The organism is Demequina iriomotensis (genome assembly GCF_000971395.1).
GTDB lineage: Bacteria > Actinomycetota > Actinomycetes > Actinomycetales > Demequinaceae > Demequina > Demequina iriomotensis.
Genome location: NZ_BBME01000010.1, coordinates 226,025 through 338,058, shown reverse-complemented (window position 1 = coordinate 338,058; position 112,034 = coordinate 226,025). Strand labels below are relative to the sequence as shown.

The window sequence follows — 112,034 nt, the reverse complement described above, 5'->3', positions numbered from 1 at the left end:
GCGATCCGCGAACACCGCGTCGTCTGCGGCGTCGAGGATCCGGTCGAGGGCGGGGGAGAATGTCCGGTTCGTCATGCACCTCATCCCATCAACGGTGTCTGGGAGCGCGCTGAGAGGTGGCAGGGGGTAGGCCGGGAGCGCGAGGCTCAGAGCACGTAGTGGCCGATGAGCTTCGCGAGGTAGGCGACGTCGGTGCTGCCGGCGAACTCGAACTTCACCTTGCCGAGCGCGGAGAAGTAGACCTCGAGCTCGGCATCACGGTCGAAGGTGCCGGCGGTCTCGACCGAGAAGGCCTGGATCCGGTTGTAGGGCAGCGAGGTGAAGTCCTTCTTCTTGCCGGTCATGCCCTGCACGTTGAGGGCGATGATGCGCTTGGTGGTGAAGACCACCATGTCGCGCATGCCGCGGAACGCCATCATGATCTGCTCGCCGTCGAGCAGGAGGGAGGCGAACTGGCCGTCCGCGTTTGCGGGGTCGACGCGCGAGAGCTTGATGAACGAGGGGTTCTGAAAGTCGATCATGCCTGTCCAGGGGTGGGGGATGAGGGCTGGACGAGCATAACGGCACGCTGTGCCGCCCGGTGCGGGCCAAGGTCCCCCGAAAGGCGAAGGCCCCGCCGCGGTCCGGTGGGACGGCGGCGGGGCCTTGCGGTCGGCGCGCCGGGGTTGAGAACCCGCGCGTCCGTGCGCGGGTCAGCGCGAGAAGATGCCCGAGAACATCGAGCCGAACGAGCTTCCGGAGCCGCCGCCCTGGTCGCACGTGCAGCGCTGGTCGTTCGGGACGCCGGCCAGGGCCTGGTCGACGTGCTGGCCGCAGCCGGTCCAGGTCGCTTTGCCGCACTGGCTGCAGGTGATGCGAGAGCACATGGGATTCTCCTCGGGGTTGTAGGTTCGCGGCCGGGAGAGGGGGGCTTCCGGCCGCGTCCCCCTCAGTATGCATACCCCTGGGGGTATATGTCAAGGGCTCGGGTGATACGGTCCCCCTATGCCGGAAAGAGCGCCGTCGTCCACGGTCGAGCGCATCGTCATGGTCGCCCCCGTCGATGCGATCCTGCAAGCCGCGCAGCCGTGGCCGCACGTGCGGGCCATGGTGCCGGAGGATATCCCGTGGGTCGCGGCCGCAGCGTGGGAGTGCTATCCCCGGCGCACGCCGTTCGACACCTGGGACGGCGTGGTCGAGCTCACGCAGTCGATGTTCCGCAACGAGGCCGGCGAGTTCATGCCGGTGGCGTCGCCGGTCGCGCTCACGGAGGACGACTACATCGCGGGATTCGTCACGGCCGTCTACCGCTGCACCCTCCGGGACGACCTCCCGGACTGCCCGTACATCCTCGACTGCATCACGCTGCCGGACCATCGGCGTCGAGGCGTGGCCGCGGGGCTGCTCGCCGCCTCGGCGCGCGCCCTCAAGGCCGTGGGTGAGCGCGAGGTGGCGCTCACCGTGTACGACGACAACGAGGCGGGCAAGGCGCTGTACTCGCGGCTCGGCTTCGTCGAGGTCATGCGCCGTCCCGCATCGTCCTGAGCGGTCGGGGTCCCGGGTCAGGCGCGGCTAGCGTGGAGCCATGGGTTTCCTCACCAAGGTCTTCGGCGGGCGCAAGCGCGTGGGCCCCTTCGAGCTGTGGAGCGACGATGCGGAGCAGCTCGACGCGATGATCGCCCGTGGCGCCGAGGCCGAGGCCCCGCGCGAGTCGGAGTTCTTCCTCAGCTTCACGTCCGAGCCGCGCGTCCGCGCCGCGGCCGATGAGCTCCGGGCGATGCGCGTGAGCCACGAGCTGGTCGAGCCGAGCCATGACATCCCCGAGTGGATGCTGTTCGTGCGCGCGTACCGGACGCCGCTGGTGCCCGACTTCCTGCGCGAGACCGTCGACCTGTGCGAGCGCATCGCCGAGAAGCACGGCGGCGACTACGAGGGCTGGGCCGGGCTGCTCACCGACGCGGAGAAGGGGCTCTGATGGGCTACCGGATCCGCCGCTGGACCGACGCGGACCTGCCGGTGCTGGTCGACGCGAACGTGCCCGAGATGATGGAGCACCTCGCCGGTCCCGAGACGCCCGCGCGCGTGCGGCGCCGCCACGAGCAGTACATCCGCGGCTGGGACTCCGGCCGCCCGCACATGTTCACGGTGCGCAGGGACGATGCGCCGGTCGCCGTGGGCTCGGTCGGCTGGTGGGAGTCGGAGTGGGACGGCGCGCCGTGCCTCGAGGCCGGGTGGATGATCCTCCCGCGCTTCCAGCGCCAGGGCGCCGCGACGGCCGGGGTGCGGCTGGTCGTCGACGAGGCGCGTAGGAGCGCGCTCGCCGGCGGGCTCCCGACCGTGCTGATGGCGTGCCCGAACGTCGACAACGTCGCCTCGAACGCGCTGTGCCGGACGCTGGGCTTCATCGATCGCGGGACCATGGAGGACGAGTACCGCGGGGTGCCGATGACCCTGAAGGTGTGGACGCTGGACTTCGCGTGACCGTCGCGTCCGTCACCCCTCGACGATGAGCCCGTCCTCGTAGGCGCGCTCCAGCAGCTCGATACGGGTGGCGGCTGTCCGTCCCGCGCGCCGGTACTTGGCCCGGATGCGGCGCAGGTGCTCGAGGACGGAGTTGGGCGAGATGCCCAGGACGGTCGCGACCTCGCGCGCGGTGGCGCCGCCGGCGTAGAGCGCGAGCACGTGCTGTTCGCGCTCGGTGAGCCTCGCATGCGCGGGGCCGTCGTTTTCGGGGGCGGGGGGCGCAGGCGGCCTCGCGGCGGCCGTGCGGACCGCGCGCGCGAGCGCGTCGGGCTCGTCCTCCTTGGCGACGGTCGCGGCGGCACCTGCGCGACGGGCGGCGCGGGCGAGGGCTTCGTCCCCCCGCATCGTGAGCGCGACCACGGGGACGCCGTGGCGGACGAGGCTGGCGACGCTCACCGCTGCGACGCTCGCATCCTCGAGGCGCAGGTCGAGCACCACCACGTCCGCGTCCGGGCGCAGCAGGTCGACGGCTGCGAGCGACCGCTCCCATCGCACCACGCGGAGGTCCGCCTCGGATGCGGCGACGGCACGAATCCCCGCGGCGAGCAGTGGGTGGTCGACGACGGCGAGCACGCGCACGGGTGCTGAAGTCCGTCGGGTCTGCATGAGGCGCAACCTAGCCGATCTAGACAGTTGTAAGCCAGGGGCATCACAACGTATTGCGAGGAAAACGGCGGAATGTCGACTCGTCGTCGCTTCTGGGGTCGCAGGAATTGGGGGCTTGATGGGGTGTGCTCCCCCTCGAATACTTGCGCTCAGCCACCCCGGCATGGGGAGCGCTGCCCATCGCCTCCGCCGTGGGCCGCGCCTAGCGTCACGGGTGGCTGCTGAGGGAACGACTGAGGGGGATGCATGCGAGCGTGGGGGACCACTCCTGGGCGCGGTCGCGCGACCGGCGTCATCGCCGCGGTCCTCGCCCTCGGCCTCGTGGTCGGCGTCGCGGTGGTCTACGACGGCGTGCCCGCGCAGGAGCTCGAGCTCAACGACGCGGGCATCTGGGTGACCAACGACCATGACTCGCTGCTGGGACGCGTCAACGAGGAGTCACGCGTCATCGATGCGGCCCTCGCGCAGAGTTCGGGAGGGCTGGACGTCCTCCAGGAGGGCGCGATGGTCCTCGCGCACAGCATCGGCTCCCACACGCTGTCCCTGGTCGACCCCGCCACCGTGACCGCCACGGGCACCGCGGCGCTGCCGCTCGCCTCCGACGTGTCGCTCGGCGGCGGCCGGCTGTCGGTCCTCGATGCCGAGTCGGGTTCGCTGTGGGTGATGGCCGCCGATGCGGTCGCGACCTTCGACGCCGAGTCCTCCACGCCCGCGGTGACGCTCGGGGACGGCGCCGTCGCTGTGGCGTCGCAGTCCGGAGTGGTCTACGGCGCCTCGGCCGAGCTCGGCGTGGTGCGGATCGACCAGGGCGATGCGGAGTCGCCCGAGCCCTCCGTGACACCGCAGCCACGCGCGTCCTCCCCCGACGGTGCGGCGGCGCTAGGTGCCAGGCTCGCCGCCACCACGGTCGGCGACACGCTGGTGATCCTCGACGTGGAGGCGGGCACGCTCACGCTCCCGGAGGGCGCGGTCGAGGTCGACGATCCCGAGACGACCGTGCTCCAGCAGCCCGGACCGGACGCCGACGCGGTGGTCTACGCCGACTCCTCGGGCCTGGTGAGCCAGCCGCTCGACGGCTCGCCCGCGACACGCGTGTCTCTCGGCGACGCGTCCGGCGTCGCAGCCGCGCCGGCCGTGCTGGGCGACTGCGCCTACGGCGCATGGGGCGCGGCGAACCTCTTCGTCCGCGACTGCGGGGACGATGCGGCCGACACCGGCGCGGTCGAGATCCCGGGCGCGCCGGCCGACTCGGCCTATGCGTTCCGGGTCAACCGCGACCTGATCCGCCTCAACGACCTGCCCTCGGGCACCACGTGGACGGCGGCGTCCGACCTCGAGATCGTCGACAACTGGGACGACTTCGCCGGCACGGAGGACCAGAAGGAGAAGGACCCCGACACCGAGGAGATCACGCCGCTCATCGAGGACCGGGACCCGAAGAACACGCCTCCCGTTGCGAACGACGACGAGTTCGGCGCGCGCGTGGGCCGCACCACCATCCTGCCGATCCTGGACAACGACTACGACCGCGACGCCGACGTCCTCACGGCGTCGATCGTCGACACCGCGGGTGCGAAGGGCCTGGTGATCCAGCCCATCCGCGACGGGGCCGCGGTCCAGGTCACGGTGCCGGAGGGCGCGTCGGGGCATGCCACCTTCAGCTACCGCGTCGAGGACGGGCGTGGCGGCACCGACGAGGCCGTGGTCGATGTGCGCCTCGCGACCGCCGACGAGAACAGCGCGCCCGTGCAGCGCGCGCAGAAGACGCCGTCCTTCACCGTCGAGGTCGACGGCACGTTCACCTACAACGTGCTGCCCGCGTGGATCGACCCCGAGGGTGACACCATCTACCTCGAGAGCGCGACGGTCGAGAACGGCGACACGGTCGAGTTCGCGGGCGACGGCACCGTCACCTATCGCGCGACCTCGGGCCGCACGGGCCGCACGTCCGTCGCGATCGAGGTGAGCGACGGCGTCGAGAGCGCGCCGGGTCGCATCGACGTCACCGTCGTGGAGTCCGGCACGGGCGACATCGTCACCAACGCCGACCAGGTCACCACCCATGCGGGGGAGGCCGTGGTGGTGCGCCCGCTCGAGAACGACTACTCGCCATCAGGGGAGCCGCTGAGGCTCGCGAGCCTCGACACCACGGAGGCCGCCGGCGCGAGCGTCGAGCCGCATTACGACTCCGGCTACTTCACATTCGAGGCCGACCGCGCCGGGACGTACTACGTGCTCTACGGCGCGGTGCTCGGCCAGCGCGAGCCCGCCCAGGGCATCGTCCGCATCGACGTGCTCGCCGACGAGAAGGTGACCGAGCCGCCCATCGCCGTGCAGGACACTGCGCTGGTCCCCGCGGGCGGATCGGTGCTCGCCGACGTGCTCGCGAACGACTCCGACCCGGGCGGCGGGGTGCTGGTCCTGCAGTCCGTCACCGTGCCCGACGGTGCCGGCATCTCGGTCGCCGTGCTCGAGCATCGCATCCTGCGCGTCACCAACGTCACCGGCATCACCACGCCCGTGACCGTGCGCTACCGGGTGTCCAACGGCGCCTACCAGTCCGAGGGTGAGCTGGTGGTGATCCCGGTGCCTGCCGACGCGCGCAGCCGTGCGCCCCTGGCCAGGGATGACGATGCGGTGGTGCGCGCGGGCGACGTGGTCACCGTCGACGTGCTCGACAACGACACGCATCCCGACGGGTTCGCGTTCGGGCTCGACGCCGAGGCGCCGCTACCCAACCTCAAGGCGGAGAACGACCCGAGGAAGGGCGAGGCCTTCGTCTCGGGCGATGCCGTCCGCTTCGTCGCCGCGGCCGGCGCCAGCGGCACGCAGACGGTGACCTACCAGGTGACGGACACCAATGGGCAGAAGGCGACCGCGCGGGTCACCCTCAAGATCGTGGCGAAGGACGCGGAGAACACCGCACCGCGCCCGGCCGCCGTGGTGGCCCGCACCATCGCGGGCACCACCGTGCGGATCCCGATCGAGCTCGACGGTGCCGACCCCGACGGCGACACCGTCACGCTGTCCGGGATCGACGAGGCGCCCGCCAAGGGACGCATCGTCGAGGTGGGCCAGAGCTGGCTTACGTACGAGGCGTACCCCACCTCGGTGGGCGGCGACTCCTTCACGTACGTGGTGCGCGACACGCGCGGGCTCGAGGGCACCGCGACCGTGCGCGTGGGCATCGCTCCTCAGGAGGAGGCGAACCAGCCGCCCGTCGCGGTGGCCGACGACGTGCGGATCCGCCCCGGCGGCACCGTTGCCGTGAGCGCGCTCGCCAACGACTCGGACCCCGACGGTCACGCGCTGTCGCTGGTCGACGGCTCGCTCATCGCGAGCGAGGGCCTGGAGGCCGAGGTCGACGGCTCCCGCATCGTCATCACCGCGGGAGACCCCGGCACGGGCACAGTGCAGTACGCGATCCGCGACGAGCTCGGCTCGAGCGCGTTCGGCGTGGTGCGCGTCACGGTCGACCCCGCCGCGCCGCTCGCGCGGCCGATCGCGCGGGACGACCGCGTCACCTTCGAGGAAATCACCGGCGTCGAGACGGTCGACGTCGCGGTGCTCGCCAACGACGACGACCCGGACGGCGTGCTCGCGGGGCTCGCCATCGACGTCGATCCGCTCGCCGGCACGGTCAACGACGACGGCACCGTCACGGTGACGCCGGGAGAGCAGGGCCAGGTGATCCGGTACACCGTCACCGACCCCGACGGGCTCTCCGACTCGGCCTTCATCCTGGTGCCCGGCGCGGGCGACGGGCGTCCCACGCTCAAGCAGGGCGCCGGCATCGAGATCCTGAGCGGCGACTCCATCACGGTGCGGCTGGGCGACCTGGTCGCGACCTCGAACGGGCGCCCGGCGATCCTCACGGCAGCCGAACGCGTGCGGGCGAGCTTCGGCGACGGCAGCCCGCTGGTGGTCGACGAGCGCACGCTCACCTACACGTCGAAGGACGGCTACTACGGCCCCGACGCGCTGACCTTCGAGGTGACCGACGGCGCGACGGTGGACGACCCGTCCGGACGGGTCTCGCGGCTCACCGTCCCCATCACCGTGCTGCCGCGGGACAACGTGCCGCCCACGCTGGTCGGGGCGACCCTTCAGCTGGGCCAGGGCGAGGACGCGGCGTCGCTGCCGCTCGCGCCGCTCGCACGCGACGCCAACCCCGAGGATGCCGATGTGCTGAGCTTCGCGCTGGGCGAGGGCGTGCCGCGTGGCGTCGAGGCGGCGGTGACCGACGGCGTGCTGACGGTGACCGCGCCGGGCGCGGTCAAGGGCGATGTGTTCGAGATCCCGGTCACCGTGACGGACGGGCGCTCCGCGCCGGTCGGCGCCGTGGTGACCGCGAGCGTGGTCGCCTCCGCGCGTCCGCTCGCTGCCACCGTCGACGACGCGGTGGCCGATGCGGTGGCGGGCAAGCCCGTGACCGTGCACCCGCTCGACGGCGACTTCAACCCGTTCGCGGACAAGGGTCCCCTCACGCTCATCTCCGCCGCGGTCGAGTCCGGTGACGCCGCGTACCCCGTGATCGACGGCGACACCGTCACCATCACGCCGACGGCCGACACCTACGGCACCGTGGTGGTGAAGTACGCGGTCCAGGACTACACGGAGGACCCCACGCGCATCGTCGAGGGCCGCATCCGCGTGACGGTCGCGGCGCGTCCCGACGCGCCGTCGCGGCCGCGCATCGTCGCGGTCGGCGACTCGGAGGTGACGCTCGAGTGGGACGCCCCCGACAGCCGAGGCTCGGCGATCACGGGGTACACCGTGTACGCCTCGGACGGCAGCAGCAAGACTGCGGATGCCGGCCTGCTGACGTACACCGGCCTGGACAACGCGACGTCCTACACGTTCCAGGTCTCGGCGGCCAACGCGAAGGGCGAGTCGGACCGTTCCGCGGCGTCCGAGTCGGCGACCCCGGACATCGTCCCCGAGCAGCCCGGCGCGCCGACGCTCGCCTTCGGCGACGGCGAGGTCGCGGTGACGTGGGCCGCGCCCGGCAACCGCGGCAGCGCGCTCGAGGGCTACACGCTCGAGGTGTCGCCTGCGACCGTCGCGCCCGTGCAGGCGAAGGCGGGCGCGACCAGCGCCGTGATCGACGCGCTCGAGAACGGCGTCGCCTACCAGGTGCGGCTGCTCGCGACCAACGAGGCCGGCGACTCCGCGTGGAGCGAGTACTCGGCGTCGGAAGTGCCTGCGGGCGCGCCCTTCGCCGCCGCGGCCCCGAGCGCGGCGCTGCTCGAGCAGGTGGGGGAGCGGCGGCAGGTCGAGGTGACGTGGAGCGAGGCGGACGGCAACGGCGATCCGGTGTCGAGCTACGACCTCAACGTCTACCAGGGCGCCACGCTGGTGAAGTCCACCGTGGTCGAGGGCGGAGCGACCTCCGCGATCATCGAGGTCGAGACCTCGGAGTCCCTGTACTCCTTCGCGGTGGTGGGCCACAACAAGGCTCCCGAGGCGGGCGCCGAGTCCGCGCAGTCGGCGGCCCTGCAGGTGGTCAACCCGCCGGGGGCTCCCCTGTCCGTGACGGCGACCACGCCGGCCTCCGACGGGAAGATCACCGTGGCGTACACGCCGGGACCGCGCAACGGCGCCACCGTCGACCAGGTCTCCTACCAGTACGAGCTCAACGGCAACGGTGCGTGGACCGCGATGCCTGCGGGCGGCGTCATCGGGCCGCTCACGGCCGGCACCAGCTACACCGTCGCCGTGCGCGCGGTCTCCGTGGTCGCCGGCGTGACGTACACCGGGCCGGCCTCGACGCCGTCCTTGGCGGCGGTGCCCTACACGCCGATCGGCACCGCGACCATCACGGCGACGCCGGGCACCAACACGGTGACGTTCCGCGTGACGGCGCCGAGCCCGACCAACGGCCGTGCGATCACCTCGATCGCGGTCTGCACCACCAAGTCGACCTCGACCTCGTGCACGCCGGCGACCGTGTCGGGCTTCACCAGCGGCTCCAAGGACATCGCCGTCACCGGCCTGAGCGACGGCCAGAGCGCCGCGATCAAGGTGGTGGTGACCGCCACGGAGTCCTCAAACACGAGCACGGCGACCAAGACGTCCGCCGCGGTGGACCCGCCGGACCCGACGGCGACGCTGAAGAAGTCCTCGAACCGGACCTCGACCTCGACGTGCAGCTACTACGGCGGAGGGGGCTGCTACTTCATGAGCGTCACCACGCAGGACTTCCCCGCGGGCACGTACACGTACGCGTGCTTCGAGAACGGGGTCCAGTTCACGGACGCGTCGAACAACCCGCTCACGTTCTCGATGAGCTTCCCCGCCAACGGCACCGTGCAGACGGTCTGCTACGCGGGGCTCGCGCGGACCTACTCGGTGAAGATCTACGGAGTCGACGGCAGCACCGTCACCACGCCAGGAGTGGCCTGGTGACGCGGACAGAGAGGCAGCACCCATGACCATGACCCCCGAGCAGGCGACCTGGTTCGCCGAGACCTTCGGCAAGTTCGTCGACAACGTCGGCCACGCCGTGCTGGGCAAGCAGGACGTGATCCGGCTGGTGCTCACGGCGATGTTCGCGGAGGGCCACGTCCTCCTCGAGGACGCGCCCGGCACGGGCAAGACCAGCCTCGCCCGCGCGCTCGCCGCGACCATCGACGGCAGCTCCAACCGCATCCAGTTCACCCCGGACCTGCTGCCGTCCGACGTCACGGGCGTCACCATCTGGGACGAGCACGCGCGGCGCTTCGAGTTCCATCGAGGGCCGATCTTCGCGTCGATCGTACTGGCCGACGAGATCAACCGCGCGTCGCCCAAGACGCAGTCCGCGCTGCTCGAGGTGATGGAGGAGTCGAAGGTCACCATCGACGGCACCACCCACGAGGCGGGCCGCCCGTTCCTCGTGATCGCGACCCAGAACCCGATCGAGCAGGCCGGCACCTACCGCCTTCCCGAGGCCCAGCTGGACCGCTTCCTCATCAAGACGTCGATCGGCTACCCCGACCTCGCGGCGGCCACCGAGATCCTCGGCGGCTCGGCGGTGCGCAACTCCGCGACGCGCGTGAGCGCGATCGCGACCTCGCACGCGGTCGCGGACATGGCGGACCTCGCGGCGACGGTCTACACGGACCCCGCGGTGCTGCGCTACACCGCCCAGCTGTCCGAGGAGACGCGCAACGCGTCCGAGACGCGCCTGGGAGTGTCGGTGCGCGGCGCGCTCGCGATGATCCGCGCCGCGAAGGTATGGGCGGCCGCGCAGGGCCGCAACTTCGTGTCGCCGGACGACATCAAGCAGCTCGCCGAGCCCGTGTGGGCGCACCGCCTGGTGCTCGACCCCGAGGCGGAGTTCGGCGGCGCCACCGCCGTGGGCGTGCTCGGCAAGGTCCTCGCGGATGTCGCCGCGCCGCAGACGCGGGCCGCGGTGGCATGAGCGTGACGGAGCAGGCGCGCGCCGCGGACCGGGCGGGAGGCGCCCCCGCGCATCGTGCCCGGCTCGCGATCTTGCGCGCGCTCGCTCCGCTGATGCGCTGGTGGGATGAGGGCCTGGGCGAGCTGCTGGCCGAGCCGTGGGCACAGGCGCGCGCGCTCGCGCGCATCCCCAGCTGGGTCGCGTGGAGCCTGGTGGGCGGGGGAGCGGCGCTCGTCGCCGTCGCGATCCGCTGGGACTGGAGCGAGGTCGCCGCGATGGGCCTCGCCGCGATCCTGCTGGTCGCCGTCGCCACGCCGTTCCTCGCGGGCGGCATGGGGCACGCCGCGCGGCTCGACCTCTCGCGCGATCGCGTGGTGGTGGGCGAGCGCGCGGTCGGCGCGATCGAGGTGGTGAACCCGGCCTCGCGCGCCGTGGGCGCCCTGCGCGTCGAGCTCCAGGTGGGCAAGGGCGTCGCCGAGTTCGCCGTGCCCCGTCTGGGCGCCGGCGAGACCCACGAGGACCTCTTCACCATCCCCACGCATCGTCGCGCGGTGCTGTCCGTCGGACCACTGCGCGCGTTGCGCGGCGACCCGCTCGGCCTGCTCGCGCGCCAGGTCGAGTGGGTGCCGCGGCAGGACCTCTACGTCCACCCGCGCACCGTCACCCTCGACGCTTCCGCGAAGGGCCTGCTCCAGGACCTCGAGGGGCTGCCCACGCGCGACCTGTCGAGCGCGGACATCTCCTTCCATGCGCTGCGCGAGTACGTCCCGGGCGACGATCGCCGCTACGTCCACTGGCGCTCGTCCGCCCGCACCGGTCGCCTCATGGTCCGCCAGTTCGAGGAGACCCGCCGGACCCAGCTCGCCGTGGCGCTCAGCTCGAACGAGGAGGAGTACCGCGCGGAGGAGGACTTCGAACTCGCCATCTCCTGTGCCGCCTCGATCGCGGTGCAGGCGCTGCGCGAGGAGCGACAGGTCGCCGTGATGCTGCAGGACCGGTCCGTGCCGTCGCGCTCGGGACGCTCCGTTCTCGACGGGCTCACCGAGGTGGGCCCCACCCCGCTGCGGCGCGGCACGCTCGTCGACCTCGCGCTGCGGACCGGCAACGCCGTGCCCGGCGCCTCGGTCGCGGTGCTGATCTCGGGACCGCACGCGACCCCGGCGGACATCGCCCGCGCCGCCGCGCACATGCCCGTCGCCGCCCAGACCATCGCGCTCGTGTGCGAGGCGGGTGCGACGCTCACGCGCCACACGATCGGCGACGTGGCGGTGCTCACCATCGGAGACCTGTCGGACCTTGCTCCGGCGCTGAGGAGGCTGTGATGACCCTGGTTCCGACGACGGCGGGGAAGCGCCTGGGCGCCTACCTGCTCGACGCTCTCGTGGTGTGGGCGATGGCGCTCGTGCCGTTCGCGATCGTGTTCGCCGTGCTCGCGAACGCCTCCGACGTGGGCGCCGCGACGGCGGCGACGGTGTTCCTGTGGATCCTGTCGCTCGCGATCCCGCTCGCGTACATGTCCTCGAAGGGCACCGCGAAGGGCTCGGTCGGCCACCGCAAGATGGGGCTCACGGTGGTCGACACGGCCACGGGGCTGCCCCTCGGTCGCGGTCGCGCCGTGGGGCGGTGGATCCTGCTCGGGCTGATCCCCTTCGCACCGCTGTCCGTGCTGTCCTCGAGCGGCCGTGGCTGGCACGATCAGATCGTCGGATCGACCGTGGTCGACGTCGCCGCCTCGGTCCTCCCTGGGGACGATGCGCCGGAGCCGGCATCGCTCGCGGCGCCGGTCCCCGCGCCCATCACCGCGGTCCAGATCGATGCGGCAGCCGTCGAGACGGCGCCCGCGGCGGAGCCGGAGGCGGCACCCGCGCCGTCGCCCGCCCCCGCGCCGGTCCCGGTGGCCGTGCCCATCGCCGCGGCGCCCGTGGCAGCCGCGTCCGTCATCACCTCGGTGCCCGGCTTCGCCTCGCACGCGGCGGAGCCCGCGCCGGTCGTCGCGCACACGGGCGTGGCGGATGAGGACGACGACCTCGACGCCACCCGCATGTCCGCGCCCGCCGCGACTATGGTCAACGCGGCGGTCGTGGTCTGGGACGACGGCACGCGAGTCCCGCTGGAGGGCCCCGTGCGCTTCGGCCGCAACCCCGATCCGGAGCCGGGCGTGAGCGCCGTCGCGGTCGCTGACGGCACGCGCTCGCTGTCGAAGACGCACCTCGAGCTCGTCCTGGAGTCGGGCACCGTGACGGTGCGCGACCTGCACTCGACGAACGGCACGCTGGTGCGCCACGCCTCGGGAGCGGAGGAGCGCGTGGCGCCGGGGATCGCGGTACGTCTGGCGCCGGGCGACGAGGTGGTGATGGGCGACCGTCGCCTGCGCATCGAGGGCGGACGATGACCGAGGGCCCCTCCACTGTGAGCGCCGCGACTCGTGCGCGCCTCCTCGGAGCGCTCGTCGTGCTGTTAGTCGTGGCCGTGTGGGCGTTCGCACCCACGTTCGCGGGCTGGGGATATGCGATCGCGGGAGGCGGTGGCCTCACGATCGGCCTGGCACTCGCGGTTGCGGGCGCGCGCTGGTCGTGGCCCTGGTATCTCGTGTCGCTTGTCGCGGTCGCGTCCGTCGTGATGCTCGCCGCACCGTTCGCGCTGCGAGGCGAGGCGGCGTGGGGTCTTGCCCCGAACTTCCGGACCGTGTCCGCGGCCGCGATCGGCCTGGGCACGTCCTGGAAGGACCTCGTCACCGCGGACGCCCCGGTATACGGCCAGGACAGCACGCTCCTGGTGCCCTTCGTGGCGACCGCCGTCGCCGCCCTCGCCGCGGGTTCGATCGTGCTGCGCTCGCGCCGCCCGGGCTGGGGCATCGTCCCGGTGCTCGGGCTGCTGATGCTTGCGGTCGCGTTCGGCACCTACCTGGTGAGCATGCCCGTCGCGGCGGCCGTGGTCGTCGCGATCGGGGGCTCCCTGTGGCTCGCGTGGGTCCGCCGCGCGGTGCGTCGTGCGGACGAGGCGTCCGAGGGCGACGTCGCAGCGCCGTGGACCGCGATCGTGGGCGGCGTCGCGATGGTGGCGGTCGCGGGCGCCGGCGCCATCCTTCTGCCCGGGACCGTCGCGAGCGGCGCGTCCCGCGACGTGGTGCGCAACCATGTCGAGCCGCCGTTCGACGTGCATGACTACCCCTCCCCGCTGCAGCGCTGGCGCGGTCTCATGGCGGACCCGGACTCCCCGGTGCTGCTCACGGTCGAGGGTGCCGAGGCCGGGACACGTGTCCGGCTCGCGTCGCTCGACTCGTACGACGGCACCGTGTTCGGAGTCGGCGCGACAGGAGAGGCGGGCTCAGGATCCTTCCAGTCCGCCGCGACCGCTCCGCCGGTACGGGGCACGACAACCACCGTCACCGTGACGGTCGGTGCGCTCGGTGGGATCTGGGTGCCGAGCATCGGCGCGCTGTCCCATATCGCGTTCGCCGACGACCAGGACGGCCCACGCGCGGTGTACGCGAACCGCGCGACCGGGACCCTCGCGTCGCCCGCGGGTCTCGCGGAAGGCGACGCGTACACGCTCGAGTACGTGCCGGTCGCAGGCGTGACCCTCGAGGACCTGGGCGAGGACGCGATCGAGGACGTCGCGGTTCCCGTGCCCACAAGCGTGCCGGCGTCGCTGGTCCAGACGGGCGCGAGCGTCGCTGGCGACGCGACTGGCGCGGAGCGGGTGGCGGCGCTGGCGGACTGGCTTCAGGAGACCGGCTACTTCTCGCACGGTCTCGAGGGAGAGGCAGCGTCCCTGGCCGGGCATGGCGCGCAACGGCTCGACGCCCTCATGACTGGGGAGCCGATGATGGGCGACGACGAGCAGTACGCGGCCGCTCTCGCTCTCCTGCTCCGGGCCGAGGGGATCCCCTCGCGCGTCGTCATGGGATTCGTGATGGATGATTCCGGCACGGTGGCGCTCACCGCCGACCAGCTGCACGCGTGGGTCGAGGTGCCCGTCGTGGGCTCTGGATGGGTCGCGGTCGACGCGGCGCCGGACCCGGACAAGACCGTGCCCGACGTGACGGAGCCTCCGGACCGCGATCCCGTCCCGCAGGTGCTGCAGCCTCCGCCGCCGCCCGTGCCGCCGGCCGATGTCGACGCGGACGAGGCGCGCGACCTCGACGCCGTCCAGGACAAGCCGAGCGAACTGCTCGAAACCGTCCGGTCCATCGCGGTCTTGGTGGTGGCGGGAGCAGGTAGCCTCGCGTTGCTGTTCGCACCGTTCTTGGTCATCCTTCTCGCGAAGGCGAGGCGCCGACGTCGGCGGCGGCGTGCCGACCGCCCGGCGGACGCTGTCGCGGGCGCGTGGGATGAGCTCACCGATGCGGCTGTCGACACGGGCGTCGACCTCGAGCCGGGGGCCACACGCATCGAGCATGCGCGTGCGCTCGACCCGGAAGGCGGCGTCGCGGCGGTCGCGCTGGCGCGGCGTGCCGATGCCGGGGTATTCGGCCCCGCCGACTGGTCTGCGGAGGACACCCGTGCGTACTGGGACGACGTCGACGCGTACATCAAGGCGGCGTACCGGGCGCGCGGGCCCTTCGGGCGCGTCCGGGCCCGGCTGTCGCTGCGCTCGCACGCGGCACGCCGTCGCCAGGAGCGCATGAGCGAAGGGGGCGGACGATGAGCGCGCCGGTCATCGTAGCGAGTGGGTCCGCGAGCCACACCGGCCTGCGGCGCAAGCTCAATGAAGACGCGATGCTCGCTGCAGCCCCGGTGTTCGTGGTCGCCGACGGGATGGGCGGTCATGAGGCGGGTGAGCTCGCGTCCGCCGCCGTCATCGCGTGCTTCGGGGAGCTCGCCGGACGCACCTCGATCGCCGTGGACGATGCCCGCGCGGCGCTCGCCCGCGCTCGTGCCGCCGTCGACGTGATCGCCGAGGGTGGCGGTCCCGTCGCGGGGACCACGCTCGCCCTCGCCGCGATCGCGGAGCACGCCGGCGCCGGCTACTGGCTGGTGGTCAACGTCGGGGACTCACGCACCTACCGCCTCGCGGGAGGCCGCCTCGAGCAGATCAGCGTCGACCACTCGGTGGTCCAGGAGATGGTGGACGACGGTGAGATCACCCCGGCGGAGGCGCGCACGCATCGTGACAGGAACGTGGTGACGCGGGCGATCGGGGCCGGCTCCCACTCGGAAGCGGACTTCTGGCTGCTGCCCGCGGCGACGGGCGACCGCGTGCTCGTGTGCTCGGACGGGCTTACCGGCGAGGTCGACGACGAACTCATCTCCGACGTCCTCACGAGCGAACCCGACCCTCGCGCGGCCGCCGACCGTCTCATCGGCGAGGCGCTCGCGGCCGGAGGCCGGGACAACGTGACGGTGATCGTGATCGACGCGCTCGCCGTCGAGGCCGGGTGCGTGACGACGCACGACGACGATGACGACACCGTCCCGCGCACCCCTGTCGAGGAGGCTCACGATGCATCTGTATAGCCCTGGCGCCTGGTTCGGTGTGGTCGTCGAGGACGCTGCGGTCCTCCTGCCCCCGGCGGTCGGTACCGAGACAGCGGTAGCCGTCCACGCCCGTCTCGCCGGGGGTGGAGGCTTCCCTGCGGTGATCGAGGTGCTCGCAGGTGCCGCGGGAGGGTTCTCGGCGCTGCCGGACTTCGGTTTCGCGCGCCGCGAGCCCGGCGGCATCCGCGTGGTGCTTCGGGGCGACGTCGAGGCACGCGCCGCTGACGACGCGGCCGTCGGGACCGGCGTGTCCACGTGGGCGGAGCGCGTGCTGGCCGACGCCGAGGCCGTCGAGCTGCGCGGAGGCGGGTCGAACGCAGGCGATGCACTGCCCGTCGAGTCGGCCGTGGTGATGTCCGGGTCGGTCACGTTGGGAGGCACGGCGATCGGCGCAGCACCGGTCGAGGCACGGGCCGTGGCTCCTGCTGACGCTCCGGTGGTGGTCCCCGCGGATCCCGAGCCGATCACCGTTCCTGCGCTGGCGGCTGCCCTCGAGCCGGCCACCGCCGACGAGCACGCGACGCTCGCCCCCGAGGCGACGCTGTGGCACGGCGACGACGAGGACGATGACCTCGGCGCGACGCGTGCCGTCGCGTCCATGGTGCCGCCGCCCGCCGTGGTCCAGGAGCCCGCCGCCGACGAGGAGGCCACGTACGACGACCTCTTCGGCAGGACGGTGTTCCGCAGCGTGGAGGGCGCCGCGGTGCGGGAGGAGGACGAGGCCGCTGAGTCCCCCGCGCCCGACGCCTCGCCCGCGGAGCCGGCGTGCGAGCTGGAGCCCGCCCCTGCATCGTCCCTCCCGGCCCCGTCGCCCGCGGCCGCCTCGAGCGGGGGCCTCATCTCGGGGGTGCCTCTCCACCTCACGGGCGACGGCCCGCCCGCGCCGGAGCCCGCGCCGTCCGCCGCTGCCGAGGCGCCACTGGGCGATCACGACGGGCTCACGGTCTCGGTCGCGCAGCTGCGCGCCATGCAGGCGGTCTCGCGGCAGGGGGCCGCCGCGCCCGAGCGCCGCGTGCCGACCGCCCGGCTGTCGACCGGGGACGTGGTGACGCTCGACCGCTCCGCGGTGATCGGCAGACGGCCGCGCGCGGTCCGCTCGACCGGTGACGTGCCGCACCTGGTGACCGTCGACAGCCCCACGCAGGACATCTCGCGATCGCAGGTGGAGCTGCGGGTCGAGGGGCGCGCCGTGCTCGCGGTCGACCTCGCGAGCACCAATGGCACGGTACTCACGCGCGCTGGGAAGGACCCGATGCGGCTGCACCCGCAGGAGGCGACCATTCTGCTCGACGGCGATGTCCTCGAGCTCGGCGACGGCGTCACCGTGACCCTCGAGGGCCTCTCATGAGCCCGCGCCGCGCCGCATCGGCGCCGCCCGAGCTGCCGGGCTTCGAGTATCGGGCGCTGCTCGGCTCGGGAGGCTTCGCCGACGTGTTCCTCTATCAGCAGCACATGCCGCGCCGCGAGGTCGCGGTGAAGGTGCTCCTCGCCGACCGGCTCGACACCGCGGCGGCCGAGAGCTTCACGGCCGAGGCGCACGTGATGGCACAGCTGTCGAGCCACCCGGCGATCGTATCGATCTACGAGGCGGGCGTGGCGGGCGACGGTAGGCCGTACCTGGTGATGGAGAACTGCCCGCGCGCGAACATGCAGGCGCGCTACAAGCGCGAGCCGCTCGGGATCGCGGAGGCGCTGCGCGTCGGCGTCCAGGTCGCGGGAGCCGTCGAGACCGCGCATCGAGCCGGGATCCTGCACCGCGACATCAAGCCCGCCAACATCCTGGTGACCGCGTACAACCGGCCCGCGCTCACCGACTTCGGCATCGCCGGCGCGGTCGACGCGGGCGGCGACTCCCTGGGCATGTCGATCCCGTGGAGCCCGCCCGAGAGCTTCGAGGACCCGCCGGTGAGCTCGCGACGCACCGACGTCTACGCCCTGGGCGCGACCGTGTACACGCTGCTCGCGGGCCACTCGCCGTTCGAGATCCCGGGTGAGCAGTCGACGCAGATGATCGTCATGGAGCGCATCGTCTCGACGCCCGTGCCGCCGCTGCGCCGCGCCGACATCCCGGCGGCGCTCACCGCGGTGCTCGCGACCGCGATGGCGAAGCGGCCCGAGGCGCGCTACGCGACCGCGCTCGAGTTCGCCCACGCCCTCCAGCAGGTCGAGGCGCAGCTGTCCATGTCCGTGACCCAGGTCGACGTGCTCGACGACTCGATCGACCTTGGCGAGGAAGACGATGAGGAGGACGGCCGCACCCGCGTGCGCGCGGTCACCAGCATCGACCCGACGGGCCCGCCCGCGCCGCGCGACATCGTCGACACGGGCACGACGATGCCGCCGCGGCGCGCCTCGAGCTGGGGCACGATGGCGCCGCCGCCCGCTGCAGGGATTGAAGACGAGCGAGCGACCGTGATGCGGGCTTCCGCCGATGGCGGCTTCACCCGGGAGGTCCCGGGCGCGCCCGAGGTCGACGACACGATCCTCAAGACGGGCCCGGCCGCGGTCGCCGCCGAGGCCCTGGCTCCGGCGGAGGCGCCGCGCCGGTCGCGAACGATGCTCATCGCGAGCGGTGCCGGCGCCGTGGTGATCGCGGGCGGCATCGCCCTCGCGGTCGCTCTCGGCGGCGGTGAGGACCCCGGTGCGGAGGTCGATGCTGTCGAGACCATGGGCCCCGGACCGATCGACGTCATCGAGGTGTCGCAGGTGGCCGCGCCCACCGGGCTGGCCGGCACCGTCGACGGCGCGACCGCGACCTTCACGTGGACCGCCGAGGGGCTCGCGGACGGTGACCGCTTCGAGTGGCGGACGGTCGGCACCGACGCGAGCTTCGCGCCCGTCGCCGAGCCCGAGGTGTCCTTCGACGTGGACGAGTCCGGCAGCAGCTGCATCGAGGTGCGCGTGGTCGCCGGCGACGGCCGCGTCTCCGATCCCGTCGAGGGGTGCGCCTCGTGACCGACGCAGTCGAGATCGCGCTCGCGCCGGTGACGGTCGAGTTCGCGGGCGAGCGGTACGTGGTGCAGCCCGGCGAAGCCTTCGTCATCGGCCGCGAGGGAGACCTCGCGATCGACGACAACCGGTTCCTCCACCGGCACCTGCTGCGGCTCCGGGTCGTCGGGTCGCTGTGGTGGCTGGAGAACATCGGGTCGCGCCTGTCCGCGACGGTGACGGACGCATTCGGGCGTGTGCAGGCGTGGCTCGCCCCTGGCGCGCGGATCCCCCTGGTGTTCCGGGCGATGTCCGTGATCTTCACGGCCGGCTCGACCACGTACGAGCTCACCCTGCTGTCCGACGCGCCCACGTTCGACGACGCGCCGAGCCTGGTGGGCGAGGACGCCATGTCCACGCTCGGGGACGTCCTCCTGACCCCGGCGCAGCGCGTGCTCATCGTCGCGCTCGCGGAGCCGATGCTGCGGCGGGACGGGGTGTCGATGAGCGACATCCCCGCGACCGCGGCCGCCGCGGCACGGCTGGGATGGAGCCTCACCCGTTTCAACCGCAAGCTCGACAACGTGTGCGACAAGTTCACGCGCGCCGGCGTGCCGGGGCTGCATGGCGGTGTGCGCGGGCATGCGACCAACCGCCGCGCGCGCCTGGTCGAGCACGCGATCGCCGCGCGCCTCGTGACCCGCGCGGACCTGCCCCTGCTCGACGAGGAGCACGCGCGCAACGCCGCCGACCCCCTGAAGGAGTGCTGACCCATGCGTCTCAAGCTCACGTACGAGCGTGCCGGGGGCCAGCCGGTCAACGTCGCGGTGACGGCGGACGCCACCGCGTCGGTCGCGGACGTCGCCGCGGCGCTGCTCCACGCCGACCCCACGGGCGCGCGGACCGCGCAGGGCGAGGCGACGCTGCTCATCGCCGGCGCGCACGGAGGTGCTCTCGCCCCGGCGACACCGGTGCTCGAGTCGGGGCTCACGTCGGGCGCGCGCGTCCAGGTGGTCGCCCCGGGTGCCGCGGTCCCGGCGGAGGCGGCCACCGCCGCGGCGATGCTGCGCGTCCTCGCCGGCCCCGATGCCGGCCGGGAGTTCCCGCTGCGCTCCGGGACGTCGGTGGTGGGGCGCGCGCGCGAGGCCGACGTGGTGCTGTCCGACCCGCTCGTGTCGAAGCGGCACCTGCGGGTCAACGTGGGCGAGGCCGTTGAGGTGCACGACCTGGGCTCGGCGAACGGCGTGACGGTCGCGGGCGCGGGCGTGACCCGTGCGGTGGTGCAGCCGGGCGAGGAGGTCGCGCTCGGCGACACCGTCGTCGCGGTGCTGCCGCGCGCCGCCACGGCGAGCCCGGAGTCCTCGGCCGCACCCGTGGTCGATGTCATCCGGTCGCCGCGCGTGGTCGCGCGCTTCGACGGCGCAGAGGTGCCCGCGCCGCAGCCGCCCAAGATCCTCGAGGCGCAACGCTTCCCGTACCTCGCGATCGTCGCGCCCCTGGTGATGGGCCTCGTGATGTTCGCGCTGACCAAGCAGCTCATCGGCGTCATCATGATCGCGCTCAGCCCGATCCTGGTGGTCGGCGCTTGGCTCGACGCCAAGTGGACGCGGAGCCGCGGGATGCGCGCGCAGGCCGAGCAGTTCGCCGCGTCCATCTCGGCGTTCCGGGAGACGATGGCCGCGCGGCGCGAGCGCGAGCGCGAGGTGCGCCAGGCGGAGGCCCCGCCCGTGCGCGAGACCGTCGACGCGATACTCGCGCGGGGCAGCCTGCTGTGGACCCGCCGGCCCGAGCACCCGGCCTTCCTCGCGCCGCGGCTGGGCCTCGCGACCCTGCCGTCGCGCGACCACGTGGTGCTCCCCACCACCAACGACACCGCACCCGAGCATTGGCGCACCCTCACCGACCTGCGCGACGACTGCGCGCTCGTGGACAACGTGCCGCTGCTCGCCGACCTGCGCATCGACGGCTCGCTGGGGCTCGCTGGCGAACAGGAGCCGCGCGCCGCGGTCGCGCGCGGCGTGATGCTCCAGCTGCTCGGCCTGCACTCGCCGGCGGAGCTGGTGTGCGCCGCGATCGTGCCGCCCTCGCTGCGCGGCGACTGGGACTGGCTCGAATGGATGCCGCACACGGCCTCCTCGCACTCGCCGCTCCAGGGCGATCACCTCGCCGCCTCGCATCCGCGCGCCTCGGCGCTGCTCGCGCAGCTCGAGGGCCTGGTCGACTCGCGGCTCGAGGGCAAGGCCGCCCAGCCGCGCGGCCCGCTCGATCTCGGTCGTGAGCCCGAGGTCGCGCCCCCGGCGATCCCGGCCGTGGTGCTGCTCGTCGAGGCGGGCGCGCCCGTCGACCGCGCGCGGGCGACCCGCATCGCGGAGCGCGGCGCGGATGTCAACGTGCACGTGATCTGGTGCGCGCGCGCGGTCGCGGCGCTGCCAGCCGCATGCCGCATCCATCTCGACGTCTCGTCCCGCGACGGCATCGTCGCCGGCCGGGTCCGCACCGGAGGCGTGACGGGCGACGTCGCGGTCGAGGGGGTCGACGCCGCGACGGCCGATGCGGTGGCACGCGCGCTCGCCGCGGCCGTCGACGCGGGCGTGCCCGAGTCCGACGAGTCGGACCTCCCGCGTACCGTGTCCCTCATCGACATCGGCGGCGCCGAGGCGCTGCTCGAGGTCGAGGCGGTGCAAGAGCGCTGGCGGCTCGCGGACCCCACCGCCACGCTGCCCGACGGCTCCCGCCGCAAGGCCGCCGGCAACCTGCGCGCCGTGGTCGGACACGGCGGCGGCGGCCCGCTGGTGCTCGACCTCAAGGAGGAGGGACCCCACGCGCTCGTCGGCGGCACCACTGGCTCCGGCAAGTCCGAGTTCCTCCAGTCGTGGGTGCTCGGCATCGCCGCCGCTCACTCGCCCGAGCGGGTGACGTTCCTGTTCGTCGACTACAAGGGCGGCGCTGCCTTCGCGGACTGCGTCAAGCTGCCGCACTCGGTCGGGCTGGTCACCGACCTGTCGCCCCATCTGGTGCGACGCGCCCTCACGTCGCTGCGCGCCGAGCTGCGCTACCGGGAGCACCTCTTGCAGGCGCGCCGCGCGAAGGACCTCGACGAGCTCCTCAAGCGCGGCGACACCGATGCGCCGCCCCGCCTCGTCATCGTGGTCGATGAGTTCGCGGCGCTGGTCAACGAGGTGCCCGAGTTCGTCGACGGCGTGGTCGACGTCGCGCAGCGCGGTCGCTCGCTGGGTCTCCACCTCATCCTCGCGACGCAGCGCCCCGCGGGCGTGATCAAGGACAACCTGCGCGCGAACACCAACCTGCGCGTCGCGCTGAGGATGGCCGACACCGAGGACTCCAACGATGTGCTGGGCGACCCGGTCGCGGCGCACTTCGACCCGGGCATTCCCGGTCGGGGAGTGGTGAAGAAGGGCCCGGGGCGCCTCACCGCCTTCCAGTCGGCGTACGCCGGCGGTCACACCGGCGACGAGGTCCCTCCGCCGCGGATCGAGGTCGAGGAGCTCGCATTCGGCTCAGGTGCGGCGTGGGACGTCCCCGAGCCGCCCGCGGTCACGGTGCCCGACAACACGCCGACCGATCTCGCGCGCGTGGTGCACACCCTGCAGGAGTCCGCGCACCACGCGGGGATCCCGGAGCCGCGCAAGCCGTGGATGCCCGAGCTCGCCCAGGTGTACGACCTTGCGAAGCTGCCGAGCCCGCGCACCGACCAGAGGCTGGTGCTCGGCGTGATTGACGACCCGCAGGCGCAGGCGCAGCCCACGGTGTTCTACGAGCCCGACGAGGTGGGCAACCTCGCGCTCCTCGGCGCCGGCGGATCGGGCAAGTCGACGGCGCTGCGCACCCTTGCGGTGTCCGGCGGGCTCACCGCGCGAGGCGGTCCGGTGCAGGTGTACGGCCTCGATTTCGGCGGCGGTGCGCTGCGCATGCTCGAAGTCCTCCCGCATGTCGGCGCGATCATCAGCGGCGACGACGGCGAGCGCGTGGTGCGCCTCCTGCGCATGCTGCGCGGCGTCGTCGACGAGCGCGCGGCGCGCTACTCTGCGCTGGCCGCCGCGACGGTGAGCGAGTACCGGGCGGCCGCGAACCGGCCCGACGAGCCGCGCATCGTCCTCCTGGTCGACGGCATGAACGCGTTCCGCGACGCGTACGAGTTCTCCGGCGACGCCGCATGGTTCGGGGTCTTCTCGCAGCTCGCGGTCGACGGCCGCCAGGTGGGAGTCCACGTGGTGGTGACCGGCGACCGGCCCGGCTCGATCCCCACGGCGCTCGGGTCGACGTTCCAGCAGCGCGTGGTGCTGCGCTGCGCGACCCCGGACGACTACGTGATGCTCGGCGTGCCCAAGGACGTCCTCGACGGCGACTCGGCCCCCGGGCGCGCGATCCTCGGCGATGGCGAGATGCAGGTCGCGGTGTTCGGCGGGCAGGCCTCGATGGCGGCGCAGGCGCACGAGCTCACGCGCCTCGCGGGGGCGATGCGCCGCCAGGGGGTGGCCGAGGCGCCGCCCATCGCGCGCATGCCCGAGGAGGTCCCGCTCGAAACCCTTCCCGCCGAGCTGGACGGCCTCCCGGCCATCGGCCTGCTCGACGAGACCCTCGCGCCGGCCGCGATGCGCGCGAGCGGGCTCTTCATGGTGACGGGGGCGCCGGCCTCGGGCCGCACGTCGGCGCTCGTCGCCATCGGGCGCGCGGTCAAGCGCGCGCGGGAGGGGACGTACGTCGCGGTCCTCGCGCCACGACGCTCGGCGCTCACCGCGGCCGGAGGGTGGGACGATGCGGCGGATACACCTGCGGCGGCAGCCGAGCTGATGGGCAGGCTGCAGTCCCATGTCGGGTCCGGGCGCCTCGCGCCTGGGCAGTTGACGATCCTCATCGAGAACGCGGGCGACTTCGCCGGCACGGAGGCGGAGGCGCCGCTCGCCGAGCTGGCCAAAGCCGCCGCGCGCGCCGACCAGCTGGTGGTGGGCGAGGCGGAGAGCTCCGCGTGGAAGCAGTCCTACGCGCTTGCGCAGCTGTTCCAGTCGGCGAGGAGGGGGCTCGTGCTCGCGCCCGGCGACATGGATGGCGACATGCACTTCTCGACCCCGCTCGGTCGCGTGCGCCGCGCCGACTTCCCCCCGGGCCGCGGCTTCCTCGTCGAGGCCGGCCGTGCGCGCAAGGTCCAGATCGCGTGGGCCCTGTGATGGGGATCGCTGCCCATGTACCAGCACGGACGCCGTCCCTAGGGTCGGTCTCGACGCATCGGCGTCACCCGCATCGTCCGGCGGCCACCAGGCCCGTCGGGAACACAGGAAGACAGGAGAAGCACCATGGCCGTCTGGGGTCTTGACGTTCAGCAGGTTCGACAGCTCAGCTCGCAGCTTCAGCAGAAGTCGGGCGACATCGAGTCGATCCTGAGCCAGCTCACCACCGCGCTCAACAACACGCAGTGGACCGGTCCTGACGCGGAGTCCTTCCGCAGCGAGTGGTCCGGCACTCACACCGCGTCGCTCAAGCGCGTGGTCCAGGCGCTGTCCGAGGCGAGCCAGAAGGCCGCCGCGAACGCCACCGCGCAGGAGAGCGTGTCCAACAACGCCTGATCGGGTCCGCCGGGCGGGCGCCAGGGGTGCCCGCCCGGGATCCGGGATGAGGGAGGTGCGAGGTGTCAACGTTCTACGGTGCTGACGTCGCGGAGCTCAGGGCTCTCGCGGCGCGGTTCGGCGCGGCGGCTGACAGGCTTGCGTCGGTGAGCTCCGAGGTCTCCACGTCGGTGGGTGTCGCGGAGCGATGGGTCGGGCCCGACGGCGAGCACTTCCGTTCGGGCTGGAGCAGCCACGGACGCGTGTCGGTCGACGGTGCCGAGGCCGCGCTGAGGGAGGCCTCGCGCCGGCTGCTCGCGAACGCCGCGGACCAGGAGGGTGCAAGCGCGGCCGACGGCGGTGCCGGGCCGGGCTTCGGCGGGCTTCCCGGCGGGTTCCCCGGTGGTGGCGGCGGTGGCGGGGGCTGGGGTGACCTGCCCAACCTGTCGGAGCCGTTCTGGATGCAGGATCTCTGGGGTCCCGCCGTCATGGACCCGGGCGAGTGGTCCCAGCTGCTCGACCCCGTCCGCATCCACGACTCGATCCACGCCATCACCGGATTCCTCGGCTCCGACACCGGGGTCTTCGGCATGAGCGTCCAGGACTTCGTCTCGCACCTGCCGCTCGGCGGCGACATCGGCCAGGTGTTCGGCATCGCGGACATCGCCTTCGACCCGTCGAGGTCGGTGTGGGACAAGGGCTTCGAGCTCGGCTCCATGGTCACGCACGCCGCGGGCGGCGCGATGATGGAAGGGGTCCCGGGCACCCCGATGTGGTGGGGCGGCCTCGCGGTCAACACGTGGACCGACGTGATCGACGCGGCCCGCCAGGCCGACTTCTCGCCTGGGCAGCTCCAGGACAACTTCGCGTACATCGCGGAGGACCCGGCGCGCCTGGTCGCACCGGTCGCCGAGGCCGTCGTCGAGGTCTACGGCAATGTCACCGACTACGTGGGTGTCGGCTGGATGGGCGACATGGTCGCCGAGGCGGCGCAGTCGGCGGACCTGTCGCCCGACGCGCTGCGCAGCACCGCGGAGTTCGCGTTCTCGCACCCGGACGCCGTGGTGCAGTCGGTGGGCGAGGCCGTCGGCGAGGTCGGCGACATGATCGCCGACAAGGTCGTCAACGAGGGCGGCAAGATGCTCGTCGACGGCGCCATCGATCTGATCAAGTTCTGGTGAGGGGAGACAACGAGATGAGCGTCATGCTGACGGACGACGAGGTGGCCGCGATCAGCGTCCACCGGGGTGAGATCTGGCCCGGGGTGCTGCCGACGGTGCCGGTGCGCTCGCGCAGCGCGCTGGCCGCGGCGGTGAACCGGGGGGTGCGATCCCTTGCGGTGCGCGGCCTCGGGGACGAGCTCGGCGACGGTGCCGTGGGCGTCGGTGCGGCAGTCGCGGAGGTGCTGCGCTCGACGCGGCGCGTGTCCGCGCAGGTGGTCCACGTGGCAAGGCCCGACGTGGCGGCCGGTGGCGGCGTGGTCGCGAGCATCGCGCTCGGCGCGCGCGCGTGGACGCTCGACACGTATTCGCCCAACGGCGTGCACGCCTTCGACCAGGCGGACGACGCGGGGCTGCTCGACCGCATCATGGCGATCGCCTCCAGCGCGTTCGCCTCGGGCGTGGCCGATGCGGCGGGGACCGAGGCACTCGCGTTCGCGATCGCCGGTGCCGACGCGCCGACGCGGTTCCTCGTCGTCACCGAGGGTACCGTCGCGACGGTCGAGGTGACGGCCGACGGCCTTGTGACGCTCGCCGAGGTCGGCGTGCTCGACGCTGCCGCCGTGGCCGAGCACGCTGGTCTGCGCCCGTAGTCGACGTTGGGGCTCGCGCCATGATCTACGTCATCCTTGTCCTGGGCGTTATCGCGATCGTCGGCTGGACGATGCTGCAGCGCTTCCTCGTGACGCGCGCGACGCGCGCCGTCAACCGCGGCCTGCGTCGTGGCACCGTGGCGAAGGAGAAGCTGCTCACCGCCGAGATGGTCATCGGATACGCGGACGCAGCCACCGTCGAGGACGTCGTGCGGCTCATCGGCGAGCGGTTCCCCGTGTCGCGCGAGGCGGCCCCGTGGACCAGCCCGGTCCTCCGCCTTGATGCGGCGACGGCGCGCGAGGCGCGGCTGGTGTATGGCACCAGGGTGGGTGCCAGTTTCTCCGCGCTGCTGGTCATCGCGCCACGTGCGGAGGGAGTCGAGGTGCGGTACACGATCGCGGAGTGGCTCCAGCACGACGGTGTCTCGGAGGCGACCAAGGCGATGGCTCGCCTCCGCGACGCGGTCGTCGGCGCCCTCCAGGCGCTTCCCGGAGCGACCGCCGTCATTGCGGAGCGCGAAGGCGCGCGTGACGTCGTGTGGGGGACCATCGGTGCCGGCGGTCCGGAGACGGCGTCGCCCGCCGTCGCCTACACGCCGTTGGAGACGTCTGCGGTGCGGGTGAACGATGCCGCAACCCAGCCCGACGTGCGGGCTCGCCAGCGGCTCGCGGCGTCCTTCGCGATCGATGCCGCGTTGTTGTGGTTGCTGACCGCGCTGGTCGAGCATGTCTCCACTAGCGCGTTCATATGGGCGAGCGGAGGCGTCGGCGCCCGGTGGTTCCTCTTGTACGCGGCGCTCGCGGGCGCGCTTGTCGGTTACTCGGCGCTCGCGCGGGCGGGGGCGACGCCGGGCATGCGGGCGCTCACCGTGTCCGTGCACCCCGGTAGCCCGACCGCTCTGTGGCCATGGGTGCGCCGTTCCGCCGTGGGTTTCGGTGGCATCGTGCTAGTCGTCCTGGGCAACGCAGGTGGCGCTCTCCTGCTACTGCTGGGCGCGGGCGGGGCGTCGGGCGGGTTCTACAGCGTGATCGGCGCGACCGCCTGGCACTGGGGCTGGATCGTCAGCGTCGGCTGCGCGGCGTCCATCCTGCACGACAGGAACCTGAGCGGTCAGGGCTTCCACGACGAGGCAGGGGAGGTGGTGCTGCTCGTGGGACGTGCGAGTGCCGCGGACTTCGCGCCCGAGGGGAACCCGCCGGAGCCCGATCGGGCGGCCGCGCCATCGCGGGAGGTCGTACCGTCGCGTGAGCCTGCGGCAGGGGCCGCGCCCGAACCCGTCGAGGCACCTGTCGTGATCGAGACGGTGCCGGCCCCGGTCCGTGCACCACGGACGATATTGGTCTGGGACGACGGGACCGAGGTCGACGTGTCGGCAGGCGCGGTGCTCGGACGTGATCCGGCAGCAAGCGGCGATGGCCGCCCGAGCATCGCGTTCGATGACGACACGCGCTCGCTGTCCAAGACCCACTTCGCACTCGATGTGATTCCGGGAGTCATCACGGTGACGGACCTGCACTCGACCAACGGTGTCCTGGTGGTCCGTGGCGGCGCAGAGCAGGTGCTCGCACCCGGGCGCCCGGTGGTCGTGGCTCAAGGTGACCGCATCGTCATCGGCGCGCGCTCCTGCGAGCTGAGGTCGGAGGACTGAGGCGCGTCGCGTTACCCTCATCGCGGAAGCGGAGCGAACTGGGGGAACGCATGGCCGACGACGTCCACGGTCCCGGCGGCACCCCGGTGCCCGCCTACGCCCGCACGCGGCTCGAGAACAGGCGGTGGCGGCTCGCGCGGTCATGGTGGGTGCTGGTGCCGCTGGTCACGCTCGGAGTGCTGTGCTGGGCAGGCTACGTCTGGGCGGGTGTGAAGACGCGCGAGCGGAGGTACTTCTACTCGGCCGGAGCGTGGTTCCTGGTCTCGCTCCTCGTGCCGTTCATGCCGGACAGCCTGTCGCGCCTCGTGCCGCTCGTCGCGATCTCGTGCATGTTCCTGCCGACCATGCAGGCGATCGTCATGAACCGTCGGTACCTGCTCGAACGGGCCGTCGCGGACCTGTAGCCCTCGCGTCACTCGGTCACAGCGCCGCCTCGCACGCCCGCATCGTTCCGGATCCCGACCCAGGAGATCGCCCCTGCGACGAGCATGAACGCGCCGGTCACGATGGTCGCGCGATGGAACCCGTCCAGGTCGAGCGTGCCTCCGACGATAGTGCCGACGAGCGCCACCGCCACGAGGCCTGCGATGCGGGCGACCGCGTTGTTGACGGCGCTCGCGATGCCCGAGCGCTCGGTGTCGATCGCGCCCAGGATCGCGGAGGTCAGCGGCGCGACCATGAGCGTGAGCCCGATGCCGAACACCACGATGCCCGGCAACGCCTGCGTCCAGTAGTCGAAGTCCGTCGAGATGGCGACGAGCATGAACGAGCCGATGCCCATCACCACCGGCCCCACCGTCATGAAGATGCGGGGCCCGAACCGCCCGCCGAGCACCCCGACGCGCGAGCTGAACACGATCATCAGCACCGTGATCGGCAGCTCGGACAGGCCGGCGGCGGTCGCCGACAGCCCCGCGCCCTGCTGGAGGTAGACGCTCACGATGAAGCCGTTGAGCGCGAGCGCGCCGTACGCGAACCACGTGGTGAGGTTGCCCCACGCGAAGTTGCGCGCGCGGAACAGCGCGAGCGGCAGCATCGGGTCCTTCGCCCGCGCCTGACGCCAGAAGAAGGCGACGAGGGCGGCGATTCCGAGCGCGCCGGACGCGACGATGCGCGGGTCCGCCCAGCCGAGACGCGGCTGCTCGACCAGGGCGAAGACCGCTGCGCCGAGCCCGAGCGCGCACAGCACGGCCCCTGCGTAGTCGACGGTCGCGTTCTCGCGGCGCACGTCGCGCTGGCCCAGGCGCGCGAGCAGGACGAGGGTCACCGCGATCGGCAGCAGGTTGATGGCGAAGGCCCAGCGCCACGACGCGTAGTCGGTGAGCAGGCCTCCGAGGACGGGCCCGGCGACGAACGCGCCGGTGGTGGCGCCCGTCCAGGTGCCGATCGCCTTGGCCTGGGCGGGCCCGCGGAACGTGCTCATGATGAGCGCGAGGCTGCTGGGGACCAGCAGGGCGCCGGCGATGCCTTGCAGCAGCCGGGCGCCGATGAGGAATGCGCCGGTCGGCGCGAGCGCGATCGCGAGCGAGGTCGCCCCGAAGCCGAGCAGGCCGATGCGCAGCACCCGGAGGCGTCCGAACAGGTCGGACACCGAGCCCGCCACAAGGATCAGCGCGCCGAGTGTGATGAGGTAGGCGTCTACCACCCACTGCTGGAGCGCGACGCCGCCGCCGAGGTCGCTCGCGATGGCCGGAAGCGCGACCGTGACGATGCTCCCGTCGAGGAAGGCGACGAAGCTGCCGAGGATGGCGATCCAGAGCACCGTGACCTGCGCGCGCGTCGCCGATGCGGGGTGCGGCGCGTGCGGTGCCGGTGGCTCGGCCATGCGGCCAGGCTACGTCCGTGCACGATGCGCGCATCAGGTGGTCACGCGTGTCCCATCACGGTGCTCCGCGATTTCATGCATCTTGCGACGCGGAGCGGAGCGGGGCGGGAGGGGGCGGGAGGGGGCGCCGACGGTGCTGGAGTGCGCCTCGTGGGGCCAGCGCAGCCGTACGGCGGCGACTGGCCCCGAATGACAGGTGTCGCCTCCCGAGCCGGCCGTCGCATCGTGCATGAAAATGCGGAGGGCCGCGGACAGGGGTATGCAGGGAAGCGCGGCGGGAGAGTGGGCGCGCGGCGCGCGGACGGTTCGCGCCGGCTCGGGCGGCGACGGGCGGCGCGTCTCAGGTGAGCGGCGAGCCGACTCCGACCACTCCCGTGCTGCACCACTCGCCTGCATGCGCGGGGCACATGAGGCCGACGTTCTCGGTGTCGCCGGAGCGGTCATGGAGCAGGTACAGCGCGTTCGCGGGGACGGCCTCGGCGTCGGGCGGGCAGTAGGAGCATTGCGCGGTCGCGCGCACCACGCCCGCGAGCGCCAGCAGGTCCGCGTAGTTGTCGAGCGTGAGGCCCGTGCGGTTCGCGGTGTCGTCGATCATCCTCGGTTCCCAGTCCTGTACGTCGTTGTCAGCAGGGCAGCGGCCACCTTAGCGCGCGCTGCGAGTCGCGGGCGGGGCCTTGGTCCCGGCGCAGGGTCAGTCGGTCGTCGCGCTGCCGCGCCGGCCCCGCGATACCGCGCCCGTCGCGCGCCATTGCGTCGCGTGGAATGCGCACAGCAGCTCCTCGACCGGGGCGGCGCCCCCGGCGCGCGGGGTGCGCAGGCGCCACAGGGCCTCGGTGCGAACCTCGTGCTCGTCGGTCGGGCAGTAGTCGCAGGCCGCGCGATCGCGCCACCGGCCCGTGCGGACGAGCACGTCGGCGTAGTTGTCGAGGGTCGCGGCGTCCAGCATCGCCGTGAGGTCGTGCATGTCGCCCCCCTGACGTCTGTGCTGGTCCCGTGCGCGTTCTCGGGTACTACGTTATGTCCGTAAGGGGTGGGTTCGACAGGGGCGAAGGTCCCTCGGGAGAGGGTCATCGGGCGGCGGTCAGCGCGCCTCGTCGCGTGCGCGCGGAGCCTCCCGCAGGGCGAACCACCTGCTCGCCTGGGTGTGGGCGGCCTCGGTGAGGACGTTCCACGGCGCGGGCTCGTCGCCGTGCTCGCGGATCGCGCGGTCGAGGTAGTCGCGCAGCAGCCACACGTCGACGGGATCGGACGCGGGGCCGACGGCGAGCGTCTCGGCGAGCCTGCGCTCGCTGAACCCCAGGTCGATCGCGGCCGTCGCGCGCGACAGCCCGGACCTCTCGAGGTTGGCGGTGAGCTCGAGCCCGGTGCGGGCGATCTCGGTGCGGGTGAGCGACATGCGCGCCCCCTCCTTCCTGCCGGCGACGCTGCCGACCGTTCACGATGCGAGGCACGAGGATGCCATGCCTGCGAGGGTGCTCATGACCATCGGGGCGAACGCCCTGGTGGGCGGCGTGCCGGGCCCGCGGCGGCCGTGGCGGACGCGTCGCGCCGCTATCGTGTGCCGGTAGTCGGTCGCGCGCAGGGGAGGGATGACGATGGCGAAGCTGTACTTCCGGTACGGGGCGATGAACTCGTCCAAGACCGCCCTGCTGCTCACGGCCGCGTACAACTACGAGGAGCGCGACCAGCACCCGGTGCTGGTCAAGCCCGGCATCGACACCAAGGCCGGGGTGTCGGTCTCGTCGCGGATCGGCGTCGACCGCAAGGTCGACGTGGTGCTCGACGCCGAGGCGTCGTTGATCGAGACCCTGCAGGCGCATCGTCCGCTCGATCAGGTCGACGCGGTGTTCGTCGACGAGGCCCAGTTCCTCACGCCCGCGCAGGTCGACGAGGCGTTCGAGGTCGCCGTCCGCTATGGCGTGCCGGTGCTCTGCTACGGGTTACGGGGCGACTTCATGACGCGGTCGTTCCCGGGCTCGCTGCGCCTGCTCGAGATCGCGCACTCCATTGAGGAGCTCAAGACCATCTGCCGGTGCGGGTCGAAGGCGATCTTCAACGCGCGCATCGTCGAGGGCGTGTTCGTGCGCCACGGCGACCAGGTCGCGATCGACGGCCAGCAGGCCGAGTACGAGTCGCTGTGCGGGCGCTGCTACCTCGAGAAGGTCGGCCCGGTGCAGGCGGCCGGCGCGCCCGACCGTGCGGCGCCGCACCTGTTCTGAGCGCCCGCTCAGTCGCAGGTGTTGCAGCCGCCCGTGAGCGGCATCTGCATGAAGCACGTCGGGCAGATCTTCTGCTCGGGAGGTTCCGCGGCCCGGCGGCCTGGACGGCGGCTCGCGCTCGCATCGTCCCGCCATTGGGCGAGGTGGACCTCGCAGTAGAGGCGGCTCGCGCCCTTGTCGCTGCCGGCCTGGCGGTACTTGATGAGCGTGAGGCGCATGGGCGGCAGCGGCTCGGATTCGAGCCCGCACAGCGTGCAGTGGGCGCTGTCGCGCGCCGTCGAGGTGCGCTCGAGCAGGTCCGCGTAGTTGTGCGGGGTGTCGAAGTCGATGAGGTCGCGGACGTCGGTCATGGACGCTCCACAGGTCGTGCCGCCGAGCCGAGGGATGCTCGAGGCCAGCGTAGGTCGCGCGGCCCGTGGCACGCGAGGGCACGGCTCGCATCGCGTCGCGGTGATCCACGGCATGGCGTTTTGCCTCGGATAACGCCGTGCCGGTAGGTTCGGCGCGACGCCTGCCGATGCCGGCCGGCCCGATCACACGATGCGAGGGGACCCCGATGTCAGAGAACCAGCCGTACGGCGCCCAGCAGCCGACCCCGCCCGCCATGCCCGCGGTGCCGCCTCCGCCGGCGCCGCCCGCGTACGGCGAGATGCCGCTGCCGCCGGCGCCTCCCGCCTACGGTCAGGCGCCCATGCCGTCGCCGTACGCCGCGGGCGAGGGCTCGAAGAGCTTCGTCGCGACGTGGCTGCTGTCGTACTTCCTCGGCTTCCTGGGGGTCGACCGCTTCTACCTGGGCAAGGTCGGCACCGGCATCGCCAAGCTCCTCACCCTCGGCGGCCTGGGCATCTGGGCGCTCGTCGACATCATCCTCATCCTGTCCGGCGCGATGCGTGACCGCGACGGTCGCAGCCTCGCGGGCTACGACCAGCACAAGGTGGTCGCGTGGATCGTCACTGGCGTGCTCGTGGTGGTGAGCGTGATCATCAACTCCAGCCAGCTGTAGGGGCGGTCCGCCCCGCCCACGCATCGACCTGGGTGTCGGCGGCCCCGCCTAGACTCGTCGCCATGGCTGAGGCGGGTGGCGACGGGGTGCTGGCGCACCTTAACGACGCACAGCGCGAGGCGGTGCTCACCGGCGCGAGCCACAATCTCGTCCTCGCGGGCGCGGGGACGGGCAAGACGACGACGATCGTCGCGCGCATCCGGCACCTGCTGCGTCAGGGCGTGCCGCCCGAGCGGATCCTCGCGATCACGTTCACGCGCCGCGCCGCCGCCGAGATCCGCTCGCGCGTCCAGGGAGACCTGGCCGGCGCATCGTCCCAGGTGGCCGCCATGACGTTCCACGGCTGGGCCATGCGCGAGGTGCGCGGCGCCCCGGACGTGTTCGGCTACGAGGGCTGGAGCGTGCTCGACGCCGAGGATCAGCTGCAGGTGATGCGCGGCGTGCTCGGGCGGGGCAAGAAGGTCGAGGGGCTGCGGGCCGCGCAGATCGTCGACGTGCTGTCCTTCGCGCACAACACGCGGCGCACGCTCGCCGCGGCCATCCAGGCCAAGCTGCCCGACCTGGACGTCGACGCGAAGGCGATCGGCGCGGCGGTGCGCGCCTATGAGCAGCGCAAGGCCGAGCGCCGCTACCTCACGTACGACGACATCCTGCGGGTGTTCGCGGCGCGGCTCGCGGACGATGCGGTGGCCGCGTGGGTGGGGTCGCACTACGACGAGGTCCTCGTCGACGAGATGCAGGACACCAACCCGCTGCAGTGGACCATCCTCGATCCGCTGGTGCCGCACACCAAGCTCTACTGCGTGGGCGACGACGCTCAGTCGATCTACGGCTTCCGCGGCGCGGACTTCGAGTCGATCCACTCGTTCTCCTCGCGCGTCCCCGGCGCGCGGGTGCTCAAGCTCGAGGACAACTACCGCTCGACCCAGGAGATCCTCGACCTGTCGAACTGGCTGCTCGAGGAGTCGCCGCTCGGGTACGACAAGAAGCTGCGCGCCGTCCGCGGTCGCGGGGCGAAGCCCGAGCTGCACAGCTTCGAGACCCCGCAGGACGAAGCGGGGTTCATCGCGGCGTCGCTGCTCAAGGCCCGCGCCGACGAGCTCCCGTGGGCCACGCACCTGGTCCTGGTCCGCTCGAACTACAGCGGCCGCGCGATCGAGGCCCGGTTGGTCGAGAACGACATCCCGTACGTGTTCTTCGGGGGAGTGAAGCTGCTCGAGAGCGCCCATGTGCGCGACGTGCTCGCGGCGCTGCGGGTGGTCGCCAACCCCGACGACGAGGTCGCCTGGATGCGCCTGCTCACCCTGGTGCCGCGGGTCGGCGACGTGACGGCCGCGCGGGCGTTCGACTCGTTCCTGTCGGCGCGGTCGGGCGGGGCCTCCGCACGCGAGGCGCGCGCCACGGCGCTCGCGGGGATGCCTCCGTGGCTGGCGGCCGGGCTGGACGCGATCGAGGACGCCGCGAGGCGCGTGGACGATGCGGTGGGCAGGGCCGCGGCGATGCTCCAGCCGGTGCTCGCGCACAAGTACCGCAACGAGAACTGGGAGGCGCGCGCCCGCGACCTGGTCCATGTCGAGCGGCTCGCGGCGTCGCGTGCGTCGATCCTCGAGTTCATCGAGGAGTACATCCTGTCGCCGGTGTTCACCTCGGAGATGGAGCCGGAGTCGCAGCAGGATCACGTCATCGTGTCGACGGTGCACTCGGCGAAGGGCCTCGAGCGGGACTGGGCGTTCTGCGCGGGAGTGTCGGCTGGCTCGTATCCGTCGTCGCGGTCGCTGGGCGACGTCGCGGAGGTCGAGGAGGAGCGGCGCGTGCTCTATGTCGCGCTCACCCGGGCGCGCGACCGGCTGGTGGTGACGCGTACCGTCGCGCACACGCCGGTGCGGGCGTGGATGGGTCCGGCGGGTCTCGATGCTCTCGACGACGCGTACTTCCTCAACCGCCTGCCCGAGCGGCTGGTCGAGGAGGTGCCGCACGTGGTCGCGCGGCCGATGCGTCCGGTGCCGCCGCCGGGGCTGAGCGCGCCGGCCGCGGTGGACCTGTCGATCGACCTGGGGGACCTCGATTAGGGCCTCCGGTCGGCGGTCCCGGTTCGCACGTGGGACCCTAAAGGGTGAACGATGCCCCTTTGACCGCCCTCGAGACTGCCATGGAGCAGTTCAAGCTCGCCGATGAGGCGAGGCCGCTGGTGAGGCAGATCGCCCGCCGAGCAGGAGTGATCGACTGCGAGGTGAAGTCGAGCTACATCAAGGCGATCCGCGAGGACGGGCTCCATCCGCTGCACATCGGCAAGCGCTCGACCGAGTGGTTCGGCTCACGCGTCGAGGCGGTGTCCGCCTCCGACCTCCCCGACCGCGTGCGGGACAAGACGCACGGCAAGGGGATGGTCAACTGGGCGGTCGATCATCCGGTGACCACCAGGAGCGGGAGCCCGGGCAGCAAGAAGCGCATCATCCCCGCCGTCGCCGCGGACGCGCCCAAGAGCTACGGCGTGTGCGACGTGTGCTGGCAGGAGCGGACACCGTCCGGCTCGTGCGGCTGCGACTGACGCCGTCCGACCGGTGAGCGTGCCGCTCAGCCGGACCGCGGGACCGCGCGAGACCGTCCGCTGTACGCGACCGCGAGCCTGAAGGCGGCCCACACGACGCCGCCCACCGCCGTCGCGATCATCGCGAGGGCCAGGTCCGGCTGGAACACCCGCAGCGTCGAGATCGGTGCGCCCATGAGGTCGGGCACCAGGATCAGGAGCACCCAGGCGGCGACGCTGGTGGTGAGCAGCGGAAACCACAGGCTGAACAGGCCGCCGATGCCGGACTTGGCGCGGATGGCGGCGCGCTTGCGCCATGCCCACACGATGCTGACCAGGTAGATCAGCGGGGCCAGCGCAAGGCCCAGGAACAACGCCTTCTGGCTCCAGCGCGACCCTTCGCCGTTGTAGTCGAGGCCGAGCGCGCTCGCGGTGACGGCGTTGCGCAGCTGCGTCGTCTCCCCGAAGCCGATGCCGCTGCCCGCGTTGACGAGCACCACCACCGCATCGTCCCTCGCAGGGACCATGGTGGCCTGGGTCTCGTTGCCCGGCGTGGATCCCGTGTGGCCCACGGTGCCATGGGACGGGTCGACGTACCAGCCGAGCCCGTAGTACGGCGACGTCGGGCTCGCGGGGCGCATCATCAGGGCCTTGCCGTCGGCGCTGAGGACGTCGTCCTCGCCGTTCATCATCATCGCGAGGTAGAGGGCGACGTCGCGGGCGCTGGCGACGATGCCGCCCTGGGGCGCGGTCACGCGGTCCGTGGTGCTCTCGGCGAGCGGACGCTTGGTCCAGAACCACGGGGTGTGTCCAGCGGCGATCTCCGGGTGCGCCTGCCCGTCGGCGACGAAGCTGTCCTCCATCCCGACGGGTTCGAGGATGTGCTCGGTGACGTAGGTCTGGAAGTCGGTGCCCGCGACCTCCTCGATCAGCCGGCCGAGGATCTGATAGTTGGTGTTCGAGTACTCCCACCGGGTGCCGGGCTCGTACGCGGGTGCGACGTCCGCGAGGGCCGCGACCGCATCCGCGAGGTCGTCGGGCGCGCCGGTCGGGTCGGTGCGCGAGGTGTTCCCCTGGAGCGTCGAGAACCCGCTCGTGTGGCTGAGCAGCTCGCGGACCGTCGGGTCGCCGGCCGCGGTGCCGGCGAGGACGTCGACGTGGTCGCCGACCGGAGAGTCCAGGTCCACCTGGGCCGCCTCGACCAGCTGCATGACCGCGAGCGCCGTGAAGCTCTTCGAGATCGAGCCGAGCAAGAACGGGGTGTCGGCGGTGACCGCGGTCTCGGAGCCGGCGCGGGTGACGCCGCGTGCGCCGGCCTCAGAGATCACGCCATCGGTGACCGCGGCGTACGCCACTCCGGGCGCGCCCGAGCCGGGCAGCTCGGCCGCGATGACGCTGTCGAGCGACCCGGCGGAGTCGGTGGTGGCGGCGGCGAGCGTGGTGCTCAGCCCGAGCAAGGCGATGGCAAGCAGGTGCCGCACGGGAGCTCCCCCCGGTGGTCGTGCGCGCGGATTTCCATCGACCCTAGCGGGGACCGATGCGGCGGGCAACGTGAGCGCGCGCGGCCGGCGGTTGACATCGTCCCTGGTCCGCGGCTCTTGGTGGACTCTCACCCGGGGGTTACCCGCCCGAAACACCCCTCCCGTACGGTCGAACGGCAACGACCACCCCAGGAGGAGACATGCTCGAGGACTGGTTCGGATTCGGTGTCGCCGTCGCGCTCGGCGTCGGCGGCGCGCTGCTGGTCGCGCTCGCGGTCGAGGTGATCATGCGGCTGGTCGCGCGTCGCTACCCATGGGCGCGCGATCTGCAGACGCGGACCCGCAACCCGTTCTGGGCGCTGGCGCTGGTGCTCGGGCTGTGGGTCGGGGTGCACGCGTCGCTGCGGGGCACCGACTGGATGCCGCTCATCACCCGGTTCTTCACGATCGTCGCGATCGTGCTGCTCGCGTGGCTGCTCATCGCGTTCGTGCGCTTCCTCGCGGACCTCGCGCTCGCGTACAACTCGATCGACATGCCGGACAACCGGCTGGCGCGGCGGCTGCGGACCCAGACGCTCATCGTGAAGAGGCTCGCTATCGCGCTCATCGTCGTCATCTCGATCGGGGCGGCGCTGTTCACGTTCGACTCGGTGCGCGCGATCGGCGCGTCGGTGCTGGCCTCGGCCGGTATCGCGTCGATCGTCGCCGGCCTCGCGGCGCAGTCGGTGCTCGGCAACATGTTCGCCGGCATCCAGCTGGTGTTCTCCGACGCGCTGCGCGTCGACGATGTGATCGTCGCCCAGGGCGAGTGGGGTCGCGTGGGCGAGATCACCCTCAGCTACGTGGTGCTCGACCTGTGGGACGACCGCCGCCTGGTCCTGCCGTGCACGTACTTCACGACGACGCCCTATGAGAACTGGACCCGGCAGGGGTCGGAGCTGCTCGGGTCGGTGGAGTTCGACCTCGACTGGCGGGTGTCCCCGCAGAGGATGCGCGAGCACCTCGAGCAGGTGCTCGCCGAGACGCCGCTTTACGACGGCCGCGCCAACGTGCTCCAGGTGACCGAGGCGACCGCCGGCTACGTGCGCGTGCGCATCCTCGTCACCGCGAAGGATGCGCCGACGCTGTACGACCTCCGCTGCTTCGTGCGCGAGGCCATGGTGCTGTGGATCCAGTCCGCGATGCCGGACGCGGCGCCCGCGCAGCGCGTGCTCGTCTCGGAGGTCGCGGCCGCGCCGAGCGCGCCCATGCGGCGGACCACCATGGTCGAGCAGGCGGGGGAGTCGGGCCTCTTCACCGGGTCCGCCTCGGCCGAGGAGCGCGCGAGCCAGTTCACGCACGCGATCCCGCGCGTGCGCGGCGAGGGGGACGATGCGGCGGCTGAGGACGGCGGCACTAGGCCGGCTGCTCCCACGGATTGATCAGCGCGACGCCGGCGTGCGCGAAGTCCTTGACATTGCGGGTGGCACAGGCGGCGTCGTGGGCACGGCAGATCGAGGCGATCTGCGCATCGGCCATCGAGATGGGGAACCCCGCACGCTCGCGGGAGACGAGGATCTCCGCGTAGCGCCCCGCGGCTGCGTCGTCGAACGGCAGCACCGATGCGGTCCCGCGGTACGGCTCGAGAGCGGCCTCGACGCGCGCGCCGAGCTCGGTCCTTCCTCGCCCCGCGGGGAGTCGCGCGATGCCCGCCAGCAGTTCTGCGATCGTCACGGCGGTGATGGCGACGTCGCCGTCGAGCGCGCTCAGCCATGACAGCACGGCCGGGTCGGGCGTGCGGCGGAACAGCTCCGAGATGACGTTCGTGTCGAGGACGATCACTCGAATTCCACCGCCCGCGCGACGTCGGAGCGCGCCGGAACGGGAAGGTCGGCCGCGAGATCGGCATGGCGCGCCGCTTCCATCAGCGCCAGACCGATGTGGGGCCGGCGCGCCGCGCGGGTGAGGATGTCCCTCACCTCGGCTTCCATCGAGCGCCCATGCGCCTGGGCCTGGGCGGCAAGCTGCGCCTTGACGGACTCGTCGAGCCCTCGAACGATGATCGACGCCATGCGCGCACCTCCCGAGTTGCTATCACTCACGATAGCAACGAGGCGCGGAGCCGGGTGCGGCGGCAACGTGCTCACCCGATGAGGTAGACGAAGCCTCGACCCCTCGACGCGGCATACCCCGTGAATGTCACGGCGTCGTCGAGGTAGCCGCGGACGTAGTCGTCGGTGACCTCACTCTTCTCCTGGCGCTGGAATTCCGCGAGGTCGGCCGCGATCTCACCGACCTCCTCGGGGCCGAGCGCGCGCACCCAGGGGAGCCAGCCGTGGTCGGCCATGGTGATGTGACCTTCGAACATCCGGAAGGCGGGTCGGGGCGCCTCGCCCCACGGGTCTGGTCGAGTCAGCCGCTGCAGGTCGCTCCAGGCCTTGTCGAGGTCCAGCGTGTCCTCGCGCGAGAGGTCCCGCACGGCATTCCCGCAAGTGCAGGGCGCCTCGGGAGCAGTGCTCGACGCGGTGGTGCAGGGGCCCGCGCCGATGAAGGTCCGGGGGTCGGCCAAGGCGGCCTCGGTCAGCTCGGCGGGGAAGGAGTATGCGTAGTACCTGATGCCCATGCGTCGATGCTCCTCCAGGGGCGGCGCGCGACCGTTGGCCGGGCGCGCACGCTGTGGAGAGCCTCGCGGGAGGCGCGGCTGTGGACATCGCGGTGCGACCGCGCGCGGCGCTTTGACTGGGCCCGGCGCCCGGGTCACACTGTGCCGGAACGGAGCGCTAGGGAAGCGGGGGAGGTGGGCGACGATGTCGACACGGCCCGACGATGGACGTGCTCGGGGCATCCGGACTGGACTGCTGTGGGGGATGCCCGCGGCGGTAGTGGTCGGCGGCATCGTCTACCTGCAGACATCCGGCGAGAATGCCGCCCCGGAAGCGTCCGCGACACCGGCCGGGCCCTTGGAGCACGAGGTCGCGAAGGACGCCTACCTCGCGGACGTGAGCGCCGCATCGTCCACCGGGGACGCCCCGAACGTGCTGCTGGTGTACTACGACGACCTGGGCTACGGCGACCTCGGCTTCATGGGCGACACCCCCATCGCGACGCCGCACATGGACGCGCTGGCTGAGGACGGCATCGTCCTCACGAACTTCCACGCGCCGTCCGCCGTGTGCACGCCGTCGCGCGCCGCGCTGCTCACCGGGCGCCTCGCGCCGCGCGCGGGCGTGCCCGACGTGCTGTTCCCGAGCGATAGCGCGTACGCCGCGCTCAACACCTCCGACGGCCTGAGCCAGGAGGAGGTCGCCATGCCCGAGATCCTCCAGGCCGCGGGCTACACGACGGGGATGATCGGCAAGTGGCACCTGGGCGACACCGCGGGCTCGCTGCCCCACGACTTCGGCTTCGACACGTTCCTGGGCTCGCTGTACTCGAACGACATGAGCCCGTTCCAGCTCTACCGCGACGGCGACGTGGTGGAGGCGGAGGTCGACCAGGCCACGTTGAACGCGCGCTACACGGACGAGGCCGTGGCCTTCATCGGCGAGGCTGCCGCGACCGACGAGCCGTTCTTCCTCTACTACGCCCACAACTTCCCGCATGAGCCCCTGAGCGCCACAACCGAGGACTCCGGGCGTTCGGACGCGGGCACCTACGGCGACGTGGTCGAGGGGCTCGACGACGGCATCGGCGAGATCGTGGCCGAGCTCGAGGCGACCGGGCAGCTCGAGGACACGATCCTCATCATCACCAGCGATAACGGCCCCTGGTACCAGGGCTCGACCGGCGGCTCGCGCGGACGCAAGGGCGAGGTGTACGAGGGCGGGATGCTCGTGCCGTTCCTGGTGCACTGGCCCGCGGGGCTCGAAGGCGGGCGGACGCTCGACGCGATGGCGATGGGCACGGACATCCTGCCGACGCTCCTGGAGTGGATCGGTGTCGAAGCGCCCACCGATCGGGTCCTCGACGGGGCTTCGATGGCGCAGCTGCTGGCCGGCTCCTCGGAGCAGGCGGGGGAGTTCTACTACTTCTACGCAGGCGAGCAGCTGCTCGCGGCCAGCGACGGGCGGTTCAAGTACTACGCCGCGCAGCCGTACGTCGACCTGACGTCCGGGTCCTCTGATGTGTCGGTCACCGACCAGGGACCGTGGCTGTTCGACCTCTCGGCCGATCCCGGCGAGTCCTACGACGTGCTCGCGCGCTATCCCGAGGAGGGAGCGGCGCTCGCGGCCGAGCTCGAGCGGCGCAACGCCGAGATGGCGGAGAACCCGCGCGGCTGGAGCTGAGCGGTGCCAGCGAGGGCGACGGCCCGTTAGCCTCGAACCGTGCCCAAGAAGCGTCGCCCCGCCAAGCGTCCCCAGCATCGTCGCCCCGAGCAGCGCCGACACCTCCACGCGGTGCCGGACCGTGCGCACGAGCAGGACCCGCGCGCGATGGAGCTGCTGGTCTCGGTGCGCCATGCGCTGCGCGCGGACTCGCCCGCGGTGCTTCTGCGCACGGTGAGCGTGATGCTCGACCTTTCGGAGCCCGGGGACGGGATGTGGTTCGAGGCGCCGAGGGATCCGCTCCCGCGCGCGGACCTGCTGCGGTCCTTCATCGAGAACTCGTACGCCGAGACCACCGCGCTCCTCACGCTCATCGCGGCGATGCTCCCCGCAGGCGACGCCGCTCTCGTCGAGATCCAGGCCGAGCTGCTGCATCGTCGCCACCCGCTCCCGCGGTGGATCCAGGACGTCGCCGAGGGCCGTGTCGAGATCGACGTGGTGCGCATGACGGACATCGCCGGAGATGGGGAGAACTGCGTCCTCGGGGTGCGCTTCGGCTCGGGCGCCGCGTTCACCGCGCTCGTCCTCACCGACCACAACCTCGGTTCCGCGGTGAAGCACGCCTTCCTGGTGCCGGCGCCGCTCGACGAGACCTTGGGTCGCCTGGGGTCGGAGGCGCTCGAGCAGCTGGGCCCCGAGCACATCGGTGCCTGGGATCCCGCGATCGCCCGGGCGACCGTCGCATCGGCCATCGAGCAGGGCCGCCGCACCATCGACATGCCCGAGAGCGAGGAGTGGCCCGCGCTGCGCCCCGCGATCGAGTGGCTGCTGCGCCTGCTGCCGGACGGCGGCGAGCCTGACATCCCGCCCATGTGGGCGGAGGAGGAGCTCGCGGCGCTCAGGGTCGAGTTCCTCGCCTCCGAGGAGGGGCAGGGAGTCGACGACGTCGAGGACGAGTTCTGCGTCAGCATGATCCTGAGCTTCGGCAACGGCTACAACGTGGGCGGGCCGCTGCGTTGGAGCCCGGCGGTGGCGGAGATCTTCCTGCTCGACTGGATGCCGAGGAAGGTGATGGTCCCGTTCAGCGACGTGGAGCGCATGCCGTCGCTGCTGGGTGACTTCGTGAGGTTCGCGCACCGGCGCCAGGGGTTGGACTCGGAGTTCACCGGCGAGGTGCTGGAGGTGATCGCGTCGATGGTCGAGGAGTACGGCGAGGCGATGCAGGACGAGGGCCTCGCGGACGCGTACGAGGACTTCGAATTCGCGGAGTTCATGTTGGAGCGGCTCGACGAGGCCGTCGGAGGTCGCGAGGCGCTGGTCGCGCTCGATGACGAGCCGCTGCCCGACGAGGACTTCGTCTGGGACGGCATCGCCGAGGACATCCACGAGCGGGTGGGTGAGTACCTCGCGCTGCTCGACTCGGTCGCGGAGGCGCACCTCGACGTCGAGCATCGGACCGCGATGCGCAGGGTCCTCGCGCGTGCGGCGCTCGGGGATCCGGGAATCTTCCGGCGGCGGTCGCTGGTCGCGCGCGGGGCGGCGGCGATCGGCTGGGCGGTGTGCCGGGCCAACGAGACCGCGGGCACCTTCAAGCAGGGCCCGACGGTCGAGGAGGCCGTGGGGTGGTTCGGCGTGAGCGGCAACGTGTCGCAGCGCGCCGGTGTGTTCCTGCAGGCGATCGGCGCACCTGACGTGGGCTGGTGGCAGGCGCTCCCGCTGGGCAGCGCCGACCTCCTGGTGAGCGCGAGGCGTGCGCGGATCCTCGAGGAGCGCGGCCGGTACATGTGACGCGGCTTGCGGGAATGTCTACACCTCGACGGTGTCGAGCGCGTCCCAGAACGCGTCGCGGAGCGCGTGGCGCTCCACCTCGCTGAGGGTGTAGATCCCGAGCGCGTCCGAGAGGTCGCGCAGCAGCGTCGAATCAAGTTCGCGCGGGATCGACGGGCGGTTGGTCCGGAGGCTCGCCAGCTGTTGCTGGGTGGCGTAGGCGAGGAAGGCGCTGAGGGAGGCGCGTGCGACCTGCGCGATGCTCTCGTCGTACGCCGGACCCTCGGCAGACTGGGCCGGCGTGGGTGTGCTGCCGGAGGTTGACGAGTAGACGGGCACGGGCGCCAGCAGTGTGTCGATCGGTCGCGTGCTCGCGCCGGAGTGCTGCCGGGCCAGGTCCGCGGGTGATGGACGATGCGGCGTGGCGTCGGTAGCGGCGGACGATGCCGCGGTGCTGTCGGTGTTCGACGGCGCCGGGGCGTCGTGCACCGCCTTGACCGCCTCTGCAGGGGTCGTGGTCGCGATGCGACGCACGATCGAGGCGTCGAGCGATTCACCAGAGATGAGCTCGAGGCGGTCGGCGGTGGCCTGGAGGTGGCGCGAGACGCCATGCGGGCGACCCAGAGCGTCCGGGACCGCGAGCACGATCACCTCGACGCCGCTCGCCTGGGCCTGGTCAACGGCCTCGGTGAGGTCGTCGTCGCCGGAGACCAGCACAAGTGTGTCGATGGCGCCGTTGCGGGCGTGCGTGACCATGTCGAGGCCGATCTTGAGGTCGACGCCTTTCTGCTGACCCTCGTTTCCGATGCGCCCGAGGCGCAGCTTGACGCGCGGGATCATTTCGATCACCCGCTGGTCCTCGTCCGGGTGCTCGTCGCGCGCCGCGTCGTACCAGTGGGATCGCAGGACGGGGCGCCCGGCGATCTGCTCAGCCTGCGTGAGGATCGCGCCGATCAGCGCCGGGTAGTCGGGTTGGATTCCCCGCCGGAACGAGCTTCCCGTGAGGCGCGTCGCGGCGGCCGCGACCAGGTAGCCGGCATCGATGTACACGGTGGCGTTCGACCTCATGGCTGGTGTCGCTCCTCGGCGTCGTCGGTAGGGGAGTGACCCCACGGTAGCGGTGAGGGCCGACAGCGTCACCGGACCATTGCGTGGTGTCGACGCGACAGCGGCGGCCGGGTGCGAACCCGGCCGCCGCATCGTGCCTCGGCTAGGGCTTGAGCAGGATCTTGCCGACGCGGCCCGGGGTGAAGTGCGCCTTCACGGCGTCCGCGATCTGGTCGAATGCGAAGGTGGCCTCGACGGGGAGCGTGATGGTGCCGTCCGAGAGGCGGGCGAAGAGCTCGCGCATGAGGCGGCCGCGGTCCTCGGCGGGCATCGCCGCGCTGACCTTCGAGCCCCAGAAGCCGCGGATGGTGGCCTGCTTGAAGAGCACGTCGCCCGACCCGATCTCGAGGGTGGGCGACGCCATAGCGCCGAAGATCACGAGCGTGCCGTTCTCGGCGAGCTGCGACATGACGTCGCCCGCCGCCTTGCCGCCGACCGACTCGACGCCGATCTTGAGCGGCGCGCCGCCGGTGATCTCGAGAACGCGCTCCTGCCACCCGTCGGTGTCGGTGGCGACGATGCGGCCGATGCCCTGTGCCTCGAGCTCGGCGATGCCGTCGGCACGGCGGACCAGGCCGACGACGTTGATGCCCCGTGCCGTCGCGAGCTGCGCGACGAGCCGGCCGACGGCGCCGTTGGCGGCGTTCTGGATCATCCAGTCGCCTTCCTTCAGGTCCAGCGAATCCAGGAGGCTGATGGCGGAGAAGGGCATGGCGACCAGCTGGGCCGCGACCTCGTCGGGGATGCCGTCCGGCACGGGGATGAGCGCGGCGGCCTTGGCGACGAACTGCTCGGCCCACACGCCGAACGTGCCGCCCGTGGCGACGCGCGTACCGGGCTGGAGGTGCTCGACGCCTTCGCCGACGGCCTCGACGACGCCGACGGCCTCGGTGCCGGAGCGTGCGGGCATCTCGGGCTTGAAGCCGTAGTTCCCGGTCACGGTCCACAGGTCGTGGTTGTGGATGGGGGAGAGGGTCAGGCGGACGCGGGCCTCGCCGGGGCCGGGCTCCGGTGTGGAGACCTCCTCGACGCGGAGGACCTCGGCCGGGTTGCCGAACGAGCGGTGGATCAGTGCCTTCATGGGGGCCTTCCTTGTGGGAGGTGGGCGCGGGGCTCCCTCGATTGTGCGGGAGGGGCGCGCGGGGTGCCGGGAGACGTCAACGCGGGTACCGGGGTGGGTATTCCGGCAAACGGTGTCGCGGGACGATGCGCGGGTTCCGTCACTTGCAGGCGGCCGCCGGTCCTCGCTGTGGTGGGGTACGCACATCCTTGGCGCGGGGAAGTCGGTGAAGCATCGAGGGCACGGATCGCGGTGCTCGCCGCCCGTCGAGGCGGGGCCGTCGAGAATCATGTGGCGAACGCTAGAGGCGAGATTCGACAGCGCTGAGTCAGAGTGCGGTCCAGGTGGTCGACCGGCGCGCGATTTCGTAGATCGCATCCACTCGCTCGGGTGACAGCACCGGATCGAGGCGCTTGAGGTTGGTGTTGATGTTGTGGTTCGTCACGACGCCGACGCCAGGGATCCTGCCCGCCAGCTTCATCTCGGGCTGCAGCACGCTGCCGTTGTAGACGGCGATCCACGGCACCACGCGCTCGACGTCGGCGCCCGCGGCGTTGAGCAGCTCGTATGCCTTCTTCGCCTGTGCTCTGGCCTGCGGGGCGTGGTCGGTCTTCGATCCGTTGACCAGCACCCCGTACTTGGTGACCGTGACCTTGGCTCCCGGGTGGTGCTTCGTGTTGACGAGAACCACGCCGCCCGGACCGATCGCGAGGTGGTCGATATCCGAGTTCTCGCCGACCGGGATCGAGTGGATGATCCGCCAACCACGCTTCGTCATGCGCTCCAGGACCGCGCCGACCTTCTCCTCGCCCTCCGCTCCCTTGCGCCACGCACGCTCGTCGGTGTGGACATCCAGAGCCCGCGCGAGGTGGGGAATAACCTTGCCGACGCGCTTCTCGCGCTCCCATGCATCGGCGGCCTGCGCGCGAACTATGGCCCCGGGCGGGTTGCCAGCGAGGTCAGTCCAATCGCGCACATCCGGCCCGGCCGCCGGTGGCTCGGCCTCGGGATGCTCCTCGGCCGGGGCGGTTGCCGATGTCTCTCGCTGACCGGAACCCCAAGTGCGCAGCGCATCGCCCACGGACGCGTCGACACTGGGCTCGAGAGTGACCTCGCCGGTTTTGAGGTCGATGAAGCCGAGGCGCGTGCCGTCGGGCCCGGCCGCGTAGACGCGGTCGTGGCCGTAGCGCGTCCAGCGATTGAGGGCAATGTCCGTCATGGTCTACTCCCAGGTCTGGCGTCGGCGGGCGATCGAAAAGATGTGGTTGATCTGCGCCTGCTCGAGTCGCCGGGGCTGGCCGCGCAGGGTCGGGATAGACGATGCGCGCGTAGCGACCTCGACGCCTGCCGGCGGGTTCCAGACGGTCAGGTCGCGCGCGCGGGGGATATCGAGCACGACCATCGCTAGGACGTCGCACGACGCACCCGAGCGCGCGAGGACGTCAGCGGCGTGCCCGGCCTCTCGGCGCGCGCTTCGGACGTAGTCGACGCGAACCCGGCCCACGCGCAAGGTGTCGCCGTCGACCACGATCGGACCGGCCGGGTGCTTCTTGGCGTTGACGGTCCACACCCCGCCCGGCCCGATCAGGAGGCGGTCGATGTCGCCGAGGCCGCCATAGGTGGGGATCGAGTGGAGCAGCCCCCAGCCGTGCGTGTAAAGGGCGTTGAGCTCGTTACCGATCATGGTTTCGCCGGAGCTACCCTTGGCATACTGCGCGTGCTGGTAGACGGCCATGTCGCGCAACGCCGCGAGTTGGGTGAGCTCGCCGTCGATGTCGTCGATCTCGCGCGCCCACGCGGCGGCGAGGGCCCGGACGTTCCTGCCGGGCGCATGCGAGGCCAGGTCGTCCTCGGGGAAGAAGCGTGCCCAGTTCTCGAGAGCAGTCTCGACCCGCGCCTCGGATCCGGGAACTTGAATGGTGATCTCGCCTGAGTCGGTCTCGGCCCAGCCGAGGCAGCGCGGCACGCCGTCGATCACGTGGTCGACATAGAGGCGGTCGATGCCGTTCCTCCGGTATCGACGCACGCGCGGTAGTTCCACGTGGCTGTTATCGGCGCGCAGTGCCGCTTCCTTGACCTCCACGTTGGCCGGATGCAAGCACTCGGAGCAGTTAGAGCCAGATCGCGGAGTCGATGCCGTCGCTGAATCGCTCCGCTTTCTTCAGTGCCGGGAATCGGTCCGCCTCACCGCGCGCGACGCGGCGGGCCGTCCACGCCATCGCGGCGGCATCCAGCACGTCATCCCATGCTGCGCCAGGCAGATCGCGCTCGAGCCCGACGGGCACCGCGATGCCCTCCTCGCGAAGCAGGTCCAGGCGCAGTGATGCGCCCGCGTAAGTCTTCTTCGGGTGGACGATGCCCTTGCCGGCCATCGCACGGAAGCTCACCTCGGGATGGCCTTCGCGAACCGGGATCGACGCGTGCGCGACATACCCGTCGACGTCCAGGACCCGTTCGGCGATCGCATGCGCCTGCTTCGAGAGGCTCTTGCCGGATGCGGCGAGCGAGGCTATGCGGGCTGCCTCGTACGTCGGGGCCACCAGCGCGGTCCGCACGGGGGTGGGAAAGACGCTTGATCCTCGCGGGGCGATAGACCGACGCGCGAGCTGGTCCGCGCGCCGCGGACCTGAGTCTGGGATGCCGATCGGGATGTCGACCACCAGGAGCGTCGCCCCGAATTCGTCGATCCCGCGCGCCTCGGCCTCAGCGATACCCGAGGCGACGAAGAGGTCGACCCAGCCGTCGTCGTCGATCGCCGCGACGACCCAGCCCTTCTTGCAGGCGTCGAGGCCGAGGTAGGTCATGCTTCGTCATCCAAGTCGGGCTCGTCCGCGTCCGCCTCCTCAAAGACGAGGTCAGATCGGTCCGTCATCTCCATGTCCCGAAGAACGGGCTTGCCCATTGCGCCTTCGATCATCGTCACAAGGGCTTCGCGACGGGCTTCAAAGAAGCGGTCGAAGTCTGCAGCGCGCAAGAGCTGCGGATCGATCAGGTGGGAACGAAGGATTCCGTCCATCGATTCCGGGGCGAGTCCGGATCTTGCCTCGAGCATCGGAACGTAGTCCGCAGGTGAGTTCGCCGAGATCATGATGTTCGTCTTGCGGCCGAGCGGAGTCTTGTTCACGATCGACTCCCGACGTGCATCGTCGATGTCGTTCTTCTCGCACCACTTCTTGGGGAAGATGTGGTGGATGTCCACGTTCATCTCGTTGTAGTGCGCGTGGTCGATGTCCTGGTCAAACTGCCAGTCCTTGCAGCCGCCGTGCATGAGCAGCGCGTAGACGCCCTTGTACGCCGCGGACAGCCGCGTGCGAAGTGTCAGGAGACGCGTCTCGGCGAACGATGCGACGGTCACAGTCTCGGGCTGGCGCGCCTGGCGCCCGTCCACCGCAGCGAGCGCCCAGTCGGGTACCTGATCCACGTCGCGTGCGAACTTGGTCTCGGTGGTCGATCCGTACTGCTCGCCGAGCACGCCGCACCAGTACCACTGCTGAAGTCGCTGCTTGACCGCGTACTTGTCAGCATCGTGACCCAGCAGCACCCGGATGACGGTGAGCGGCACGCACTGCGTCGCGTAGGGCACGAACCGGTCCGAGTGGATGTGCTGCTCGGTGAGGAAGTGCGCTACCCACGGCAGTGCGGCGCGCACCTCATCCGCCCACCGGCGGTAGTCCGTGAGCTGCAGCCTGAGGATATCCTCCCGCCGCGCGCTTGTCGGTCTCGGCTTGGACTTGTCGGCCGCTATCTCTGCCTGACGCTTTGCGTGGGTGGCCAGGAGCGTGACGGCCTGGAGGAAGAACACGCGTTGGAAGCCGCCAAGCGTGGGGTGCCGCTCCAGGATCTCCTTGGTGAGCTTCCAATCGTCGACGAGCCGGAAGTCGGAACCGTCCTCGCCTGTCCCCGACGGATCACCCGCGAACGTCGCAGTGAGCAGTTCAAAGGTGTCGAGCGCAAGGCCGCCGGTGTTGACCTTCTCGAACACGGTAGCTACCGCCTCGCGCGATGTGGACTTGAGGAGCTCGATCCCGGGGATCTGGTACGACTTCATGCGCAGGAACACGTCGCTCTGAAGCCGCTGGAATGTCGCTGCGCGCGTCGCGTCGGGCTTGATCCACTCGAGCATCCAGGTGATGGCCGTGTCGTCGTAGATCGCGGTGATGGGAAGCAGCCCGTGCTCGACCTGACCCTCAAGTGTGCTGCAGTCGCGCACGATGTCCCTGCCGAAATTGGTGCGTTCGACGGCGTCCGCGGGCATCACCACGATCGCATCAGACTGGCTGCCGTCGTCGCCTAGAGCCAGCTCGACGTCTAAGAAGTAGCGGACGTGACGCAGCTTGCCCTTGTCGTCCGCGGAATGCACCACACCGTCCCCCGACAACGCCTGGAACAGCGAAGTGAGGCGCTGCTGGCCGTCCAGGAGAAGGTAGTCCGGCGCTGCGACCGTGGCGGGGGCCTTGGAACTGAAACGTTCCTGGCACTCGCGGCAGTCGTCGCCTCCGCGCACCACGCCGGTGAGTGGCTTTGGCTTGAACCTCACGTGGTCGCTTCCGGTCTGGAGGACCATCACCACACCCATGGGGTGGCCCTTGAGCACGGTCACCAGGAGTTCACGGATGCGTTCGACGTCCCACCGGTACTCGCGCTGGAAGTCCGGCAGCTGGATGCGCCCCGTTCGCACGTCTTTGAGGAGATCCGTGATGGTCGGCTGTTGCATCTCGACGCTCATGCGTGCACGCTCCCTCGTGAATGTGACTTGTATGGGCGGCTCTGGGTTCGCATCGAGGACTTGGACGCCAACACAGGACGCGTTCCTACTCGAAGAAGTCGTCGTCGACTTCGACGAGGTCGTAGGTGGTGGTGACCTGGACTCCTACCCGGTACTTGATCATCAGCTGCGCGAGTCGGGTGCCGTCGATGAGGATGACGCGCGTCGGGATCTGTTGCGCGTAGTCGCGTGCATGCTGGGTGAAGTCGCTCGACGTGATGAAGACGCCTCGGCTGGCGCCGAATCCGTGCAAGGCCCCAATAAATGCCTGGATCGCTTCACGTCCGACGTTGTTGCCCTGCGCGTAGCGCTTGGCCTGGACATAGATCTGGTCGAGACCGAGTGCGTCCTGATCGATCACACCGTCCACCCCGCCGTCCGCAGTGCCGCCGATGCGCTTTCCGCGCTGCTCTGTGCCGCCGTACCCCATCGCGAGCAGGACGTCGACCACGGCCTGTTCGAATAGCCTCGGCTCGCGCTCGCGAAGGCGGCGTAGGAGGTCTGCCGCGACCTCGGTGTCGACCGCCTTGATCGCGGACTCGATGCGTTCGCGCGGCGGTGAATCGCCCTCGGCGGGCTCGACGGTCTCGGTTGGTGCGGCCGTGTCGCGCTTGCGCTGCTGAAACTCGCGGAATTCTTCGAATTGGAGGAGGTCGTCGACGTCGATGACATCTGGTCTTGTCCGGAGCAGGTCGCGTCCGCGGTCGGTGATCTCATAGATTCCGCGCCGGGGTTTCGTGAGGGCGCCTGCCTGGTACAGATAGCTGCAGGCCCAGGTGGTGCGGTTGTCGAGCCTGCTCTGACCGCTTGGGATTGCTGCTGTGCGCTGTGCTTCGGTCAGGCGGAGGGCGTCCGCGACTCGTGAAATGACGTCGCGCGTACGCAATGGACTCTCGCGCTCGAGCTCGAGCAGGACGGGGCGGAAGAAGTGGTCAAAGCGCGGAACCTCGATGCCCCGGTCATCGTCAGGAGTAGCGGTCACTCTTTCACCGTAGTGATGCGTGGCGAGGGCCGCCACGCGCGCGGTGCCGCACATCGGCGCTGCTGACTGGGCTTCGGCTGCGACAAGGCATCGTCGCCAGCGCGCTCTGCGGCGCATCGGTGGGCTCGGCGTTCGAGACGCCGTCGAGCGTCGCTAGAAACTTGTCGCGCTCGTCAGACGTCAAGGGATCGCAGACGTCCCTGACGTACTCCGGCCGCGCAATCAAGGTTGACGGCCCGACATGGGAGTCGACGAGGTCGCCGATCCACTCGACGTCGCCTTCGACCGCCAACCACTCCATCGTGGGTGCCCGCAATACATCGATGGCGGTGCTCTTCGCCATGCACGCCACGTTGCGGTCGAGACGATCAAGGCCCGCGATGCAGTCCTCGAGCAGTCGATTGATCGCGTCCTGGGCGGCATCCTCGGCGCGTCACCGGTCCTTGAGAACACCGTTCGCAACGCGCTCAGCTGTGGCGCGGAGAGTGACCAGGGGGTCGCTGTGGGTCATGTGCATGCCGTCGACCCAGGAACTGGTCTCGGCCCTAGCTCAGCGCGCCAGCGAGCCGCGCATGGTCGGACTTCGACGGCGCGACGACGCCGCTTCAGAACTTCTCGTTGGCGCCTCCGAAGATTCTCTGTCACCAATGCAGAGGGCGCCGAGGATCAGCCGGGTCCGGCGCTCCCGGACGAGGGGTAACACGACGACCGACATTTACTCGCCCCGATGGGTGCCCGGGGACCAGGTGCCGACCGAGCTCCACGCCCAGATCCTGCCCCGTCGATCCCAGGGCAGCACTGCGAATTATCGCTGGGAGATCGCGCCATGGGGGGCCTCGCGGGAGTTGCGACCTCGACACCGAGCGCCACAACGCCGTCGCCGCCCTGTTCGCGTTGGCGCCGCCCGCCGCGGTACTCGGTTCGGCAAGGCCGCGCGAGGTGACGCAGCGGCTTGAAGCGGAGCAAGACATCAGGGGCCTGGGCCGATCTCCACCGGTGACACCGGAGCACATCGGCTACCGCGCGATCGCACAGGTGCTCTCGATGGCGGTGAACTCGCGTCACTCGTGGACCGTACGCGGTCAGCGTCCCGAGGATCCGTCAGTAGTGCACGGCCGGGAAGGGCTCTCCGGTGTTGTGGGTTGGCCGTCATTGCACGCGCCGCGCGCGCTGGGGCACGGTGCGGCGCGTGCCCCTATCTATCTGAAGGCTCTCGCGCACGCGTGAGTGCTCATGCGGGACCTCGAGCCGGTAGCGGAGTCCGATCACTTCCGACAGGTGCATACCTCGGTTGGTCCATTCGATCTCTTCGCGGCGTACCGCGAGGTCTGATCGAACCTCGTCGAGGCCGCGGTGGCGTCGCTGGGGTCGGAGACGCGCGCGTGAGCAGATGGCCTCGACGCCGCCACCCCTGTGACACCCATCGCAGATCTTTGACATTGTCAGACCCTTCCGATTAGCTCTCCCCACATCGGACGACACTGAGGGGCAGAACGATGCTGAACAATGCGCACATTCCCACGGGCTACGACCCGAACGAGTACTTCTTCGCGGCCAAGTACCGTCAGGGAGGCAGGACCGTCTTCTCGCTCGACCTGTCGGTCCGCGAGCTGGTCACTTTCCTGCCGAAGCCCGACCCGGAGAAGCCTCTGGACGCCTCGGCGACGCAGCGTCGCATCGTTCCCACCCACGCCAAGCAGTTCGGCACGTACGTGGTCGAGCAGGCCGACTGGGTGTCCCCGCCGCTGCTGCTGCGCGCGCCCCACATCTTCGAGTTCGACTCCCGCCAGGACCTCGACACGGGTACCACGCAGTTCGGCACCCTCGCGGTGCCGAAGGACGCCAAGTCGGAGATCGCGATCGTCGACGGCCAGCACCGCACTCTGGGCTTCCACCTCGCGTGGGAGCAGCTCACCGCGGACATCTCCGAGGCGCGCACGCTCGTCGGCCGAGCCAAGGAGCTCGGCGAGCGCCCCGTGATCGCGAACGCCGAGAAGGAGCTGCAGAAGAAGGTCGACCGACGCGACGCGCTTGCGGGCGAGCGCGTCTCGATCCAGATCGTGCTCGTAGAGAACCCCGAGACCGCGCGACGAATCTTCCTCGACATCAATGACAACGCCAAGGGCATCACCGGTTCGGTCAAGAGCCGCTTCGACGACCGCAAGGTGCTGGTGCGGGCGCTCAACGCGGTGCTCATCTCCAACGAGCTCCTCGAGGGCCGCGTGGACCTCGAGCAGGACCGCGTGTCCGGTGCCTCGAAGTACCTGATCGGCGCCAAGCACGTGTCGGAGATGCTGCACGCGCTCACCAACGGCAAGCGCAAGATCACGCCGCGTCTCGAGGACGAGCTCGACCACAAGAACATCGCGATCGAGTTCACCGCCTTCACCGACGCGATCGCGGCGGCGTTCCCCGAGCTCAGGGACGTGGTGGCCGGATCGCTGACTCCCGCGCAGGTGCGGTCTCGCTCGCTGATCGGCTCCAACGTCGTGCTGCGCGCCATCGCGGGTGCGTGGTTCGAGCTGCGGCAGCTCGGGTGGAAGCCTGCGGCTATCCAGGAGGCATTCGCCGAGATGGCGCCGCACTTCGCGGTGCCGGTGTTCCCCGACGTGCGGGACTCCTGGTTCCAGACCGGCGTCGTGCCCGCGCGAAGCGAGGGCTCGACCAGCACGACGTCGCGCGTCCAGGACATGAAGACGCTGACCGCGTTCATCGTGAGCCAGGCGGTCAAGGGTCCTGACGCGGTCTGGTACCGCGCGACGGTGGCGGACCCGGCGCTCGTCGTCGGCTAGGCGTCCGCCATGACGGCAGAGACGCAGGCGACCGCCAGGGAAGGCGACTCCAGTCCGACGTGGATCGACGTCTTCCCGTGGGTGGACGCGATCCCGCTCCGCGTCTGGCGGGGCCCGGAGGACGATGCGGCGTGGAGCGGGATCACCAAGGAGCCTGCAGCCGCGGGCAGCACCCGAAACCGCGAGCTCGTCGCGGTCATCGGCGACTTCCTGCAGCTCTGGACCCTCGAAGAGCTGTTCCCGTCGCTGACGGGCGAGGACTTCGCGGACGCCCTCCGGGAAGCGGCAGGCATCGCCACGCTCCCGTACCCGTTCGATGAGGACCCGGGTGCGCTCGAGAACGTCGACTCGTCCGAGGTGGCCAACCTCCTCGGTGGTGCCGTCCGGACGGTCGACCGGGCGCTCGAGCTCCTGATCGACAGGGCTGTCTCGTCGGCGCTCTCGGCCGGGCGCGAGGCGGAGGCGCAGGTGGAGGCCAACCCGGCGCCTGACGATGTCGCGGTCCCGGATCCCACGCCGGCAGCGATCGACGATGTGGTCGCGGACATCAGGACCCTCGTCGAGTTCCAGGCGGCGATGGGCCGCAACGACGGCAAGGTTCTCGCGCGCGACACCTTCTTCGACCTGCCGGAAGGTGTCGCGGCGGCATTCGGGCGCCTTCATGCGCTGCGTACCATCGACCTGCTGTCTCTCCTCGACGCGGTGCCGTCGCCCGCAGAGCGACTGGGCGAACTGGTCGCAGCAGAGTCGGACATGGCGAGAGCCGCTCTGATCGAGCGACTCTTCGCGGACTCACCGCGCACCCTCGACTCGCTGGGCGAGGACTTCGGCGTCACGCGTGAGCGCATTCGTCAGGTCTCGGCGAAGGCACGAGCTCGCCTCGAGCGCGAGATCCGCGAGGACGCGCTCCTGAGCGAGGTGAATGAGGGCATCGCGAAGGCGATCGGCTACCTGCTCCCGCTCGCGGACCTTCTCCGGGAGTATCCGGCGCTCGACGACCTGGTCCCGGGTCTCGGGATGCCGGTGTGGCGTGTGCTCGACCGGCTCGACGATCGCTACGAGATCGAGGAAGGGTGGTGCGCGGCGCCGAGCCTTGCCCAGGCCGAGGCCCGCCTGCGTTCGCTGGCGAAGGACCTCGCCGACGCGCATGGCGTGGTGCGGCTCGCGGGCCTTCGTCCCGCGCTGCCCGCGTCGTTCGGCGGAGATCGTGCCGAGGACGAGATCTTCGACTGGTTCGTCCGCTGCGGTGCCGAGGTCATCGCCGGGCATCTGGTGTTCGGTGCACGCAGCATCGTCGACCGGTCCGCGGCCGTGCTCTCCATCGAGGGTGCCCCGCTGACATCGGAGGCGATCCTCGCGAAGACGGGCCAGGATCGATCGCTGAGGTCGCTGAAGAACGGGCTGGGGTCGGATCAACGATTCATGCGCGTCGACCGCGACGAGTGGGCGCTGGTCGAATGGGACCTCGAGGCTTACGACAACATTCGGGGACTCATCGGGCGCGTGCTCGACGAGCATGACGGCGAGCTCGAGCTCGCTGATCTCGTGGCGTCCATCTGCGCGAAGTACTCCGTCGCTCCGAACTCTGTCGTGGCTTACGCGAGCGCGCCGCCGTACGTCAACGAGGGCGGCGTGGTCCGTCGCGCGGGCGCGGTGGGCCCCGACAGCCTGAAGTCGCCCGAACGCACCAAGCGCGTCTACCGCGTGGGCGAAGCCTGGCTGTTCCGGTCCGTGGTGAACGATGACCATGTGCGCGGCAGCGGTACGGCACTGCTCCCGGGCATCGCGTCCGCGCTCGGTCTCGCTTACGGCGAGTCGCGCGATTTCGACGGCGTCGCGGGTTCAGTCGCGGTTCGGTGGACGGGCCTTCAGCCGTCGCTTGGCACCGTACGCCGGGAGCTCGCCACGACCGACCTCCGACTGGGAGACGACTTCTTCGTCGTCTTCCACGACTCAGGAACGGTGGAGCTCCGCGCGGTGGCGGGGCGCGATGCGGAGCCGCTCGCGCGCCTCCGGGGTCTGGTCGGCCTCGAACCCCATGCGGGGAACGACCTCAGCGATGTCGCAGCGGCCGTGGGTTGCGCCGCGAGCGCGGGCATTCGGGAGCTTCTCACCTGGTCGTCGACGCGCGGCGACCACGATGTCACCGAGGTGCTGGAGCTGTTGATCGCAGACTCGGCCCGGGTGGACGAGGAACCGAGCGACGATGCATCGCCGGCGGACGGTCCGACCCCGGTCGGTGACGACGCGCTCGGCGAGCTGTTTGCCCTCCAGCGAGACTTCCGTGCCGCGCAGCGGGTGGGACAGTTCGCGCTCGCCGAGCAGATTCAGTCGGCCTACGGCCCCAAGCTTCGTGCGTTCATGCGAACTAGCGGAATGGACCTCGGGACGTTGCTCGGACTGCTCGAGACTGCGGGGAACGCGCCCGAGACTCCCCAGGTCGACTGACTGGTGCAGGAGGACGGCGCGAGAGCGCCGTCCTCCTGCACGGTCGAGCGAGCAGCTAGCGGCCGCCGAACGCCGCGAACATCTCCGCCTCCGACACCACCCCAGGTGCCATGACCGCGTCACGCACCAGTACCTTGCTAGCGAGCAGACGGTCGAGCAGCACATCGAAGGAGTCGAGGTCCGGATGCGTCGCGGCGGGCAGGTGCACGTGCACGTCCCGCGTCTGGCCGATGCGGTAGACGCGATCCGTGGCCTGCGCCTCCTTGGCGGGGTTCCAGTGGCGCTCCAGGTGGATGACGTGGTTCGCACCCACCACCGTGAGCCCCACACCGGCCGCGATGGGCGACATGATGATGACGTTGAAGCCCTCCCGGGCTTCGAAGTCCGCGATCAGCTCCTTGCGCGACTGTGAGCGCCCGCCCGACGATGCTGCGGTGTCGCCGTTGATGACGTGCGGTCGCACGCCCAGCTCGAACTTGAGCCACAGCGCGAGCAGCAGCTGGAGGTCCTTCGACATCGCGAAGACGATGACCTTCTCGCCACGCGCCTGGATGTCGCGCAGCACGTCCATCGTCACCGCGAGCTTCGCCGAGGCTCTCCACTGACGTTCGGCGTCGCGTGCATCCGTGGGGATGGACGGCCGCGCACCGTGCGCGCCCAGCTCCGGGTGGAGCGAGGCGAGCCGGAGCGCTAGGAGCACAGCCAGTGCGGCGGTGCCGCCCTCGCCGGTAGCCGAGCGCAAGCGATGGAGGTGGGCCTCGTATGCGTCGCGCTGCGCTGGTGGCATCGTGCGGGCGAGCGTCGGGTCGTTGATGACGCGAGCGCCCGCAGGCGCAGCCAGCGCGGTGTGGAGGTACTTGGGAGGCAACCCCTCGAGGTGGTCCTCTTTCTCGCGGCGGAGCATGAAGGGTCCGACCGCTTCCCGAAGCTCGCGGCCCAGGCGCGCGCGGACGGCGTCCGCCTCGACGCCCTCGGCTTCTTGCGCGGGGACGATGTACCGCTCGCGGAAGTCGCTCCAGTCGCCCAGGAGCCCGGGTTGGGCGGTGTCCACGAGGCACCAGAACTCGCCGAGCGAGTTCTCCACCGGGGTGCCGGTCGCCAGCAGCTTGAAGTCCGCCTTCATCGCCTTGGCGGCGCGAGTCCGCATCGAATCGGGGTTCTTCAGCGCCTGCGCCTCATCGAAGACCACCACGCCCCAGTCGATCTGGCTGAGGGAGAACTGGTAGTCCCGCAGGGTCTCGTAGGTGGCGAGCACTAGACGCCCAGGCTTGTCGAGGCGCTCCGCCCGGGCATCGGCGCCCACCTTGAGCGAGATGCGCAGCTCGCCGTCCTTGACCCGGCCGCCCGCGTCGATCGCCGTGACGGCCTGCGCAGTCTCGCGGCCTGATCCCGACCGGCGGAATCGGCGCAGGTCTCGACCTGACTGCAGCGCCACGATCTCGGTGAAGGGCGACGATGCGAAGGTCTTGGAGACCTCGTCCTCCCAGTTCTCGATCAGGCTGAGCGGCGCAACCACGAGCGCGGGCTTGGCCGCCGTTCCGGCGTTCTCGACCGCACGTGCCACCTCCGAGATCGCAACGAGCGTCATGTAGGTCTTGCCCAGGCCCATGTCGTCCGCGAGAAGCGCGCCCTGGAGTCGGTAGAGCTGATCGCGATCCTCGGTGCGAGACGCAGACATCAGCCGGAGCATCCATTCGATGCCCTCACGCTGGTGCGGGAACGGCTGGCGCAGTAGGCCCGAGTAGTCGGGGGAGTGGGGGAGAGAGGCCTCGCGCGCGCGGTCCGGGAGACCCGTCTCGACGCGGTCGGCCTCACGCAGCAGGAAGCCGACCTTCTCGGTCGGCTCGGGGGCGAGCGCGCGTTTGGCGACCGGTGCATCGTCCGGCGCGCCGTTGACGATGCGATCGCGCGCCTTCTCCAATGCGGCCGTCACGGCCGCAGGGTCGCCGATATCGATGAGCTCGGCGTCGAAGCGGACTGCATCGGCACCCTGAACCTTGGCGGCCTCGAGCTGGCGTTCGAACCTCGCCACATCGTCCGGCGTCTTGAGAAGGTCGACGAGGACCTGGGGCAGCTTGGGCAATGAGTCTGATGCGAACCAGTCGAGGTTGCTCGCGGTGCCGTCGCCGAAGTCCATGTGCTCGATGCGACCGATGCCCTCGACGCGGACGGAGAAGCCTAGCTCGAGGTTCACCAACGCGGCGTCGAGGAACGCGCTCGGAGTCCTGAGGAACGCCTCGACCTCCTCCGGCGCGATGGTGCGATTGCGGAGGACTTCGTGCACCGCTGTCATCGACCTCTCCTCGAGGACGATGAGCCCCTTGCCCACGCGCAGCACGCCGCTCGAGCGACCGCTCACCTGGTGCCATCGCGACTCGGCCTCGTCGACGCGCAGGCCTGCAAGCGCGGGGGAGAGCACCAGCCCGCCGTCGGCGGTCTGCGCAGCCGAGATGCCGACCTCGCCGGGCACGGACGTGGTCCAGCCGCCCCGCGTGAAGTGCGCAAGGTCGATGTCCATGCCCTCGGCGGCGGCGCGCTGGAGCGAAGCGACGAGCATCGCATTGGCGGTCTCGGTGCGGTCGGCCTCCGCGAGCTCCGCGTGTGCGTCGATGGCGCGCAGCGCGGCGAGCTCGACGGGCGATGCGAGGAAGTCAGCGCCCGCGATGCGCATCGTGGGGCCGCTGAGGCGGATGCGGCCGCTCACGCCGTCGACCTCGCCGGATGCGGCGACGGCGAACCTGGTGGAGGCTGTGTGACCCGTGATGGTGGTGGTGACGCGCCCGGCATAGCGAGGCGGGAGGTCCAGGAGAGCTGCGGCCTCGCCGTCCAACGCGGCCGCGTGCACCGCATCGATCTGGAAGCCGCGCGGGATCTCATCGGCCAGACCCTGCTCGACCAGCATGCGCATCAGGATCAGCTGTGCCGTCGCGAGGGGGCTACCCTCGCCGCGATCGATCCGCTCGAACTGGTCTGGGCCAGTGACGACGTTGATGCCGTCGCTGTCCGTGGAGACCTGGAAGCCGATGCCGGGCTCGACGGACTCGTCCTGCTGAAGGACGGACCGGATGATGTCACGCAGTCCCACGTGTGTCCTCGCTCTCCAGCGCAACGGGGCGGCCGTCCGGGTTGACCCACGGAAGCCCATGGCGTTGGCGAAGTTGCTGGTAATCGGCTCGGCTCAGAAGCGCCTCGGGGTTGACTGCGATCCCATGATGGGCGAGGAACTCGAGGAACTTCGCTTGCCAGAGGCCTGCATGGCGGATTCCAAGATGCCCGGTCCCCTGCGCCGTCCCCATCGTGGCCTGCCAGCGGCGTACGAATCCTGATGCAAGTTCACTCGTGAGCTCCTCGTAGTAGAAGCGGCGCCTGGTGGGATCGATGATGCGGCTCGAAGGCACGTCGAGGTATGTCCAGAGCTGGGTGTTGTGCGATCCCTCGATGATGTGGAACTCGCCGCAATCGAGGTACAGGAGCGCGCGCTGCGAGTACTGGCTTCCTGTGAGGTTTGCCGAGGCAGCTAGGCTCGCCTGCCGTGCGAAGCGGCGGACGTCGTCGCCCACGTAGAGGCGGCTGCGCCGGACGATGCCCAGATCGATCAGACCCTCGAGCATCCGCTTGCGCGGAGGGAGCATGCGGGACATGCCCTGGATCCCGGCTTCCTCCGAGTACCTTGCCAGCACGTCGAGGAAGATCTGGAGGTCGGCGCGGGCCAACCAGGACGCGACGCGATCCTCGCGCTCGGAGCCCAGCACCGGCCACCATGTCGCATATGACTCGTGGTACGTGAGGCGCGGGTCACCGGCGACGTCGAGTACCGCATCTCGCCAGGCGTCCCCCGGATAGCTGTGGTCCGCACGATCGATGAGGATCTCGAGTGCCGCGTGGCCGAGCATGCGCCCACGAAGGTGCGGCTTGCGGTGCGTGGCCGGATTGCGGATCTCGCCGAGAACGGGCTGTTCGGCGCCGAGTGGCAGCGTGCGCAACTCCTCTAGGAAGAGGTGCTGTCGCACAAGCTCCAGATAGCGTCCACCCTCGTAAGAGGCGAGACCGGCGGCTGCAATTGCCCGTGCGGGATCGGCGCCACCCTGCCGGATTGCCTGCGCGAGAGCGAACGGGCCGTCGCGTTCCGTCCGCGGGGCGCGCGTGCCTGCAAGCGGACTCCGGGAACGGAGCGCCGCTTGGTTGGCCAATAGCGCGCCAAGTGTGTCGAGGATCGCCGCGCCACCTTGGTCGGCAGGTAGGTCGTCGAGTTCGTCGAATCGCATGAAGTAGACCCTGAACAGGTGCTGCATCGCAAGCCGCGAGATCGCACCCGAAGCCCGTTCAAACTCTCCTAGGAGGTCTACCGAAATGCTGTCGGCGCAGTCGCCGTCAACCTCGGTCCAAAGCCAGGCCAGGGCACGGACAGCACCGGCAGAGGTGAGGAGCTGAGAGACTGTGCCTGTGTCGCCTCGGCGGAGCGGGGGACGGAGAACCTCGGCGTAGTTGGCCACTCCCGATGCCGACGCCGATCCCTGGAGATCATGCGCCGAAGAGGCGAGTTGGGCCCACCTGCGTTCTGAACTCTCAGACCAAGCGCGCGGGATCTGAAGTCCGATCGGCGGCAGCCTCAGGGTCATGACGCGGTGCCGGTAGCGAACTCATCGCTGATGATTCGGAGCTCGTCGCTGGTGGGCCGGACAATCGTGATCCGGATGTCGATTCGCCTGTTCGGCGCATGCTCGGACGCGCCGTCAGGCGTTCCCGCGACGGGACGTGTATCGGCATACCCCGATACGGAGAAGAGCGGCGCTCCTTCAGCGTTTCGGAGCGTGTCGAGTTGCTGCTTCTTCGACAGAGTCTCGTCCCAGAGCTGCCAGAGGGAGATCGCTCGGAAAGTAGACAGGCCCCAATTGTCCATGTCGAGGGGTCCCTCGAACGGTACGGAATCTGTATGTCCTTCGACGAACACGGTATCGAGGAAGCGCGTCCGATCAGAGCCTCGAAGTACGTCGCTGAGGATCGTTCCGATGATGGTCGCGCGGTCCTGGTAGGCCGGGGCGATGTCATAGTTTCCGGCACCGAACCCGAGCGCGGAGCTCGGGATGCTCAGCACTGACGAGTCGTCGTTCAGAACCACCTTGATGCCGGCTGCCTCGAGGCGCGCGCGCATCTCGCTGAGAATCTCGGCGCGCACGCGCTCCGCCTCGCTGATCGTGCTGATCTGCTCGTCGAACGCGGCCTGCTGAAGCTCTTGCTCGTTCATCTGCCGATCGACTTCTGCGAGCGCTGTGCCGAGCTCATCCTGCTTGGTCATCAGTTGGACCATGAGTGCCACTGCGGCAAGGATAAACAGGATGAGGAGGCTCGACATAATGTCGGCGAACGACACCCAGTAGGAGTTCTCCTCGTCGACAGCGCCCCGTCGGGCCCTGCGGGCAAGTTTCATGCTCGGCGGTCCTCGGCGGAGGCCTCGGCTTCGCGGACTAGCTCATCGGCCTCGCCGACTACGCGTGCGGTTTGTGACTTCAGCTCGATTTCGCTGATGACTGTCGCGAGGACCTTCGAGACTTCGAGCATCTGGTTGGCGTAGTCCTGGCTGTGGGAGTTCCAGACGGTCATCCGGCGCTCGATCTGCGACTCGATGTCCGCGGAGTAATCCGAGAGCCACTTCGACACCTGTGCTTCGAGATCCGACACGTGTGCGCGAAGTGCCTGGGCGACCGTTTCGGCATCGGTCCGCAGCTCGGATTGGAATACGTGCTGCGCATCACCAATCTCTGCGAGCCGCTGCGCCATTGCGTCGGTGCCCGAGGTGACGGTAGTCGCTGCTGCGGCGAGCTCGCCGCCCAGAGCCGCGGATTGCTCCTGCATCCTCCCTACAAGCCTCGCCTGCAAGTCGAAATTCTCCTGGATCTTGCTCAGCGTCGTTGCTGCCAGCGTGAGGCTTCCCTCGATCGCCGTGCCCGCCGCGACGATCTTCGGGCTTGCCTCGCCGAACTCGGTCGCCGCATCGCCGAGATCGCGGGACGAGCTCCTGAGCGCCTCGGTGAGATTGGTGAGCTCCATGAGCACGCTTGCTTGCTGGTTGCGCATTTCCAGCGATTGGCGACGCGACTCCTCGGTGATGGCGGCGAACGTCTCCGCGATCGAGTCGATCGAGGCTGTGAGTCGTGTCGACGAGTCGTCGAGAGCCTCGGCCTGCTTGCGGCCGATGTCGGTGAAGGAGGCCGCGAACTTGTCCACCAATTGTCCGAAGACCTCGGTGGACTGCTCGGTTGTAGTGGAGACCAGCTTCTCCATCGCTGGGCCCATAGCCGTCGAGATCGCCGACGAAAGTGCGGTCTCGAGGTTGTGCGAGACCTGTTCGACCGTCTGCTGAAGACGGTCGCCGATGCGTTCGTGGAGCTCCTGCAGAGACTGGCGCGATTCGTCAGAGGAGTGCTGAATCGCGAGCAACGGCTGTTCTGGCGTCACACGGGGGTAGACGTGATCGATCGACTGCTGCAGCGACGAGATCTCATCAAGCACGCGTCGCTCAGCGGCCTTCTCGATGAGGTTGACCACGATGCTGAGGAGGACACCCCAGACTGACGTGACGAACGCGACTCCTGCGGCGCCGATCATGGCCTGGATTCCCTCGAGGAGCTCCTGTGTGTCGGCTCCTTCGCCGAGGGTGGTGTGGACGTTCAAGCCACCCAGACCCATTGTGAGTCCGAGGAACGTGCCGAGGACGCCCACGGCGGTCAGGATCGCGGGAACAGCGGTGAGCAGTCGGTTGTGCACCAAGCCTGGGGCAATGGTGCGTTCGTTGAAGAAGTAGTCGGCGTCGACCGTGTTGTATAGCTTGATGCCGTCCGGGGACGCGACGAGCGTCTCGTCGAACTCGCGCCAGAGGCTCGCTACGACCTTGTCGTGCTTGATCGCCTCGGCGACCAGGCCTCGGCGCGTCTCCATCGGATCGCTCGCGCCCGCCTTCGCGACCACTGCGCGGAGCCCCGTGATGCGGCGCGCGAACGTGCGTCGTTGACGCCAGAGCCACAGGACCGTCAGTAGGCTGATCGCGATCATGAGGGTGATGAATGTCGCGGTCAGCGACTGAGTGCCGCCCTCAGAGAACCACGACGAGTCGGGAATGAGCAGCCAGAGCCATTCGAACATGTCTTGCCCCCCCAGCAAGGCAGAGCAGCTGTGGCTCGTACCCCGTAGTACTTCCAGTTTCGACGCCCGCGGCGTGTCCACGACGGTAGCGAACCCCTCTGACATAGTCGATGGTTCCGCGTGGAGTCCCGGCATTTTGCCATGATGGTGAGGGCCCGATGGGGTCCGAAGGGCGAAGGTGGCGAACGTCACAGCGGCACCGCGCCCGGACCAAGGTCCCGAGCGCAGCGCGAGAACACGCCTAGCGTCGCAAGAGGAGGCGTGTCATGGACGACATCCGAATCCTCAAGCCTGAAGGCCTCGATGCCCTCATCGCGGAGCTGCGACGGCGCGGCTACCGCGTCGTGGGGCCGACCGTTCGGGGCGATGCGATCGTCACCGGCGACATCCATGTGGCCTCCGACCTCCCGCAGGGCGTAGGCGACACGCAGGAGGCGGGCACCTACCGGCTGAGACGGCGCGACAACGATGCCTACTTCGGCTTCGCCGACCCCGCCCAATCCACCAAGCCGGTGTTCTTCCCGGCCGAGGAGGTCGTGTGGCGCGGCCGCCGGGACGAGGGCCACTTCACGGTCGAGCGTGACGCGCCCGAACAAGAGTCGATTGCCCTCCTAGGAGTAAGGAGCTGCGACCTCCGCGCCGTCCAGATCCACGATGCAGTCCTCGCCGACAGGCCCTTCCACGACGCCCACTACGTCGCCCGCCGCGATGGCACCTTCACCGTCGCCGTCGCCTGCGGCGAGCCCGCCGCCACCTGCTTCTGCGCCTCCATGGGCACCGGCCCGCGCCCCGCCGCCACCAACCCCCAAACGCGAGAGCCCGCCTACGACCTGCTCCTCACCGAGGTCATGCAGCCGGCCCACCGCTTCATCCTTGAGGTCGGCACCGACCGAGGCAGGGAGGTGGCCGACGCCATCGAGACCACCAAGGCCAGCGCGGAAGCGCAGCAGGAAGCACTAGCGGTCACGGACCAAGCGGCGGCCCGCCAAACACGAAGAATCAACACCGCCACCATCCACGACGTCCTCCAGGCCTCCGCAGAGTCCCCACGCTGGGACGACGTCGCTTCCCGCTGCCTCGCCTGCACCAACTGCACGCTCGTGTGCCCGACGTGCTTCTGCACCACCATCCAAGACACAAGTGATTTGGCCGGCGACAACGCCGAGCGCCACCGCGTCTGGGACTCCTGCTTCTCCGAGAACTTCAGCTACATCCACGGCGGCCCCCTCCGCGGCGACGTCAAGGCCCGCTACCGCCAGTGGATCACCCACAAGCTCTCCAGCTGGCAGGACCAGTTCGGGATGCTCGGCTGCGTCGGCTGCGGTCGCTGCATCGCCTGGTGCCCCGTCGGCATCGACATCACCGAGGAGGCCGCCGCGCTCGGGAGGATGGCGACCGCCGCATCGTCCTGACAACCGCAGGACGATGCGCGGCGCACTCAGCCGCCGCGCGCCCACCTCGGCAGCAGCCGCACCTACACAGCCGCCTCGCCTACACAGCCGCCGCCCCCCGCGGCAGCACCACCCGCCGGATCTCCTCGGCCGCCTGCGACACGATCGTCAGCAGCTCCTCGCGTCCCGCGGGCAGCAGCCGCACCGTCACGGACCCGCCCGCCGCCGAGTCGAGCGCCGTCGACACCGCGCCGACCACGGCATCGGTCTCGGCTGACGACAGCGGCGCCCCCAGGTCGTCCAGCAGCGTCACGGAGACCCCTCGCGCACGTGCCCGGTACGCCGCCGCGACGATCGGCGGGAGCGACAACCCGTGCCCGCGCACCGAGTCGCGCAGCTGGGCATCGACCCGCACGATCTCGTCGCGCTCGGCCTCGCTCAGTGAAGCCCCAGACGCGATCAGCGCGAGCGACGGCCCGACCATGGTGGCGAGCTCGTCGGCACGCTCGTCCTGCACGCGCCGCGCCGCCTCGACGGCCCCGGACGCCGCCGCCGCGTCCAGCGACCGCTGCGCAAGCGCATGGATTCGCCACGCCGACCGTCGCAGCCCCTCGCCGAACAGCGTCGCGATCAGGATGAGCAGGATCTGCGGGCTCGCAAGCGCCAGCCCCCACAGCGCCCCGCGTCCCGACGCGCCCGCCCACGCCATGGTCTCCACCAGCATGACCAGCCCGCCCGTCCACGCGAGCGCCCTCCGCCGGCGCAGGATGAGGAACCACAGGATCCACGTGGTCGCCCCCAGGTACCAGGTCGCCCGCCCGAGCGGTCCCGAGTCCGGCAGCGCGTAGAGCACCAGCGCGGAGGACGTCACCACGATGCACAGCGCCGCCCAGGTGAGCCGCAGCGGGAACGGGTCGGGGTGCGGCCGCGTCACCACCACCGCCCCGGCCGTCACCAGCGCCACCGCCGCGTATGAGGCCCACGCATGGTCGAGCAGGTCCGCCGTGCTCGCCACGAACACCACGTTCGCGACCACGTACACGCCCAGGATCAGCTGCGCGTACCGCGTATGCAGCCCGAGCAGGCGGCTGATGTCGGTCCCGCCCGCGGCCGGCACGGCGCCGGACGATGCGGCGCTCACCGTGCCTCCTCCGCGCGCCACCACAGCTCCACGAGGCAGCCCGCACCGGGCGCCGACGTCACCCGCGAGCCCCCGCCGCGCAGCGCCGCCATCCGCCCCCGGATGCTCACCTGCACGCCGAGCCGGCGCGGCGAGACGGTGCGGGGGACGAAGCCGCGGCCGTCGTCGCGGATCGTGACTCTCACCTCGCCCTCGGTGACGGCGACGTCGACCGTCCGCGCCACCGCATCGTCCGGCCCGCCCGCGTGGAGGACGCTGTTGCGCAGCGCCTCGCCGGTCGCCTCGGCGAGCGAGGCGACTACCGCCGCGGGCACGGGGGTGGACGATGCGACGGTCGCCGCGACGTGGATGTCCTCGCTGATCGCTCCGGCGGTCGCGCGCAGCACGGCGAGCAGCTCGGCTGGGTCGTAGGCCGAGGCTCGCGAGCGGGTGCCCGCGCCGCGGATCCCCTCGACGGACTCCAGCGCCCGCGATGCGCGCTCCGGCACTCCCGCGGGGGAGGGGGTGCGGACGGCGGCGAGGAGGACGGACATGATCTCGTCGTGCACCAGGGCGTTGATGCGGGCCTGCTCGCGCTCGCCGGTGCGCAGCGAGGCCTCGAGCGAAGCCTCCTCGCGGGCGCGCGCGGCCTCCTCGTCTTGCCGCGCAGCCGCGGTCACTACACCCGCCCCGGCTCCGGTGAGGATCAGGCAGGTCACCAGCGCGCCCAGCCCGTCGAGCAGCGACTGTTCGAGCATGGCGCCGCTCGCGTGGTACTCCACGACCGCGACCAGCGGCCCCTGCGCCAGGGGATACGCCCAGACCGCCGGCCGGTTCCAGGCCACCGCGAGCAGCGTCGCGTGCAGCGCGCCGAAGCCTTGGAGCCACGGCGCGGCGCCGTCCTCGAGCACACCGACGGTCATGAACGGCACGAACAGCGCCTGCGCCAGCACGAAGCCCGCCGCCGACGCGGTCACCAGCCAGCGCATCGTCCGCATGCTCAGGACGAAGGCGAGGACGGCGTAGCTCGCGGGCACCGCGACGCCGACCAGCACCGTGAAGGCCCAGAACGGCGGCTCGAGCTGGTCGATCTGCGCGAGGAAGCCGTTCGCGCCGCGGGGGAGCGCGGCGACCAGGACGGTGGCGAGGCCGGTCGCGAAGTACACGGTGCGCTGCATGCGTTCGAGCGCGCTGCGCGTGCGCGCGCCCGCGTCGGCGTCGGTCTGCACCATGGGGCCTCCCCACCACATGTGCTCAACCAGCGAGGGCCGTCATCGATGCCCTCATGCCTATGGTGCCTGTTCCCGGGTGGGTCGGCGCGGGGAGGAGGCAGGCCGGCGGCGCCTTGTCCACCGCCCTGCACCCCGTTTGTCCCGATTGTCGGACCGTGGTGGTGGACTGCTCACATGAACATCTCGCTGTTGCCGGTGGCCGATGCGGTCGCGGCCTTGCGCGCGTTCGACGGCGTGGAGGTGGCCGGGCTCTCCGAGACGGACCTCTTGACGGTGCGCGACGCCGTCGCGCGTCTCCAGCGCGTCGTCGAGGTACCGGCCGCGGTCGTCGCCGGGGAGATCGCGCGGCGCTCCGCGCCCGACGTCGGGACTGGACTGGCGCGTCGCCACGGGCACCGCAACCCCGTGCAGATGGTGGCGCACGGGACGGGCGGGTCCCGGGCCGGTGCGCATGACCTGATCGCGGCGGGCGAGCTTGTCGGGCCGCCGGGCACGGGCCGCCATCCTTGTGTAGCCGAGGCGTTCTCTGCGGGTGACCTGTCGGCGGCGAAGGTCTCCCTGCTGGCGCGCACCCTCGACCAGCTGGCGGGAGATGGCGATGTCGCGGTGCCCCGCGCGGAGATCGAGCGGAGGCTCGTCGCCAAGGCGCGACGCGTCTCGCTCGAGGAGCTGCGCAAAGCGTGCGCCCAGGTGGTCGCTCGCTGGAACCTCGACCGCACGGCCGAGCGCGAGGCTCGGATGAGGTCGGAGCGCTACCTCGCGCTCACCGAGCAGGCGGACGGGATGGTGAGGGTCTCCGGCCTGCTCGATCCGGCATCTGCGGCGCCCGTGATCGCCTGGCTCGACGCGCAGGTACGCGACGGGTTCGCGCGCAAGCGCGACGGCGGCGACACCTCCAAAGATCCGCGCGAGGCGGGCTGGCTGCGCGTCGACGCGCTGGCGGGCCTCGCGCGCCACGGCAGCCGCTGCGACGCGCCCGGGACCGGTGTCTCCACGACGGTGGTGGTGCGCCTGAGCGAGGAGGCGCTGGGCACCGGGCTGGGACTCGGTGAGTGCGACCAGCTCTCGACGCCTCTCACCGCCGGGCAGCTCCGGCGCATGGCGGTCGACGCGGAGGTGATCCCCGCGGTCCTCGGTGGTGAGTCGCTTCCGCTCGACCTGGGCAGGGGTCGGCGGTACTTCACACGGGCGCAACGGATCGCGTTGGTCGAGAGGGACGGCGGGTGCGCGTTCTGCCACGCGCCTGCGGCCTGGTGCGACGCGCACCACGTGGACGAATGGAAGGCGAAACGCGGGCGGACCGACCTCGACCGCGGCGTGCTCCTATGCACGCGATGTCACCACAGGATCCACGACGACGGATGGGAGGTGAAAGTGACGCGGGACCGCGTGTGGTTCGTCCCTCCGCCCGATGTCGACCTGGCCCGAGAACCGAGGCTCGGCGGGCGAGGTGCGCTCGAGCTCGCCGCCTGACGCCTCGCGACGGGCGGTCCCGTTTCGCCGTGCGAGCCGCACCCGGACCAAGGTCCCTCGTGCGCCTCGAATAGCGGCCTAGCGTCGAATGCGGAGGCGTGTCATGGATGACATCCGCATTCCCGAGCCCTTCGGTCTCGACGCGAGAGTCGCGCCAGGCTCGACTGCGGCCTCCGTCACGGCCGCCGCCGCCCCGGCGACCGCATCGTCCACCGCCGTCCTCGACCCCGACCCGATGGTCCCGCGGCGCTACGTCATCACCCACGTCCGGCAGGACACTCGCGACACCTTCACGCTGCTGTTGGATCCGGCGGACGGAAGGCCCCCGATCGACTTCCGCGCCGGGCAGTTCACCATGCTCCACGCGTTCGGCGTCGGCGAGGTCCCCATCAGCATCAGCGGCGACCCCTTCGACCCCGCCCCGCTCGAGCACACCATCAGGAACGTCGGCGCGGTGACGCGGGCCTTGGTCGAGGCAAGCCCCGGCACCGAGGTCGGCGTCCGCGGACCCTTCGGCACCTCATGGGACGTGGACGATGCGGTGGGGCACGACGTCGTCTTCGTCACCGGCGGCATCGGCCTCGCCCCGCTGCGCCCCGCGATCCTCGACGTCCTCCACCATCGCGACGACTACGGCAAGGTCCTCCTGCTCTACGGTTCGCGCACCCCGGACGACATCCTCTACGGCCACGAGATGCACCGCTGGGCCGACCTCAACGACGTCAACGTCCAGCTGACCGTCGACAACGCGCCCTACGGCTACCAGGGCAAGGTCGGGTTCGTGACGGAGCTGGTCGCGCGGGCCGGGTTCGACCCCCGGAACGCCTTCGCCTTCGTGTGCGGACCGGAGGTGATGATGCGGTCCGCCGCCTCCGCGTTGCACACTCGCGGCATCCCGAAGGCGCAGATCCGCCTCAGCATGGAGAGAAGCATGAAGTGCGGCGTGGGCCTGTGCGGCCACTGCCAGCTGCGCGAGCTGTTCGTCTGCGTCGACGGGCCGGTGCTGCCGTGGGACCGCCTCGAGCCGCTCGTGAACGTGAGGGAGCTGTGAGATGGCCCCCGACACCCGCCCCAAGCTCGCCGTCTGGAAGTTCGCGTCCTGCGACGGCTGCCAGCTGAGCCTTCTCAATTGCGAGGACGAGCTGCTCCAGATCGCCGAGAGCATCCACATCGCATACTTCCCCGAGGCCACCCGCGCGGTCGTCGAGGGCCCCTACGAGCTCTCCCTCGTGGAGGGGAGCATCACCACGCCCGAGGACGTGACGCGCATCCACGAGATCCGTGCGCGCTCCGGCACCGTGGTGACCATCGGCGCATGCGCGACCGCCGGCGGCATCCAGGCGCTCCGCAACTGGGCCGACGTCGACGAGTTCCGCAGCATCGTCTACGCCCACCCCGAGTACCTCAAGACGCTCGACACCAGCACACCCATTGCGAGCCACATCGACGTCGACTACGAGCTCCGCGGCTGCCCCGTCGACAAGGTCCAGCTGGTCGAGGTGCTCGCGGCCTTCCTCAACGGCCGCAAGCCCCGCATCCCGACCTACTCCGTGTGCGTCGAGTGCAAGCTCAAGGGCAACGTGTGCGTCCCCGTCGCCACCGGCACGCCGTGCCTCGGCCCCGTCACCCAGGCCGGATGCGGCGCGCTCTGCCCGAGCTTCGGCCGCGGCTGCTACGGCTGCTTCGGCCCCCAGGACAGCGCCAACACCGAGGCCATGACGCGCCAGCTGGCCGAGCTCGGGATGTCGAATGCCGACATCGTCCGCGTCTACCGGACCTTCAACGCCGGCGCGCCCGAGTTCGCGGCCGCCTCCGACAACGTTGCCGCCGGGGGTGCGCCATGACCCATCAGCTCAAGGACGGCGGCCAGGTGATGCAGGTCGGCATGCTCGCGCGCGTCGAGGGCGAGGGCGGCATGCACATCGAGTTCAAGGACGGCCGCGTCACGGACGTGAAGCTCAACATCTTCGAGCCGCCGCGCTTCTACGAGGGCTTCCTGCGGGGACGCAAGTTCACCGAGCCGCCCGACATCACCGCACGTATCTGCGGCATCTGCCCGGTCGCGTACCAGTCCGCATCCACCGAGGCGATGGAGACCATCTGCGGCGCGCAGACCACCCCGGAGATCCAGGAGATGCGGCGCCTGCTCTACTGCGGCGAGTGGATCGAGTCCCACGCGCTCCACATCTTCATGCTGCACGCGCCGGACTTCCTGGGCTACGAGGGCGCGATCGAGATGGCCGCGGACCACCCCGACGTGGTGCAGATGGCGCTGCGCCTCAAGAAGGCGGGCAACGACCTCATGACCGCGGTCGGCGGCCGCGCCATCCACCCCGTCAACGTGAAGGTCGGCGGCTTCTACCGCATGCCCATGGTCGCCGAGCTGCAGAAGTTGCGGCCCGCGCTCGCGCAGGGGAGGGACGATGCGCTGGAGGCCGTGGCGCTCGTCGCGGGCTTCGACTTCCCGGAGTTCGAGCAGGAGTACACCTACGTCGCCCTGCGTCACCCGGATCGGTACCCGCTCGAGCGCGGCACCCGCATCGTCACCACCACGGGGCTCCAGGTCCCGGTCGCCGAGATCCCCGACCACATCACGGAGTTCCACGTCGCGCACTCCAACGCCCTGCACGCGTCCTTCGACGGCCAGCCCTACGTCGTGGGCCCGCTCGCGCGCTACAGCCTCAACTTCGACCAGCTGAGCCCGTCCACGCAGGAGGCGGCTCTCCGCGCGGGGCTCGGCGAGACGTGCCGCAACCCGTTCAAGTCGATCATCGTCCGGACCGTCGAGCTCGCCTACGCCTTCGAGGAGGCGCTGCGCATCATCGACGGTTGGCACGACGGCCACCCGCCCTCCGTGCCCGTGGCGCCTCGTGAGGGGGAGGCCATCGGGGCCTCCGAGGCGCCGCGCGGTCTCATCTGGCATCGGTACCGCATCGACGCGGACGGGATCATCACGGACGCGCAGATCGTGCCGCCCACCTCGCAGAACCAGGCCAGCATCGAGGCGGACCTCCGCCGGGCCGCCGAGCAGTGGACCGATCTCGACGACCACATGCTCACCCACCGCTGCGAGGAGGCGATCCGCAACTACGACCCGTGCATCTCCTGCGCCACGCATTTCCTGGATCTACGGGTGAAGCGATCATGACCGCGGGACGCGTGCTGGTGGTCGGCCTCGGCAGCCCCGACCGGGGGGACGATGCGGTGGGCCCCGCGGTCGCCGAGCGCCTGGCCGCGCTGGGCATGGACGGCGTCGACGTGGTCACCCGGGAGGACCCGACCCAGCTGGTCCAGCTGTGGGCCGGCCACGGCGCGGCGCTGGTCGTCGACGCGGTCGCCTCGGGCCGCAGCCCGGGGACGCTGCACATCCGCGAGGTCGGCGACGCGGGCGAGCCGCTGCCCACCCATGCCTTCACGGCGGCCGGTCGCGGCGGGAGCCACGCCTTCGGGCTGGCCGGAGCGGTCGAGCTCGCGCGCACGCTGGGCACGCTGCCCGCGCACGTCACGGTCGTCGGGGTCGAGGCGAGGACCTTCGACTTCGGTCCGATGTCCCCGGAGATCCAGGAAGCGCTCGACGGCGCGGTCGCCACCGCCTCGGCCGAGCTCATCGCGCTCACAGAGGAGATGCAGTCATGTGCCTAGGAACCATCGCCCAGGTCGTCGAGGTCCACAGGGACGGTCGCGCCGTCGTCGAGGACCACGGCAAGCGCCAGCTGGTGCTCGAGATGACCGTCAGCGATGACGACATCGCGCCCGGCGACTGGGTGGTGATCCAGTCCGGCTTCGCGCTCGAGCGGATCTCGGAGAAGGAGGCCCGCGAGGCCCTCGCGATCCGCGACTCGGGCTCCGCCGCGATCACAGGACAGGAGCAGCCGACATGAGCACTCGCACCCGCGGCATCGCGCTCGCGGCGGTCACCGCCGCGATCTCCGGGGTGGCCGTCTACGTCAACGGATTCGGCGTCGCCGCCTACGGCGACGCGACCGCCTACACGACAGCGAAGAACGGCGCCGCAGCGCTCATCCTCGCACTCGTGTTCGCGGTAGGGCGCCGGTCTGCCGGGGCCGGGTCGGTCGCAGTGTCGCGACCCACCCGCCCCGGCCACCGGTGGGGGCTCGTCTACGTGGCGATCCTGGGCGGAGCGGTCCCGTTCGTGCTGTTCTTCGAGGGGCTCGCCACCACCGGCTCCACGCAGGCGGCGTTCCTCCACAAGACGCTCGTCGTCTGGGTCACGCTCCTCGCCGTCATCGTGCTCAAGGAGCGGCTCACGTGGTGGCACCTCGCGGCGATCGCGGTGCTGATCGCCGCGCAATGGGGGCTTGCCGGGGGCGGCGTCAGCCTGGTCGCCGACCCCGGCACCGCCATGATCGCCGGCGCCACGCTCCTCTGGGCCGTCGAGGTGGTCGTGACCAAGCGGCTGCTCGCGGACCTCACCCCCTGGACCCTGTCGCTCACGCGCATGGGCGGCGGCACCGTCGCGCTGCTCGCGTGGTGCGCCGTCACCGGCCGCCTCGGAAGCGTCATCCCCGCGACCGCGGCCCAGTGGGGCTGGGTCCTGGTCACCGGGGTGCTGCTTGCGGGCTATGTCGCCACCTGGCATCAGGCGCTCGCGCGAGCGCAGGCCGTCGACGTCACCGCGGTGCTCGTGCTCGGTGCGCTGGTGACCGCGATCCTCGCCGGAGCCCTCGATGCTGCGCCCCTCGCGGCGCAGGTGCCCTGGCTCGTCCTGCTCGCCTCGGGCGGGCTGCTCGTCTGGCTCGCCCCCCGACTGCCCGGGAGGGCCGTCACATGACCGACACCCTGCATCGTCCCCCGTCCGCGCACCCCGAGGCCCTGCCGCCGCAGGACGGAGCGCTCCTGTTCGGCCGATACGCCTTCCCGCCGAACGACCTGGGCTACTGCGGCCCGGACCGCGCCGACGAGCTCCTCGACCGGGTGAGCTCCGGCGCGTCCGGGCCCGGTCTCGAGGAGGTCGCACGGGCCTTCGAGGGCGCGTGGCCGTACCTTGAGTTGATCGGCGAGCACCTCGGCCGCGCGCCGCTCGACCCGCGCGTGGTGGAGGCGTACTGGCTGGGCGGGCCCGAGCTGGACCGCTGCGGCGGCGCGGTCTTCGCGCGCAGCCTCGAGGGGCGCTTCCGGCCGCGCCTCACGCGGCTCGAGTTCGAGCGCCTGGTCGCGGCCGTCGCCGCGGGCGGGACCCCGCACCACAACTTCCATGTGTTCGCCGCCTACCCGTGGATCGGGCTGATCCGCAACGGCCATGTCGAGGGCCCGCTCACCGTCCTCGACCGGTGCCGCATTCGCTGGGGTCAGGTGCTCTCGATCGAGGGTGACACCGCTCTGGTCGAGAGCCGCCGCCTGGCCTGGGACGGGCGCACGCTCTCGCTCGCGCCGCCCACCGCGGAGATCGCACGCTTCCGCCGCGACGGCCGCTCGCTCGCACCGACCGTCACGCCCGGCGACTTCGTCGCGCTGCACTGGGACTGGATCTGCGACTGGATCGGGCCGATGCGCCTCACCCGCCTCCGCAACGCGACCGCGCGCGAGCTCGCCGCGGTCAACTCCTGCGCATACTCCGCACCGGCTGCGGTGCTCTCCTGAGAGGAGACGATCATGCATATCCACGACGGGGTTCTCGATCCCGTTGTCGTCATCGGCGCGGGCGCCGCCGCCGTCGGCGCGGTCACGTACGCCGGGTGGACGATGCGCCACGGCCACCTGCGGCTGGGCTGGGCGCTCGCGGGCGCGGGCGGGGTGCTGATCGCGCACCTGCTCGACGTGCCGCTCGACACCGCCGGGGCGCTCACCGGCCATGTCATCGGCGGCACGCTGCTGGCGATCGTGCTCGGGCCGTCGCTCGCGCTGCTCACCATGACGGCCGCGCTCGCGACCGAGGCCCTGCTGTGGGGCGACGGGGGAGTGCTCGCGCTCGGCGTCAACGTTCTGGTGATGGGGGTGGCGGGCATCGCCGTCGGCTGGTCCGTGTGGCGATGGCTGGGTGTGCGCGGCGACCGTTGGCGCGTGCCCGCGGCCGGGCTCGCGGGCTTCGCGAGCGTCCTCGCTTCCTCCGCAGCGCTGTGGGCGGCCTTTGCGCTCGGCGCTCCGGGAGCGGCCTCGGTTGTGCTGTGGCACCACGTCGCGTGGGCGGCTCTCGAGGGCGCGGTCACGGCGATCGCGGTGGCGCTCGTGGTCGCCTGGCAGGCGCATCGTGCCCGGCTGCTCAACCATGCCGACGCGCTCGGCCTCGGGCACCGCCACCAGGCCGTCGTGGACGGCGATCTGGAGGCGCTCGGCTATGTCGACGAACCCCGTCGGACCACGGCGTGACTACCGTCGTGTCGCGCTCCTCCACGAATTCATGCGGATTGCGACAGCGGCCCGTCGCGATCCGCATGAATCTGCGGAGCATGTAGGACAGCGGCCTGTCGCGATTCGCATGAATATGCGGAGGAGGTGGGAGGGACACTGGCGACCCTCACGTGCCGGTGGGATGATGGAGGTAACGAGGGGCACTAGCCCCGAGGAGCGGGCCCGGCAGCCTTCCGGATGGTTGGTCAGCCGGGCTTCGTGCGGTCCGGGCTCAGGCGGCGGCGTCCGCCTCGTCGCGCACCACCTCGTGATGGACGATGAGCGGCGCCAGGGCGGCGCGGTGCTCGCCTCCGCGGCTCCACATCCAGGCGGCGAGATCGGCGATCCAGAGCAGCGGCTCGGAGACGCCCGGCGCGTGGCTGTAGCGCAGCTTCGGGATGGCGCCGAGCCGGATGAGCGCGGCGATGGTCTGCCTGTCGCGGCGCTCGGAGGGTCCGTCGCGCTCGAGCAGCCAGCGCGTCACGCCCGCGGAGCCGGCCCACAACGCCATCCCCGCGACGCAGGCCTCGCGCGCGAGGAACTCCGGGTGCGTCTTCGCGTGCTCGATCACCGCCAGGTCCACCGTGCCGGCCATCCGTAGCAGCGACGCGACGGCCCGCTCGCGCGCCTCCGGGCGCTCGTGCGACGTGTGGAAGCGGTGCGACTCGCCCACGCGCCACGTGAGCACCTCGCGACGCACACGACGGACGTCCTCGGCGGCCACCAGAGCGCCTGCGAACCGGTAGCCGTCGACCTTCGACTCGTCGCTGAAGAGATGCCCGTCCACGCGTCGCCTCCGTCACCTTCGAGTGTGCCAGCGGCTCGGTCCGCCGTCACTCGTTGACGAGGCGAGGCCCGGCCGAGATCATGGCGGTCGCGCGATGAGCATGAGACGAGGCGAGATGAAGACACCTTGGCTGCCGGCCGACTACCTCCACCCCGAGACGGCCGCGGTCTCGGACGGGGTGCATGTTCGCCCCATCCGGGCCGAGGATCTCGGCATCGACATGCCCGCTGTCATGGACAACCAGGCGATCCTCTGGGCCAAGTACGGCGAGGCGTGGGGCTGGCCGCCCGTCGGCATGTCGGCGGAGGCCGACCTCGAGGACCTCGCACGTCACGCCGCCGAGATGGAACGGCACGAGTCCTTCAACTACGCGATCCTGCCGACTGACGAGAGCGCGCTGTGGGGGTGCATCTACATCGACCCGGCGGACGCAGGAGACGGTCACTCGGTGCCCGCGGCAGACGTGTCGTGGTGGGTGAGCGCGCAGGCACCGGCGGGGCTCGACGACAGCATCCGCGCCTTCGTGCCGGCGTGGCTTGCGCGAGAGTGGCCGTTCGCTACGGTGCGATACCCGTTCGGCGAGCTGAGCTGACGCGGCCGCGTCAGCCGTCGCCCAGCGACACGCTGACGCGGCTCGAGCCGTCTCCGGACTTCACGACCTCGAGCTTCGCCGGGATCTGCTCCTTCATCGTCTCGACGTGGGAGATGAGGCCGATGGTGCGGCCCGCGTCGCGGAGATCGTCGAGCGTCGACATGGCGATCTCGAGCGTGTCCGCGTCGAGCGAGCCGAAGCCTTCGTCGATGAAGATCGTGTCGAGCTGGACGCCTCCCGCAGCCGCGGTGACGGTCTCCGCGAGGCCCAGCGCGAGAGCGAGCGACGCGAGGAACGTCTCGCCGCCGCTAAGCGAGCGTGTCGAGCGCGACCGCCCGGTGTGGGCGTCGGCGATGCGCAGCTCGAGGCCGGTCTGCCGGTTGCGGAACTGCGCCGAGTCGTCGTACTCGAGCAGGTACTGCCCGTTCGACATCACGCCGAGCCGCGCATTCGCCGCCGCGACGATCTCCTCGAGCCGCGCCGCGAGCACGAAGGACTCGAGGCGCATCCGTCGCTCGTTGGGCGGGCTGCCCTCGAGGGTGCTCGCGAGCGTCTCCACGACCGCGTGCCGCTCGCGCGCCTCTGCGGTCTCCGCGGCCGCCTCGCGGTACCGCGACGCGAGCGAGGCGAACTGAGCCGCGCGGCCCTCGGCCGCCGCGTGGGCCTGCGTGGACTCCGTCGCGGACCGGTCCGCTTCGCGCGCTGCGGCCTCGAGCGCCGCGAGGTCCGCGACCGCCTCGGGCAGCTGTGCCGTCTCGAGCTCCACGACCACGGCCCGCGCGCCCGCGAGCTCGCCGTCGTGGTCGACGATGCGCGCCTCCAGAGCCTCGAGCTCCGCCGGCGGGAGCGTCGCGGCTCGGGCGGCGTCGGCCCCCGCGAGGCCCGCGGCCGCGACCGCCGCGTCGAGCGACTCGTGCGCCTCGGCCGCGGCGCGCACGGCGCCGTCCCGCTCCTCCGTCGCGCGGGTGATCGCGTCGACCCGCACGCGCTGAGCATCCAGCGCGGCCGCGCGCGCGGCGACCGTGGGGTGGTCGCCTCGACCCTCGGCCGTGGTCTCGCGCGCGCCGGCGAGCGCCGCCGCCGCCTGCGTCGCGACCGTCTGAGCGTGCTCGAGCTCGCGCGCGGCGGCCGCGACCCGCTCCTTGAGCGCCGCGGCCTCCTCGTCGAGCGCGGCGAGGTCCATGGCCGCTCGTGCCTCGCCGGCAGCGGCATCGGCGGCCGCCTGGCGTGCATCTCGCGCCGCCTCGAGCGCCGCGGCTGCCTCGTCCCGCGTGCCGGCACCCGCTTCGGTCCGGGCGACCTCGGTCGCGGTGTGGGCCTCGGCGGCGATCGCGCGTGCCTCCTCGAACGAGGCGGTCGCCGCCGCGGCGCGCTCGCCGGCGGCGTCGACCTCCGCATCCGTGACGTGCTCGTCAGTGGGCGTCGCGGGCGAGGGGTGCGCGGTGGCGCCGCATACGGCGCACGGCTTCCCGTCGACGAGCGTCTCGGCGAGGTGCGCGGCCTGCGACCGCACCCGCCGCTGCAGCAGCACGTCGTGCTCCTCGACCGCGGCGCGCCGCGCACCGGATGCGGCGGCCTCGCGCTCACGCGCCGTGGCGAGCGCCGTCTCGAGCGCGGACAGGCGGTCATGCGCGTCGACCGCCGCGGACGCGCGGTGCACGGCCCCCTCGAGATCGTCGAGGCGTGCCGCGGCCTTCGCGAGCTCCTCGCGTCGCGCCCGCAGCTCCTGCTCGCGGGCGGGCAGCGCGTCGATCCGCTCCTGGACGGCGTCGCGGGTCCCGCGCGCCTCCTCGACCGCGGCGGCGGCCGCGGCTGCGACCGACGCGAGCGCGTCGAGCGATCGCTCGGCCTCGAGCGCCACGCTCAGCGCACCCCGCTCGGTCGCGAGCGCCGCGGCGCGCCCGCGGAGGTCCTCGAGCGCCGTCGCGGCGAGCGCCGCGTCGCCGCCCAGCGCCGCCTCGCGCGCCTCACGGGCCGCGGCCAGCGCCGCCTCCGCGCGGTCGGCCGCCGCGAGGGCGGGGGCGACGGGCGCCGCTCGGCGTGCGAGGTCCCGCCGCGCGACGTCGGCGGCGTGCGCCTCGGATCGCGACCCGAGCTCGGTGACGCGCGCTCGCGCGGTCGCGAGCCGCACGCGCTCGGTCTCGACCCGGCGTGCCTCGGACAGCGCCTCTCGCGCCGCGGTCGCCGCCTCGGCCGCCGCACGGGCCGCGGTCTCGCGCTCGGACGCGGCCGCCCGCAGCGCATCGTCCACACCGGCCAGCCACGTCTCGCGCTCCGTCGCGCCCGGCGCCTCGACTCCCGCGACGGTCGCGGCGTTGCCCACGATCACCTCGAGCCCGGCATCCGCGGCCTCGATGGCACGATGCCGCGATCGCGCCAGGTCCCGCAGCGACGCCGTGAGGTCCTCGAAGCGCTGCGTGCCGAACAGCGAGCGCAGCAGCCTGAGCCGGCTGTCCGTTCCGGATTGCAGGAACTCGGCGAAGCGGCCCTGCGCGAGCAGGATCACCTGGAGGAACTGGTCCGACGTGAGCTGCATGATCGCGCCGACCTCGTGCCCCACCTCGCGCGGCGCCATCGCGATCGGCTCCCAGGCGCCGCCCTCCCAGCGCCACAGCTTGGCGGAGGGCTTCTCGAGCGTGGTGCCGCCGCCGCGCTTGGCGGGGCGCTCGTACTCGGGGGAGCGCGTGATCCGGTACCGCCGCGTGCCGACCTCGAAGACCAGCGTCACCTCGGTCGGGTCCTCGGGCGTGCAGAAGTGGCTGCGCGCGGTCGACCGGGTCCCGTCGTACCGCGGCACGTCGCCGTACAGCGCGAACGTGATCGCGTCGAGGATGGTGGACTTGCCCGCGCCGGTCCTGCCGGTGATGACGAACAGCCGGTCGGCGTCGAAGGCCGTGAAGTCCACCTCCTGGCGCGCGAGGTACGGCCCGAAGCCCTCGACCGTGAGGCTGATCGCCTTCATCGCGTCGCCTCCGTCGCGTCGAGCGCGCCCAGCGCGTCGGCGATGAGCGCGTCCTCGGCGGCGGTCGCGCCGTGGCCGTTGCGTGTGAACGCGAGGAAGGCCTCGACCAGCTCCGCGTCCGTCTTGCCGCGGGTGCGCTCGGAATAGCTCGCCTGACCATGGTCGGCGACGTGCGCGGGACGATGCGTGAGGGTCACCGCGTGCGGATAGCGCTCCTGGATGAGGCGCATCGCGTCGCGCGGGCGCTGATCGTCGGTCAGCACCACGTCGACCCACGCGTGCTCGGCCTCGGGATGGGCGCCGTCCGCGAGCAGCTCCTCGAGCGTGCCCTCGAGCCGCACGGCCGCGCGCGGCGTGGGCAGGTCCAGGCGCTCGACGGCGGGCTCCGTGCCCGGTGCGCCCAGCTCGACCAGCCACGCGCCCTTGGACCCGCTGATCTCGCCGAAGGAGAACCGCAGCGGCGCGCCCGAGTAGCGCACCCGGTGCGACAGCGTCGCGTGCGAGTGGATGTGCCCCAGCGCGACGTAGTCCGCGCCGTCGAAGGTTGCGGGCGGCACGATGTCGAGGCCCCCGCGCGAGATGTCGCGCTCCTCGGTGCGCCCCGACTCCTCGGCGGTGTCGTGCACCGCGGCCCCCGCCTCGCCCGAGCAGAACGTGTGGGCGGCGACCACGACCCGGGCATCCGCGCCGCCCCTCGCCGCCGCATCGTCCCGGATGAGGCCCATGGCGAACGCGTGCGCCGCGGCCTGCGTGGTGCCCTCGAAGGCGGGGAAGGCGGCGCGGAGGAACTCGGGGTGCGGATACGGGATGCCGTAGATGAGGACGTCGCCGTGCGCATCCTCGAGCACCACCGGCGTCGCGAGCGCCGCGAGATCGGTGAGGACGTGCACCCCGCCGAAGGCGGCGAACCGCGCCATGTGACCCAGGCGCGCGGGGCCGTCATGGTTGCCCGAGGTCAGCACCACCGCCGCCCCCGCCTCGCGGATCGCGGACACGGCGGCGTTGAGCATGGTGAAGGCCTCGGCCTTGGGGGTCGAACTGTCGAACACGTCGCCGGCGACGATCACCGCGTCGACGGCGTGCTCGGCCACGGCGGACCCGATCGCGGCGAGCACGTGCGCGAGGTGCTCGCCGGTCGAGTGCCCGTGGAAGGTCCGCCCGATGTGCCAGTCGCTCGTGTGCAGGATCCGCATGCCGCGAGGCTAGCGCCCGGCACCGACACCGCCCACGCGACCGGGGTCACACCGCGCGCGGCACGTTCCCCGACAGCTTGAGCATCGCGCACATGACCTTGTGGCCGCCGTCGGCCGTGGGCCCGAACATGCACGGGCAGCCGCCGTCGATCACGCGGATGCCGTGCTCGCGTCCCCAGGCCGCCGCCGCATCGTCCACGCTGCCGCCGCCGGGCCCGCGGTGCATCCACACGTCCCCGATGCCGAGCGCGGCCGCCTCCTTCATGGTGGCGAGCGCCCGATCGGGCCGCGTCCCGATGACGACGGCCTCGACGCCGCCCGGCACGGCGGAGAGCGAGGGGTAGCACGGGTCGCCCTCGACGGACTCGGCGTGCGGGTTGATGGCGATCGCCTCGTAGCCGCGATCGCGAAGCCGCTGATAGACGGCGTTGGATCCATGAGATCCGGGGGTCCGCGACACTCCGGTCACGGCGATGCGCTTATGAGCGAGGAAGGCCTCCGCGGCCTCCTTGATGGCAGGCATGGTGTGCTCCTTCAGAGCGGGTGCGGGGACTCTTCTTCATGGTCTCCCCGCGCCGCGACCGCGGCAAGGGGACGAGGCGCGGGCTACGGCAGGAGCGTCGCGAGCGCGGCCGCGCCGACGGCCACGAGCGCACCCCACGCCCACACCAGGATGGCGTAGGACGGCACGTCGTCACGGGTCGGCTGGGTCATGACCGCATCGTCGCGCGGAGGCGGCGCGCGTGCCAGACCCCATTTGTGGGGGTTCGTGCGCGCGCACCCCCAGAAGAGGGGGCTTGGCGTTCCTCGGGTCCCGCGACAGGCTGACGGAGGCGGCTCGGACGAGCGCCGTGATGATCCAGGGGGATGTTGTGAAGGGCATGAAGGAGACCACGAGGTCCGCGATCGACGCGACCCTCGCGGCCGTGGTGGCGCTGGCCGTGGTCGCGTACGTCGTGTGGATGTTCCGCGACGGCTCGGGCTGGAGCGCCTCCGTGATCCAGTTCCTGCTGGGCCTCGCCGTCATCGTTCCCCTGTGGGGCTACGGCGTGTACCGCGCGTACCGTCCGACGCGACGTTCCTGGTAGCGCCCGGCGGCGATTCGCGGCCGCGCCCGGCGCGCCCGTGCGCGAGTGGCTAGCGTGAGGTCATGACGCGCTACGTCCTCGCCATCGACCAGGGCACCACCTCGACCCGCGCGATCGTCTTCGATCATGACGCGGGGCTGGTCGCGAGTGCGCAGCGCGAGCATCGGCAGCTGCTGCCGCGCGCCGGCTGGGTCGAGCACGATCCGTTGGAGATCTGGGCGCACACCCGGCTCGTGGTCGCGGAGGCCTTCGCCTCGGCGAACATCACGCGCCTCGACCTCGCGGCCGTGGGCATCGCGAACCAGCGTGAGACGACCATCGTGTGGGATCGGCGGACGGGCCAGCCCGTCCACCCCGCGATCGTGTGGCAGGACACCCGTACCCAGCCGGAGATCGACGCGCTCGCCGACGAGGGCGGGGTCGACCGCTTCCGCGACATCACGGGGCTGCCGCTCGCGACGTACTTCAGCGCGAGCAAGATCGCATGGATCCTCGACCACGTCCCGAGCGCCCGTGCCGCCGCGGAGGCCGGCGACCTCGCGTTCGGCACGCCGGACACGTGGCTCGTGTGGAACCTCACGGGCGGGGTCGAGGGCGGCCTCCACGTCACCGACGTCACCAACGCCTCGCGGACGCTGCTCATGGACATCCGCACCCTCGAGTGGAGCGACGAGGTGCTCGCGGCCTTCCGCATCCCGCGCGCGCTCCTGCCCGAGATCCGCACCAGCTCCGAGGTCTACGGGACCGCGCCCATGAACTCGCTGCTGCGGGACGTGCCCATCGCCGGGATCCTGGGCGACCAGCAGGCGGCGATGTTCGGCCAGGCGGCCTTCTACGAGGGCGAGACCAAGGGGACCTTCGGCTCGGGCGCCTTCCTGCTGGTCAACACCGGCGCGGAGGTGGTCCACAGCGAGCACGGGCTGCTCACCACGGTGGCGTTCAAGCTCGGCGACGGGCCGCCCACCTACGCGCTCGAGGGCTCGATCGCGGTCACGGGCGCCCTGGTCCAGTGGATGCGCGACAACCTCGGGATCCTCGACGCGTCGGGCGACATCGAGGCGCTCGCCGCGTCCGTCCCCGACAACGGCGGCGTCTACATCGTCCCCGCGTTCTCGGGGCTGTTCGCGCCGCTGTGGCGGCCCGACGCGCGCGGCACGATCGTGGGGCTCACGCAGTACGTCACCAAGGCGCACCTCGCGCGGGCCGTGCTCGAGGCGACGGCCTTCCAGACCCGCGACGTGGTCGAGGCCGGCGAGGCCGACGCCGGGGTCGCGCTGCGTGCGCTCAACGTCGACGGCGGGATGGCGGTGGACGCGCTGCTGCTGCAGATGCTCGCCGACGTCCTGGGCTGCGACGTGGTGCGCCCGCGCGTGACCGAGGCGACCGCGCTGGGCGCGGCCTACGCGGCGGGCCTCGCGGTCGGCTTCTGGCGGGACCTCGAGGAGCTGCGCGACCACTGGCACGAGGACGGTCGCTGGGGACCGCTCATGCCGCGCATCGAGGCGGAGCGGCTGTACCGCAACTGGGGGAAGGCCGTCGCGCGCTCGCTCGACTGGGTGGACCAGGACACGCCCGAGTAGCGGGTCACGCCTCGGGGAATCGCTCCCCGACGTCCTGCGCCGGGTTGCCGGCGACGATGCGCCCCGCGGGCACGTCCTTCATCACGACGGTCGCGGGGGAGACCAGGCACGAGCGGCCCAGCGTCACGCCCCCGGTGACGATGCAGCGCGACGTCACCCACGCGCCCGGCTCGATCACCACGGGACGGGTGAGGAGCGCCATGTCGCGCCGGTGGGCGTGGCTGCCCGTGGTGACCATCGTCTCCTGCGACAGCACCGCATCGTGCCCGAGCGTCACCTGGTCCTGGTTGTGGATCCACACGCCCTCGCCGATCCAGCAGTGATCGCCCACCTCGAGCTTCCACGGCAGCTTGACGCGCGTGCGCTGGCGGATGATCACGCCCTCGCCGATGCGCGCGCCGAACGCCCGCAGCGCGGCGACCCGGAGGCGGGACGAGGGCTGCAGCGCGTTGGTGACCACTAGCCACTCCACGGCCATCCACGCGGCGACCACCAGGGGCGACCTGCCCCACGCGGCGCGCTCCCCGGGGGCCTCGCTCAACGGGATCACCGGCGGCTGCTCCCGCACGTCCTTGTCCACGGTCATCGGCCCCCTCCGCGTCGCGTCACTCCGATCATGCCGTGCCGCGCGAGCGTGGGGAAGGGGAGGATCCCGCGGGGGCGGGCGGGACGACCCAACGTTTCCGAAGTTGGCTACGTCTTTACCTGAGATTGGAATAACCGTAACCGCGCTCCGGTTGCGGGAAGGGCGCCCAGCCAGTGAACTGGGAGAGGGGTAAATCGTGACAGTTCCACACATTTCCGTCACCGGGTGGGGCACCCGCCGGGTCCGCGGCTTCCTGCCCGAGGCGCGCGCCTGGAGCGCGCTCCGGTGGCCCGTGCGCACCCGCACGGCGGTGGCCACGGGGAACGGGGTCGCGTGGGTCGACATGCTGGTCCAGGCGGTCGTGGGCGTCGCGATCGTGTACGCGCTGTGGTGGGTGCTGACGGCGGGGGCGTTCGGCAACGCGGTGCGCGGCTTCGCCGACTGGTACGTCGGCAGCGTCACGCCGGCGTTCGCGATGGGCACGGCGGGGGTGCTCGGCTCCTCCGAGTTCGGCGAGGGCTACTTCGCGCCCGCGCCCGAACCGCCCGTCGCGCTCACCTACAACGCTCCCGAGGCGCTCGAGTTCCAGGCCACGATGAGCCGCTGAGCTAGCGTGGGGTCACCGCGAGGAAGGATCCCCATGTTCACCGGACTGACACCCGAGCTGTGCGCCCAGGCCTGGGACCTGGTGAGGCCCGCGATCGAGCGCGCCGCCGAGCAGGGCGTCATCCGCGGCGCGGCCGGCGACCTCGTGGTGATGGATCCCGCGCGGCCGGGCACGCTGCTGTGGTCGGGCAGCATCGGCGAGACCGAGGACAAGACCTACGGGTACGCCGTCGCGAAGGCCAAGGTCGCCGAACGGACCGGGTACGACACGTCGCGCGTGCGGATGGACGTCCCGCACCTCTACACCGCGGGCGACATCGTGTACCCGGGCGGCGTGGTCCGCCACGGCATGGTCGTGGCGTTCTCGGGCGTCGAGGGCGAGGCGGACGAGATGATCGCGGAGTGGTTCGTCGCCGCGGTCCGCGGCATCGCGCGGCTCGCCTTCGTCTCGCCTCACGGCCCGGACGCCACCGGCACCCGCTACCTGGGCGAGTGATGGACGCCCCCGACACGCCCGCGACCCGGGCGCTCGCGGACACCGGCATCGACGTCGAGATCACCGTGCACGGACCGGTGCGCTCGCTCGAGGAGGCCGCCGCCGCGCGCGGGCTCGACCCGCGCCAGATCCTCAAGACCCTCGTGGTGCGGCGCGCCGAGGGGGAGTACCTCTTCGTGCTCGTGCCCGGCGACCGCGAGATCAGCTGGCCCAAGCTACGCGCGCTGCTGGGGGTCAACCGCATCTCCATGCCCGACAAGGACGGTGCGCGCGACGTCACCGGCTACGAGCGCGGCACCATCACCCCGTTCGGCGCGCACCCCGATCCCGCGACCGGCCGGCCGTGGCCCGTCATCGCGGACGCCCTCATCGTCTCCCGCGAGGGGCCCGTGTCGATCGGCGCCGGCGCGCACGGCGTCGCGGCGACCGTCGACACGCAGCAGCTGGTCGAGGTGCTCGACGCGCGAATCGCCGACGTCACCGAGCCGCTCGCGCCCCGCGGCGCCTGAGCCCTTGTAAGGTGGCGCACGTGTACGACAGGCCCGCGCTGCCGCAGCTCGTCTTCACGGACGTGGACGGCCACCCGATCCCGTACGGCTCCCGCTGGGGGGACGACGGGCCGCCCGAGCGTACCTACTCGCGGACCCGCCACCCCGAGCGTTTCGCCCCGCTCATCGACGTGGCCGAGGCGCTCATCGCCCATCTCGAGGCGACCTACGACGTCGACGTGCGGCGCACCGAGGGCCTGCCCGGCGACGCCCCCGAGGCCCTGCGCCGGTTCGAGCACGGCGACCTCCGCATCGTCCGCGCGACCACCCTGCTGCCGCGGCACGATGCGTCGGCGCCGCTCGTGATCGCCGAGACCAGCTTCCCCAGCGTCGTGGTCGCCATGGGCGCCGCGGGCCTCGAGCGCGCCCCCGACTGCGGCTGCGACGCGTGCGACGAGTCGCTCGAGGCCAGCGCCGAGGAGCTCGAGCGGCTGGTCTTCTCCGTGGTCGACGGTTACTACCAGGAGCGGTACTCCTGGACCGACGGCATCGAGATCACCATCGGGGGAGCGGACGGCGCGAGCTACAACCGCCAGCCGCGCCACGCCGCCGGCAAGGAGCGCATCGAGGCCCTCAAGCAGAGCCAGCGCGAGCGTCACGGCGAGCGATGGCTGCCGTGGCCGCCGCGTCGGGACGATGCGGACGCCGCGTCCTGGGACGAGCCGCCGCGCCGCATGCGCACGCGCGCCGAGCACGAGGCGGTCATCGAGGACGCGCTCGAGCGCATCAAGCGGCGGCTGCGGACGGCCTGACCTGCCGCGCGGCGCCCGCCGGTCTCACGCCATCTGGCGCGAGCGCTGGTGCTCGTCGAGCTCCGCGAGCCAGGCCGTGGCGCGCTCCTCGAAGCGGTCCGCCGCGTCGGCGTCGTAGTCGGGCAGCGACGAGTCCATGAACAGGTGGCTCTTGCCCGCGTAGCGGAAGATGCGCGCGTGGGGTGCGTGATAGAGCAGGGCGTCGATCTCGTCCGGCTCGACCCACTCGTCCGGGTCGGCGACGTGAATCTGCAGCGCGACCTCGTGGCGCCACACGCCCCCGAGCGCGGCAGGCGGGAGAGCCCCGCCGACCAGCAGGCACGCGCGGAAGCGGCGGCGGTCCTGCGCGAGGAGCTGGGCCTGCATCGCGCCGAGGGAGTAGCCGATCACCACGTCGGCCTCGCGGTGGCGGCGCGCGGCGCTGTGCGCGGCCTCCTGCAGCGCATCGTGCCCGATGCGCTGGGCGTACGCGACGCCCTCGTCGATGTTGTCGAACGTGGCGCCCGCGTAGCAGTCCGGGCAGTGGACGGTGTGGCCGTTCGCGCGGAGGCGGTCGGCGAAGGACTGGAGCCCCTCGGTGAGCCCCTTCGCATGGTGGAACAGAAGAATCTCGGCCATGACTCATCCTCTCGCTGCGAGCCTGTCGGCGCGACCGCTGGCCGCGTCGCTCGCGCGGCACGGCCCCGGGGTGGTTGGCTGAGGGCATCCGATGCTGGCCCGTTCCAGGGAGGTCGCCCGTGCTGTTGGACGAGGTGCTGCTCATCGCGGTGGTCGCGGTCATCGCGATCGTCGCGATCCACTCGATCGCGCCGCGCGTGGGTGTCGCGGCGCCCCTGCTGCTCGTGTCGCTCGGCGTGGTGGTGAGCCTCATCCCCGGCATGCCGGAGATCGAGGTCGAGTCCGAGTTCATCCTGCTGGGCATCATCCCGCCGCTGCTGTACTCCGCGGCGGTCAACCTGCCCTCGACCGAGTTCCGCCGGGACTTCCGCGCGATCTCGAGCCTGTCGGTGGTGCTCGTGCTGCTCAGCGCCGTGCTCATGGGGCTGTTCTTCATGGCGCTCATCCCTGGCATCGGGCTCGCGCTCGGCATCGCGCTGGGCGCGGTGGTGAGCCCCACCGACGCGGTCGCGGTGCAGATCATCCGCAAGATGGGGGTGAGCCCGCGCATCGTCACGGTGCTCGAGGCCGAGTCGATGTTCAACGACGCGACGGCGCTGGTGACGATGCGCACCGCGGTGGCCGCGGTCGGCGCCACCATGACGCTGGGCGAGGCCGCCTGGGACTTCGGCTCCGCGGTGGTGATCGCGGTCGCGGTGGGGCTCGTGACCGGCGAGCTCAACGTGCGCCTCCGGCGCTGGGTCCCGGGCGCCGCGAACAGCACCGCGATCAGCTTCGTCGCGCCCTTCGCCGCCGCCGTGCCCGCGGAGCTCCTCGGGGCCTCGGGCCTGGTCGCCGCCGTGGTCGCGGGCCTGGTGACCGGCTACCGCGCCCCGCTGTACCTGCGGCCGGCCGACCGCATCTCGGAGCGCGCCAACTGGCGCACCGCGGAGCTGCTGCTCGAGGGCGTGGTGTTCCTGCTCCTCGGCCTCGAGGTGGTGACCCTGGTCACCGACGTCGAGGAGACGCACGGCTCGGTGTGGAAGGCCGTGGGGCTCGGCGTGGCGGCGCTCGTGCTCGCGCTGCTCATCCGCATCGCGTACATCGCGCCCGTGGTCATGGCGGCGTCGCGGCGGGCGCGGCGCGTGCGCGCGCGTCACGAGCGTGTCGAGGGGCTCGCCGAGCGCGCCGAGGCGCATCCCGATCCCGCGCATCGCGAGGCGGCGGCGCGGCGCGTCGAGCAGCACTCGGCGTACGCCGACTACCTCGAGAACCGGCCGCTCGGCTGGCGCGAGGGCGGCGTTCTGGTGTGGGCGGGCATGCGCGGGGCCATCACGGTCGCGGCGGCGCAGTCGCTGCCCTCGGACACGCCGATGCGCTCGACCCTGGTGCTCATCGCGTTCGTGGTCGCCGTCGGCTCCCTGATGTCACAAGGTGCGACGCTGCCGTGGCTCACGCGCCGGCTGGGCGTCGCCGGGGAGTCGGTGCACGACGAGCGCGAGCGCGCCGAGCTGCGCGACCTGCTCGCGGGGACCGCCGACGCCGTGCTCGCGGACTCGCAGCTGCGGGACCCGGAGGGGCGCGAGTACGAGCCCGCCGTGGTCGAGGCGGTCCAGCGCGCGATGGCCCACGCGCGCGCCGAGGACCAGGAGACCGTCCACCACGGCATCCGCTTCTACGACCTGCGCCTCGCGATCATCGAGGCCCAGCGCACCCGGCTGCTCGAGGCGCGGTCCGTGGGGACGTTCGGCTCCGAGGCCCTGGGCGACGCGCTGCGGATCCTCGACGCCGAGCAGATCTCCCTGCAATTGCGCGCCGACCACCCCGACGGCGACGACTGACCCCTACAGCTCGACGACGGCGACCATGTCGGTGGTCGGCTGCTCCGAGCCGCCCATGGGCTCCTCGGTCACCACGAAGGCCGTGGCGCCCTCCATGTCCATCTCCATCATGGTCATGAAGCTGCCGTCGGGCTCCGGCGCGAACGTCGGCCCGGCGTGCTTGGAGCCGTCCGCCATCACCACCCACAGCTGGTACTCCATGCCCGCCTCGGGCTCGGGGCAGTCCTCGCCCATCGCGACCACGGAGGACATCTTGTCGCTCATCACCAGGTGAGCCGCGCCGAGGCCCAGGTCCATCGAGTGCGCATCGGGCGCGCTCGTCACCATCATCACGTCCTTCTCGAGCGCGAGCTCCTCCTGGCGCTGCTGCACCAGCGACGATCCCACCAGGCCTCCGACCGCGAGCACCGCGACGCTCGCCGCCGCGAGCGTGAGCCGCGGCCACAGTCGGCGACGGGACGATGCGGCGGTCGCCGACGCGGCCGATGCCCCCTCGGCGGGCATGGGTCCTGCGGCGTCGCGGTCGTCCCGGGTGGGGGGGGCGGCCTGCGGGGTGCGGGCGATGTCGGCCATCACGCGTGCCTTGAGGGTGGCCGGAGGCGCGCTCGCCTCGGCCTCGGCGAGGACCGCCGTGGCCTCCTGCAGGCCGGCGAGCTCGACGGCGCAGTCCTCGCACGCGCCCAGGTGCGACTCGAACTCGTCGCGCTCGGCGGGCGTCACCGCGTCCACCGCGTACGCGCCGATGAGGGCGTGCACGTTCTCGCTCATCGCGCCACCTCCCAGCCGTCCCGCAGACGGATCATCGCATCCCGGATCCTCGCCTTCGCCGTGCCGAGCGGGATGCCGAGAGACTCGGCCAGCTGCCGGTTCGTGTAGCCCTTGTAGTAGGTGAGCTCGAGCGCCTCGCGCTGGAGCGGGGTGAGGGCGGCGAGGCCGCGCCGCACGCGCGCCGCCCGCCACTGGGCGTCCATCGTGTCCACCACCTGCTCGGGGTGCTCGACCTCGCCGGAGTGCCGCGCGCCGTGCGTGAGCAGGCGATCGGCGTGGGACTGCTCGGAGCGCACCCGGTCCACGGCACGGCGGTGGGCGATGGTCATCACCCATGCGCGCGCCGAGCCCTGATCGGGGCGGTAGCGCGCGGCGACGCGCCACACCTCGACCAGCGCCTCCTGAGCGACGTCCTCCGCCAGGTGGGGATCGCGGACGATGCGGTGGGCGAGCCCGTGGACCGTTCCGGCGAGCGCGTCGTAGAGCTCCTCGAACGCGGCCGCGTCGCCGCGACCGGATCGCACGAGGAGGTCCGCGAGACGCGCGGCGTCCTGGCCCGGCCGGCTCGCGGGCGCGCCGACGGCGTCGGAGCCGCCGGGCACCGCCCGAAGCCCCCGCTCACGCCGCTGCGCGCTCATGCCGTCCCCCCGCATCGTCCCTCACCGGGCGATCAGCCCTCGTCCTCCATCATCTCGTCGTCCTCCGACATCATGGCGTCGGGCGACTCGGACATCATCGAGTCGTCCTCCTCCATCATCTCGTCGTCGGATTCCATGGTGGAGTCGTCCTCCATCATCGTGTCCTCGGACTCCATGGTCTCGGGCTCCATCGTCTCCTCCATCATCGTGTCGTCCGACGAGGTCGAGGCGGGCTCGGTGTCCCCGCACGCGGCGAGCGTGGAGCCGGCGAGCAGGATGAGGGCCGGGACGGCCAGGGTGCGCATTCGGTACATGGTTCCTCCCTGAGACGGGCCGCCCCGGGTGGGGGCCCGATGTCGACTGTTCGGCGCGGGCGTGCGCGTGGATGGGTGACGGCTCACCCGAAGGTGAACGCGTAGGCCTCGACGCCGGCGGTGAACTCGAGGATCATCACGTCCTGCGCGGGGTCGCCCTCCCACAGGTCGTAGAGGTCCGCGGTGCCGTCGACCTCGACGGTGCGCTCGTAGGAGTCGTCGCCGAGCAGCGTCACGCGCACCTCGCCGTGGCCCGCCATCACCAGGTGGGCGTCGGCGGCGTAGAAGTTGAGCATGAGCATCGCGCCCTCGCCGGCCAGCGCGTACTCGTCGGTGACCGTCCACTCGCCCACGTAGGCGAAGTGACCCGGCTCGGGGAACGCGTCGTGGCCGAAGTACACGGGCTTGTCCTCGACCACCTGGCCGCGGTTGTCCGCGTACTGCAGGCGCGCGTACCCGAGGTACGTCTCCTGCGTGCGTCCCGCGGTGTGCCCACCGGTGTCCATGTCGACCACCTGCTGCGGGGCGGTGTCGAGCAGCTCCTGGATGAGCTCCTCGGTCTCGGCGTAGGCGCCCTCGCCGTAGTGGACCTGGCGGACGATGCCCTCCTGATCGATCAGGTAGTGCGCGGGCCAGAAGCGCTGGTCCCACTCGCGCCACGTCCGGTACTCGTTGTCGATCGCGACGGGGTAGTCGATGCCGTACCTGTCGGTCGCGTCGGCGACGTTGTCCACCACCTTCTCGAAGGCGAACTCGGGCGTGTGCACGCCGATGATGGTGAGGCCCTCGTCGCGATAGCGCTCGTCCCACGCGGTGAGGTAGGGGAAGGTGCGCTGGCAGTTGATGCAGCTGTAGGTCCAGAAGTCGAGCAGGACCACCTGGCCCTCGAGCGACTCGAGGTCGAGCGCCTGGCCGTCGTCGGTGTTGAGCCACGCGTCGATGCCGGGCAGGTCCCGCGCGGGGCCGCAGTTGTGGAGCGTGGCGGGCTCGTCGGCGCATTCGTCGAACGTGAACTGCTCGTCGTCGGACGCGGAGCCGGCCTGCGCATCGTCCTCACGCCCCGCGAGGGTGTCGAGCTCGCCGCGGACGGCGTCGTTGTCCTCGATGCTGCTCTGCGCGCTCGCGAGCCAGCCGGGCACCGCGCGCTGGAGGGGCTCGGCGACGTTGGTGGCGATGACCAGGGCCGTCGCGATCAGCACGGCGCCGGAGATGCTGCGGATGAGCTGGAGGCGCTCGCGGACCGCCTTGATGCGCGAGAACATCGCCTGGCCCGCCAGGCCGAATCCCAGCAGCGGGATCGCGATGCCGACGCTGAACGCGAGGGTGAGGGCGACGAGGCCCCAGCTCACGCCGTTGGTGGCCGCGAGCACCGTGATGGAGGCGAGGATCGGGCCCGCGCAGGGCACGAACACGAGGCCGAGCGCGAGGCCCATGACGAAGCCGTTGCCCTCGCGGTCCATCCGGAGCGGGCGCACGCGCTCGAACGGGCGCTGGAGCAGCTCGCCCACCTGGGGGATAAGGAGGCCCAGCCCCACGATCGCGAGCACCACGATGCCCACCCACCGCAGCAGATCGTCCGGCAAGCCCAGGCTCGACAGCAGGATGCCGCCCAGCAGCGTGAAGAACGCGAAGCTGAGGACCAGGCCCGCGACCACCACCAGCGGCCGGCGGCGGCTGTGCGCGCCGTCCTGCGCTGCGCTGGTGAGGATCGCTGGCAGCACGGGCAGCACGCATGGGCTGATGGCGGTGATGATGCCGGAGATCAGTCCGACGACGATGAGCGTGATCATGACCCGCGTTCGGAGCGGCGGGGCCGGGGGATGGGCGGGCGCGGTGTCATGCCTGCAACCTAGGCTGACATCATGACCGTCGCATTCGTGCTGGGTGGAGGTGGCGTGCGCGGCGCCACCGAGGTGGGGATGCTGCGTGCGCTGCTCGAGGCGGGCATCGTGCCCGAGCTGGTGGTGGGGACGTCGATCGGCGCGATCAACGGAGCGGCCGTCGCGCAGGACCCGACGCTGCACGTGGTTGACCAGCTCGAGCGTGCGTGGGCGTCGCCTACCGCGAACGCCGTCTACGGGGAGTCCGTCGCGCGTCAGCTGCGCCGGCTCGCGAAGTCGCGCACGCACCTCAACGATCCGGACGCATTGCGGGGGCTGATCGCGGACATGATCGGCGCCGAGACGCGCTTCGAGGACCTCGCGGTGCCGCTGGCCGTGTGCGCGGCGAGCATCGAGCGCGCCTCGGAGCACTGGTTCGACGCGGGGCCGGTGGTCGACGCGGTGCTGGCGAGCGCGTCGGTGCCGGCGGCGCTGCCTCCGATGCGCATCGGCGACGAGCACTTCATCGACGGCGGCATGGTGAACTCGATCCCCGTCGGGGAGGCGGTCGCGCGCGGCGCGACCACGGTCTACGTGCTCCAGGTGGGCCGGATCGAGGAGCCGCTGCACCCGCCGCGCAAGCCGTCGGATGTGGCGCGCGTGTCGTTCGAGATCGCGCGCAGGCATCGCTTCCAGCGCGAGCGCGCGGACGTGCCCGCGCATGTCGAGCTGCATGTGCTGCCGTACGGCGGCAAGCAGCCCGGAGACGAGCGGCTGGGGGCGTACCGGCGGCTCGACCGCACGCACGCCCGCATCGAGGCGGCGCGGGTCGCCACCGCGGAGTACCTCGCGGGGCTGGCGGGGCGTTCGTGAGCGGCGGCGCCGAGTCCGCGGCGGCGGGGGAGCGGCGGTCGCCCCGCCGCGTGCGCTGGTGGCGGCTGCCGCCGCGCTGGGTGCGGCGCGTGGTCATCGCGCCCGCGTTCGTGCTGCTCGCGTTCGTGTGGCTGCCCATCGCGGTCTGGTACGTCGTGGTGATCGCGGCCGTCGTGAGCCTCGCGCTGCCCGGGCGCATGCGTCTCACGCGCATCGTCTGGCTCGCCGGCTTCTACCTGCTGTGGGATGCCGCGTGCGTCATCGCGCTCGCGGGGCTGTGGGTGTGGCATGGCTTCGGCACGGGGATCAGATCCGAGCGCTCGCAGCGACGGCACCTCGCCCTCGCCCGGGGGATGCTGCGGTTCCTGTTCTCCCAGGTGAGGTGGACGCTGCGCCTCGAGATCGACCTCGAGGACGCGGACCTCGACGCCATCGCTCCCGGTCGCCCGCTCATCGTGGTGTGCCGGCATGCGGGGCCCGGGGATTCGTTCATCATCGTCGACGCGCTGCTCAACCGCTTCGGGCGGGCGCCCGCGATCGTGCTCAAGGACACGCTGCAGTGGGATCCGGCGATCGACATCCTGCTGCACCGGATCCCGTCGCAGTTCCTCACGCCGCGTCGGCATCGTGCGGTCGGGGCGCCCGGCGGCACCGAGGCGATCGCGGCGCTCGCGGGGGAGCTGGGCGAGACCGGCGCGCTGCTGATCTTCCCCGAGGGCGCCAACGCGACGCCGGGGCGCCGCGCCCGGCGGATCGAGGCGCTGCGCGCGGCTGGGCACGACGAGCTCGCGGCGCGCGCCGAGCGGATGCCCCACGTCATGCCGCCGCACCCCGGGGGCGTGCTGGCGGCGATGGACGCGCGGCCCGACGCGGCCGTGGTGGTCGTCGCCCACACGGGGCTCGAGCGGCTCTCGACCGTCGCGGACGTGTGGCGCGAGCTGCCGGTCGACAAGCGCATCGTCCTCAAGGGCTGGACCGCCGATCCCGGCACGGTCCCCGCGGGCCGCGAGGCGCGCGAGGCGTGGCTGTTCGAGTGGTGGGAGACCGTGGACGGCTGGATCGAGGAGCACCAGCCGGAGGTGTCGGAGACAGCGGAGGCGCACGAGCCTCACGCCGAGCCCGGGAGCGCCAGGTAACCTGACGCGATGTCGTCGCCGCGGAAGGATTCGGTCATGGGCCTGGTGCTCGTCGGGGTGCAGGGGCTCGTGTTCCTCGCCGTCGGCCTGAGCGCATTCCTGGCGGAGCCGTGGATCGAGGGCTCCCTGTGGGCCGGCTCGACGCTGATCCTGTTGGGGCTGCTCGGGATGTTCTGGGCGGGCAAGGATCTGGGGCGCGCGCTCACCCCGATGCCCATGCCCAACGGTGAGGGACTCGCCGCGGGCGGGATCTACGGCTATGTGAGGCATCCGATGTACTCCGGGATCATCGCGATCGCGCTCGGCCTCGCGGTCGGGTCGGGGCGGCTGTGGGCGTTCGTGTCGGCGCTGGTGCTCATCGCGTTCTTCGAGCTCAAGACCCGGGTCGAGGAGCGGTACCTGGTGTCCGCCTACGCGGGCTATGCGGCCTACGCGGCGCGGACCGGGAAGTTCGTGCCCGGGCTGGGCAAGCGCGCGGAGCGGTAGGGGTCCGGGGCCGCGGCGCTGTGTGCGCGGGTCCCCGCATCGCGGCGCTGCAACCGTGCGGGATCCTGTCGCTCTCGAGCCCTCCGACTCGTCAACCGTGGGGATTCGTGTCGCTTGGGGGGTGTGGGTGGCGGCGCGCGACACGATTCGCCCAGGTTCGCTGATCTTCGCGGCTCGAAACGACACGATTAGCCCAGATTCTGCGCTCGCGACGTTGTTGGTGTCCCCAGATCGCGAATCTGGTCTTCTGCCAGGGCGATTTGACCGATACCTTCGGTTTCATGCGATTCGGACTCGAGGGGCGTGTGGCGCGCGTCGCGTGCGTCGGCGCGGGTGCGGCCGTGCTGCTCGCTGGATGCACGGGTGAGGTGACGCCCATCGTGACCGAGTCGCCGACGGTCGCCGGCACGGTGGTCGCGGAGCCGAGCCCGACCCCGTCGCCGTCCGTGTCGCCGTCGGACGCGCCGCTCACCAACGAGGAGCTCTGGGAGCTGATGCCCGACGGCGCCGATCGTCCTGACCTGGTGGGCGCGATGGTGACGGCGAGGTTCTTCCTCGAGCAGTACGCACCGATGTTCCACACGGGTGATACGCGGGTCTGGGAGGCGTTGTCGGGGGAGGGGTGTCAGTACTGCGCTGGTGCGCTCACGAATGTTTCGGCTATCGCAGACCAGGGGCTTGAGGCAGTTGGAGGCGAAGTCGACGTGGACTCGGCGAGCGTAAGAGCCGAGATGCTCGAAGACACTCTCGCCGCGTACTCGGCGTCGGCCAAGGTAGCCGAGGCGCGGCTTCGCGATGGTGAGGGCGGTGGGCGCACTGTTGAGGAAAGTGGCGCAGCGACCTTCGAGTTGAGGCTTGCATTCATTGCAGAGCGCTGGGTGATTGCCGGAGTGCGGGTCGAGGATGTGCAATGAGTTGGGTGCAGGTGCACACGGTCAGCCTCTTCGTCGCATTGATGGGAACCGTCGCAGGTCCATCGCAGCCGTCGCCGACGCCATCACCCGATGCCACGTGGGGCGCGAAAACCAACCAAGAGAGCGACGACTTTCGCAACGACGCTCACTGCAACTCGCCTGGCGGCGGTGGTGGGTCGGGAGCCACCCCCTCCTCGAACGGCCCGCCCGTCGAGTACCTTCGCGCGCCCGGCTGCACCCCCGACTCGCCCATGGCGGAGGACGAGGCCTGCAGCCCCAACGCCGGCGGGACCTTCGCCTGCCCGGCGGGCATGACCCCGATCCTTCCGCTGTGGTCGCGCACGCTCGTCGACGGCGCCTGGACCGACTGGGCGCTCGAGACCTGGTACTCCTGCCCCAGCGAGTCCGAGCTCATGGCCCTCATCGAGCATGAATGGACCACGCTGCACCTCGACTCGCCCGTCGTGACGCTGCAGCCCGGCACCGGGCAGGTACTCGCCACGGTCCCGACCATCGCGTATGCGGACGGGGACGTCCGCTCGCACTCGGCGGTGCTGCTCGGCGCCCAGGTCGACATCCGCGCGACCCCCGCGACCTACACCTGGGACTGGGGCGACGGCGAGTCCACGACCACCTCCGATCCCGGCGCGCCCTACCCCCATGAGACGGTGAGCCACGCCTACGGACGTGCCCTCGACGCCGCGACCGTCACCCTCGAGACCGTCTGGACGGGTCAGTACCGCGTCGCCGGGGGAACGTGGCTCGACTTCGACGCCTCGGTCGCCACCGACTCCGCCGGCATCACGCTCGAGGTGCTGCACCCTCGGGTCTACCTGGTCGACGGGCCTCTCACCGCGAGCTGACCGGCGAGGCGACGCGAATCCGCACCATCGCGGCGGAGCGGGCTCCGCAGGCGGCGTCCACAGCGCGTGACACCGCAGGTAGCGCGTGCCACGATGAGGGGATGCTCGAGATCCCGCATCTCTACCATCTCGCCATCGCCGCCGAGTGGGACCCCGCCGCCACCGCGGACTACACGACCTCGACCGTCGGCCGCACCCTCGAGGACGAGGGCTTCATCCACCTCAGCCTCGCGCGTCAGGTCGCCTGGGTCGCGCAGCAGTTCTACGTCGACAGCGACGTGGTGCTCCTGGAGATCGACCCGGCGAAGGTCACCGCCCGCGTGCAGTTCGAGGAGGCACCCGGCACCGACGACGCCTTCCCGCACCTCTACGGGCCGGTCCCGCGCGCCGCGATCGTCGCCGCGAGCCCCGTGCCGCGCGGCGCCGACGGCGCCCACGACTTCACCGGGCTGCTGCCCGACCCGATCTAGGGGCGTCAGCCGGCGGTGATGCGGACGATGCGGTCGTCGCCCTTGGCGGCCTTGCCGCCGTCGGTGTTGCCCGTGAGGACGTAGAGCATCCCGTCGGAGCCCGCGAGCACGCTTCGCACGCTGCCGAGACCGTCGAGCAGCACGTGCGGATCGCCGGTGCCCTCGGCCGAGAGCGGCACCCGCCACACGCGATCGCCCACGATGGCCGAGACGTACACGCCCTCGTGCGTCGCCGCGATGCCGCCGGGCGTGGCGTCCGCCGGATCCCACGTCGCGATCGGCGCGGTGACGCCGTCGACCGTCGCCCCGAGCGCGGTGCCCGCGGGGAGCCCCGCCAGGCCCGACGAGGCCGGCCATCCGTAGTCGCCGCCGGGGACGACGAGGTTGAGCTCATCGGTCTCGACACCTCGCTCGCTCGCGTACATCCGCCCGTCGGCGACCCACGTGAGCCCCTCGACGTCGTGGTGGCCCAGCGACCACACTCGGTTCCCGAAAGGGTTGCCCTTCGCGGCCGAGCCGTCCTTGGCGCCGCCCCGGGCGACCACGCGCAGGATCTTGCCTGCGAGCGACTGGGGGTTCGCCGCGGCATCGGGGTTGCCCGCGTCGCCCGTGCCGATGTAGAGGAATCCGTCCGGGCCGAACGCGAGCCGTCCACCGTTCGCGTCCTTGCCCGACGGGATGCCGTCGAGGATCACGGTCGGCTGGCTCAGGAGGTCGTCGTGGAGCTCCATCCGGAGGACCGCGTTGTCATCGTCGCGCGTGACGTAGGCGTACAGGTAGGTGGTGTCACCCGGCAGCACTGCGATCCCGAGCAGGCCGCCGGCTCCCTCGGTGTTCGCGGCGGCGCGCAGCGCCTCCGCGCCCGGCCCGTTGAGCGACGTCGCGACGCCCGCGCGGATGCGCTTGATCGCCGCGGTGGTGCGCTCGCTCACCAGCAGCGAGCCGTCCGCCATCGTCACCATGGCCCAGGGGGTGGTGAGCCCCGTGGCGACCACCTCCTGCGTCAGCACCGACGCCGTCGCGGGGCCTCCGATCTCGTCCGGCACCTGGTCGGCGGCCGCGGACGCGGTCGGCGCGGTGCCGGAGACGATGCGGGACGCGCTGGGCGTGGCGCCGCCCTCCGCGTGCGAGGAGCAGGCCGTCAGCAGGAGCGGGAGCGCGCACGCGAGCGCGACGATGCGGTGGCGGGGCAACATGACGGACCAAGACTAGGCACCCTTGACCCCGTTGTAAAAGTTGGCAACTTGCGAATCGTGTGCTGCCCCCGGGGGTACGCACGCACGAGGCGCGGATCAGCCCAGCACCAGCCTGCGCAGCGTCGCCAGCGGCACGGCGCCGTACCCGAGCACCGCGGCGTGGAAGTCGCGGATGTCGAAGCCCGGGCGCCGCTGCGCCTCCGCCCGGAGCGCGAGGATCTCCAGCCGGCCGACCATGTAGGACAGCGCCTGCCCGGGCAGGCCGATGTAGCGGTCGACCTCCTGCTCGAGGTGGTAGCGGTCCAGCGGCGAGTGCGCGAGGCAGTACTCGATCGCCTGCTCACGGCTCCAGCCCAGCGCGTGGATCCCGGTGTCGACCACGAGGCGGCACGCGCGCAGCGAGTCGGCCGACAGCATGCCCACGCGGGACATGTCGGACGAGTAGAGCCCCATCTCGTCGGCGAGTCGCTCCGTGTACAGGCCCCAGCCCTCGGCGTAGGCGGTGCTGAACAGCTCGCGCTGCACCGGGTGCAGCGACTCGTCCTCGGCGTGGAGGGCGAGCTGGAGATGATGCCCGGGGATCGCCTCGTGATAGGCGATGGCCTCGAGCTCGTAGGTGGCCCACGCGTGCGGATCGGACGTCTTGAAGTAGAAGGCGCCCTCCTTGCCCGTCGCCGGCACGGGCGCCGAGTAGTACGCCATCGCGCCGAAGTCGGTCGCGTGCCCCGTGCATCGTGACCGGGGCATCGTCGCGAACCAGGCGGGGGAGGCCGCCTCGGCGCGGGCGAGAGCGGCCTCGGCGTCACGCACCACGTCCTCCGCGCGGGTGTAGCGCAGCGACTCGTCGTCACGCAGGCGCGCGTAGATCTCGGCGACGTCGTCCGTGCCGAGCAGCGGACCGGCGGTCTCGCGGTACTCGTCCTCGAGCAGCGCGACCTGCCGCAGCCCCAGCTCATGGACCTCCTCGGCCGTCATGTCGAGCTGCAGATGCGACCACATGCGGTCGCGGTAGACGTCCGCGCCGCCGGGCAGGTGGACGAGCCCGGGCCGCTCGTCCGGGAGGCCGCGCTCGGCGAGCCGCACGAGCCGGTCCGCGAAGCGCGCCACCCCCGGATGCACCTCCTCGGCGACCACGCGGTCGCGCGCGGCGGACCAGGCGGCACGCGTCTGCTCGTCCACCTCGGTGGGCGGCGCCTGCGCGCACAGGCGGTCGTCGCCGGTGCGCGCGGCGGCGAGGTAGCGCTCGGCGGAGAGTGCCGTGTCGCGCAGGTGCCGCGCGAGCGCGACGCGGCCCTCGTCCGCGGCGGCCTCGGCCACGTCGAGCAGCGCGTCGAGGAAGCGCGGCAGGCCGCGCAGCTTGGCGAGGTAGTCCTCGCCGTGCGCGGCGGTCCGCAGCGGGAACGCGTCGATGAACGACAGGACGTTCTCCCATGCGCCCACGGTCGGGTTGAGGTGCGTGAGCTCGGGCTCCCACGCGAGCTGCAGAGCGGTCGAGCGCGCGTGCGCGGCGACCGCGTCGCGCAGCGCGAGCGCCCGGAGGTCCTCGCCCGGGTCGATCGCCTCCGCGGCCTCGGCGTATCCGAGCAGCCGCTCGCGCGCCCGCGCGCGGCCCTCGACGGTCACGTCATCCCACTCGGCCAGGTGCTCGAGCCGTCCGTCCCACATGAGGCCGAGCGGGCTCAGGCCGAGCGTGTAGGCGTAGTACTCGTCCGCGAGCGAGAGGAGATCCGTCATGGCCCCGACGCTACCGGGAGCCTCCCGCGCACGTGTCAGTCGACACCGGGCCCCTCCATCACCGCGATCCAGTTGTCGCCCGGGTCCTTGAACCACGCGATCGACGGCATCATCCCGTCGACGTCTCGCGCGACGCCGTCCTCGCCGGTCCACGGCAGCTGCTCGAACGCGACGCCCTTGCTCCGGAGCTCCGCCGCGGTCGACTCGAAGTCGTCCGTCGCGAAGTTCAGCACCGTGTGGGTCGCGGGCTGGTGATCCTCCTTCTCGTAGACGAGCGTCGATCCGCCACCGGGGTGGTGGATGCGGAGCATGGGCCCCATGCCCTCGTCGTCGCGGTACTCGACCTCGAGCCCGAGCGTGCCTCCGTAGAAGTCGCGCGCCTTCGCGACGGAGTCCGTGGAGAAGCTCCCGAACGCCGTGCTGTCCTTGAACATGACCCCTCCCGCGCGCCTGGGGGGACGCGCGGCGTCCGACGCGCGAGGCGCCGCTCGGTTTCAGTGTGCGCCTGGACGATGCGCGGCGCAGGTCGGCGTCGGAAGCCCGGGTCCCGAGCGGCCTCCGGTACGCTAGGACGCACAGCGTCGACCCGGCCATCACCGGCGAGCTTGCGGAAGAACGGGCCTGGCCCCAGTAGAACCGCACGGGCAGCCCGTCACAGCGACAACGAGCGGCGGCCGCCCCGCAAGGGGAGGTCGCAAGCGGGGTGGTACCGCGCATCGTCCCTCGGGACGCGGCGTCCTCGCATCACAGAAGATCGCCTGGACCACCACGAGGAACGCATGACGCAGCGCTACCCCCTTCACCGCACGTCCGAGCCCGGCTCCCACGCCGAGGTGCCTCCGTCGCCGCACTTCCCGTCCATCGAGACGGACGTGCTCGCGTACTGGGAGGCGGACAGGACGTTCCAGGCGTCGATCGACAACCGTCCCGCGCGCACCGAGGACGGCAACAACGAGTTCGTCTTCTATGACGGCCCGCCGTTCGCGAACGGCCTCCCGCACTACGGGCACCTCCTCACGGGATACGCCAAGGACGTGGTGCCGCGCTTCGAGACGATGCGCGGCAAGCGCGTCGAGCGCCGCTTCGGCTGGGACACGCACGGCCTTCCGGCGGAGCTCGAGGCGGAGCGCATCCTCGGCATCACCGACAAGTCGCAGATCGAGGAGATGGGCATCGCGGCGTTCAACGACGCGTGCCAGCAGTCGGTGCTGAAGTACACGAAGGAGTGGGAGCAGTACGTCACCCGCCAGGCGCGCTGGGTCGACTTCGAGAACGACTACAAGACGCTCGACGTCACCTTCATGGAGTCCGTCATCTGGGCCTTCAAGGAGCTCTACGACAAGGGCCTCGCGTACGAGGGCTACCGCGTGCTGCCGTACTGCTGGCGCGACGAGACCCCGCTGTCCAACCACGAGCTGCGCATGGACGACGACGTCTACGCGATGCGCCAGGACCCTGCGCTCACGGTGCTGATGCCGCTGATCGACGCCCCGGGCGAGCTCGCCGACGCTGCCGTCATCATCTGGACCACCACGCCCTGGACCCTGCCGAGCAACCTTGCGGTCGCGGTCGGGCCGGAGATCGAGTACTCCGTGGTCCGCCCCGTCGAGGGCGCCTTCGCGGGCCGGAGGCTGGTCCTCGCCTCGGCGCGCGTGGGTGCGTACGCCCGCGAGCTGGGGGAGGGCGTCGAGACCCTTGCGACGGTGTCCGGCTCCGAGCTCGCGGGGCTGCGCTACGTCGCCCCGTTCGCCACGTACGGGGACCGCGACAACGTCCACCAGGTCCTCGCCGCGGACTACGTGTCCACCGAGGACGGCACCGGCATCGTCCACCTGGCCCCGGCCTTCGGTGAGGACGACATGCTCGTGTGCCAGGAGGCCGGCATCGAGCCGGTCATGCCCATCGACTCCAAGGGCCGCTTCACGTCCGAGTTCCCGCAGTACGAGGGCCTGCAGGTCTTCGACGCGAACCCGAAGGTGATCGCGGAGCTCAAGGAGGCGGGCATCGTGCTCCGCCACGAGACCTACGACCACAGCTACCCGCACTGCTGGCGCTGCCGCAACCCGCTGATCTACCGCGCGGTGGGCTCGTGGTTCATCCGCGTGACCGAGTTCCGCGACCGCATGGTCGAGCTCAACGAGGACATCACGTGGGTGCCCGAGCACATCAAGCACGGGCAGTTCGGCAAGTGGCTCGAGGGTGCGCGCGACTGGTCGATCTCCCGCAACCGGTACTTCGGCACGCCCATCCCGGTGTGGGTCTCGGACGACCCTGCCTTCCCGAGGACGGACGTGTACGGCTCGCTCGAGGAGCTCGAGCGCGACTTCGGCCGCCTCCCGCTGGACGACAAGGGCGAGCCCAACCTGCATCGTCCCTTCATCGACGACCTGACCCGGCCGAACCCCGACGACCCGTCGGGCAAGGCGACGATGCGCCGCATCAGCGACGTGTTCGACGTGTGGTTCGACTCGGGCTCGATGCCGTTCGCCCAGGTGCACTACCCGTTCGACAACCGTGACTGGTTCGACGGGCACAACCCCGCGGACTTCATCGTCGAGTACATCGGCCAGACGCGCGGCTGGTTCTACGTCATGCACGTGCTCGCGACGGCGCTGTTCGACCGCCCGGCGTTCAAGACGTGCGTCAGCCACGGCATCGTCCTCGGCTCCGACGGGCGCAAGATGTCGAAGTCGCTGCGCAACTACCCGGACGTCAACGAGGTGTTCCACCGCGACGGCTCGGACGCGATGCGCTGGTTCCTCATGTCCTCGCCGATCCTGCGCGGCGGCAACCTCGTGGTCACCGAGGAGGGCATCCGCGAGGGCGTCCGCCAGGTGCTGCTGCCGCTGTGGTCGACGTACTACTTCTTCACGCTGTACGCGGGTGCCGCCGCCGGCGGGGCCGGCGTGCTCGGCGTCGAGGTGGACGATGCGCGGGTCGCGTCGCTGCCGGTGATGGACCGGTACGTGCTGGCCAAGACCGCGGAGCTGGTCCGCGACGTCACGGCGCAGATGGAGGCGTTCGACGTCCCGGGCGCCTCGGACTCGCTGCGCCAGTTCATGGACCTGCTCACCAACTGGTACGTGCGCACTCAGCGCGACCGCTTCTGGGAGGAGGACCAGGATGCGTTCGACACCCTGTACACGGTGCTGGTGACGCTGGCCAGGCTGGCAGCCCCGCTGCTCCCGCTCGCGACCGAGGAGATCTACCGCGGGCTCACGGGGGAGCGGTCCGTGCACCTCACCGACTACCCGGTCGCGCCCGCTGCCTGGGACGATGCGTCGCTCGGCGGGGTCATGGACCAGGTCCGCGAGGTCGTGTCCTCCGCCCACGCGCTGCGCAAGAAGGAGCAGATCCGAGTCCGCCAGCCGCTCACCTCGCTCGAGGTCGCGGTCGAGGACCCGGCGGCGCTCGAGGCCTACGCCGGCCTCATCGCGTCCGAGCTCAACGTCAAGGGCGTGTCCCTGGTGACAGTCGCGGCGTTCACCGCGGCGAACCCGGTCGAGCGCCGCCTCACCGTCAACGCCCGCGCGGCCGGACCGCGCATCGGCAAGGACGTGCAGGCCGCGATCAAGGGCTCCAAGACGGGGCACTGGAGCGAGGACGACGGCGTGGTGACGTCCGGCGGCATCGCGCTGGTCGAGGGCGAGTACGAGCTCGAGACGGTGATCGGCTCGGAGGACGTGGCCGCCGCGGTGCTCGCGCAGGGCGGATTCGTCCTGATCGATACGGAGATCACCTCCGAGCTCGAGGCCGAGGGCTTCGCGCGCGACCTCATCCGCTCCATCCAGGACGAGCGCAAGTCCGCGGGCCTCAACGTGTCCGACCGCATCGTGCTCTCGCTCACCGTCCCGGCGGAGCGGCTGGACGCCGTCGCGACCCACCGGGAGCTCATCGCGGGCGAGGTGCTCGCGGTCGAGGTGCGCGTGGCTGAGGGTGCGGACGTGGCCGTGGAGGTCGCGAAGGCCTGAACCGGCCCCACCCTCCTGACAGTCGCAACGGAGTTCGGCGCGACGCGCCGGTGGAGCGGCCCGTTTCCGGGCCGGCCACCGGCGCGTCGCTTTCAGATCCGTTGTCAGTGTCACGGGAGTACGTTGGAGATCATGACCCTCCTGATCGACACGTTCGAGCTCGCCGAGGCCCTCGCATCGTCCGCGCCGCCGCGGCTGCTCGACGTCAGATGGTCGCTCGCGCAGCCCGACGGGAGCGCGGACTTCGAGGCCTCCCACATCCCGGGCGCGGTGTACGTCGACCTCGACACGGAGCTCGCGGACATCGGCGACCCGGCGCGCGGCCGTCATCCGCTTCCCACCCGCGAGGCGCTCGAGCACGCAGCCCGCGGCTGGGGTCTGAACGACGGCGACGCGGTGGTCGCGTACGACGGCGGGCCCTCGTACGGATCCGCGCGCGCGTGGTGGCTCCTGCGTCACGCCGGGGTGGCGAACGTCCGCATTCTCGACGGCGGGTTCGCGGCGTGGACCGGCGCGGGCCGTCCGGTCGCGTCGGGACCGTCGCACCCGGCGCGTGGCGGCATCGCGCTGGACTGGGACCGCATGCCCGTCATCGACGCGGACGAGGCGGCGGAGTGGCCGTCGCACGGCTTCCTCCTCGATGCGCGGGCTCCCGAGCGCTTCCGCGGCGAGATCGAGCCCATGGATCCCGTGGCCGGGCACATCCCCGGCGCGATCAACGCGCCCACCACGGACAACCTCGCGGAGGACGGTCGCTTCTACGGCCGCGGCGGGCTGGGCGAGCGCTTCGCGGACTTCGGCATCGACGGCGCCGACGACGTCGCGGTGTACTGCGGCTCCGGGGTGACGGCCGCGCATCAGATCGTCGCGCTCGAGATCGCCGGCTTCCATGCGGCGCTGTATGCGGGCTCGTGGTCGGAGTGGGCCAACACCCCGGGACGGCCCGTCGCGACGGGGCAGCAGGACTTCGGCCGGATCGGTCACCCGCTGCCGCACGCGAAGGGTCACGTGGCGCGCCAGCAGGCGCGCTGACACTGGCAACGGATCTCGCCGCGACACGCGGGCGAGCGAGGCGGGATTGGCGCGACACGCCTGCACACCGGGACCCACTCCGTTGCCAGTGTCCGGGGTGGGGCGGGGCGGGGCGGGGCCGGGCGCGGTCAGCCTCCCGCGAGCATCTCCTCGTTGACCGCCCCCGTGAGCGCGGCGTCGACCGCGTAGGCGCGCCCGTCGAGCTCGCGGATGGGGCGCAGCAGGTTGACGGAGTCGGTGAGCCACAGCGCGTCCGCGGTCGCCAGCTCGTCGACGCGGACATCGCGGTACGTGCAGGCGAGCCCGTGCCGCTCGAGCGCCTCGAACGCCGCACGCTGCGCGGTGCCGTGCAGCAGGCCGCCGTCCACCGCGGGGGTCACCACCTGGTCGCCGTGCCGCATCAGCACGGTCGCGCGCGGCGCCTCGAGCACGAACCCGTCGCTCGTGGTGAAGATCGCCTCCTGCGCGCCGCGCGCCTTGACGTGGCGCAGCGCCGCCATGTTGACGGCGTACGACAGCGTCTTCGCGCCGACGAGCAGCCACGGCGCCTCCGCGCCGATGCCGTGCGGGTAGCCGCGCGTGAGCGTGAGCACCGCGATGCCCTCGGTGCGCTCGCGGGTGACGTCGGGGTAGACGTCGGCGAACGCGAAGCCCGTCGGAGGCGCGCCCTCGACGCCCTCGGGGCCGCGCGTGTAGACCACCTTGCACAGCGCGGTCGCGGGCACCTCGTCGAGCCCGTCGAGCAGGGAGCGCACCGCGAGGGCGATCGCGTCGCGGAACACGCCCAGGTCGGGCGCGGGCAGGTCGAGCATCGCGGCGGACTGAGCGAGGCGCTCGAGGTGCGGCTCGAGATCGTGCATCCGCCCGCCGTGGACGCCGACCGTCTCGAACACGCCGTCACCGCGCGTGAGGCCGGCGTCGGTGACGCGGATCGCCGCATCGTCCGGCCCGGCCAGACGGGACGATGCGCCGGGCATCCCGGCGGCCGGCGCGCCGCAGATCACGAGTGTGGGCATGGTGACCTCCTGAACGGCCACCGTAGCGCGGGTGGGGTCCCTACGACTCCGAGGTGGGGGTCGCGACCGAGGAGATCACCGCGATCGGCACCTGGGCGGCGTCCTCGAGCTCCTCGCGCTCGGCCGCGATGGCGATGGCGACCAGCGCGACGCCCAGCAGCGCGACCGACGCGATGATGCCGAGCACGGCGGCCGTGCCCAGGCGGTGGCGCGGCTCGCGCCGGGCGGGCTCCGAGGAGGATGTGAGCCGGGTGTGCTCGGTCCAGACGGCGCCGTCCCAGTAGCGCAGGAATCCGGCGTGATCGGGATCGGCGTACCAGCCCGCGACGGGATGCGCGCGCGCGGCGGAGTGCGGTTCGCTCACGACACCCCCTCAAGCATCTGCGTCAACCGTGCGCTCACGGTACATGCATCGTGCCTCCCTGTCACGGGTCATGTGAGCGTGTCGACACGGCGTCATGCCTGGTGCGCGGCTGACCGGTCAGTCAGCAAGCGCGCGCACCGCGATCGCGTCGTCGCCGTCGGCCCCGGGTTCGATGCGCGAGTCCCTGATGGCGACCTCGGCCCCGGCGCGGTCGATCGCCGGGCCCACGGGTGCGGTGTTGCCCGCCATGAGCGTCATCGCGATCTCGGCGGGCCGCTCTCCGCCGACGACGAGCAGCCCGCCCCCGGCGACCTCTGCGGCGTTGTCCACCACGGTGACGCCCGTGACGCTCAAGGGTGCGTCGACCACCGCGAGCCCGCCTCCGTGACCGCACGAGTTGCCCATGACGGTGGTGCCCCGCACGGTGACGGCCGCCATGTCGCGTGCGAGGACCGCACCCCCGGCGCTGCCCGCCGCGCCGGCGCACGAGTTGCCCGCGAGGGTGACCCGGTCGAGCGTGAGGCGCCCGCCGACCATGGCGACGGCGCCGCCGCCGTACCCCAGCGCATCGTCCGGATCGTCGGGTGCGACTCCGCCCTCGAGGCCGATGCGCGACAGCACCACATGCGGCTCGGGGCGGGGTCCGCAGCCGCCGGTGCTCGCCGCGCAGCCGCGGGCCTCGATGAGGCGCGCCGCTCCCGCGCCGACGAGCGTGGTGCGGTCGCCTCCGTCGAGGCGGAGCGTGCGCACGGGTGCACCGTCGGGTTCGCATCCCACCGTCGCGCACAGCTCGAGGGGGTGGGGGAGGACGATGCGCGCCTCGCCGCCGCACGCGAAGGTCACCGTGCCGCCGCGGGAGACGGCGCGCGCGAGGGCGCTCGCGGTGCACGAGCCTCGGGTGCCGTCGCCGACGACCGTGCGCGCCCCGACGGTCCGCACCACGCCTGGGTCCGCGCGGTCGGGCACGTGGGCCGCGATCACGCGCGTGCCAGGGACGGGGTCGACGTCGGGTGCGCTCGGAGGGGCCGTGATCGCCGGCTCCAACGCGGCGGCGTCAGCGATGACGGAGGCGTCCACGTCGGGGCCTGCGGCGCGGGGCGAGTGACGGCTCACGTCCGGCGGGGCGGCGCACGCCGCGAGGAGGACGATCAGCGCCGTCGCCGTCATCCATGCGTTCCTCGCCTGCCCGGTGCGCATGGCCAGAGGCTACGGGATGAATCGGACAATCCTGCACACGTCGGCGTGTCGCGCGTCGGCGTGTCGCCGACGCTCTCGAAACGGCTCGGTAAAGCAATTATAATACCTGGTAGATCACCGATTTTGGCGAACGGCCATCCGGGCGTGTCGCGAGTGTCCTGAGCACCTCGAAACGTGCCGCACAATTGCTTCTCGTGACAACGGATGTCTTCCCGGAACTGAGCCTCGCTGAGGCCGAGCGCGAGATCGACGCGCACATCTTCGCCCGTACCCCTGAGGCCGACCATGAGGCCAAGCTCCTGCGTGTCACGCAGGCGCTGTCGCTGCTCGGCGATCCGCATCGCTCGCTCGACATCATCCATGTCACCGGCACCAACGGGAAGACCTCGACGAGCCGCATGATCGAGTCGCTGCTGCGCGCCCACGGGCTGCGCACGGGTCTCTTCACGTCGCCGCATCTCACCACCCTGCGCGAGCGCATCATGATCGACGGCGCGCCGCTGGCCCAGGACGCGCTCGTCCGCCTGTGGCAGCAGGTCTCGCCCGCGATCCACGCCGTCGATCAGGCCTCGTTGCAGCGTGGCGGGCCCCGCATGAGCTTCTTCGAGGTCCTCACCGTCCTCGGCTTCGTCGCGTACGCGGACGCCGGGGTCGACGCGCTCGTGCTCGAGGTCGGGATCGGCGGCCTGCGCGACGCCACCAACGTCGCCGACGGCCGCGTCGCGGTCCTCACGCCGATGGCGCGCGACCACGACAAGTACTTCGTCGGAGGCCTGCCGGGCGTCGCGCACGAGAAGTCGGGCATCATCAAGCCCGGTGCGACCGTGGTGAGCGCGCTCCAGAAGGACGAGGCGGCGCAGATCATCGTCGCCGCCGCGGCCCACCGCCAGGCCTCGGTGTTCTGGGAGGGCGCGCACATGTCCGTCGCGTCGCGTCGGGTGGTGCCGGGCGGCCAGGTGGTCACCCTGCGCACGGCGGCGCGCAACTACGTCGACGTGTTCGTGCCGCTGCACGGGGAGTTCCAGGCCCAGAACGCTCTCATCGCCCTCGCGGCGACCGAGGCGTTCATGGGTGACGGCGTCCCGCGCGCGCTGAGCCTGCCCGCCGTCGCCCGCGGCTTCGCCGGTGCCACCTCGCCCGGCCGCATGGAGGTGGTCTCCGCTGAGCCCACCGTCATCGTCGATGCCGCGCACAACCCCCACGGCATCGCGGCGCTCGCGGACACGCTGCGTGAGACCTTCACGTTCGACCGCCTCATCGGCGTCGTGGCCGTGCTCGCGGACAAGGACGCCGACGGCATCCTCACGGGCCTCGCGGGTCTTATCGATGAGGTCATCATCACCCAGACCCGCTCGCACCGCGCCGCCGATGCCGAGGCGCTCGCCGAGCACGCGCGCCAGGTGTTCGGCGCCGACCGGGTGCGCGTCGCATCGTCCGTCCCCGACGCCGTGCAGATGGCGACCGCGATCGCCTCCGAGGCCGACGGCGAGGCGGGGGTCCTCATCGCGGGCTCGATCACGCTCGTCGCCGAGGCGCGCCGCCACCTCCAGGAGACGCACATGCCCGTGACCGTGGACGCTCACACCGTGGTGACCGCCGCCGATGCGGGCGCGGTGCCCGTCGAGCAGGCGCCGCTCGAGGACGCCGGGGACGCGGGGGCGGTCCCGGCCTGACTCAGGCCGGGTTGGCGGCCGCGGCGCGCCGCGTCGCGAGCCGAGCGCCGTCCGCGGCGCCGTCGCGGGCGGCCCGCGCGACCCAGCGGTCGCGTCGTTCCTCGCTCGCGTAGCGCGCCTCGGGGAGGCGCCGCACGCCGACGGTGCGCACGCCCACGTAGCCGAGCGTCGCGTACCTCATCGATGCGATCATGGCGTCGCGGTAGACGAGCGCGTTCCACCACGTCGGTGAGTCCATCGTGGTGGTGAGCCGCGCGGTCTTTCCGCTCCACAGCCTGGTGGGGGTGCGCTCGTCCTTGGTGAAGGCCACGCCGCTGAGGAAGGCGCGGTCCACGAAGGCCTTGAACACCGCGGGGTAGGTGCCCCACCACTGCGGGTAGAAGAACGCGAGGTGGTCCGCGTCGCGCAGCGTCGCGACCATCGCGGTCACCGAGGAGTCGAGGTGCGCGAGGTCGCCCCCGGGCGCGCGCAGGTCCGCGGGCACGGCCGGGTTGGGAGCGAAGTCGTGGTCGGCGAGGTCGAGCACGGCGACCTCGGCATGAGCCGAGGCGGCCTCGGCGTAGGCGCGTGCGAGGCGGGACGTGAGGGTGCCGGGCAGCGGGTGCCCGATGACGACGGCGATGGTGCTCATGGCTGGTCTCCTGGGGTGGCGGGGAGCCCGAGCACCCCGGCGAGGGTCTCGAGCTGGCGGCGCAGCGCGGGCTCGTCGAGCCGCGCGTCGAGCGTGAAGAGGTCGGAGAACTCCGCCTCGAGTCGCGCGCCCGCGGCCTGGACGAGGGCGTAGGCGCGGGGCGTGGGGACGATGCGCAGCCGGCGCCCGTGGTGGGGGTCCGGCTCCGCGGTGAGGTAGCCGTCGCGCACGAGCGGCGGGATGCGCTTGCTCGCGGCGGCCTTCGACATGCCGGCGCCCTGGGCGAGCGACGTGACGTCCGCGCCCGGCATCGCCGCGGCGACGGCGAGGAACGAGAAGGTGGCGAACGTGACGCCGTGGTCGCGCCGCAGCAGCTGGTCGGCGTAGGTGTCCATCGCGACGATGACGCGGTGGAGGAGGAAGGACGTGGGCTCGTTCACCCCGTCATGTCAACACGTTGACATCCCTGTGTCAACAGGTTGACAACATTGCCGTGCGCGCGGCGTGACAGACTTGTCCGCATGACCGACCTTGACCTCGGTGGCCTGAGCCTCGAGGAGGCCGAGCGCGAGATCTACGCGCACATCGTCTCCCGCAACCCCGAGCACGACTTCGAGCCCACCCTCGACCGCGTCCGCGAGGCGTGCGACCTCCTGGGCAGCCCGCAGCACGCATACAAGGTGATCCACCTCACCGGCACCAACGGCAAGACGTCGACCGCGCGCATGACCGAGGCGTTGGTCCGCGAGCACGGGCTGCGCACCGGCCTGTTCACGTCGCCGCACCTCACGACGGTGCGCGAGCGTATCCAGATCGACGGCGAGCCCATCGCGCGCGAGGACTTCGTGCGCCTGTGGCTCGACGTCGCGCCCATCCTGCACCTGGTCGACGCGCGCTCCGCCGAGGCCGGCGGCCCCCGCATGAGCTTCTTCGAGGTGCTCGTGGTGCTCGCGTACGCGGCGTTCGCCGACGCGCCTGTCGACGTCGCGGTGATCGAGGTCGGCATGGGCGGCGTGTGGGACGCGACCAACGTCGCGGACGGCGAGGTCGCGGTCGTCACGCCCGTGGGGCTCGACCACCAGGAGTGGCTGGGCGACTCGCTCGCGGACATCGCGGCGGAGAAGGCGGGCATCATCAAGGACGGCGCCGCCGTGGTGCTCGCGTCGCAGTCGGAGTCCGTGGAGCCGGTGCTCGCCGCCGCGATCGAGGAGCGCAGTGCGCGCGCCTACCGGGAGGATGACGACCTCGAGGTCGTCGAGCGCCAGCCCGGCGTGGGCGGCCAGCTGGTGACCCTGCGCACCCCCGCGGCGACCTACACCGACGTCTTCGTGCCGCTGTACGGGCCCTACCAGGCCCACAACGCGCTGCTCGCGCTCGCGGCCACCGAGCTGCTGCTCGCCGACGGGGGAGCGCCCGCGTCCCTCGCCGGCGAGACCGTCGAGGCGGCCTTCGCCGGCGTGAGCTCGCCGGGCCGGCTCGAGGCAGTGCGCACCGCGCCCCTCATCCTCGTCGACGCGGCCCACAACCCGCATGGCATCGAGGCGCTGGTGACGGCGCTCGACGAGTCGTTCGCCTTCGAGACGCTCGTCGGCGTGGTCGGCATCCTCAAGGACAAGGACGCCGAGGGCATCCTCGCCGCGCTCGAGCCCGCGCTCGCGCACGTGGTCATCACCGCATCGTCCTCCCCGCGCGCGATCCCCGTGGAGGAGCTCGGGCCGCTCGCGAACGAGATCTTCGGCGAGGACCGCGTCACGGTGGCCGAGGCGCTCCCCGACGCGATCGACGCCGCGGTCCAGCGCTCCGAGCGCGACAGCGACCTGGGCGCGGGCGTGCTCGTGGTCGGCTCCATCACGCTGGTCGCCGAGGCGCGCGTGCTCACGGGCGCGGACCGTCGCAAGGGGACGGGGCAGGCCCGATGAGCGTGAGGAAGAAGCGCTCGGCGCGGCTCACCTTCTGCCAGGCGGTGCTCGCGCTGCAGTCCCTCGCGGCGCTGTTCGCGACGCTGGTGCTGTGGGGCCTCGACCGCGCGGGCGAGGTGTCCCTGCCGGGCGGCGTGCTGTGGGGCGGAGGCCTCGGCATGGTCGTGCTGCTCGCCTATGCGGCGGGTCAGCAGGCGAAGCGGTGGGGCCTCGCGCTCGGGTGGGCGCTGCAGGTGCCCATGCTTCTGGGCGGGTTCATCGAGCCCGACATCGCCGTCATCGGCGCGTGCTTCCTGCTCACCTGGCTCGCCGGCGTGCGGCTGGGCGGGCGCATCGACCGCGAGCGCGCCGCGCACGATGCGGCGCTCGAGGCGGAGGCGGCGGGAGCCGGCGAGCCCGCGTGAGCCGCTTCCTGTGGCGCATGGGCGGTGCGCTCGTGCTCGGGGTCCTGGGGCTCACGCTGATCTTCTGGCAGCTCGAGCACGCCCAGCTGTACGCGTTCGCGGGGCTCGGCCGCCCCGCCGCCGGGGTCTACGCGCTGCTG

General features: G+C 71.6%; 103 protein-coding genes (2 of these 103 running past the window's edge). 58 read left to right on the top strand and 45 right to left on the bottom strand.

Annotation, left to right across the window (positions count from 1 at the left end; translation table 11 throughout):
* From AOM09_RS05060 to AOM09_RS15330, 3 genes are all read right to left on the bottom strand, one after another.
* Positions 1-75, bottom strand: partial view of a CotH kinase family protein gene (locus AOM09_RS05060; RefSeq protein ID WP_062385161.1) — the 5' portion only. Its footprint begins 405 nt before the window's first position; only the first 75 of its 480 coding nucleotides appear in the window; the start codon lies at positions 73-75; the stop codon falls past the left edge of the window.
* Between the two features lie 71 nt (positions 76-146).
* Entirely contained in the window at positions 147-521 is a 375-nt protein-coding gene (locus AOM09_RS05055) for a PH domain-containing protein (protein WP_062385158.1), read from the bottom strand.
* Positions 522-692: 171 nt separating this feature from the next.
* Positions 693-866: a DUF8730 family Cys-rich protein gene (locus tag AOM09_RS15330; RefSeq protein WP_169747615.1), complete on the bottom strand. Its 174-nt coding sequence runs from the start codon at positions 864-866 to the stop codon at positions 693-695.
* Positions 867-984: 118 nt separating this feature from the next.
* On the opposite strand from AOM09_RS15330, the gene AOM09_RS05050 reads away from it, so the two are divergent.
* Genes AOM09_RS05050 through AOM09_RS05040 form a run of 3 tightly spaced genes read left to right on the top strand, consistent with a single transcriptional unit; the run spans position 985 to position 2,460 of the window.
* Positions 985-1,524 (top strand): GNAT family N-acetyltransferase, encoded by a 540-nt coding sequence (locus AOM09_RS05050; protein WP_082098851.1) that lies wholly within the window; start codon positions 985-987, stop codon positions 1,522-1,524.
* A gap of 40 nt (positions 1,525-1,564) precedes the next feature.
* Entirely contained in the window at positions 1,565-1,954 is a 390-nt protein-coding gene (locus tag AOM09_RS05045; RefSeq protein WP_062385153.1) for a ribonuclease E inhibitor RraB, read from the top strand.
* The gene (locus AOM09_RS05040) at positions 1,954-2,460 is read left to right on the top strand and encodes a GNAT family N-acetyltransferase (protein ID WP_062385151.1); all 507 of its coding nucleotides are present in this window, start codon (positions 1,954-1,956) and stop codon (positions 2,458-2,460) included. Before AOM09_RS05045 ends, AOM09_RS05040 begins: the two co-directional genes overlap by 1 nt.
* Positions 2,461-2,472: 12 nt before the next feature.
* On the opposite strand, the gene AOM09_RS15325 is transcribed toward AOM09_RS05040, so the two are convergent.
* Positions 2,473-3,108: a response regulator transcription factor gene (locus AOM09_RS15325; protein WP_169747614.1), complete on the bottom strand. Its 636-nt coding sequence runs from the start codon at positions 3,106-3,108 to the stop codon at positions 2,473-2,475.
* Between the two features lie 246 nt (positions 3,109-3,354).
* Between AOM09_RS15325 and AOM09_RS05030 the strand changes: the two genes are divergently transcribed.
* The 15 genes from AOM09_RS05030 to AOM09_RS04960 all read left to right on the top strand — a co-directional run bounded on the left by AOM09_RS05030 (position 3,355) and on the right by AOM09_RS04960 (position 28,327).
* Complete coding sequence (locus AOM09_RS05030; RefSeq protein ID WP_062385147.1) at positions 3,355-9,516, top strand: Ig-like domain-containing protein; 6,162 nt, start codon at positions 3,355-3,357, stop codon at positions 9,514-9,516.
* A 22-nt stretch (positions 9,517-9,538) separates the two neighbouring features.
* The gene (locus tag AOM09_RS05025; protein WP_062385145.1) at positions 9,539-10,513 is read left to right on the top strand and encodes an AAA family ATPase; all 975 of its coding nucleotides are present in this window, start codon (positions 9,539-9,541) and stop codon (positions 10,511-10,513) included.
* The gene (locus tag AOM09_RS05020; RefSeq protein ID WP_156162245.1) at positions 10,510-11,814 is read left to right on the top strand and encodes a DUF58 domain-containing protein; all 1,305 of its coding nucleotides are present in this window, start codon (positions 10,510-10,512) and stop codon (positions 11,812-11,814) included. Before AOM09_RS05025 ends, AOM09_RS05020 begins: the two co-directional genes overlap by 4 nt.
* Positions 11,814-12,884 (top strand): RDD family protein, encoded by a 1,071-nt coding sequence (locus tag AOM09_RS05015; protein ID WP_062385142.1) that lies wholly within the window; start codon positions 11,814-11,816, stop codon positions 12,882-12,884. Before AOM09_RS05020 ends, AOM09_RS05015 begins: the two co-directional genes overlap by 1 nt.
* Complete coding sequence (locus AOM09_RS05010) at positions 12,881-15,142, top strand: transglutaminase-like domain-containing protein (protein ID WP_062385139.1); 2,262 nt, start codon at positions 12,881-12,883, stop codon at positions 15,140-15,142. The genes AOM09_RS05015 and AOM09_RS05010 overlap by 4 nt, the downstream gene beginning before the upstream one ends.
* Positions 15,139-15,951: a PP2C family protein-serine/threonine phosphatase gene (locus AOM09_RS05005; RefSeq protein ID WP_062385137.1), complete on the top strand. Its 813-nt coding sequence runs from the start codon at positions 15,139-15,141 to the stop codon at positions 15,949-15,951. Before AOM09_RS05010 ends, AOM09_RS05005 begins: the two co-directional genes overlap by 4 nt.
* Complete coding sequence (locus tag AOM09_RS05000; protein ID WP_156162244.1) at positions 15,938-17,320, top strand: FHA domain-containing protein; 1,383 nt, start codon at positions 15,938-15,940, stop codon at positions 17,318-17,320. Before AOM09_RS05005 ends, AOM09_RS05000 begins: the two co-directional genes overlap by 14 nt.
* Positions 17,317-18,927 carry a serine/threonine-protein kinase gene (locus tag AOM09_RS04995; RefSeq protein ID WP_062385133.1) on the top strand — a complete coding sequence of 537 codons (1,611 nt, stop codon included), beginning with the start codon at positions 17,317-17,319 and terminating at the stop codon, positions 18,925-18,927. The genes AOM09_RS05000 and AOM09_RS04995 overlap by 4 nt, the downstream gene beginning before the upstream one ends.
* On the top strand, positions 18,924-19,670 hold the full coding sequence (locus tag AOM09_RS04990; RefSeq protein WP_174452911.1) for an FHA domain-containing protein: 747 nt from the start codon (positions 18,924-18,926) through the stop codon (positions 19,668-19,670). Before AOM09_RS04995 ends, AOM09_RS04990 begins: the two co-directional genes overlap by 4 nt.
* Before the next feature lie 3 nt (positions 19,671-19,673).
* Positions 19,674-24,086 carry a type VII secretion EssC family protein gene (locus AOM09_RS04985; protein ID WP_062385129.1) on the top strand — a complete coding sequence of 1,471 codons (4,413 nt, stop codon included), beginning with the start codon at positions 19,674-19,676 and terminating at the stop codon, positions 24,084-24,086.
* A gap of 126 nt (positions 24,087-24,212) precedes the next feature.
* Positions 24,213-24,482 carry a WXG100 family type VII secretion target gene (locus tag AOM09_RS04980; protein ID WP_062385126.1) on the top strand — a complete coding sequence of 90 codons (270 nt, stop codon included), beginning with the start codon at positions 24,213-24,215 and terminating at the stop codon, positions 24,480-24,482.
* Between the two features lie 62 nt (positions 24,483-24,544).
* A complete protein-coding gene (locus AOM09_RS04975; protein ID WP_062385124.1) occupies positions 24,545-25,642 on the top strand; it encodes a hypothetical protein in 1,098 nt (365 codons plus the stop codon).
* 14 nt (positions 25,643-25,656) lie between these two features.
* Positions 25,657-26,274, top strand: coding sequence for a hypothetical protein (locus AOM09_RS04970; protein WP_062385122.1), 618 nt, complete (start codon positions 25,657-25,659; stop codon positions 26,272-26,274).
* A 20-nt stretch (positions 26,275-26,294) separates the two neighbouring features.
* Positions 26,295-27,923 carry an FHA domain-containing protein gene (locus tag AOM09_RS04965; protein ID WP_062385120.1) on the top strand — a complete coding sequence of 543 codons (1,629 nt, stop codon included), beginning with the start codon at positions 26,295-26,297 and terminating at the stop codon, positions 27,921-27,923.
* A gap of 50 nt (positions 27,924-27,973) precedes the next feature.
* The gene (locus AOM09_RS04960; protein ID WP_062385118.1) at positions 27,974-28,327 is read left to right on the top strand and encodes a hypothetical protein; all 354 of its coding nucleotides are present in this window, start codon (positions 27,974-27,976) and stop codon (positions 28,325-28,327) included.
* 8 nt (positions 28,328-28,335) lie between these two features.
* Here the strand turns inward: AOM09_RS04960 and AOM09_RS04955 are convergent, their stop codons facing one another.
* From AOM09_RS04955 to AOM09_RS04940, 4 genes are all read right to left on the bottom strand, one after another.
* On the bottom strand, positions 28,336-29,748 hold the full coding sequence (locus tag AOM09_RS04955) for an MFS transporter (RefSeq protein WP_082098848.1): 1,413 nt from the start codon (positions 29,746-29,748) through the stop codon (positions 28,336-28,338).
* Between the two features lie 340 nt (positions 29,749-30,088).
* On the bottom strand, positions 30,089-30,343 hold the full coding sequence (locus tag AOM09_RS04950; protein ID WP_062385117.1) for a hypothetical protein: 255 nt from the start codon (positions 30,341-30,343) through the stop codon (positions 30,089-30,091).
* A gap of 96 nt (positions 30,344-30,439) precedes the next feature.
* On the bottom strand, positions 30,440-30,712 hold the full coding sequence (locus tag AOM09_RS04945; RefSeq protein ID WP_062385115.1) for a hypothetical protein: 273 nt from the start codon (positions 30,710-30,712) through the stop codon (positions 30,440-30,442).
* A 117-nt stretch (positions 30,713-30,829) separates the two neighbouring features.
* Complete coding sequence (locus AOM09_RS04940) at positions 30,830-31,144, bottom strand: DUF2316 family protein (protein ID WP_062385113.1); 315 nt, start codon at positions 31,142-31,144, stop codon at positions 30,830-30,832.
* 199 nt (positions 31,145-31,343) lie between these two features.
* Here AOM09_RS04940 and AOM09_RS04935 point away from each other — a divergent pair, with 199 nt between their 5' ends.
* Positions 31,344-31,967 (top strand): thymidine kinase, encoded by a 624-nt coding sequence (locus AOM09_RS04935; RefSeq protein WP_062385289.1) that lies wholly within the window; start codon positions 31,344-31,346, stop codon positions 31,965-31,967.
* Between the two features lie 8 nt (positions 31,968-31,975).
* Here AOM09_RS04935 and AOM09_RS04930 read toward each other — a convergent pair whose 3' ends face one another.
* Positions 31,976-32,317, bottom strand: a complete 342-nt coding sequence (locus tag AOM09_RS04930) for a hypothetical protein (RefSeq protein ID WP_062385111.1) — start codon at positions 32,315-32,317, stop codon at positions 31,976-31,978.
* Positions 32,318-32,523: 206 nt separating this feature from the next.
* On the opposite strand from AOM09_RS04930, the gene AOM09_RS04925 reads away from it, so the two are divergent.
* The 3 genes from AOM09_RS04925 (at position 32,524) to AOM09_RS04915 (ending at position 35,518) form a co-directional block, all read left to right on the top strand.
* Positions 32,524-32,970, top strand: a complete 447-nt coding sequence (locus AOM09_RS04925) for a TM2 domain-containing protein (protein ID WP_156162243.1) — start codon at positions 32,524-32,526, stop codon at positions 32,968-32,970.
* A gap of 62 nt (positions 32,971-33,032) precedes the next feature.
* Positions 33,033-35,039 (top strand): ATP-dependent helicase, encoded by a 2,007-nt coding sequence (locus AOM09_RS04920; RefSeq protein WP_062385109.1) that lies wholly within the window; start codon positions 33,033-33,035, stop codon positions 35,037-35,039.
* A 59-nt stretch (positions 35,040-35,098) separates the two neighbouring features.
* Positions 35,099-35,518, top strand: coding sequence for a hypothetical protein (locus AOM09_RS04915; RefSeq protein WP_156162242.1), 420 nt, complete (start codon positions 35,099-35,101; stop codon positions 35,516-35,518).
* A 26-nt stretch (positions 35,519-35,544) separates the two neighbouring features.
* On the opposite strand, the gene AOM09_RS04910 is transcribed toward AOM09_RS04915, so the two are convergent.
* Positions 35,545-36,978: a serine hydrolase domain-containing protein gene (locus AOM09_RS04910; protein ID WP_082098847.1), complete on the bottom strand. Its 1,434-nt coding sequence runs from the start codon at positions 36,976-36,978 to the stop codon at positions 35,545-35,547.
* A 200-nt stretch (positions 36,979-37,178) separates the two neighbouring features.
* Between AOM09_RS04910 and AOM09_RS04905 the strand changes: the two genes are divergently transcribed.
* Entirely contained in the window at positions 37,179-38,399 is a 1,221-nt protein-coding gene (locus tag AOM09_RS04905; RefSeq protein WP_062385105.1) for a mechanosensitive ion channel family protein, read from the top strand.
* Here the strand turns inward: AOM09_RS04905 and AOM09_RS04900 are convergent.
* From AOM09_RS04900 to AOM09_RS04890, 3 genes are all read right to left on the bottom strand, one after another.
* Positions 38,374-38,799: a type II toxin-antitoxin system VapC family toxin gene (locus AOM09_RS04900; protein WP_062385104.1), complete on the bottom strand. Its 426-nt coding sequence runs from the start codon at positions 38,797-38,799 to the stop codon at positions 38,374-38,376. The genes AOM09_RS04905 and AOM09_RS04900 overlap by 26 nt on opposite strands.
* Positions 38,796-39,029: a FitA-like ribbon-helix-helix domain-containing protein gene (locus AOM09_RS04895; protein ID WP_062385103.1), complete on the bottom strand. Its 234-nt coding sequence runs from the start codon at positions 39,027-39,029 to the stop codon at positions 38,796-38,798. The genes AOM09_RS04900 and AOM09_RS04895 overlap by 4 nt, the downstream gene beginning before the upstream one ends.
* Positions 39,030-39,100: 71 nt before the next feature.
* Complete coding sequence (locus AOM09_RS04890; RefSeq protein ID WP_062385101.1) at positions 39,101-39,580, bottom strand: DUF1877 family protein; 480 nt, start codon at positions 39,578-39,580, stop codon at positions 39,101-39,103.
* A gap of 244 nt (positions 39,581-39,824) precedes the next feature.
* Here AOM09_RS04890 and AOM09_RS04885 point away from each other — a divergent pair, with 244 nt between their 5' ends.
* Both AOM09_RS04885 and AOM09_RS04880 read left to right on the top strand, forming a co-directional pair.
* Positions 39,825-41,243 carry a sulfatase family protein gene (locus AOM09_RS04885; protein WP_169747613.1) on the top strand — a complete coding sequence of 473 codons (1,419 nt, stop codon included), beginning with the start codon at positions 39,825-39,827 and terminating at the stop codon, positions 41,241-41,243.
* 39 nt (positions 41,244-41,282) lie between these two features.
* Positions 41,283-43,010: a hypothetical protein gene (locus AOM09_RS04880; protein WP_062385097.1), complete on the top strand. Its 1,728-nt coding sequence runs from the start codon at positions 41,283-41,285 to the stop codon at positions 43,008-43,010.
* Between the two features lie 18 nt (positions 43,011-43,028).
* On the opposite strand, the gene AOM09_RS04875 is transcribed toward AOM09_RS04880, so the two are convergent.
* The 8 genes from AOM09_RS04875 to AOM09_RS04840 form a co-directional block, all read right to left on the bottom strand.
* Entirely contained in the window at positions 43,029-44,057 is a 1,029-nt protein-coding gene (locus AOM09_RS04875) for an NYN domain-containing protein (RefSeq protein WP_062385096.1), read from the bottom strand.
* 142 nt (positions 44,058-44,199) lie between these two features.
* Positions 44,200-45,177 (bottom strand): zinc-binding dehydrogenase, encoded by a 978-nt coding sequence (locus AOM09_RS04870; protein WP_062385094.1) that lies wholly within the window; start codon positions 45,175-45,177, stop codon positions 44,200-44,202.
* 307 nt (positions 45,178-45,484) lie between these two features.
* Positions 45,485-46,375, bottom strand: a complete 891-nt coding sequence (locus AOM09_RS04865) for a nuclease-related domain-containing protein (RefSeq protein ID WP_062385093.1) — start codon at positions 46,373-46,375, stop codon at positions 45,485-45,487.
* Positions 46,376-46,378: 3 nt separating this feature from the next.
* Entirely contained in the window at positions 46,379-47,239 is an 861-nt protein-coding gene (locus AOM09_RS04860; protein WP_156162241.1) for a nuclease-related domain-containing protein, read from the bottom strand.
* A gap of 28 nt (positions 47,240-47,267) precedes the next feature.
* On the bottom strand, positions 47,268-47,960 hold the full coding sequence (locus tag AOM09_RS04855; protein ID WP_062385089.1) for a DUF429 domain-containing protein: 693 nt from the start codon (positions 47,958-47,960) through the stop codon (positions 47,268-47,270).
* Positions 47,957-49,882, bottom strand: a complete 1,926-nt coding sequence (locus tag AOM09_RS04850; protein ID WP_062385087.1) for a DUF262 domain-containing protein — start codon at positions 49,880-49,882, stop codon at positions 47,957-47,959. The genes AOM09_RS04855 and AOM09_RS04850 overlap by 4 nt, the downstream gene beginning before the upstream one ends.
* An 85-nt stretch (positions 49,883-49,967) precedes the next feature.
* A complete protein-coding gene (locus tag AOM09_RS04845) occupies positions 49,968-50,903 on the bottom strand; it encodes a restriction endonuclease (protein WP_228375062.1) in 936 nt (311 codons plus the stop codon).
* A 4-nt stretch (positions 50,904-50,907) separates the two neighbouring features.
* Positions 50,908-51,246, bottom strand: a complete 339-nt coding sequence (locus AOM09_RS04840; protein ID WP_062385085.1) for a hypothetical protein — start codon at positions 51,244-51,246, stop codon at positions 50,908-50,910.
* Positions 51,247-51,521: 275 nt separating this feature from the next.
* On the opposite strand from AOM09_RS04840, the gene AOM09_RS15680 reads away from it, so the two are divergent.
* The 3 genes from AOM09_RS15680 (at position 51,522) to AOM09_RS04830 (ending at position 56,143) form a co-directional block, all read left to right on the top strand.
* Positions 51,522-52,130 (top strand): TY-Chap2 family putative peptide chaperone, encoded by a 609-nt coding sequence (locus AOM09_RS15680; RefSeq protein ID WP_439644957.1) that lies wholly within the window; start codon positions 51,522-51,524, stop codon positions 52,128-52,130.
* Positions 52,131-52,399: 269 nt separating this feature from the next.
* On the top strand, positions 52,400-53,695 hold the full coding sequence (locus AOM09_RS04835; protein ID WP_062385083.1) for a DNA sulfur modification protein DndB: 1,296 nt from the start codon (positions 52,400-52,402) through the stop codon (positions 53,693-53,695).
* 9 nt (positions 53,696-53,704) lie between these two features.
* Positions 53,705-56,143 (top strand): sigma factor-like helix-turn-helix DNA-binding protein, encoded by a 2,439-nt coding sequence (locus AOM09_RS04830; RefSeq protein WP_062385081.1) that lies wholly within the window; start codon positions 53,705-53,707, stop codon positions 56,141-56,143.
* Positions 56,144-56,198: 55 nt separating this feature from the next.
* Here AOM09_RS04830 and AOM09_RS04825 read toward each other — a convergent pair whose 3' ends face one another.
* Genes AOM09_RS04825 through zorA form a run of 4 tightly spaced genes read right to left on the bottom strand, consistent with a single transcriptional unit; the run spans position 56,199 to position 63,283 of the window.
* Positions 56,199-59,228: a DEAD/DEAH box helicase gene (locus tag AOM09_RS04825; RefSeq protein ID WP_062385079.1), complete on the bottom strand. Its 3,030-nt coding sequence runs from the start codon at positions 59,226-59,228 to the stop codon at positions 56,199-56,201.
* Positions 59,215-60,762, bottom strand: a complete 1,548-nt coding sequence (locus AOM09_RS04820) for an EH signature domain-containing protein (protein WP_082098843.1) — start codon at positions 60,760-60,762, stop codon at positions 59,215-59,217. The genes AOM09_RS04825 and AOM09_RS04820 overlap by 14 nt, the downstream gene beginning before the upstream one ends.
* On the bottom strand, positions 60,759-61,571 hold the full coding sequence (locus AOM09_RS04815; RefSeq protein WP_062385075.1) for an OmpA/MotB family protein: 813 nt from the start codon (positions 61,569-61,571) through the stop codon (positions 60,759-60,761). Before AOM09_RS04815 ends, AOM09_RS04820 begins: the two co-directional genes overlap by 4 nt.
* Positions 61,568-63,283, bottom strand: coding sequence for an anti-phage ZorAB system protein ZorA (gene zorA / locus AOM09_RS04810; protein ID WP_169747611.1), 1,716 nt, complete (start codon positions 63,281-63,283; stop codon positions 61,568-61,570). Before zorA ends, AOM09_RS04815 begins: the two co-directional genes overlap by 4 nt.
* Before the next feature lie 266 nt (positions 63,284-63,549).
* Between zorA and AOM09_RS04805 the strand changes: the two genes are divergently transcribed.
* Positions 63,550-64,695, top strand: coding sequence for a 4Fe-4S dicluster domain-containing protein (locus AOM09_RS04805; protein ID WP_062385072.1), 1,146 nt, complete (start codon positions 63,550-63,552; stop codon positions 64,693-64,695).
* Positions 64,696-64,774: 79 nt separating this feature from the next.
* Here AOM09_RS04805 and AOM09_RS04800 read toward each other — a convergent pair whose 3' ends face one another.
* Positions 64,775-65,815: a DUF8320 family protein gene (locus AOM09_RS04800; protein ID WP_156162238.1), complete on the bottom strand. Its 1,041-nt coding sequence runs from the start codon at positions 65,813-65,815 to the stop codon at positions 64,775-64,777.
* Positions 65,812-67,026 carry a sensor histidine kinase gene (locus AOM09_RS04795; protein ID WP_062385067.1) on the bottom strand — a complete coding sequence of 405 codons (1,215 nt, stop codon included), beginning with the start codon at positions 67,024-67,026 and terminating at the stop codon, positions 65,812-65,814. Before AOM09_RS04795 ends, AOM09_RS04800 begins: the two co-directional genes overlap by 4 nt.
* Positions 67,027-67,200: 174 nt before the next feature.
* Here AOM09_RS04795 and AOM09_RS04790 point away from each other — a divergent pair, with 174 nt between their 5' ends.
* The 9 genes from AOM09_RS04790 (at position 67,201) to AOM09_RS04750 (ending at position 74,826) form a co-directional block, all read left to right on the top strand.
* Complete coding sequence (locus AOM09_RS04790; RefSeq protein ID WP_062385065.1) at positions 67,201-68,499, top strand: HNH endonuclease; 1,299 nt, start codon at positions 67,201-67,203, stop codon at positions 68,497-68,499.
* 103 nt (positions 68,500-68,602) lie between these two features.
* Positions 68,603-69,550, top strand: coding sequence for an FAD/NAD(P)-binding protein (locus AOM09_RS04785; RefSeq protein WP_082098840.1), 948 nt, complete (start codon positions 68,603-68,605; stop codon positions 69,548-69,550).
* Position 69,551: 1 nt separating this feature from the next.
* The gene (locus tag AOM09_RS04780; protein ID WP_062385062.1) at positions 69,552-70,343 is read left to right on the top strand and encodes an NADH-quinone oxidoreductase subunit B family protein; all 792 of its coding nucleotides are present in this window, start codon (positions 69,552-69,554) and stop codon (positions 70,341-70,343) included.
* Positions 70,340-71,647, top strand: a complete 1,308-nt coding sequence (locus AOM09_RS04775) for a Ni/Fe hydrogenase subunit alpha (RefSeq protein WP_062385059.1) — start codon at positions 70,340-70,342, stop codon at positions 71,645-71,647. The genes AOM09_RS04780 and AOM09_RS04775 overlap by 4 nt, the downstream gene beginning before the upstream one ends.
* Positions 71,644-72,141 carry a hydrogenase maturation protease gene (locus AOM09_RS04770; RefSeq protein WP_062385057.1) on the top strand — a complete coding sequence of 166 codons (498 nt, stop codon included), beginning with the start codon at positions 71,644-71,646 and terminating at the stop codon, positions 72,139-72,141. The genes AOM09_RS04775 and AOM09_RS04770 overlap by 4 nt, the downstream gene beginning before the upstream one ends.
* Entirely contained in the window at positions 72,132-72,380 is a 249-nt protein-coding gene (locus AOM09_RS04765) for a HypC/HybG/HupF family hydrogenase formation chaperone (protein ID WP_062385055.1), read from the top strand. Before AOM09_RS04770 ends, AOM09_RS04765 begins: the two co-directional genes overlap by 10 nt.
* Positions 72,377-73,291, top strand: a complete 915-nt coding sequence (locus tag AOM09_RS04760) for a DMT family transporter (RefSeq protein WP_062385053.1) — start codon at positions 72,377-72,379, stop codon at positions 73,289-73,291. Before AOM09_RS04765 ends, AOM09_RS04760 begins: the two co-directional genes overlap by 4 nt.
* Positions 73,288-74,100: a DUF6390 family protein gene (locus AOM09_RS04755; protein WP_062385051.1), complete on the top strand. Its 813-nt coding sequence runs from the start codon at positions 73,288-73,290 to the stop codon at positions 74,098-74,100. Before AOM09_RS04760 ends, AOM09_RS04755 begins: the two co-directional genes overlap by 4 nt.
* 12 nt (positions 74,101-74,112) lie before the next feature.
* Positions 74,113-74,826 carry an energy-coupling factor ABC transporter permease gene (locus tag AOM09_RS04750; protein WP_062385050.1) on the top strand — a complete coding sequence of 238 codons (714 nt, stop codon included), beginning with the start codon at positions 74,113-74,115 and terminating at the stop codon, positions 74,824-74,826.
* Positions 74,827-75,079: 253 nt separating this feature from the next.
* Here AOM09_RS04750 and AOM09_RS04745 read toward each other — a convergent pair whose 3' ends face one another.
* Positions 75,080-75,634 (bottom strand): hypothetical protein, encoded by a 555-nt coding sequence (locus AOM09_RS04745; RefSeq protein WP_062385048.1) that lies wholly within the window; start codon positions 75,632-75,634, stop codon positions 75,080-75,082.
* Between the two features lie 115 nt (positions 75,635-75,749).
* Between AOM09_RS04745 and AOM09_RS04740 the strand changes: the two genes are divergently transcribed.
* Positions 75,750-76,226 carry a hypothetical protein gene (locus AOM09_RS04740; protein ID WP_062385046.1) on the top strand — a complete coding sequence of 159 codons (477 nt, stop codon included), beginning with the start codon at positions 75,750-75,752 and terminating at the stop codon, positions 76,224-76,226.
* A 10-nt stretch (positions 76,227-76,236) separates the two neighbouring features.
* On the opposite strand, the gene AOM09_RS04735 is transcribed toward AOM09_RS04740, so the two are convergent.
* From AOM09_RS04735 to AOM09_RS04725, 3 genes are read right to left on the bottom strand one after another with little or no spacing between them, the layout of a single operon-like run.
* Positions 76,237-79,188: an AAA family ATPase gene (locus tag AOM09_RS04735; protein WP_062385043.1), complete on the bottom strand. Its 2,952-nt coding sequence runs from the start codon at positions 79,186-79,188 to the stop codon at positions 76,237-76,239.
* Positions 79,185-80,381 carry an exonuclease SbcCD subunit D gene (locus AOM09_RS04730; RefSeq protein WP_062385041.1) on the bottom strand — a complete coding sequence of 399 codons (1,197 nt, stop codon included), beginning with the start codon at positions 80,379-80,381 and terminating at the stop codon, positions 79,185-79,187. The genes AOM09_RS04735 and AOM09_RS04730 overlap by 4 nt, the downstream gene beginning before the upstream one ends.
* Positions 80,382-80,427: 46 nt before the next feature.
* On the bottom strand, positions 80,428-80,904 hold the full coding sequence (locus AOM09_RS04725; RefSeq protein WP_062385039.1) for a CoA-binding protein: 477 nt from the start codon (positions 80,902-80,904) through the stop codon (positions 80,428-80,430).
* A gap of 331 nt (positions 80,905-81,235) precedes the next feature.
* Here AOM09_RS04725 and AOM09_RS04720 point away from each other — a divergent pair, with 331 nt between their 5' ends.
* On the top strand, positions 81,236-81,469 hold the full coding sequence (locus AOM09_RS04720) for a hypothetical protein (protein ID WP_062385037.1): 234 nt from the start codon (positions 81,236-81,238) through the stop codon (positions 81,467-81,469).
* Positions 81,470-81,531: 62 nt separating this feature from the next.
* Positions 81,532-83,049, top strand: a complete 1,518-nt coding sequence (gene glpK / locus AOM09_RS04715) for a glycerol kinase GlpK (protein WP_062385035.1) — start codon at positions 81,532-81,534, stop codon at positions 83,047-83,049.
* Between the two features lie 4 nt (positions 83,050-83,053).
* On the opposite strand, the gene AOM09_RS04710 is transcribed toward glpK, so the two are convergent.
* Positions 83,054-83,635 carry an LbetaH domain-containing protein gene (locus tag AOM09_RS04710; RefSeq protein ID WP_062385033.1) on the bottom strand — a complete coding sequence of 194 codons (582 nt, stop codon included), beginning with the start codon at positions 83,633-83,635 and terminating at the stop codon, positions 83,054-83,056.
* Between the two features lie 196 nt (positions 83,636-83,831).
* Here AOM09_RS04710 and AOM09_RS04705 point away from each other — a divergent pair, with 196 nt between their 5' ends.
* From AOM09_RS04705 to AOM09_RS04690, 4 genes are read left to right on the top strand one after another with little or no spacing between them, the layout of a single operon-like run.
* Positions 83,832-84,242, top strand: coding sequence for a hypothetical protein (locus AOM09_RS04705; RefSeq protein WP_156162236.1), 411 nt, complete (start codon positions 83,832-83,834; stop codon positions 84,240-84,242).
* A 33-nt stretch (positions 84,243-84,275) separates the two neighbouring features.
* Positions 84,276-84,737 (top strand): heme-degrading domain-containing protein, encoded by a 462-nt coding sequence (locus tag AOM09_RS04700; protein ID WP_062385028.1) that lies wholly within the window; start codon positions 84,276-84,278, stop codon positions 84,735-84,737.
* The gene (locus tag AOM09_RS04695; RefSeq protein WP_062385027.1) at positions 84,737-85,246 is read left to right on the top strand and encodes an aminoacyl-tRNA deacylase; all 510 of its coding nucleotides are present in this window, start codon (positions 84,737-84,739) and stop codon (positions 85,244-85,246) included. Before AOM09_RS04700 ends, AOM09_RS04695 begins: the two co-directional genes overlap by 1 nt.
* A 20-nt stretch (positions 85,247-85,266) precedes the next feature.
* The gene (locus AOM09_RS04690) at positions 85,267-86,037 is read left to right on the top strand and encodes a DUF6226 family protein (protein ID WP_062385025.1); all 771 of its coding nucleotides are present in this window, start codon (positions 85,267-85,269) and stop codon (positions 86,035-86,037) included.
* Between the two features lie 24 nt (positions 86,038-86,061).
* On the opposite strand, the gene AOM09_RS04685 is transcribed toward AOM09_RS04690, so the two are convergent.
* A complete protein-coding gene (locus AOM09_RS04685) occupies positions 86,062-86,655 on the bottom strand; it encodes a dienelactone hydrolase family protein (RefSeq protein ID WP_062385023.1) in 594 nt (197 codons plus the stop codon).
* Positions 86,656-86,774: 119 nt separating this feature from the next.
* Here AOM09_RS04685 and AOM09_RS04680 point away from each other — a divergent pair, with 119 nt between their 5' ends.
* On the top strand, positions 86,775-88,475 hold the full coding sequence (locus AOM09_RS04680; RefSeq protein ID WP_228375061.1) for a cation:proton antiporter: 1,701 nt from the start codon (positions 86,775-86,777) through the stop codon (positions 88,473-88,475).
* A 3-nt stretch (positions 88,476-88,478) separates the two neighbouring features.
* Here the strand turns inward: AOM09_RS04680 and AOM09_RS04675 are convergent, their stop codons facing one another.
* The 4 genes from AOM09_RS04675 to AOM09_RS04660 all read right to left on the bottom strand — a co-directional run bounded on the left by AOM09_RS04675 (position 88,479) and on the right by AOM09_RS04660 (position 91,985).
* Positions 88,479-89,243, bottom strand: coding sequence for an anti-sigma factor (locus AOM09_RS04675; RefSeq protein ID WP_062385021.1), 765 nt, complete (start codon positions 89,241-89,243; stop codon positions 88,479-88,481).
* Positions 89,240-89,881, bottom strand: a complete 642-nt coding sequence (locus tag AOM09_RS04670) for a sigma-70 family RNA polymerase sigma factor (protein WP_062385274.1) — start codon at positions 89,879-89,881, stop codon at positions 89,240-89,242. Before AOM09_RS04670 ends, AOM09_RS04675 begins: the two co-directional genes overlap by 4 nt.
* A gap of 32 nt (positions 89,882-89,913) precedes the next feature.
* Positions 89,914-90,186 (bottom strand): hypothetical protein, encoded by a 273-nt coding sequence (locus AOM09_RS04665; RefSeq protein ID WP_156162235.1) that lies wholly within the window; start codon positions 90,184-90,186, stop codon positions 89,914-89,916.
* A gap of 92 nt (positions 90,187-90,278) precedes the next feature.
* Positions 90,279-91,985 carry a cytochrome c biogenesis protein DipZ gene (locus AOM09_RS04660; protein WP_062385018.1) on the bottom strand — a complete coding sequence of 569 codons (1,707 nt, stop codon included), beginning with the start codon at positions 91,983-91,985 and terminating at the stop codon, positions 90,279-90,281.
* Positions 91,986-92,057: 72 nt separating this feature from the next.
* Between AOM09_RS04660 and AOM09_RS04655 the strand changes: the two genes are divergently transcribed.
* From AOM09_RS04655 to AOM09_RS04630, 6 genes are all read left to right on the top strand, one after another.
* Positions 92,058-92,888 carry a patatin-like phospholipase family protein gene (locus AOM09_RS04655; protein ID WP_062385014.1) on the top strand — a complete coding sequence of 277 codons (831 nt, stop codon included), beginning with the start codon at positions 92,058-92,060 and terminating at the stop codon, positions 92,886-92,888.
* A complete protein-coding gene (locus AOM09_RS04650) occupies positions 92,885-94,024 on the top strand; it encodes a 1-acyl-sn-glycerol-3-phosphate acyltransferase (protein ID WP_228375060.1) in 1,140 nt (379 codons plus the stop codon). Before AOM09_RS04655 ends, AOM09_RS04650 begins: the two co-directional genes overlap by 4 nt.
* A gap of 36 nt (positions 94,025-94,060) precedes the next feature.
* Positions 94,061-94,510, top strand: coding sequence for a methyltransferase family protein (locus AOM09_RS04645; protein ID WP_062385010.1), 450 nt, complete (start codon positions 94,061-94,063; stop codon positions 94,508-94,510).
* Between the two features lie 281 nt (positions 94,511-94,791).
* Positions 94,792-95,424 carry a DUF6318 family protein gene (locus tag AOM09_RS04640; protein WP_156162234.1) on the top strand — a complete coding sequence of 211 codons (633 nt, stop codon included), beginning with the start codon at positions 94,792-94,794 and terminating at the stop codon, positions 95,422-95,424.
* Between the two features lie 251 nt (positions 95,425-95,675).
* Complete coding sequence (locus tag AOM09_RS04635) at positions 95,676-96,287, top strand: zinc transporter (protein ID WP_156162233.1); 612 nt, start codon at positions 95,676-95,678, stop codon at positions 96,285-96,287.
* A 101-nt stretch (positions 96,288-96,388) separates the two neighbouring features.
* Positions 96,389-96,757, top strand: a complete 369-nt coding sequence (locus AOM09_RS04630) for a DUF952 domain-containing protein (RefSeq protein ID WP_062385006.1) — start codon at positions 96,389-96,391, stop codon at positions 96,755-96,757.
* Between the two features lie 5 nt (positions 96,758-96,762).
* On the opposite strand, the gene AOM09_RS04625 is transcribed toward AOM09_RS04630, so the two are convergent.
* The 3 genes from AOM09_RS04625 to AOM09_RS04615 all read right to left on the bottom strand — a co-directional run bounded on the left by AOM09_RS04625 (position 96,763) and on the right by AOM09_RS04615 (position 100,121).
* Positions 96,763-97,953: a PQQ-dependent sugar dehydrogenase gene (locus tag AOM09_RS04625; RefSeq protein ID WP_062385005.1), complete on the bottom strand. Its 1,191-nt coding sequence runs from the start codon at positions 97,951-97,953 to the stop codon at positions 96,763-96,765.
* A 96-nt stretch (positions 97,954-98,049) separates the two neighbouring features.
* Positions 98,050-99,687, bottom strand: a complete 1,638-nt coding sequence (locus AOM09_RS04620; protein WP_062385004.1) for a DUF885 domain-containing protein — start codon at positions 99,685-99,687, stop codon at positions 98,050-98,052.
* A 35-nt stretch (positions 99,688-99,722) separates the two neighbouring features.
* Positions 99,723-100,121 carry a VOC family protein gene (locus tag AOM09_RS04615; RefSeq protein WP_062385003.1) on the bottom strand — a complete coding sequence of 133 codons (399 nt, stop codon included), beginning with the start codon at positions 100,119-100,121 and terminating at the stop codon, positions 99,723-99,725.
* A gap of 345 nt (positions 100,122-100,466) precedes the next feature.
* Here AOM09_RS04615 and ileS point away from each other — a divergent pair, with 345 nt between their 5' ends.
* Both ileS and AOM09_RS04605 read left to right on the top strand, forming a co-directional pair.
* A complete protein-coding gene (gene ileS / locus AOM09_RS04610) occupies positions 100,467-103,658 on the top strand; it encodes an isoleucine--tRNA ligase (protein ID WP_062385001.1) in 3,192 nt (1,063 codons plus the stop codon).
* A gap of 132 nt (positions 103,659-103,790) precedes the next feature.
* Positions 103,791-104,690 carry a sulfurtransferase gene (locus tag AOM09_RS04605; RefSeq protein ID WP_174452910.1) on the top strand — a complete coding sequence of 300 codons (900 nt, stop codon included), beginning with the start codon at positions 103,791-103,793 and terminating at the stop codon, positions 104,688-104,690.
* A 128-nt stretch (positions 104,691-104,818) separates the two neighbouring features.
* On the opposite strand, the gene AOM09_RS04600 is transcribed toward AOM09_RS04605, so the two are convergent.
* The 3 genes from AOM09_RS04600 to AOM09_RS04590 form a co-directional block, all read right to left on the bottom strand.
* A complete protein-coding gene (locus AOM09_RS04600; protein ID WP_062384999.1) occupies positions 104,819-105,706 on the bottom strand; it encodes an aminotransferase class IV in 888 nt (295 codons plus the stop codon).
* Positions 105,707-105,746: 40 nt separating this feature from the next.
* Positions 105,747-106,070, bottom strand: a complete 324-nt coding sequence (locus AOM09_RS04595; RefSeq protein ID WP_062384997.1) for a DUF2510 domain-containing protein — start codon at positions 106,068-106,070, stop codon at positions 105,747-105,749.
* 117 nt (positions 106,071-106,187) lie between these two features.
* On the bottom strand, positions 106,188-107,267 hold the full coding sequence (locus AOM09_RS04590; RefSeq protein ID WP_156162232.1) for a hypothetical protein: 1,080 nt from the start codon (positions 107,265-107,267) through the stop codon (positions 106,188-106,190).
* Between the two features lie 194 nt (positions 107,268-107,461).
* Between AOM09_RS04590 and AOM09_RS04585 the strand changes: the two genes are divergently transcribed.
* Positions 107,462-108,940: a bifunctional folylpolyglutamate synthase/dihydrofolate synthase gene (locus AOM09_RS04585; protein WP_228375059.1), complete on the top strand. Its 1,479-nt coding sequence runs from the start codon at positions 107,462-107,464 to the stop codon at positions 108,938-108,940.
* A 1-nt stretch (position 108,941) separates the two neighbouring features.
* Here the strand turns inward: AOM09_RS04585 and AOM09_RS04580 are convergent, their stop codons facing one another.
* Both AOM09_RS04580 and AOM09_RS04575 read right to left on the bottom strand, forming a co-directional pair.
* Positions 108,942-109,571: an NAD(P)H-dependent oxidoreductase gene (locus AOM09_RS04580; RefSeq protein WP_062384993.1), complete on the bottom strand. Its 630-nt coding sequence runs from the start codon at positions 109,569-109,571 to the stop codon at positions 108,942-108,944.
* Positions 109,568-110,011, bottom strand: coding sequence for a MarR family winged helix-turn-helix transcriptional regulator (locus tag AOM09_RS04575; RefSeq protein WP_062384991.1), 444 nt, complete (start codon positions 110,009-110,011; stop codon positions 109,568-109,570). The genes AOM09_RS04580 and AOM09_RS04575 overlap by 4 nt, the downstream gene beginning before the upstream one ends.
* A gap of 81 nt (positions 110,012-110,092) precedes the next feature.
* Here AOM09_RS04575 and AOM09_RS04570 point away from each other — a divergent pair, with 81 nt between their 5' ends.
* The 3 genes in view from AOM09_RS04570 to AOM09_RS04560 are tightly spaced (each overlapping or abutting the next) and all read left to right on the top strand, a layout consistent with a single transcriptional unit that may run on beyond the window.
* Positions 110,093-111,490 carry a bifunctional folylpolyglutamate synthase/dihydrofolate synthase gene (locus tag AOM09_RS04570; protein WP_062384988.1) on the top strand — a complete coding sequence of 466 codons (1,398 nt, stop codon included), beginning with the start codon at positions 110,093-110,095 and terminating at the stop codon, positions 111,488-111,490.
* Positions 111,487-111,894: a DUF4233 domain-containing protein gene (locus AOM09_RS04565; RefSeq protein WP_082098836.1), complete on the top strand. Its 408-nt coding sequence runs from the start codon at positions 111,487-111,489 to the stop codon at positions 111,892-111,894. The genes AOM09_RS04570 and AOM09_RS04565 overlap by 4 nt, the downstream gene beginning before the upstream one ends.
* Positions 111,891-112,034, top strand: the 5' portion of a protein-coding gene (locus tag AOM09_RS04560) for a hypothetical protein (RefSeq protein WP_062384985.1). The gene runs 303 nt beyond the window's last position; 144 of the gene's 447 nt are visible here — the first part of the coding sequence; it begins with the start codon at positions 111,891-111,893; its stop codon lies off the right edge, out of view. Before AOM09_RS04565 ends, AOM09_RS04560 begins: the two co-directional genes overlap by 4 nt.

What these genes read in the sequence shown, in the direction of transcription:
- AOM09_RS05055 (WP_062385158.1), bottom strand. Translation starts at nt 521, where the DNA reads ATGATCGACTTTCAGAACCCCTCGTTCATCAAGCTCTCGCGCGTCGAC.
- AOM09_RS15330 (WP_169747615.1), bottom strand. Translation starts at nt 866, where the DNA reads ATGTGCTCTCGCATCACCTGCAGCCAGTGCGGCAAAGCGACCTGGACC.
- AOM09_RS05050 (WP_082098851.1), top strand. Translation starts at nt 985, where the DNA reads ATGCCGGAAAGAGCGCCGTCGTCCACGGTCGAGCGCATCGTCATGGTC.
- AOM09_RS05045 (WP_062385153.1), top strand. Translation starts at nt 1,565, where the DNA reads ATGGGTTTCCTCACCAAGGTCTTCGGCGGGCGCAAGCGCGTGGGCCCC.
- AOM09_RS05040 (WP_062385151.1), top strand. Translation starts at nt 1,954, where the DNA reads ATGGGCTACCGGATCCGCCGCTGGACCGACGCGGACCTGCCGGTGCTG.
- AOM09_RS15325 (WP_169747614.1), bottom strand. Translation starts at nt 3,108, where the DNA reads ATGCAGACCCGACGGACTTCAGCACCCGTGCGCGTGCTCGCCGTCGTC.
- AOM09_RS05030 (WP_062385147.1), top strand. Translation starts at nt 3,355, where the DNA reads ATGCGAGCGTGGGGGACCACTCCTGGGCGCGGTCGCGCGACCGGCGTC.
- AOM09_RS05025 (WP_062385145.1), top strand. Translation starts at nt 9,539, where the DNA reads ATGACCATGACCCCCGAGCAGGCGACCTGGTTCGCCGAGACCTTCGGC.
- AOM09_RS05020 (WP_156162245.1), top strand. Translation starts at nt 10,510, where the DNA reads ATGAGCGTGACGGAGCAGGCGCGCGCCGCGGACCGGGCGGGAGGCGCC.
- AOM09_RS05015 (WP_062385142.1), top strand. Translation starts at nt 11,814, where the DNA reads ATGACCCTGGTTCCGACGACGGCGGGGAAGCGCCTGGGCGCCTACCTG.
- AOM09_RS05010 (WP_062385139.1), top strand. Translation starts at nt 12,881, where the DNA reads ATGACCGAGGGCCCCTCCACTGTGAGCGCCGCGACTCGTGCGCGCCTC.
- AOM09_RS05005 (WP_062385137.1), top strand. Translation starts at nt 15,139, where the DNA reads ATGAGCGCGCCGGTCATCGTAGCGAGTGGGTCCGCGAGCCACACCGGC.
- AOM09_RS05000 (WP_156162244.1), top strand. Translation starts at nt 15,938, where the DNA reads ATGCATCTGTATAGCCCTGGCGCCTGGTTCGGTGTGGTCGTCGAGGAC.
- AOM09_RS04995 (WP_062385133.1), top strand. Translation starts at nt 17,317, where the DNA reads ATGAGCCCGCGCCGCGCCGCATCGGCGCCGCCCGAGCTGCCGGGCTTC.
- AOM09_RS04985 (WP_062385129.1), top strand. Translation starts at nt 19,674, where the DNA reads ATGCGTCTCAAGCTCACGTACGAGCGTGCCGGGGGCCAGCCGGTCAAC.
- AOM09_RS04980 (WP_062385126.1), top strand. Translation starts at nt 24,213, where the DNA reads ATGGCCGTCTGGGGTCTTGACGTTCAGCAGGTTCGACAGCTCAGCTCG.
- AOM09_RS04970 (WP_062385122.1), top strand. Translation starts at nt 25,657, where the DNA reads ATGAGCGTCATGCTGACGGACGACGAGGTGGCCGCGATCAGCGTCCAC.
- AOM09_RS04965 (WP_062385120.1), top strand. Translation starts at nt 26,295, where the DNA reads ATGATCTACGTCATCCTTGTCCTGGGCGTTATCGCGATCGTCGGCTGG.
- AOM09_RS04960 (WP_062385118.1), top strand. Translation starts at nt 27,974, where the DNA reads ATGGCCGACGACGTCCACGGTCCCGGCGGCACCCCGGTGCCCGCCTAC.
- AOM09_RS04955 (WP_082098848.1), bottom strand. Translation starts at nt 29,748, where the DNA reads ATGGCCGAGCCACCGGCACCGCACGCGCCGCACCCCGCATCGGCGACG.
- AOM09_RS04950 (WP_062385117.1), bottom strand. Translation starts at nt 30,343, where the DNA reads ATGATCGACGACACCGCGAACCGCACGGGCCTCACGCTCGACAACTAC.
- AOM09_RS04945 (WP_062385115.1), bottom strand. Translation starts at nt 30,712, where the DNA reads ATGCACGACCTCACGGCGATGCTGGACGCCGCGACCCTCGACAACTAC.
- AOM09_RS04940 (WP_062385113.1), bottom strand. Translation starts at nt 31,144, where the DNA reads ATGTCGCTCACCCGCACCGAGATCGCCCGCACCGGGCTCGAGCTCACC.
- AOM09_RS04935 (WP_062385289.1), top strand. Translation starts at nt 31,344, where the DNA reads ATGGCGAAGCTGTACTTCCGGTACGGGGCGATGAACTCGTCCAAGACC.
- AOM09_RS04930 (WP_062385111.1), bottom strand. Translation starts at nt 32,317, where the DNA reads ATGACCGACGTCCGCGACCTCATCGACTTCGACACCCCGCACAACTAC.
- AOM09_RS04925 (WP_156162243.1), top strand. Translation starts at nt 32,524, where the DNA reads ATGTCAGAGAACCAGCCGTACGGCGCCCAGCAGCCGACCCCGCCCGCC.
- AOM09_RS04920 (WP_062385109.1), top strand. Translation starts at nt 33,033, where the DNA reads ATGGCTGAGGCGGGTGGCGACGGGGTGCTGGCGCACCTTAACGACGCA.
- AOM09_RS04905 (WP_062385105.1), top strand. Translation starts at nt 37,179, where the DNA reads ATGCTCGAGGACTGGTTCGGATTCGGTGTCGCCGTCGCGCTCGGCGTC.
- AOM09_RS04895 (WP_062385103.1), bottom strand. Translation starts at nt 39,029, where the DNA reads ATGGCGTCGATCATCGTTCGAGGGCTCGACGAGTCCGTCAAGGCGCAG.
- AOM09_RS04890 (WP_062385101.1), bottom strand. Translation starts at nt 39,580, where the DNA reads ATGGGCATCAGGTACTACGCATACTCCTTCCCCGCCGAGCTGACCGAG.
- AOM09_RS04885 (WP_169747613.1), top strand. Translation starts at nt 39,825, where the DNA reads ATGCCCGCGGCGGTAGTGGTCGGCGGCATCGTCTACCTGCAGACATCC.
- AOM09_RS04875 (WP_062385096.1), bottom strand. Translation starts at nt 44,057, where the DNA reads ATGAGGTCGAACGCCACCGTGTACATCGATGCCGGCTACCTGGTCGCG.
- AOM09_RS04870 (WP_062385094.1), bottom strand. Translation starts at nt 45,177, where the DNA reads ATGAAGGCACTGATCCACCGCTCGTTCGGCAACCCGGCCGAGGTCCTC.
- AOM09_RS04865 (WP_062385093.1), bottom strand. Translation starts at nt 46,375, where the DNA reads ATGACGGACATTGCCCTCAATCGCTGGACGCGCTACGGCCACGACCGC.
- AOM09_RS04855 (WP_062385089.1), bottom strand. Translation starts at nt 47,960, where the DNA reads ATGACCTACCTCGGCCTCGACGCCTGCAAGAAGGGCTGGGTCGTCGCG.
- AOM09_RS04850 (WP_062385087.1), bottom strand. Translation starts at nt 49,882, where the DNA reads ATGAGCGTCGAGATGCAACAGCCGACCATCACGGATCTCCTCAAAGAC.
- AOM09_RS04840 (WP_062385085.1), bottom strand. Translation starts at nt 51,246, where the DNA reads ATGGCGAAGAGCACCGCCATCGATGTATTGCGGGCACCCACGATGGAG.
- AOM09_RS04835 (WP_062385083.1), top strand. Translation starts at nt 52,400, where the DNA reads ATGCTGAACAATGCGCACATTCCCACGGGCTACGACCCGAACGAGTAC.
- AOM09_RS04830 (WP_062385081.1), top strand. Translation starts at nt 53,705, where the DNA reads ATGACGGCAGAGACGCAGGCGACCGCCAGGGAAGGCGACTCCAGTCCG.
- AOM09_RS04820 (WP_082098843.1), bottom strand. Translation starts at nt 60,762, where the DNA reads ATGACCCTGAGGCTGCCGCCGATCGGACTTCAGATCCCGCGCGCTTGG.
- AOM09_RS04815 (WP_062385075.1), bottom strand. Translation starts at nt 61,571, where the DNA reads ATGAAACTTGCCCGCAGGGCCCGACGGGGCGCTGTCGACGAGGAGAAC.
- zorA (WP_169747611.1), bottom strand. Translation starts at nt 63,283, where the DNA reads ATGTTCGAATGGCTCTGGCTGCTCATTCCCGACTCGTCGTGGTTCTCT.
- AOM09_RS04805 (WP_062385072.1), top strand. Translation starts at nt 63,550, where the DNA reads ATGGACGACATCCGAATCCTCAAGCCTGAAGGCCTCGATGCCCTCATC.
- AOM09_RS04795 (WP_062385067.1), bottom strand. Translation starts at nt 67,026, where the DNA reads ATGGTGCAGACCGACGCCGACGCGGGCGCGCGCACGCGCAGCGCGCTC.
- AOM09_RS04790 (WP_062385065.1), top strand. Translation starts at nt 67,201, where the DNA reads ATGAACATCTCGCTGTTGCCGGTGGCCGATGCGGTCGCGGCCTTGCGC.
- AOM09_RS04785 (WP_082098840.1), top strand. Translation starts at nt 68,603, where the DNA reads ATGGATGACATCCGCATTCCCGAGCCCTTCGGTCTCGACGCGAGAGTC.
- AOM09_RS04780 (WP_062385062.1), top strand. Translation starts at nt 69,552, where the DNA reads ATGGCCCCCGACACCCGCCCCAAGCTCGCCGTCTGGAAGTTCGCGTCC.
- AOM09_RS04775 (WP_062385059.1), top strand. Translation starts at nt 70,340, where the DNA reads ATGACCCATCAGCTCAAGGACGGCGGCCAGGTGATGCAGGTCGGCATG.
- AOM09_RS04770 (WP_062385057.1), top strand. Translation starts at nt 71,644, where the DNA reads ATGACCGCGGGACGCGTGCTGGTGGTCGGCCTCGGCAGCCCCGACCGG.
- AOM09_RS04765 (WP_062385055.1), top strand. Translation starts at nt 72,132, where the DNA reads ATGTGCCTAGGAACCATCGCCCAGGTCGTCGAGGTCCACAGGGACGGT.
- AOM09_RS04760 (WP_062385053.1), top strand. Translation starts at nt 72,377, where the DNA reads ATGAGCACTCGCACCCGCGGCATCGCGCTCGCGGCGGTCACCGCCGCG.
- AOM09_RS04755 (WP_062385051.1), top strand. Translation starts at nt 73,288, where the DNA reads ATGACCGACACCCTGCATCGTCCCCCGTCCGCGCACCCCGAGGCCCTG.
- AOM09_RS04750 (WP_062385050.1), top strand. Translation starts at nt 74,113, where the DNA reads ATGCATATCCACGACGGGGTTCTCGATCCCGTTGTCGTCATCGGCGCG.
- AOM09_RS04740 (WP_062385046.1), top strand. Translation starts at nt 75,750, where the DNA reads ATGAAGACACCTTGGCTGCCGGCCGACTACCTCCACCCCGAGACGGCC.
- AOM09_RS04735 (WP_062385043.1), bottom strand. Translation starts at nt 79,188, where the DNA reads ATGAAGGCGATCAGCCTCACGGTCGAGGGCTTCGGGCCGTACCTCGCG.
- AOM09_RS04730 (WP_062385041.1), bottom strand. Translation starts at nt 80,381, where the DNA reads ATGCGGATCCTGCACACGAGCGACTGGCACATCGGGCGGACCTTCCAC.
- AOM09_RS04725 (WP_062385039.1), bottom strand. Translation starts at nt 80,904, where the DNA reads ATGCCTGCCATCAAGGAGGCCGCGGAGGCCTTCCTCGCTCATAAGCGC.
- AOM09_RS04720 (WP_062385037.1), top strand. Translation starts at nt 81,236, where the DNA reads ATGATCCAGGGGGATGTTGTGAAGGGCATGAAGGAGACCACGAGGTCC.
- glpK (WP_062385035.1), top strand. Translation starts at nt 81,532, where the DNA reads ATGACGCGCTACGTCCTCGCCATCGACCAGGGCACCACCTCGACCCGC.
- AOM09_RS04710 (WP_062385033.1), bottom strand. Translation starts at nt 83,635, where the DNA reads ATGACCGTGGACAAGGACGTGCGGGAGCAGCCGCCGGTGATCCCGTTG.
- AOM09_RS04700 (WP_062385028.1), top strand. Translation starts at nt 84,276, where the DNA reads ATGTTCACCGGACTGACACCCGAGCTGTGCGCCCAGGCCTGGGACCTG.
- AOM09_RS04695 (WP_062385027.1), top strand. Translation starts at nt 84,737, where the DNA reads ATGGACGCCCCCGACACGCCCGCGACCCGGGCGCTCGCGGACACCGGC.
- AOM09_RS04685 (WP_062385023.1), bottom strand. Translation starts at nt 86,655, where the DNA reads ATGGCCGAGATTCTTCTGTTCCACCATGCGAAGGGGCTCACCGAGGGG.
- AOM09_RS04675 (WP_062385021.1), bottom strand. Translation starts at nt 89,243, where the DNA reads ATGAGCGAGAACGTGCACGCCCTCATCGGCGCGTACGCGGTGGACGCG.
- AOM09_RS04670 (WP_062385274.1), bottom strand. Translation starts at nt 89,881, where the DNA reads ATGAGCGCGCAGCGGCGTGAGCGGGGGCTTCGGGCGGTGCCCGGCGGC.
- AOM09_RS04665 (WP_156162235.1), bottom strand. Translation starts at nt 90,186, where the DNA reads ATGCGCACCCTGGCCGTCCCGGCCCTCATCCTGCTCGCCGGCTCCACG.
- AOM09_RS04660 (WP_062385018.1), bottom strand. Translation starts at nt 91,985, where the DNA reads ATGATCACGCTCATCGTCGTCGGACTGATCTCCGGCATCATCACCGCC.
- AOM09_RS04655 (WP_062385014.1), top strand. Translation starts at nt 92,058, where the DNA reads ATGACCGTCGCATTCGTGCTGGGTGGAGGTGGCGTGCGCGGCGCCACC.
- AOM09_RS04645 (WP_062385010.1), top strand. Translation starts at nt 94,061, where the DNA reads ATGGGCCTGGTGCTCGTCGGGGTGCAGGGGCTCGTGTTCCTCGCCGTC.
- AOM09_RS04640 (WP_156162234.1), top strand. Translation starts at nt 94,792, where the DNA reads ATGCGATTCGGACTCGAGGGGCGTGTGGCGCGCGTCGCGTGCGTCGGC.
- AOM09_RS04635 (WP_156162233.1), top strand. Translation starts at nt 95,676, where the DNA reads ATGGCGGAGGACGAGGCCTGCAGCCCCAACGCCGGCGGGACCTTCGCC.
- AOM09_RS04630 (WP_062385006.1), top strand. Translation starts at nt 96,389, where the DNA reads ATGCTCGAGATCCCGCATCTCTACCATCTCGCCATCGCCGCCGAGTGG.
- AOM09_RS04625 (WP_062385005.1), bottom strand. Translation starts at nt 97,953, where the DNA reads ATGTTGCCCCGCCACCGCATCGTCGCGCTCGCGTGCGCGCTCCCGCTC.
- AOM09_RS04620 (WP_062385004.1), bottom strand. Translation starts at nt 99,687, where the DNA reads ATGACGGATCTCCTCTCGCTCGCGGACGAGTACTACGCCTACACGCTC.
- AOM09_RS04615 (WP_062385003.1), bottom strand. Translation starts at nt 100,121, where the DNA reads ATGTTCAAGGACAGCACGGCGTTCGGGAGCTTCTCCACGGACTCCGTC.
- ileS (WP_062385001.1), top strand. Translation starts at nt 100,467, where the DNA reads ATGACGCAGCGCTACCCCCTTCACCGCACGTCCGAGCCCGGCTCCCAC.
- AOM09_RS04605 (WP_174452910.1), top strand. Translation starts at nt 103,791, where the DNA reads ATGACCCTCCTGATCGACACGTTCGAGCTCGCCGAGGCCCTCGCATCG.
- AOM09_RS04600 (WP_062384999.1), bottom strand. Translation starts at nt 105,706, where the DNA reads ATGCCCACACTCGTGATCTGCGGCGCGCCGGCCGCCGGGATGCCCGGC.
- AOM09_RS04590 (WP_156162232.1), bottom strand. Translation starts at nt 107,267, where the DNA reads ATGCGCACCGGGCAGGCGAGGAACGCATGGATGACGGCGACGGCGCTG.
- AOM09_RS04580 (WP_062384993.1), bottom strand. Translation starts at nt 109,571, where the DNA reads ATGAGCACCATCGCCGTCGTCATCGGGCACCCGCTGCCCGGCACCCTC.
- AOM09_RS04570 (WP_062384988.1), top strand. Translation starts at nt 110,093, where the DNA reads ATGACCGACCTTGACCTCGGTGGCCTGAGCCTCGAGGAGGCCGAGCGC.
- AOM09_RS04565 (WP_082098836.1), top strand. Translation starts at nt 111,487, where the DNA reads ATGAGCGTGAGGAAGAAGCGCTCGGCGCGGCTCACCTTCTGCCAGGCG.